Source organism: Proteus sp. HMSC14B05, assembly GCF_001808035.1.
Lineage (GTDB): Bacteria > Pseudomonadota > Gammaproteobacteria > Enterobacterales > Enterobacteriaceae > Proteus > Proteus mirabilis.
This window is the reverse complement of sequence record NZ_KV792000.1, coordinates 1-115343: the sequence shown is the minus strand read 5'-3', so window position 1 is coordinate 115343 and position 115343 is coordinate 1. Positions and strand designations below refer to the sequence as shown.

Below are 115343 nucleotides of genomic sequence, written 5' to 3'. Positions count from 1 at the left end.
AATAGAAACTAATTTATCAACTAAAAAAATTTCTTACACTTAATCTTATTAATTTTGTTAATTAATTAAAAAAATTACTCTTTCCATGGCATGATGGGTACTGCACTAATGGCATTTTTCGGTGAGCCATCGATAACCTTATCAGAGTAAGTAAGATATATCAGTGCATGGCGGTTTTTATCGTAAAAACGCACCACTTGTAGCTTTTTAAAGACTAGTGACGTTCTTTTTTGAAAAACAACATCACCACGATTTTTACCTTTTAAGACTTTTTCGCTTAATTCGATTGGCCCTACTTGTTGGCAAGAAATAGCCGCATCGGCGGTATCTTCAGCAAGCCCTAAACTACCGGAAATGCCCCCTGTTTTAGCACGGCTTAAATAGCAAGTGACATTTTTGACTTCAGGATCATCAAAAGCTTCAATGACAATTTTATGATTGGCACCAAAAAACTTAAAAACCGTATCGACATAACCAATTTCTTCAGCTTTCACCATTATTGACATCGGAAGCAAGATAGAAAGTGCGAGTATCTTTTTGAAATTAAACATATTAAATTTATTCCATAAAAAGAAGAAAGAATGATTTTGTCTAGGATAAAGCAAACTTTTGTTAACTGGTAGAATAATTTGTATACATGACTCATTGAAAAAGACTATATTTCATCTTTATCTAACAATATAACTTGTTATAGACGTTCAGGCTATTTACCATCTACAGCATAAATAAACGAATATGACTAAGGGAGATGTATGGATCAAACCAACATCATACGTGATTTACTCGCTTGGCTTGACAATAATCTGGATCAGCCACTATCCCTCGATAATGTCGCAACTAAAGCGGGTTACTCTAAGTGGCACCTACAACGCATGTTTAAAGAAGTAACGGGGCAAGCGATTGGTTCTTATATTCGTTCGAGGCGTCTATCTCGCGCGGCTGTGGCATTGCGTTTAACAAGTCGTCCTATCTTAGATATCGCTTTACAATATCGTTTTGATTCTCAACAAACATTTACTCGCGCCTTTAAAAAGCAGTTTGATAGAACTCCAGCCCTATATCGCCGTTCTGATGAGTGGTGTGCTGTAGGTATTTGTCCTCCAATAAAATTAGATCCTCAGCCTTTGCCTAAATGGGAATATGTGCAATTACCGGAGATAAAATTGATTGGTATTGAACAAACTTGTAGCCATACACTAGAACAATGGGCCAATGCTTGTTCCGATATGCGTCAGACATTTTGGCAAAATTATATTACTAAGGTAAACACTATCCCCCATGAGGTTTATGGTTTGCACCATACACAACACAGTGATGAGCATGAAGATGAACAGCGTGTTATCTACACCACCGCCGTTGAGCCTGCTTATGCGAGTTTTGTAGAAGATGATACTGCTTATGAAGTCATATTGGAGGCTGGCGATTATATTCGCTTTGACTTCGAGGGAGAGGCAAAACGAGGCGCCATGCAGGAATTTTTATTCTTAATTTATGGTGTTTGCTTGCCAACCATGGGGCTTACTCGCCGTAAAGGACATGATATTGAAAAGTATTATCTTAAAGAAGTGCACTATGACAATGTGATGACCGCCGAGCCACAAGATCATATTAAGCGTTTTGAGTATTATATTCCCATTAAACGCGAATTGGCCTAACAATAAGACTCTCTTTTACAGCAAAGAGAGTCTGTTATTGTCATTAGCGCTGTACTTCATCAAGAGCGATATCAGTAAGATGACTCACATCCCCTGCTGTTTCGATTACCCATCCATTAGCGAGCCAAGGACTGTTTTGATAGTCCACTCGTGAAATTGAACAGTTACGTAGTCTTAAACGTCGTTCAGCGTAAGCAGGTAGGCCTAACACAGTACTTAGCAGGCAACCTAATGCAATACCGTGACTCACCAGTAAAGGACGGCTATGCTCTGGTAACGCCAAGCAACTGTTTAAAGCAGCCTGCATACGATTAGCTAATTCCACCATGGATTCTCCTTGGGGAATTCGTCCATCAGGTGTACCATCAATTAAACTCTTGCGCCAAGCTTCTTCTTGTGTATTTAATGTGGCGATCTCTCGCTGTTCAAGAACGCCCATATCAAGTTCACGCAAACGGGGATCCGTGATTACGTCACAGCGACAAGCTTGTGCAATAATCTCTGCCGTCTGACAAGTCCGGCCAAGATCACTAGAAATTATGTGGGTAATACCTGCTGATTTTACTCTTTCAGCAACTTGTTGTGCCTGTCGCACACCCATTGCTGTTAGTGGGCTATCAGATTGCCCTTGTATACGTCTCGCCACGTTCCACTCAGTTTCACCGTGGCGAACAAGATAGACCTGTAACATACATTTTTTCCGTTATACTGCTCTAATTTTTCAAAGGATGATTAACTCATTATGTATCATGTCATTGCAGCCACTACGAATCCAGCAAAAATCAACGCGATCAAACTCGCCTTTGAGCAAGTGTTCGGTAAAGATACCTTTGATATTGAAGATATTAATGTCGATAGCCGCGTTCCACAGCAACCTATTGGAAATACAGAAACGAGAACTGGCGCACGCCAACGTGTGATGGCCGCAAGACAAGTACGTCCAGAAGCTGACTTTTGGGTAGGTGTTGAAGCGGGTATTGAAGACGATATGACTTTTGCTTGGATTGTTATCGAACACGAGCAAATTCGCGGTGAATCTCGCTCAGCCAGTTTAATGCTACCGGAACAGATTTTAAAAGGCGTTCGTGAAGGTCGTGAACTTGGCGATGAAATGGCATTTTTAACCAAGATTGATAATATTAAGCAAAAAGGTGGCGCTATTGGTTATTTTACTGATGGTTTATTAAGTCGCACTTCTGTTTACCAACAAGCGATTGTATTAGCTTTAGTGCCCGTCACTCATGATATTTATAAACAACTTAACAAAAAAGATGATGAATGAGTGATTAAATAGTTCTCTTGTCGCTATTTTAAAAAAATGCCATTTAACCAACTGATTAAATGGCATTTTTATTTCTAACGAATAGGCGATTATTTTTTTATCATAAGCTCTTTTTCAAGCCATAATTTCACATCATGGGGTGCTGTTTTTAAACTATTAGAGCCTCTGGTAATAGTGGCGATGCCAACTCCTAATAGCTCTTTTAGCTCTCGCTGACTTAATTCCCCACGCATTAATTCTTGAACAATACGCACTCTTGTTGCTAATGCACTGCGCTCATCTGGCGTCATTAAAAGTTGTAAAACAGGAAATTCAACTCCCTGTTCAAACGCCTGGCGTAATAACTCAACAAAACGTACCCAGTGTTCATTCTCTTCTGGTGATAATGCAGGATCTAGCATAGTGGGAACCTCTTCTAGCCACACTCATAAACTAGTACAAACTATAGCATATTTTATCCTGTGACAAAGAGGTTCCATTAATAAATCGCTTAATTATCTCATTAATAACGACTATTCCACTCAGTTTGAGTTAATACCGGTTGTTGCTCTCCGGCAAAATAGCTATAAAACACCGCAAATGAGAGTACATTTTTGACATAACCACGCGTTTCTGCGAATGGAATACTCTCAATAAAAGCAATAGCATCTAGTTGGCTATTAGCATCAGATAACCAACGGTCAACCCGTGCAGGACCTGCATTATAGGCTGCACTAGATAAAATACGGTTTTGATTAAAACGCTGATAAACAGAATCAAGATAAGCGGTACCAATTTCAATATTTTTAACCGGATCTGTCAGTTGCGCACTACTTGCATACCCGGTAATACCTGCTTGTTTTACCGTGAACTCTGCGGTTTTCGGCATCACTTGCATAAGACCCGTTGCCCCAGCTGAAGAGCGAGCTTGTGGGTTCCATGCACTTTCTTGGCGAGCGATCGCCATCGCATAATTGCGGTCTATCGCTTTATCTTTCGTATATCGTTCAAATTCATTTTGCCATGCAAGTGGGAAGCGCTCTTCTAAATGGTTCCACATTTTACCAGTAATCGTTGCTTGTACTGCTAAGTCAGCCCATTGTTGCTCAAAAGCATAACGCGCTAGTTGAGATTGTGTGGTAGCAGGCTGGGTGGCAACATAATTTGCCCACTCAGTACGCGCTAAATTATCCATTTGCCAATACATTAATTCGCGTACTCGTTGCACTTCAGGTTGCTGTGGAATTGTGGGTGAAACACTTGGCGCTTTGTCTATTACCATAACATAAGGTTTACCTAGCTTTTCAGCCGCCACCATAGGATAAAAACCGCGATGTTGTGTTAGTTCTTGTAAAAGCGCTTGTGCTTCACTGTTTTTACCTTGCGATTGCAACACCATCGCTCGCCAATAACGCCACTCCTCTTTATTTTTACTTTCAGGTGATAATCTTTCTAACCATAAAGCTAATTCTGCGGGCTGATTTTGGCTTAACGCTAAACGCACACGACGCTCACGCAGGGTATCTGAAGCGGTATCTTGTATCACACTATCACGCCATTTAGCCTGCTCTGGTGTGGCATATGGCATATATTGCCAAGCGACCGTATCACGCATTAATTGGCGTTCAGCTGTCGTCATTTTTTGAGCTCTGGCAATACTATCAAGCTGTGCTCTTGCACTATCGGCATCTTTTCGCGCCCAACGTGAAAATGCAGCTTGTACAATATTACGCGTAAAATCTGTTGGTGAAAGTTGTGTGGCATAACGAGCAACCAGATTAGGGTGATCTTGTAGTTCAACAATGGCATCGTTAATCGTTTGATAATCCATCGGCAATCGCTTAGCTAAATAAGTTGCTAACCCAGTATTACCACTTTTTATTGCTAAATTAATCCGCTCTAACACTAATTCAATGCTTAAATTTCCTGCTTTTTGCCACTCATCAAATAGCGGATCACAGCTTGAAGGCATAGAAGTACCGTTTAACCACGCTTCTTTTGCACCAACCCACGCCGTTTGTCTATCCCCTGTCGCCCATTTAGCATAATAGTAGTTACACCTTGCTGCTTTAGGCTTAGGAGGATTAGGACTAAAAGTCAGTAAGTTTTGCCACTCTTGACGTTTTGCTAACTCATTAACAAACAAAGAAGGTAGTGCTTTCGCGGGTGGCAAAGTTGGATATTTTTCGACAAATTCAGTCACCACAGCCGGAGCGACCACATCAAGATTGTCGGTAATTTGGCGATATTCAAGATAGGGATAAAGAGGATAATCTTGTAATGTCGGTAATAATTTTTCAACTTGTGCTGTATCTTTAGCATCCCAAGCTGCTTTAATTTCTTGGTAACGTGTTCGTTGTTCACTTAATGAATCTGCTTGTGCCCACGCAGAGAAACACAATGTACTAATTGCCAAGACGAAGGACCACTTTTGCTTAACCACGTTACCTCTCCCACCTCAAATTTAAACATCCAAAGAATAAATACATTAGCTAATATGATAATCATTAACAATGTTAGTTCCCTCTTTAAATGAAATTTTCCTCACTTTTCGAACAAGCACTCAAGGATGATAAAAACCTCTCTTTTACCTAAGGTTTTCTTTTATAAATCGGGTATACTGGCGACTTTCATCGTTTTCGGGTCTTTGGCAAAATACTGACATTGACTTTACTATTGTTCATTTAGGTGTCATATATTCATTGCTTATTTACATTCTTTTGTGTTTAACGCAAAAACTGACACTTCAGATAAAATCTCTTTTATAATCAAAGGGTAATTATAGTGGCTCAATACGTTTATAGTATGTTGCGTGTCGGGAAAGTTGTTCCCCCTAAGCGACATATCCTTAAAAACATCTCACTCAGCTTCTTTCCGGGCGCGAAAATTGGTGTGCTTGGTCTAAATGGTGCCGGTAAATCAACCTTACTGCGTATCATGGCCGGTATCGATACCGATATCGAAGGTGAAGCACGTCCACAACCGGGTCTAAAAATTGGCTACTTGCCACAAGAGCCAAAATTAAACCCACAACAAACGGTTCGTGAAGCCGTTGAAGAAGCGGTAAGCGAAGTCAAAAATGCACTCAATCGTCTTGATGAAGTGTATGCAGCTTATGCTGATCCTGATGCTGATTTTGACCAACTGGCAAAAGAGCAAGGTCAGCTAGAAGCGATTATTCAATCTCACGATGGTCATAATCTTGATAACCAATTAGAGCGTGCAGCAGAAGCACTACGTTTACCAGATTGGGATGCCAAAATTGAACATCTTTCTGGTGGTGAACGTCGCCGTGTGGCTATCTGTCGTTTACTGTTAGAAAAGCCAGATATGCTGTTGTTAGATGAACCGACTAACCACTTGGATGCTGAGTCTGTTGCTTGGTTAGAACGCTTCTTACATGATTATGAAGGCACTGTTGTGGCGATTACCCACGACCGTTACTTCCTTGATAATGTCGCAGGATGGATCTTAGAACTTGACCGCGGTGAAGGTATTCCGTGGGAAGGTAACTACTCCTCTTGGTTAGAGCAAAAAGATGCGCGTCTTGAACAAGAAGCAGCCACTGAAGCCGCTCGCCATAAATCAATTCAAAAAGAACTTGAGTGGATCCGCCAAAATCCTAAAGGTCGTCAGGCTAAAGGTAAAGCTCGTCTTGCTCGCTTTGAAGAGCTCAATAGCGTTGATTACCAAAAACGTAATGAAACCAGTGAGCTATTTATTCCACCTGGACCTCGTTTAGGGGATAAAGTGCTAGAAGTGAGTCACCTCACTAAATCTTATGGTGATCGCGTTCTGATTGATGATTTAAGTTTCTCCATTCCTAAAGGCGCTATCGTCGGTATTATCGGGCCAAATGGTGCCGGTAAATCAACGCTGTTCCGTATGATCTCAGGTCAAGAACAACCCGATTCAGGAACCGTGACTTTAGGGGAGACCGTGAAACTGGCCTCTGTTGATCAGTTCCGCGATAGTATGGATGACAGCAAAACGGTTTGGGAAGAAGTTTCTGGTGGTCAAGATATTATGCGCATTGGTAACTTTGAAATCCCAAGTCGCGCTTATGTGGGCCGCTTTAACTTTAAAGGCGTTGACCAAGGTAAACGCGTTGGCGAACTGTCCGGAGGTGAGCGTGGACGTTTACACCTTGCGAAACTTCTCCAAGTCGGCGGCAATATGTTGCTGCTCGATGAACCGACCAATGATCTGGATGTTGAAACGCTACGCGCCTTAGAAAATGCGCTATTAGAATTCCCAGGTTGTGCTATGGTCATTTCCCATGACCGTTGGTTCCTAGACCGTATCGCCACTCATATCATCGATTATCAAGATGAAGGTAAAGTCGAATTCTTTGAAGGTAACTTTACTGAATATGAAGAGTATAAAAAACGGACATTAGGTAACGAAGCTATCCAACCTCGTCGCATGAAATATAAACGCATCACTAAGTAATCATTATTTAGCTGAACGCAAAAAAAGCAGAGCTCACCCTCTGCTTTTTTATTATCTCTCTTTACGTTTTATTGGCTCACACTATTCAATGACGATATTAACTACTTTGCCGATAGTCAAAGCTCAAGGGCGCAATAAATGAAAAAGAGCCGTTAACTAAACGGTGGCTTTCAGGTGCCGGAAATGGCGATGCCCGTTTAATAGTGTTAATCGCTTCTTTATCAAGGATACGATTACCAGACGAGGTTTGTATACTCACATCTAATAACTCACCTTTTGCATTGAGCGAAATTTCAACTTGTGTCACTCCCGTCGCTTTAAAACGTAATGCTGCACGAGGGTAACGTTTATACATATCAATATGGCTATGGACTAAACTTTCCCACCCCATTTGGCCACTGCGAGATGATGAAGCGGTACTGGTAAAATCGGCACTACTGGTCGCGTTTTCACCTGATAAAGGGGCGGTTGTAGTATCTGCTGGCGCTTCTGAAACGGGAAGATCATCAGGTACTTTTACCACGACAGGCTTAGGCTTAACCACGGGTTTCACCTTTGGCTTTTCCGCAACTCGCTCATAAGTTCCCTGTTCGACTACAGGCATTTTAGGCACATCAAGTTGCTCTTTCATCGGCTCTGGCTCGGCAGCTTCTGGAACTGACATCACCTGTTCAGGCCCAACAGGAACCTCTTTAGGTTCTGCTTTTGCCAATTGATAAAGCCCCACTTGCATCGTCATTGCTGGAGGTAAAACCGCATATTGCTCATCTTTCGTCGTTATCCAACCTATAGCAACAACAACCAAGGTGACATGAAACACAATACTGGCAGTTAACCCACCAATAGAAAAGGACCAACGGCGTGGAAAAGTCGCCGACATACTACTCATAATTCTTGCCTCTGATTTTCTTTCTAATGAATTATAGGCATAATACAAACACAAATGATATTGCTTATTATTAATAATACAACAAAAAATTAGCTAAATATTGATTATAAAAATTCCTTATTAGAAGCAGTAAGAGCTTATTATTTCACTCTTTTTTAGACACCAGAGACTATGACTAGCGATAAATCATTAGCACAAAAAATCAGTTGTGCCTACCAATCAACCTATGGTCAACTTGTACGTTTTTTCCAAAAACGTACGGGTAATCACCATGATGCGGATGATTTGTCTCAAGATGTGTTTACACTATGGCTAAATCGAAAAGAACAAACTCCTGTCCAAGAGCAGCGTGCTTTTTTATTTAAAATAGCGAACCACGTTTTGATCGATCATTGGAGGAAAAACCAAAAACAAAAAAATATCTATCAAGAAGATTATCAATTAGAAGATGCGGTACAGACCTATACGACAGAGCTTGATCCCGGGCACGTCCTTGAGCATCAACAGCGTTTAGATTTACTGACACAAGCTATTGATACTCTTCCTCCCCGCCGTCGAGAAGCTTTTATTCTTTATCGCTTTGATGGATTATCACAAAGCGAAATTGCAGAACAAATGGAAATTTCGATAAGCATGGTAGAGAAACATATTGCCGCAGCACTATTACATTGTAAAAGATATGTCGATGCAGGACAGGAGAAATGCACCAATGACGAGTAAGTCGGGAAATCAACCTCACACAGATGAGGCGCCTGCAACGCTTTTGGCAGATACCCATGATCAATTAAGCCAGCAATCTATTGATGAACAAGCTGCGCTTTGGTTCACCCGTCAACATAGTCAGCAAATGAGTTCACAGCAACGACAAGCCTTTAAACAGTGGCTAGCAGATAAAGATAATCAACAAGCTTATCAAGCTATCGCGGAAATTTGGCATAGTTGTGAAGCCTTACCACGCCCTACTATTGTGCCTATAGAAAAAAGGAAATCTTCACTCTGGCGCCCCTTTATTCACACTACGGCCGCACTCTGTTTAGTTGCTGTGTTATATCTTCCTTATAGTCATTTACCTGCCCTGTTAATGGATAATATGACCTTAGCCACCAGCAATTTTCCTAAAGAGATGACCCTTGCTGATGGTTCTAAAGTTTTTTTAAATAAAAATACACAGGTACGCGTCTCGTATGTCCAAACCCAAAGACGCCTTTGGTTAGATAAAGGTGAGGCTTATTTTAAAGTAAAACCCAATCCTTATCGGCCATTTTATGTCCATGCTGATGAGCGATTAATTAAAGTTGTCGGTACTGAATTTGAAGTGAGTCGTTATCAAAATAATCAAATTAGTGTCGCCGTACATGAAGGCATTGTTGAAGTTAAAGCCACAGAAAAATCCCCTGCGACTTACCTATATGCTGGCTCTCAAGCAATTAGCCAATCAACCGATAATCAATTTGTCATTTCCTCAGTCAATGCTGATTCTGTAGGAAGCTGGCGTTTTGGGCAACTCCATTTCTTTGAACAACCACTTGGTGACGTGATCACTAAATTAAAACCTTATCTGGATATCAACGTTCATATCTCATCAGCCGATGTAGCCAAAATAAAGGTATCAGGTGTGGCAAATATTAATGACGCGAAAAGCTTTATTACTGCACTTCCGCTACTTTTACCGGTTAATGTTATTTTTACTGATAAAAATAATGTGTTAATTATCAATAAGTAAAAATAAACATGAAAAATATTCTTTTTTACAGGTGAGGATAATTCTCATTTCACCCTCTTACTTAGTAACAAAAATTATTAAGTCTATGAATGGGATTGGTGAAATGAGAATAAATAATAAAAAAAGGCCTCTAAAAAGGTCGCTACTCACATTATTAATAACGGCTACCGTGGCAGCCCCTTATAGTTATGCGGCAACGCTATCAGTCTCTTTACCAGAGCAATCTTTAGCTGATTCTTTAAACACTATCGCTAAACAAGGTCAGGTACAAATTCTGTTTGATGCCAACGCAATAAAAAACTTACGGGCTCCTGCACTCTCTGGTCAATATGAAACCCATACCGCATTACAAAAGGTGTTAATCGGTAGTGGTATGGAAATTATTTCACAGGGAAATGGCTTTGTTATTCGTCCATTAGCAACAAGCAGTACGATTGTGATCCCTGAAGTTAAAGTCACAGGGGTGGGAAGCAGTTATCATCCTGCTACAGATGTTGTTTCAGCACCACAATACATCACCTCTGAAGAGATAAAGCAACGTAATACTGGTGATGGCAATGTCACCGACTTACTTAAAAGTAACCCTGCGGTTCAATTTGCAAATAACGATAGCAACTCGATGAACCAAGGTGAAATTAAGCCCTCACGTATTTCTATTCATGGCTCCAGTAGCTATCAAAATGCCTATAAACTTGATGGCGTCAGTTTTAATAATGACTTTGATCCGGCAAATTCGGGCAATGGTGAAACCAATACCCGTATTACCAGTGATGAGCAAGGGATGTATCTTGATAGTCGACTTATTGATAGTGTCACCGTTTACGATAACAATATTCCCGTTGAATTTGGCGGATTTACTGGAGGCACAGTTGAAGTACAAAGTCGTCGTTGGTCTGGTGAAACCCATGCCAATGCCTATTACCGTACTACCCGTTCAAGCTGGAATAATATTTTCACCGATCCCAAATTAAAATTTGATACTGCAAATAATGATTTTAGTAATCCAGCCCGTTTCCAGAAAAAATATGATAAACAAAACTATGGCGGTTGGTTTGAAACAGGTTTAACGGAAAATACAGGATTAATTTTCTCAGCTTCTCGTCGGGAATCAACCATTCCGATGATGATAAGTGCTGAAGGGGGAATTGTTCACACCCCTGAAGGCGAATTAGAGCATGTATTACAAAGCCCACATTATCGTGATCAAACGCGTACTTCAGATAACTACTTTATCAAATATTCTTGGAATATCTCTGATAAACAATCTTTTGATCTATCAAGTAATATTGCCCGTTATAAGAGCTATCTGTTCTCCAGCTCTGTGTATAACTCCGGTTATGATAATGAACATAATGGACTCAGTTTTACCGCCCTTTATAAGCATCAACTTGCGCTAGGAACCTTAGAGTTAACAGCAGGTTATCAAAATCTGGAAGATAAACGCACCAATGATCAAGACTACTTTATCAAAGTAGAAGATTACACTGATTGGCAACACCCTAATCAAGTCTCCAGTGGTGGTCAAGGTGATCTGCGTAGTAAACAAGAAACCTATAGCGCCAAGAGTATTATGCGTTTTGATCCCATCGTGTGGGGTGTCGTCACTCATCGCCCCACCACCGGATTTGAAATTAGCCGCACCAAAGGCGCTTATATTCGTGATAAAACCTATTACAACTATACCTATCGCGGCATGACGGTCAATGATGAATGGATGGGAAGCTTATCACAAACGACGCGTTTTCTAGCGGGTACCCATAATGCGTCTTATACCAATTATTCATTTTTTATTGACGATAATATTCAATATAAACGCCTCACCTTACGTCCCGGTGTACGTTTAGATCGTGATGATTTTGTACAAAAAAACAACCTCTCACCTCGTTTAAGTGCTACTTACGATATTTGGGGCACAGGTAATACTTTAATTATTGGTGGGGTAAACCGTTACTATGGACGTTCAATGCTCACTTACGCCCTTTATGGTGCGCAAAATGCCGGTTTACAACACTGCTATTTTGACTGTCAAACATCGGAGGAAAAGTGGACTAATCGTACCGACTTTGATGGTGTTGATTCACTAAAAACCCCTTATAACGATGAATTCACTCTAGGTCTACAACAAGAGATAGCCTCAACCACTTGGCGTTTACAGTATGTGCATCGCAATGGTCGTGATGAGGTGCGTAGTGATACTAAATATCCAGACTCAACCATTGATGAAAAACGTGCTATTCGCCACTTCAATAATAATGGTCGTAGTACACACGATACCTTAACGCTCTCCGTGAGAAATAGCCAACCATGGGAGCTTGCTAAAGCCGACCACGTCTTTAATGCTTCGATTAGCTGGCAAAAAAGCAAAACCAATACGCCAAAAGACTCAGGTTATGCCAATTTTGATCCCAGCGTTCAAGGGATGAACTATGACAAGGTGTGGTATGGCGGAAAAATTATCAATGCCAAAGACTTACCCTCTGACAACTTTAACTCCCCGTTAAAAGTGACCGCTGAGCTAACCAGTGTTTGGGATGATGTAGGGGTGACTTGGTTTAACCGTTTGCAATGGAATGGAGCTCGTTCACAAGCAGAGAAAGCCAATAATGGTGCGCCAAAACCAAGTGAGTACGGCCCGCTATTTGAATATAAAAAACGTCATTACAGTAGTCGTTTTACTTGGGATACCAAGCTCAGTTGGCAGCCTGAATTTGCTTACGGTGTAGGCATTTCCGTTGAAGTGAATAACGTACTCAATACCAAAAATGTCAATGATTACATTACCTATCAAGATAAAGAGTACAAATCTTACGAGCCAGGTCGACAGTTCTGGCTACAAGTCAGCTATGACTATTAAAAATTGATGAAGTTAATGTGAGCAACCGAGTCAATAAACAATAAAAACATGACAAATAAGCAATGAAAACAATAAAACAATTTTTCTATTTGGTTTCACCTTTTTGGGGGCGGCGTGCCGCCCTTTACTGCTGGTTCCTATTAATTCTCTCTTTAACGTTAACCCTCTCATCCGTTTGGTTTAACGTCAAAATGAATGAATGGAATGGCAGCTTCTATAACGCCCTACAACAACTCGATGGGCAAGCCTTATATAAACTGCTTCAACAGTTTGTGATTATTATTGCCGGATTAATTACCGTAGTCGTGATGGGTGATTTCTTACGCCAAAAAATGATCATTCGCTGGCGTGAAGGTATGACAGAGCAAGTGCTTGAGCGCTGGCTATCAAAAAATAGTAAACACTATATGTTGCGGTTAACCTCGCAAGAGCCAGACAACCCCGACCAACGAATTGCTGAAGATATTCGTTTACTGATTGAATCGACAATGCGCTTAACGGTGACCTTTTTACATTCACTGTTAACGCTTATCTCTTTTGCCACTATTTTATGGTCACTCTCTGGTGCGCTCTCTTTCTCTTTAGCAGGCAAAGAGTGGAATATACCGGGTTATATGTTCTGGGCCTGTATTATTTATACTCTTATCGGGATCACCATCACCCAGCTCATTGGTTCTCCATTACGTAAAATCAATATGGATAAACAGCGTAAAGAGGCAGATTACCGTACTGCGCTTATCACACGTAAACAACATGGTGATGCTATTGCCGGTCAACGGGGTGAAATGAGCGATCGTCATGAACTTATGGGACGCTTTTTAGAGGTGATCCGCAACTGGAATAACCTTATCCGTTATGAAAGAAACCTTGCTTTCTTTACTGTGGGTTATCAGCAAGCCACGGCAATGGCGCCAATTATTTTTGCTTTGCCAAAATTCCTCGCCGGCGAATTAATGCTAGGGGGATTAATGCAGTTACGACAAGCCTTCTCCAGTGTTGCTGGGGCATTAAGCTGGTTTATTTTCTCCTATAAAGAAATTGCTGCATGGCAGGCAACGGTTACCCGTCTTTATCATTTTGTGGTGTTGTTAGAGCATGATCACCAACCTGAGATCACCGAGTTAGATGATAAACAAACTAAGCTGACAGCCAATTTATCGCTATTTATGCAAGACGATAGATTATTAATTAACAATATCCACTTTTCTCTCAAAGCGGGTGAATTGGCGGTAATTGAAGGTAGCTCAGGTATCGGGAAATCAACGCTGTTACGTGCGTTAAGCGGCCACTGGCCTTATTTTAAAGGAGATATTCAACGGGTAACCAATATCAGTTGGCTCCCACAACGTATGTATCTGCCTGTTGCCCGCTTAGATAGCTTATTAGCTTATCCTTGCCAAGCATCTCAGTTCTCACAACAAGAGTACCAAGAAGTGCTTCATTGGGTGGGGCTAGATAAAATAAAAAATCAGCTTTCACTGGAAACAGATTGGACAACACGCTTATCCGGTGGTGAACAACAACGTCTTATCTTTGCCCGTTTATTACTCAATAAACCCGATCTTATTTTATTAGATGAAACCACATCCGCTCTTGATGAACAAAATGCCCTACATATGTTGTTATTACTTAAACAGCATCTACCAACCTCGGGCATTGTCTTAGTCAGTCATCAGCGTTTCACTCACGCTATTGCCGAGCAAGTAATTTCATTACAAGCGCCGACTGCGTCCTCCTCTCAATCAGCTGGAGTTACTGAATATGTATCGTAAGTTACTGATTATCTCAGTCAGTTTATCACTTCTGGGTTGTGCAACAGGCACCTCGTCTGAGCATACCAATAATGCCCTTTCACTGCGCCCCGATATTCGCCATTTTACGCTTGATAATGGCTTAAATGTCTATTTGCTACAACGCCCACAAACGGGGGTTGAAATGCGTTTACTGGTGAAAAGTGGCTCGGTACAAGAAGATGAAAAACAACTTGGCTTTGCCCACTTTACCGAGCATATGGCCTTTAAAGGCACGACTCATTTTCCGGGAACAACTGGGTTTAAACAGCTTGAAAGCCTAGGAATGAAGTTGGGGAGTCATGTTAATGCGGCAACGAGCTTAAACTCAACAACCTATAAATTATCCCTGCCTAATGCCAATCCGGCCCAAATAAAAACAGGGTTGAGGATCTTATCCGATTGGGCCTTTGGCATGACATTTGATCCCGTTGAGTTTGATAAAGAGCGTCCGGTGATCGTCGAGGAGTGGCGATTACGCCAAGGTATTGGTTTTCGTATTAATCGCCAACTTGAAGAGTTACGTTATTATGGCAGTCGTTATCTAGATCGTGATCCCATTGGGGACTTAGATATCGTTAAGCATGGTGATGTCAAAGAAGCAAAACGTTATTACGATACTTGGTATCAGCCTGAAAGAATGGCATTGGTGTTAGTGGGTAATTTTAATCAAGGTGATGCGATTGCTGATATTACCCAAATGTTCAATGCAAAAAATAGTGAAAACAAAGGCGTTGACTCTCCATCATGGCACCGCTTTATCGACAATAAAGATTTATTAGTAAAGACGATTTTTGATAAAGAGCAAGGCTCACGCATTGTGCAATTCACTCTACAGCGTACACTGCCTGCACCATTAAATAGTCGCCAAGGTCAATATGATGATTTAATGGACTCGTTGTGGCTCTCCATCTTAAACCAGCGCTTTTCAACCATTGTTGATAATGGGTTAGTGCCTTCCGTCAGTGCCAATACACAAGGTGCGATGTTAGATGCCCGTCGCTCACAACAATTGATGATTGCCCATCCTAAAGGGGATGATTATCAAGGTACATTAGATATTCTATTTACTGAAGTACAGCGTTTAGCCTCACAGCCAGTATCTCAGCAAGAGTTAGATAATGCCCGCAATGCGCTGTTAAAACGTCTTAGCCAACAAGCTGCTGGTGAAGAGCGCTATGAGCATGGTTATTTAGCTAACCAAATTACTACGGCACTTGAATTAGAAATGCCAATCCAAAGCAAAAAGCAGGCGTTAAACTTAAGTTATCAACTAATAAATAACGTTACACCTGATACCTTAAAACACTATTTTGCCCAATACCTAACACAAGCTTCACCACGAGTGGCAATTATCGGCCCAGATAGTGATAGTCAGGTATTTAGTGCCACTAAAGCCTCGCAACGCTGGCAAGAGATTAGACAATCTGATCCCGGTGCGTTTACATTGAAAACCCATGCGGTGGTATTAGATATTAAACCTGAGCAAACCGGTACTGTTGTCACCACACAAACACTTCCGATTGAAAAAACACAGCTGTGGACACTGAGCAATAACGTAAAAGTTATTATTAAAAATGACCAGTGGCTAAAAGACAATATCCAAGTATCACTGCGTATTCCCGGAGGTGTTTCTCTGGAAACAGGACAAAGTTTAGGCTTGGTTCAGTGGGCATTAAACTTACCAGAAGTGAGTGGATATGGGCATTACAACGCAAGAGAGTTAGCGTTATTTAGTAAACAGCATCAAATCAGTTTGCGTCCATACAGTGAGTTGTTATTCCACGGCTTGCGTGGCGAAGCGCCTATTGATGAGTTAGACACCTTGTTGGCCTTATTGCATTTAAAAGTGACAGCACCACAATTTAATGGGCAAAAATTAGAGCAACAAAAACAAGCAACGGCATTAGGGATCGCCAAAACACCAGTTGAACGTATTTTCTTAGATCATATTAATAAAGATAGCTATCAAAACGGCGAGCGCTTAGTGATTTCGCCACAAGGCCCTTGGCAACAGTTTACCGCCCAACAATTACAACAAACGAATCAATCACTTCTAGGACAGCCTGCCGATATGGTATTGGTGATTAGTGGGCCTATTAACCTAAATCAGGTCAAACCGATGATCGAACGTTGGATAGCAACGCTACCGACACGTTCATCGCAACGTCTATTTTGGGCTGATCCGGCGATTAATCCCAAATTAAGCTCATTTAATAAAACCTACCCTATTGCCAGTAGCGATAAGAGTATGATCAGTATTCAATACGCAGCCAAAGCCCAATGGTCACAACAGCAACTGTTAGCACTTAACTTGCTTGATACCGTTGTCAGCCAACGTTTAAGGCTTAATCTTCGTGAACGAGCGGGCGGGATCTACTCGCTAGGCTTTTCTGAGTCATTAACCAAGCTACCAAGTAGTTTTTATACCGGACGTTTAAACTTTACCGCATCACCACAGCGGGCAGATGAATTAATTGCACTTGCGCGTAAAGTGGTCAATGACGTAAAACAAGCGGGTATTACCGATAAAGAATTACAAGAGGCAAAAAATATTTGGTTAACTGAATATGGGCAAGCCAAAGAGAGTGCTAGCTATTGGACTGATGCACTTGCTCAAGTGGCAACAGATGACCAACAATATCAACGACTATTAACTGAGACTGCGATTGTCAACGGAATAAGTGTCAGTGATGTTAATCAAGTTGCTCGTCAGTGGTTGGGTGAAAATGAAAAAATCTTCAAACTAACACCGCCAACAAAGCAATAAATTTCTATTTATCACTTTAATAATAAACGCCCAGCATATCTTTATTCTGGGCGTTTATTCATCTAACCTGAATAACTTAGCAATATTTCATTCAATATTATTGTCTATTAAATTTATTAATCTTTTTTGAGCGCCCAACGACCACTCCCCAAAAACATCACCGCAATCGCAGCAAACATATAGAAGCCAGCACTTTCAGGTGCCCATCCCCCCGTTTTGGGATCTAAGGCTAAAAGATCACCGGAATGTACCATCAGCACCGCAACCCCCATGGTTGCCGCCACAACAAATGCTGAAAATCGAGTAAATAAACCGATAATCAGTAAGATAGGACATAGAACTTCACCCAGTAATGTGCCATAAGCAATAAATGCAGGTAAATTAATATTTGCCAACATTCCCTGTATACCGGCAAGTCCTCCTGGCTCCATTTTGTGTAATCCGTGTAATAACATTAAAACACCTAGCGAAACACGTAAAACAAACTTACCTAAATCGGGGTGGTTTGTAAGCTGATTAAATTTATTAATCATAACGTCTCCAAAATCAACAATGTGATGGGCATTTTTAATACGTATTAATGGGTATTTATTATTATATGATTAAAAAATATGAATGAGTGCAATTTTTATTATCATTATTTGTTATGGTTGACGAGGCATTTAGATTATTATCGTTTAATTAGGAGCTATTCACCTTTTCCATGATTAAGATCACAACTTATTAACATAATCAACTCTTAATCAGCAACTTCTCGTTATGCTATAGATATCTCATCTGACCAGTATAAAAAAGGTATCTGATGGCACACTATTCTTATTTATTTACTCCCCTTGATTTAGGGTTTACTACGCTTAAAAATCGTATTTTGATGGGCTCGATGCATACCGGACTAGAAGAAGATCCACATGATGCACCTAAGCTTGCTGAATTTTATGCTCAAAGAGCTGCAGCAGGGGTGGCACTTATTGTCACCGGTGGGATCTCCCCTAATAAGCAAGGTGTATTGTTGCCACATGCAGCAACGCTAATGTCAGAAGATCAACTCGCTTCTCATCAATTAGTCACTGATGCGGTACATAAACAGGATGGGAAAATCGCTTTACAGATTTTACATACTGGTCGTTATAGTTATCAGCCTAATTTAGTCGCCCCTTCAGCGATCCAATCGCCTATCACCCCTTTTATGCCCCAAGCAATGAGTCATGAGCAGATAGAACAGACTATTGAAGATTATATTCATTGCGCTAAGTTGGCTCAGAAAGCAGGCTATGATGGTGTTGAGATCATGGGATCTGAAGGCTATTTAATTAACCAGTTTTTAGTAAGTCATACGAATCAACGCGATGATCAATGGGGTGGCTCTATTGAAAATCGTTGTCGTTTTGCATTACGTATTTTAGCTGGCATAAGAGAAGCTGTAGGTGAACACTTTATCATTATCTATCGTTTATCAATGTTAGATTTAATTACCGAGGGAGCTAATGCCTCAGAGGTATTTTATCTTGCTCAAGCAGTAGAAAAAGCCGGAGCAACCCTAATCAACAGTGGTATTGGTTGGCATGAAGCCCGTATCCCCACTATTGCCACTATGGTACCAAGAGGGCAATTTGCTTATGTCACTCGCCAATTGATGGGGAAAATCAATATTCCTCTTATCACTTCTAATCGTATCAATACACCTCAAGTGGCTGAAGCTATTTTAGCGGAAGGCTGTGCAGATATGGTGTCTATGGCCCGTCCTTTTCTTGCCGATCCGCAATTCGTATTGAAAGCGCAACTTGGTCGCGAGGATGAGATAAACACCTGTATTGCCTGCAACCAAGCTTGCTTAGATGAGATATTCAGTGGTCACCCAGCATCTTGTCTTGTAAACCCTTTTGCCTGTCGAGAAACAGAGCTTATTTTAACCCCGACTCAAGCCCCTAAAAAAATTGCTGTCGTTGGCGCAGGCCCGGCAGGATTAGCATTTGCCATTACAGCAGCTAAACGTGGTCATCATATTACTTTATTTGAAAAAGAAGAGCGTATTGGTGGACAACTCAATATTGCCAGTCAAATTCCGGGTAAAGAAGAATTTAAAGAGACATTGCGCTACTTTAAGCGGCAATTGCAAATCACGGGGGTGATCGTAAAAAATAATACGGAAGCGACACTTTCCCATCTGCAACATTTTGATGAAATTATTTTAGCCAGTGGTGTTATCCCTCATATTCCAGAGATTGATGGCCATGATAATCCGATAGTAAAAACCTATCTTGATGTCCTTAAATACCATCAGCCAACCGGCGAAAAAGTGGTGATTATTGGCAGTGGTGGTATTGGTTTTGACACTGGCCTTTATCTTACCCAAACAGGCCAATGCAGTAGTTTAAGCCCTTGTGCATTTAATAAAGAGTGGGGAATTGACCCAACACTTACGCATCGCGGAGGGATCACCTCAGCCGATCCTTTTATTAAAAAAGACAAACAGATTGTTATGACGCAACGTAAAAGTGGGAAATTTGGCTTAAGTTTAGGTAAAACAACAGGCTGGATACATCGCTTAACATTGCAGAAAAAAGGGGTCAAATGGCTAACGGGCTGCCATTATCAAAAAATTACCGAGCAAGGAGTAATAATTGAACATAATGAACAACAGCAACTGCTCGCGGCTGATAGCGTGATTTTATGTACCGGACAACAATCTTATCGTCCGCTACTGCAAGCGTTACAACAAGAAAATAAAACCGTCCATCTTATTGGCGGGGCAAAAGAGGCTAAAGCATTAGATGCCAAACGAGCCATTAAGCAGGGAACAGAATTAGCACTTACTATTTAACATTCGATTTATCATATCAATAACCAGAAACCCCATATAGTTTCCTATATGGGGTTCTGTTTTTATTATTAATTTTTGTTGTTACTTACTACCCTTCCTGTCTTACTACTCTTTATATCTATTTACTACTTATACTCTTTAGCCATTATTTTTTTCAGTTAATGGATTGGCAACTAAACGCTCATCTTCGGCTATGCAGACCGTTGCGGTAAATAGCACATCAGTTGATGAGTTTAATGCAGTCTCTGCTGAATCTTGTAAGACACCAATCATCACACCTACCGCAACTACTTGCATCGCCAAATCATTACTAATACCGAACATGCTACAAGCAAGCGGAATTAACAGTAGCGAGCCACCAGCAACCCCTGATGCACCACAAGCACAAATAGCAGCAACAAGGCTTAGCAATAAGGCTGTTGGAATATCCACAGGCATACCCAAAGTATTTACCGCAGCAAGTGTTAAAATAGTAATAGTGATTGCCGCTCCCCCCATATTAATGGTCGCACCTAATGGGATCGAGACAGAATAGGTATCTTCATTTAAATTCATACGACGACACATTGCCATATTCACCGGAATATTAGCCGCTGAACTACGCGTAAAGAAGGCAGTAACACCACTTTCACGTAAGCAAGCCCATACTAATGGATAAGGATTACGACGAATTTTCCAAAATACAATCAATGGGTTGACAACGAGCGCAACAAACAGCATACAACCAATTAAAACAAGTAAGACATGCAAGTAGCCAGCTAAAGCTTTAAAGCCAGTCGTAGCAATGGTTGATGATACCAAGCCAAAAATCCCGATTGGCGCTAAACGGATCACCACACGCACAAGGTTAGTTACCGCATCTGCAAAATCTTGTGTTAATGCTTTAGTCGTATCACTTGCATGGCGTAACGCTAAACCTAAGCCAATAGCCCAAGCTAAAATCCCCATATAATTGCCGTTAATCAGTGCATCTACAGGGTTAGCCACCACATTAATTAATACACCTTTTAAGACTTCAGCAATATTTTCAGGTGGCGATAGCTGTGAATTATTGACAACTAGCGTTAATACTGAGGGAAACACAAAGCTTGCCACTACTGCTGTTAGTGCAGCAAAGAAAGTCGCCAGCAGATAAAGCACTAATATGGGACGTATACTGGTTTTTTGTCCTTGACGGTGGTTGGCAATCGAAGCCATAACCAATACCCAGACTAAAACAGGCGCAACGGCTTTTAAGGCACTAATAAATAAGTTACCTAATAAGCTCATCATTTTAGCCACTTCTGGTGCTAACCAAGCCAGTAAAATACCCGCAATTAAACCAGCAAGTATTTGTTTAACGAGACTTCCCTGAAAAAGCAGGTTAAGTACTCTGGATTGTTGTTTATCCATAGTTATTCCATTACTTAAAATAATATTTAAAAAAGCAATTGTGTGCTTGCTTTTGCCAGTATAAGGAAATGAATCTTGCTGAAAAGCTTATTTTGCAAAATATACATCATTAGCTATTTTTGTTAACAACAAAATAACACAATTGTGATCATAATAGGATTTTGTTCTTTTTAACGTACAGTCCACAAATGAAAGAAATTATTATTATCATAAGGTTAGATTTAATCGTTAAATAAAAAACTAACTCTTATACTATTTACCTTGATTTTTCTTAATCACTTGATGAGTTTAATTTTAACTTTTTAATAACATCTTAATTAGTTTAACTAGCCGATTGGCAACTTTAAAACACTTTTTTTGATGAATAAACAACCATGATATTAGTTTCAATCAGCAAGGAAAAATAATGCTTTTTTATCTCAGTAAAACATCATCATAGTAATTCTATTATTACGTTTTCTTAAGGTTTTTTCTTTAAAACAACGTATCCTAAACTGGAAAACAAAAGTGAATGTCTTTTTTCAAATATTCTTGCTCAATGAAGCGCTTGTAGGGTATTTAAGTGAAAAAATTTTCTGTCTAGTTTTTATTGATTTTGTTAGAGTGTTGCTGTTTTAAACAATGAAAAATAAACCCTATGATATGTATTACGGGTAAATAGATAACAAGAGAGAATGTTTTTGTATTTACCCCCGAATGACTCAGTTTTAGGAAGCCTTTTATATGGAAATCGTAAGAGAGCTGTTCTTGGCGCTTTGGCATCAAGATTACGAAACCTTAGCGAATCCCTCACTGCTTTGGATTATTTACATTTTATTATTCAGCATACTATTCCTAGAAAACGGAGTACTACCCGCAGCTTTCTTACCAGGAGACAGCTTATTAATTTTAGTGGGTGTGTTAATTGCTAAAGGAACCATGGATTTTCCATTAACCTTACTTATTCTAACTGCAGGTGCTAGCTTAGGTTGTTGGCTGGGTTATCTGCAAGGGAAGTGGCTTGGTAACACCCGACTTGTACGAAGTTGGTTATCACATTTACCAGAACACTACCACCAACGAGCCCATGGACTTTTCCATCGACATGGCTTGGCAGCGTTACTTATTGGTCGTTTTCTCGCTTTTGTTAGAACATTATTGCCGACTATTGCCGGTCTTGCTGGCTTACAAAACGGTCGTTTTCAAGTTTTTAATTGGCTAAGTGGTCTGTTATGGGTTGGTATTTTAACCACCTTAGGCTATTTATTAGGAAATAGTCCGTTATTCCGCCAATATGAGCATCATTTAATGAATTTTCTGATGCTACTGCCTGTTTGTTTATTAGTGATTGGCTTAATCGGGAGTGTATGGGTCGTCATTAAGAAGAAAAGTAAACAGAGTAATCAACCATAATCTATCGCTATTTCTATTATTTTTTATAGCGTTAATATTTAGCATCTTAAAGCCTGTTTTATGATTAAAACAGGCTTTTATTTTTTATTTCAAGCTATTACTGATTATTTTTTTAATATCACCCTTGGCAAGAATAAGACTTTTCTCTTTTTTAGGGAATAAAGTCATTATTTAATTTTATTATATGGTAAATCTAGTCTATTGTTATAGGTATAACCTCATATCTTGATTAAAGGAGTTACTCATGTCACACCAACGTTCAAATGAAGATCTGCGTAGTGAATTAAAATCTCTGGCTGATACTCTAGAAGAAGTTCTGAACTCCTCGGCAGATAAATCAAAAGAGGAATTACAAAGTTTACGAGAAAAAGCTGAATATGCGCTACGTGGCTCTCGTGCAAAACTCAGTGATGCAGGTAGAGAAATCGTCGATAACACTAAAGAAATGGCGGGTAAAGCGGACAACTATGTGCGTGAAAACCCATGGACAGGTGTTGGTATTGGCGCGGCAGTAGGTGTCGTACTCGGTGTTCTACTTTCGAAACGTTAATCCATAATGAGTGATACTCAAAGACCACAGGGCCCCGCATCCGGGGTTCTGAATTCTCTTAGTCGTATTGGCGCTGTTATCGTTGGCATGGTTGAAACCCGCCTAAAATTAATCGCCATCGAACTAGAAGAAGAAAAAATTACACTTATTCAGCTTATTTTAATGGCGGGGATCACCTTATTACTCACCGCCTTTGGCTTAATGAGTCTACTTATTCTCCTCTTTTGGGTGATCCCACCTGAATATCGTATTCATGCTTTAGCGATTACAACGGCTATTTTGCTAGTTGGTGCCTTAATAGGTGCTATCATGACATTGAGAAAAGCCCGCAATTCAACGCTGTTAGGTGATACTCGCCAACAACTAGAATTAGATAAGCGTCTTTTGGAGCAATATCGCGATGAGCAAACAAAATAGACGCACCCTAGCATTAGCAAGACGCAAAAAGCTGTTGTTGGATGAAATTCAACAACAGCGCACTCAATTAGCGCAAGAGGGGCAAACATGGTTAGAGGTCACAGCACCTTATGATAAAGCATGGAATATCTTAACCTCGTTAAAACCTATCTTGTTAATAGGGGCAAGCGTGATGTCTCTTTATAGCATTAAGCATCCTAAAAAACTGGTTCGTTGGGGACGACGGGCGATAGGCGCTGTTGGTTTAATACGCACATTACAGAAGTCTGTCAAAAAAACCGCTGACTAAACATCAATTTTTTTGTGTAAGAATGTTAATTCTTCTTAATATCCTCCATATTATTTTTTCTTTATTGTATATCTCAAGCCAAACAGTGGTTATTTACACTAAAAACTGGCAATTAAACAAATAAAATACAGATATATTAAATAATATAAAATTTTATCAGGAATAAACATCATGAAGAATTTTGAAAACATTGCCTTATTAATCGCACGTATTCTCATGCCAATTTTATTTATCAGCGCAGGGTATGGAAAAATTGAAGCCTATGAAGGTACGCAACAGTATATGCAATCAATGGGTGTTCCGGGAGCCTTATTACCTTTAACCATTTTATTAGAGTTAGGGGGTGGATTAGCCATATTATTCGGTTTCTTAACTCGCACAACGGCTATCTTTACCAGTGTATTTACGCTGTTAACCGCACTACTGTTCCACACTAACTTTGCAGAAGGTGCAAATCAGTTAATGTTTATGAAAAATATGACTATTGCGGGTGGCTATTTATTACTGGTTATCACAGGTCCGGGTAAATGGAGCTTAGATCGCCTATTTAAGAAAAATTGGTAATAATAGATTTAATAATAAAAAGATCCTCTAGGGGATCTTTTTTAATTGCATTATCAAACTCTAGCGAACAAACTATTTTTTATCCGCGGCAAAGAGTTTAGGAATTTCGCGTAAACACCAGGATTTAGCTTCTCCCATACTGTCTCTGCGCCACGCCATAATAATATTATTTTCATGATGATATTCAGGGCCAACCACACGCAAACGCCCCTCTTTTAAATCATCTTCAATTAAATCAATAGGCATAGTAGCAACCCCTAAACCGGCAATTAATGCTCGACGTTTATCTTCAATCGAACTCACCGTTAAACGACGCTGTTTATCTAATAACAGTACAGTTAAAACAGGTCGTTCTCTTGCGGTATCGGCGATAGCAATACCGCGATATTTTAAGCGAGTTTCTTCTGCAAGTGGTTCAGGTTCATTATGGATAGGGTGATCAGGGCTGGCAACATAGACACTAGTGGTATTATATAAAGGGCGGAAATTGATTTCTGATGAAGAACGAAAATGCATATCCGGTGAAATAACAATATCACATTTACCACTTTCTAAGCTTTCCCATGCCCCAGCAAGCACTTCGGTGACTAAAGAGAGTTGTGTATTTGATTTTTCAGCTAATTTTTCAACTAACGGGAATAAGCGAGATGCGGGTGTTAATGCTTCACACACAATCGTAATATGTGGCTCCCAACCGCGAGCTAGCGCTTCAGCATCAGAAGTTAATTTATCTGCAGCTTCAAGAAGAATACGCCCTCTTTCAAGTAACATTCTTCCCACATTAGTAAATTTAGTTCGATGTCCTGAACGGTCAAATAGCACAACATCCAAATCTTCTTCTAATTTCTGCATGGTATAACTGAGTGCTGATGGGACGCGATTTAGCTCATCAGCGGCGGCAGCAAAACTTCCTCTACGATCAATGGCATCCATCACTCGTAGAGATTCCAATGTAATGGCTTTATCTTTACTCATTATACTTATCTCTATCAAATAATTTGATTATTGGCACCAGATTAACTTGCTAACAATCTACAGTCCATATCTCTATGATGAATATATTGATTAATCGACTCGAAAAGTACCGCGATGATAAAATACAGAACAGCACAACAGTGTGGCAAAGCGGACTATGGCTGGCTACAAGCTCGCTACACATTCTCCTTTGGCCACTATTTCGATCCTCATTTTTTAGACTATGGCACATTAAGAGTACTGAACCAAGAAGTGCTCGCACCAAATTCTGAGTTTAAAGCAAAAACCTATCCTCATGTGGATGTCGTCAACCTGATCTTAAGAGGTGAAGCGACTTATCTTGATAATATGGGGCGAACACTTACCGCCAAACAAAACGAGTGTTTATTAATTTCGCCTCATAATACAGAAACTTACATTGAAAGAAATAGTAGTCCAGATACCCCATTAACTCGTATTCAATTATGGCTAAACGCGTGTCCACAACAAGAGAGCATCGCTTCACAAAAATTAGCTTTAAATGAAGATTTAAAATATCAATTATTGGCTTCCCCGTCAGGGGATAATGGCAGTTTGATGCTAAGGCAAAATATCTGGCTCTATCATATTAATTTAGCGCAAGGGGATGAAATAACCTTGCCGATACAGGGTCAGAAAGGCTATTTGCAATCTATCAAAGGCGGTGTTCATTTCCAAACCTCAGAGCAAGAGCTTGGGGAAATCCGTTGTGGTGATGGTGCTTTTATTCAAGATAGCAATATGCTAGCGCTAAGATGTCAAAAGGCTTTTCGTGGTCTTTTTATTGATATCGTTTCTTAATCAGCTAGCGATATCAGCGAGCAATCATTTATCATCACACTAGCAATAAAGCAGAAAACCCTCGAGCCACAGAGTGAATCGAGGGTTTTATATAAGGTGAGTTGACCGTTAAGCCGGGTTCTGTCGTGGACAACCATTCATCTAGGCCAGAACTTGCGCGCTGGCTCCAGCAACCTACCCGGGTTCAATGCGGGCCGCACCATAAGAACCCCTATTTGGTCTTGCTCCGGGTGGAGTTTACCATGCCACAAACTGTTACCAGTTGCGCGGTGCGCTCTTACCGCACCCTTTCACCCTTACCTGATCCTGTAAACAGGCCATCGGCGGTTTACTCTCTGCTGCACTTGTCGTAGGCTCGCGCCTCCCAGACGTTATCTGGCACCCTGCCCTGTGGAGCCCGGACTTTCCTCCCCTCTATCCGTCTCCCCGAAGGGACAACGATAAAGCAGCGGTTGTCTAGTCAACTCAGGGGGCGGATTATAAGGATTTTCCGCGTTAATGTATAGCGAAAGAAACAAAAAATCGTTTTACTGATCTTGTTCCGCTTCATTTTGCGCAATGACGTGTTTGTACAACGCATTTTTCTTCACGCCATAAATCTCAGCGGTAACTGCTGCCGCCTTTTTCAAAGGTAACTCTTTTTGTAAAATCGCCAATGTGCGTAATACTTCTGGGGCAAAATGGTCTTCTTGTGGCTTTTGATACCCTTCAACAATTAATACCATTTCCCCTTTACGGCGATTTTCATCTTCACGAACCCAGTTAAGTAATTCCCCAACAGGCATTCCTTGAATGGTTTCCCACGTTTTGGTTAATTCTCTTGCCAATACAACATAGCGCGCTTCCCCCCAAACCGTCACCATATCCGCTAAACTATCTAATAAACGGTGGGTGGACTCATAAAAGATTAAAGTACGTGGCTCTTGTGCTAAATCACGCAAACAATCTTGACGACTTTTTGTTTTTGCTGGTAAAAAACCTTCATAACAAAAACGGTCAGAAGGTAATCCGGCGGCTGATAGCGCGGTAATTGCCGCACATGCCCCAGGTAATGGCACCACTTTTATACCGTTTTTGCGACACTGATTGACTAAATGATAGCCGGGATCATTAATTAATGGTGTACCTGCATCAGAGACTAATGCGATACTTAGCCCTTGTTGTAATTTGCTAATTAATTGATCTGCTTTTTGCTGTTCATTATGATCATGTAACGCAAACAAACGTGCGTTAATGGCAAAATGCTGTAATAGAAGCCCTGTATGACGGGTATCTTCTGCAGCTATTAAATCGACATGAGACAGCACATCAAGTGCCCGCTGGGTGATATCGCCCAGATTACCAATGGGTGTGGGTACTATGTACAGTGTGGATGTCGTTACCGCTGCTCGATTAGGTTGATTCATTGTTTATTCCGAATGACCGATTTAAAATTGAGCATAATTATAAAACATCACTGGGTACAGTATGCTTTCCTCAATTTTTGTGCGTTTTAAAACAGGTTTATCCTATACTGCAATACTTTCTGCCTTGATTATGTCAGGTTGTACCCTGACGGGGCAACAACAACAGCCACTGACACCTGCTGAAAAAGCGCAAGTGGAAATGAAACAATTTCAGAAAGTCATTGATGATGCGAACGGACAAGCCTCTTTAGATGTGATCCGTGCCTATATTGGCCTAGAACCCCTTATCACTGATCCTGTATTACATCAGCAAAATATTGATGATACTTGGTTAACACTCACGAAGCTTACACCTGAACAACGTCGTAGTGTGGTAATCAAAGCTGATGAAAATACATTACAAGGCTGGTTAGATTTACTCAACACTTATGAATATAACCAAGATGATGCGGATAAATTATCCCAAGCAATACGCGAATGGCAAACACGCTATCCACGCAATCCAGGAGCGCTAACATTACCGACGCTGTTATTGCGCCAATCACAATCTGCCGTCAGTAACAGCGGAAAAATCGCATTATTATTACCGTTAACAGGACAAGCTAAAGTGTTTGGTAATGCTATTATGCAAGGCTTTACCGATGCTAAAGAAGGTTTACCTCAAGCTAACGCAGCGCCAGAAGCGCCCCAACAAGATAGTTTAGCTTCCATTTTAGCAGAATTAGGTATTTCATCTCCGAATGCAGACACAGCAACAACGGAAAACGATAATTCAACGGATGATAATACAGCGGAAGGCGCTGAAAATAGTGATGCTACTTCAGCAAAAGAAACCGAAGCCTTTGCGGGTAATAGCCGCGTGCAATTAGATCCTATTGTCCAAAATAATCGCCAAGTGATTATGTATGATACCAATAGCCAACCCATTGATCTGTTACTGAAACAAGTGCAACAAGAGGGTGCTGATTTAATTGTGGGGCCACTATTAAAACCCGAAGTGATCAAAACTATTGAATTAAAAAGTGGTTTACCTGTTTTAGCACTAAATGAAGTTGATAATATTCCTCTGGCTACTACAGTGTGTTTCTTTTCACTTTCCCCAGAAGATGAAACTCGTAATGCGGCTCAACACTTACGCCAGCAACAAAAATCTAACCCACTCATTATCGTTCCTGACAATAAATTCGGTCAAAGAATGGCACAAACTTTTGCGGATGAGTGGCAGCGTAGCGGGGGTGGAACCGTCTTACAACAAACTTTCGGCTCTCTTGATAGTCTAAAAAGTTCAATTAATCGTGGCGTGGGTATTCGAATGACAGGAACCCCTGTATTGCCAACAGACAATGCACCACTGCCATTAGATACCGCTTCAATGCCAACAACAAACGGTGCTATCGATTCTGTGTATATCATTGCCACTAGCGATGAGTTAACATTGATTAAACCAATGATTGATATGGCAATCAGTACCAAAAAACGCCCACCGATTTATGTCAGTTCACGCAGTAATCAAGGAGGAATGGGGCCAGATTTTCGTATGGAAATGGACGGTATCCAATTTAGTGATATTCCTCTTATGACGGGAGCAAATTTACCGTTAATGCAAAAAGCATCCAGTAAATTTGCGAACGATTACTCATTAATGCGCCTTTACGCTATGGGTATTGATGCATGGTCATTAGCAAACAATTACAATGAACTCACCAAAGGAACCTTACAGTTCAATGGTGTTTCTGGCTCTTTACGTGTGGAAGATAATTGCACTATTTATCGACAACTCCCATGGATGCAATTTAAACAAGGTAAAATTGAACCTGTGGGACAATAAGTAAGCAATTTCCCCCATAAACCGCCTCTTTGAAGTCTCCAGATAAGGAGCTGACTTTATCTTGAGGCGGTTTATTTATAAGAGATAACATCAGGAAATCATGGATGATTATTCCTAAAAGTACTTATCTAGTCGGACAATATTATGAGAGAAAAGCGTTAAATTACTTGCGCCAACAAGGGTTAAAGTTAATTGAGCGTAATGTCCGATATCCCTGTGGAGAAATTGATCTTATTATGCAGGGTAATAGAACATGGATATTTGTTGAAGTCCGCTTTCGGCGTAGTGCACAATTTGGTGATGCAATCAGCTCAGTGACCTACAGTAAACGGCGCCGCTTATGGTACGCCGCCAATTGTTGGTTAGCTCAACGCCAACAAAGTATCGAGACGGTTAACTGTCGCTTTGATATTTGTGCATTTGATCAACGCCAGTTAATATGGCTAAAAAACATTCTCGATCATACGGAATTTATTCGTTAAATTAGATTATATAGGTCTTAACGTGCTTGATAGAATAAAAGTCTGCTTTACAGAGAGTATTCAAACTCAAATTGCAGCAGCAGAAGCGTTACCCGATGCCATTTCCAGAGCTGCCATGATGATGGTTCAATCTTTGTTAAACGGACATAAAATATTAAGCTGTGGCAACGGTAGCTCAGCAGCAACGGCTCAACGCTTTGCTGCTAGTATGATCCATCGTTTTGAAACAGAGCGCCCAAGTTTACCGGCATTATCTTTAAATACCGACAGTGTTGTGATGACCGCCATTATGGGAAATCAGCAACATGATGAAATTTATGCCAAACAAGTACGGGCATTAGGGCAAGCAGGTGATGTACTGTTAGCTATTTCCACTCATGGTAATAGCAGAAGCATTATTAAAGCTGTTGAAGCCGCTGTTACTCGAGATATGACCATTGTTGCACTGACTGGCTATGATGGCGGTGAGCTTGCTGGATTACTAGGCCCTCAAGATGTGGAGATCAGGATCCCCTCTCAACGTACAGTCAGAATACAGGAAGTGCAGATGTTAACGGTCAATTGTCTCTGCGACTTAATTGATAATACATTATTCCCACATCAGGATGACTAAGGAGTTACTATGAAATTGCTTCCGATTACCGCAGTACTTTGTTCCGCGCTATTGCTACAAGGCTGTATTGGTGCCGCTGTTGTGGGTACTGCTGCCGTTGCTGGCAAAACCGCAACCGATCCTCGTTCATTAGGACAACAAGTTGATGATGGCACATTGGAAGCCCGAGTTTCTGGTGCTCTAAATAAAAACCAACAGATCAAGAACAGTAATGCGCGCATTGTCGCCACCGCTTATCAAGGTAATGTATTGTTAACTGGGCAAAGTCCAGATATGTCGGTTGCTGAGACGGCCAAACAAGTTACCAGCAAAGTGGAAGGAGTAAACAATGTTTATAATGAAGTTCGCCAAGGTGAGCCTGTGACATTAGGCACTGCTTCTTCAGATACATGGTTAACCACTAAAGTACGTTCACAAATTTTAGCTAGCGATGCCGTCAAATCATCTTCCGTAAAAGTGATCACCGAAAATGGCGAAGTATTTTTATTAGGGATATTAACCCGTCAAGAAGGGGCAGCAGCCGCTAAAATTGCCAGTGAAACCAAAGGTGTTGTTAAAGTAACAACGGCATTTACCTATCTAAACTAAATGTATCGCTGATGGGTATCACGTGGTGATAGCGTATTATTTTACCAGTATCGGTCATTGTAACAGCGATAACCGATACTGGTACTCATAGTGATTAACGTCTCAACATACCTTTATCAATAATAAAATCGATAATCGTCTCTAAACCTACTTTCTCTTTTAAGTTAGTAAAAACATAAGGTTTCACAGGACGCATTTTTGCTGTATCCGCTTCCATCACTTCTAATGACGCTCCCACATAAGGCGCAAGATCGATCTTGTTGATCACCAGCAGATCAGAATGTGTGATCCCCGGCCCCCCCTTGCGAGGGATCTTCTCACCTTCTGCAACATCAATAACATAAATAGTAAGATCAGCCAATTCAGGGCTAAAGGTCGCACTTAAGTTATCTCCGCCACTTTCGACAAAAACAATATCTAAGTTTTTATGGCGCATCGCCAACTCTTCTACGGCAGCCAAATTCATTGAAGCATCTTCACGAATAGCCGTATGAGGACATCCTCCTGTTTCAACACCAATGATCCGATCCGCATCAAGAGCCTGCGCACGAGTTAAAATTTTTGCATCTTCTTGTGTATATATATCATTGGTAACAACGGCGATTTGGTAACTATCGCGCATAGCTTTACAAAGAACTTCTAATAGTGCTGTTTTTCCTGATCCAACAGGGCCACCAACACCAATACGCAGTGGTTGATTATATTCTTGCATCTCTTTATCTCATGAACGAAAAAGTCGAGTATATTGAGTTTCATGGCGACTACTGGCGATCACTTGAGCTGGCGTAAAACTGCCAATATCCTCTTGTGGCCAATGTGCCGATAACTCAACAATAGCGGGGATCTGCTCAGCTAGAGCAAACAACATTTTTTGCCCTGCGCTTTGCCCTAATGGCACCAGTTTTACCCCAGACATCACCGTATTTTCTAACCAGCCCCAAACATAGGCACAACAGAGCTTTTCACTATCGATATGCCAATGCACGGCAGCTAACGCAAACGCCATTAATTGCGTCTGTTTAACCCGCTGTTGTAACGTATCGTCTAATTCAATGCCTAATTGAGGAAGTAAACGGGCAAAAGCGATCCCCCGTTGACGCTCTTCCTGCCTTAACTCTTTGGTTTCGCGACTTGCGACCATAAAGTCACACCAATATTTCACTGTATCGCTATCACCCTTTGCCAAACTCGTTTGTAATTGCCGCAATATAGGAAGCTCGAGTGTGGCTAATGTTCCGGTCATTTGTGCGCTTAACCAATCTGACAAGGTTTCTGCTGAGCATACCCAACCTTTTTCAATGGCCCACTCTAACCCTTGAGAATAAGTAAAAGCACCTACCGGAAGAGAGGGGCTAACTAATTGATATAAGCGCAGATCAGCTAGCATCATGCACCTCCTTTGATGATCGCTGTGCCATTAATGGTGGTGATCATGGTGGTGGTGATGACCACCGGATGATCCACCATAAGCCCCCGGCTCAGGTTGGTATTTTTCTAAGCCAACCACCACCGTAGCCCCTAAGCCGCGAGCCATATCATCTAATACATGATCGTGAAAATAACGACACCAACCTGCTTCTATTTGCAATGGTACATGTCGGTTACCTAAGTGATAACAAACACGAGCAAGCAATAATGGATCGTCACTATAAACCGTTGATACTTGCTCTTTAGCCGCTTCAATGGTGACAACATCGCCCTCTTCTGACAGCAGAATATCCCCCTCTTTAAGTACGGTGCCTCGAGGCAAAAATAGCCCGGCTTCTTGCCCGTCACTTAAAGCCACTTTTAAGCGACTTTTGGTGCGCTCATCCATGGTAAGACAAAGGGTTAACTTTGGCTTTTCTGTAGAGGTTAGTTCAAGCGCTTTTTGTTGATCAATAATCTGAGTAAATTTTTTCATTCAATAAATTCTCAATAAAAACGCTGGTTAAAATAAGAAATAGCGTTGAGCCATCGGTAATTCAGTCGCTGGCTCACAAACCAGTGGTACACCATCCGCTTTAACAATGTAAGTTTGTGGATCTAATTCGATATGAGGAACATAGTTATTGTGGATCATCGAAGCTTTTGTGATATGACGACAGCCCTCCACACGACCAATTAAGCTTTTTAAGCCTAATTTTTCTGGCACTCCCGCCTCAATACCCGCTTTTGACATAAAGATCATCGACGTTTGATATTTGGCTTTTCCTAGACAGGCATACATTGGACGATAATGAACCGGTTGCGGTGTTGGAATAGCCGCATTAATATCCCCCATTGGCGCATAAGCGACCATACCACCTTTTATGATAAGTGCCGGTTTGACGCCAAAGAAAGCAGGATCCCATAGCACGATATCCGCAAGTTTACCTTTTTCTATTGATCCCACCGTATGAGCAATACCATGTGCCAGTGCCGGGTTAATCGTGTATTTAGCGATATAACGTTTAATACGATTATTATCATTATCTGCGCTATCACCCGCTAATGTGCCTCGTTGCAATTTCATTTTATGTGCACACTGCCAAGTGCGTAAGATAACTTCTCCGACTCGTCCCATGGCTTGTGAGTCTGACGACATCACCGAAATTGCCCCCATATCATGTAAGATATCTTCTGCAGCAATGGTTTCGCGACGAATACGAGATTCAGCAAATGCCACATCTTCAGGAATAGAGGGATCGAGATGATGACAGACCATCAACATATCAAGATGCTCGTCCACGGTATTAATGGTATAAGGCATCGTTGGGTTGGTTGATGCAGGTAAAATATTGGGCTCTCCTACCGACTTGATCACATCAGGGGCATGACCGCCACCTGCGCCTTCGGTATGGAATACATGGATCACTCGACCGGCAATGGCTTTTACTGTCTCTTCATAAAAACCACCTTCATTTAAGGTGTCAGAGTGAATAGCCACCTGTACATCCATTTCATCGGCGACATTAAGGCAATTGTGAATTGCCATTGGCGTTGCCCCCCAGTCTTCATGTATTTTAAGACCTATAGCACCCGCTGTTATTTGTTCGCGGATTGCTTCGGGCTGACTGACACAACCTTTACCAAATAACCCCACATTAATAGGTAATTCATCCACCGCCTCTAACATGCGGTACATATTCCAAATACCGGGGGTAACTGTGGTTGCATTAGTACCCGCCACAGGGCCTGTTCCTCCACCAATAAAGGTGGTTACGCCAGAAACGAGACCTTCTTGGGCTTGTTGCGGACAAATAAAGTGGATATGGGTATCAATACCACCAGCAGTGACAATTTTACCTTCTCCCGCAACAACTTCTGTTCCGGGGCCAATGACAATATCCACATTGGGCTGAACATCTGGATTACCTGCCTTGCCAATACCGACAATACGGCCATCTTTAATGCCAATATCTGCTTTTACAATGCCCCAATAATCTAAAATAATGGCATTGGTGATCAGAACATCGACACACTCAGCACTAACAACTTGGCTTTGCCCCATACCATCACGAATAACTTTACCACCACCAAATTTGACCTCTTCGCCATAAGTGGTGAAATCTTTTTCAATTTCAAGAAACAGCTCGGTATCTGCTAATCGCAAACGATCGCCTGTTGTTGGGCCAAACATATCCGCATAAGCTTGACGTGAGATAGTTTTCATTTTTTCTCACTCTCCAATTTACCCATCACTTTGCCATGAAAACCATAAATTTCACGTTTTCCTGCAAAAGCCACTAACTCAACAGTGCGGCTTTGACCGGGCTCGAAGCGCACAGCCATACCAGCAGGAATATTTAAACGAAAACCTAATGTCTCTTCTCGTGCAAACCTGAGTGCCTCATTAACTTCATAAAAGTGGTAATGAGAGCCGACTTGTACAGGTCTATCGCCATGATTAGCCACCTGTATGGTTTTTGTCTCGCGACCAGCATTCAGTTCAATATCGCCTAATGCTGCATTAACTCTAATTTCACCGGGGATCATGTTATTACCTACACAATAGGTGAGTGAATTGAAACCAATTTGGTGCCATCGGGGAAAGTGCACTCTACTTGAACATCTTTTATCATCTCTGGCACCCCTTCCATTACTTGCTCTGCGGTTAAAACAGTACGTCCTTCACTCATTAATTGAGCAACTGTTTTCCCCTCTCGTGCGCCTTCCATAATGGCGCAACTAATCAAGGCGACAGCTTCAGGGTAATTAAGTTTTAATCCCTTAGCTAAACGTCTTTCTGCAACAAGGCCTGCAGTAAAAAGCAGTAATTTATCTTTTTCTCTTGGTGTTAATTCCATTTCTGCTCCTAAAATAAACGATTATGTCGCCCAGATCCGCGGTGGCTCAGGGCAATAACCTAGCCAGTGCTGTCTGACGATTTGCCATACTTGCGCAAAACACGCCATCATCGGCTCGGTTTGCGTCCCTAATACACGTAAAACTAAAATGCCATCAACATCCGTTAAACCATATTCAACTAGGGGATTTACCTTCTCTAAATGGTGTTGAATAATCTCTTTTAATGCATCGGTTGCAGGATAAATATAAAGCGAGCCAAACATAGGAAATTCACGCATTGCGGCAGCTTGTTTTTGTAAGCCTTCAACCCGCATTGACTCTGTTAAAATTAATCTCTCATCAACATAAAAATTTAAGCGCCCTTTTACCTTGCCAGTTTCAAACCACTCATTTAAAACTGGGCGTCCAAAACACTGCATTTCCCAGCCGATAAATTTCGCTGATGAGGCTAAATGAATATGTGTGGTTAAACACACTTGAGCATCAGGAAAAAAGATATTCTCTTGGGGTAACCACTCTAAAAAGCCCTCTTGTGCAACCGTCAATGTCTGCGTTTGCGATGCAGTGCCTCCTGCACTACGATAAAATTTTGTCGCCCCCGGCGTTGTTAATAGGGCATGTGCGTAAGGTTGCACATTAATATTAATGGATAACGTATCACCACCGACCACCCCACCAGGAGGATGCAACAAATAGGTATGTGCAACACCTTGCTCTGGATAAAAAGGTCGCTGAACCATTAAGGGGCCGAGATGACGTTTTTCAGTAAGACATGTCTTTCCTCGCTTTAACTCATATCGTAAAGCGATGTCAGCAAGCCAACCCTTCTCAGAAAAGTCAGGCATACCCACTCCTGCCAACTTGGCAAAATTGATCAAATAAATCAGGAAATAGACGAATATATACCGCACTACCCATCAGATTATGTCATTCAATATCACCGAGAAAATAATGAAATGAATGTTGGGTAGGGTGTGAATAAAGATAAATTGCATTTTCCTCAAACAGGATAAAGCGCTCCATCAATGCCGCGCGATTTTACACCGAGTTTCAAAAAATGCGTTTTAAATAAACAGCAATTTGTTTAGAAAAAATAACAATGGTAAAAATAAAAGTAAAAAATGAACAGATATCGATATTGTTATTGCTCAGCAACAAGATTATATTCTGAGCCACTCTTATACTATTCGGTATAACGACGCGGTTTCGCAATAGGAATATTGTGATAATAAAACCCATGCTTACTGCTTATAAGTTCACAAATTAAGTGGTTAACTTTAAGCTTTGTTTATTTTAACCCATGTTCATTTTGAACTTGCCTGTGGTATATCTAAGACAATGGAATACAAACACATACTTTCTTCTAACCAAATATCCTTAAAAACGTTTTACATCGAAAACCCGATGATCGCGATGGTATATGGTGCAAAAGGTGAGATTTGTATTAATGGGCAAACTATCACAGTCACCACTAATCTCACGTTGATTATTCCTAAATATAGTCAAGTTTCTTGTGATGTGACAAATTTTTTCCCGACCAAACCGATTGAATTACATACCTTAGTACTGTCTGAAACTGAATTACAATCTGTGTTCTCTTTACTTAAACCATTAATAAAATCAGGGGCGCCGATTACTCGTCATCTTCCTGATTATCATCTATCAACACCTGAGGTGGTTAAAACTAATTTTACGTTACTTCAGCAATGTCTACCGCTTGAACATGGCACCCCCTCTCAAGAGACCCTGTTTATGCAACAGAGCCTCTTTTTTATTTTGCTGGCGGTTTATCACGAAGGGGTCGATATTCTTAATATTTTTCGTTTTAATTATGATGAGCCAAAAAATCAGGCGATTACTCATCTAATAACACAAGATCCGCAACGTAAATGGCATTTAGAGGATGTAGCAAAAACGCTCTATACTACGCCATCAACATTACGTCGCCATTTAAGTAAAGAGGGCGTTTCGTTTTGCCAATTACTGTTGGATGTCAGAATGGGGATCGCATTAAATTACCTCACCTTTTCTAACTATTCTGTGTTTCAAATTAGTCATCGCTGTGGTTTTGGTAGTAATGCTTATTTTTGTGACGCATTTAAACGTAAATATGGTATGACACCATCGCAATTTCGCACTCAATCCCGCCAAGCAAACGATCCGAATGCAATAGCAACAATGGCGTCACAAAATGACGAATCAATAAAAAAAGTATTTTAAGGGTTATAACAACGCATTTTTGCTTAAAAACGAAGTTCCTCCCATTAATCGCATTTGATTTAAGATCCACTGCTGACGTTTTAGCAAATACGCGGAAGGCTTATTAACATGAAGAATATGTGGATTAGGTAAAACAGCGGCTAATAAAGCCGCCTCATGGGCGGTGAGTTGTTTAGCAGGCTTGCGAAAATAGTGCTGAGAAGCCTGCTCAACCCCAAAAATACCGTCGCCAAACTCTACGATATTCAGATAAACGGTTAAAATACGTTTTTTAGACCAAATTAGCTCCACCACTGGCGTCATTCCGGCTTCAAGTCCTTTTCTTATCCAACTACGCCCATCCCACAAAAATAAGTTTTTGACCGTTTGTTGTGAAATAGTAGAGGCACCTCGTATCGTTTTTGAGCTTTGCAGGCTATTTTGGAAAACTTTTTCAATCGCATCGAAATCAAATCCCCAATGTTTTGGAAAATTTTGATCTTCAGAGGCTATTACCGCTAAATAGATCTGTGGGGATATCTCATTTTCATTAACCCATGTAGAATGGGATACATAAGAAAAATCAAACTTACTCCACGAAGAAATTTGTCTTTGTAGCATTACAGCAGAAAAAGGCACCGGTAAAAAAGAAAACAGGACAACTATCCCTAACCATAAAGCAATTAGAATAATTAATAGTTTCTTTAACTTTCTCACTAGTACCATCTGCTGTATTCACTCTATTGTTATGCCATTTCTAGTACTTTTTTAACCAGCTTCTCAATCCCCACCTGAGCTTGTGCTATCGATTCTGCCAGCATATATGCAGGGGTGGTCACAACCCGATACTCATCATCAACCACTATTTCGTCGACAGGACAATTAATATGTATCCCTCCCATTTCGGTGATCATTTCTGCCGTTTTTGCATCATTACCAATAGTTAGTTTTACTGGGGCATTTAACATCTTTGGTAACATAACGGGGGCGATACACATTAAACCTAGTGGTTTTTTCTGTTGATGCATCTTTTGAACAAAAGTTAAGAGCTGTTGGTTAATTTCACACTGAACACCTTTCGTGGCGAAATTACATAAGTTCTTTGCTGCACCAAAACCTCCGGGGATAATTACTGCATCAAAGTTTTCAGCCTTAGCATCTGATAAAGGCGATATTTTCCCACGAGAAATACGCGAAGCCTCCTCCATCATATTCCTTTTTTCTGCTTTTTCTTCTCCAGTAATATGATTAATTACAGTAGGTTGAAAATCATTAGGTGAAAAATAATGAACCTCAGCTTTATTTTGGCTTAAAGCAAGCATTGTGAGCACTGATTCGTGAATTTCACTGCCATCAAAGACACCACAACCACTTAAAATTACCGCAATTGATTTCATATCTTTCTCCATTTGTAGTAGATTACTAGTTACCCATTTATAGGTGTAAACACCAATTGCCATCACATATTTAAATGTTTCTTGTAACAAAAAAACTTATATTTGCTATTTTGTTGCTTGTATGATGTATGGAATAGCTTCATCCTATTCGCCTATGTAATGATAATCAAAAAAGCGAGTAGAAAAGTTTCCCTGGTGTTGGCGCAGTATTCGCGCACCCCAACCTTCGGTTGGGGTTATTTTTTTCTAGCGTCTGCCAACCAGTTTCTTAAACTTTCTACATCCTTTCTCCAATCTCTTTCTAACTCATCTACCCATTCCTGAACATTATCCCACCATGCAGGTAATTCTGGAGATTGGATCTGTTTTGCCAGTTGCTGTAAATGTTTTAAACCTATAGAGCCTGCCGCGCCTTTGATTTTATGTCCTTCCTCAGTGATGCCCTTTTGATCACGTGCCGTCAGATTAGATTCAAGGACAGACAGGTAACTTGGCATCATCTTTTCAAAAACATCTAAACCATCCGTGATTAATTGAGGTCCAACAAGTTCGATGTATTGATTCAGCATGTCGATATCGAGTAACTCTTCATTTTTACTCAACAATTGAGGTGACTCACTCGATGTCACGGAAACCGCTTCATCTCCCCAGAATTTATTAATAATGGCTGTCAACGCATCTACAGAAAGCGGTTTACTGAGCACATCATTCATTCCAGCGTCTAAATACTCTTTTTTGTCTTTTAAGACATTGGCGGTTAAGGCAATCAATGGCGGCAATTCACTGCTATCAAACTCTTGACGTAATTTTCTTGAAATATCAAATCCGGTCATATCAGGTAATTGAATGTCTAACAGCACTAAATCGTATTCACCCGGCTTAAACATTTGCAAAGCCTCTTGCCCAGTCATCGCCACATCTACCGTATTGCCTAATTTCTCTAATACTGAACATGCTACGATAACATTTAGCTCAATATCCTCAACCAGTAAGATATTAAGGGCAGGAAGCAATAATTCATCATCCTCTTCAAAATCACTTTGTTCTTTAATCGCAGGAGCGACAATGGAAAGCGTAAAGATAGAACCATGTCCTAACTCACTCTCCACATGAATATCGCCTCCCATATGCTGTGCTAAGCGTTTTGAGACAGCAAGACCAATACCTGTTCCCGTTGCAGAACGTCCACCTTGACTGTCGTTGACCTGATAGTACATGGCAAAGATTTTCTCAAGTTCACCTTGAGGGATACCAATACCACTATCTTTCACCTCAAAGAACAACTTATCAGGCGCTTCTTGCCAAATGCGTACTTTAATTTCCCCTTCTTGGGTAAATTTCACCGCATTACCAATTAAGTTCCATAAGATTTGACGCAAACGAGTCCCATCGGTGGTAATTTTATGCGGTAACGTTTCTTGCGCTTCTAAGGTGAATTTTAACCCTTTAGGCTGGACTAATAATCCCGATAGGTTTTCTAAATCAGAGATAAATTCAGTAAAGTCGATAGGTTGGTTATCAAGCTGGATCTTTCTGCGCTCAATTTTATCCATTTCAATCACATCGTTAAAAATATTACCTAACGTTATGGCACTGACATGGATAGTTTTTAAGTAGTTGAGCTGTTCTGGTGATAATTCGGTATCCAATAAAATACGACTTAACCCCACAATCCCATTAAGCGGCGTACGTAGCTCATGGCTGATTGTAGAAATAAAGGTGGTCTTATCACGGCTAGCATTTTCTAACGCGTCTTGATAGCGCTTACGCTCTGTAATGTCACGTCCAAAGCCCATTAAGCCGTGACGCTTACCAATTCGGTCATAAAAGGGCACTTTGCGTAACTCAAAACACGCTTTACGCCCATCCGGATACACCAACCACTGCTCATAAGTGAGTGACACATTATGGCGAAAGACTTTCTCATCGGTTTCCATCACTTTGACGGCGATATCTTCGTCATACACATCCAGTGGTGTTAAGCCAATTAATTGCTTTTCACTTTTACCGGTCAATAGCTCTGTAGCACGGTTACAACCAGAAAATTCATTATCTTCGTTGCGATAGTAGACCAGATCTGGCGAGGCATCTAAGAAGGAGCGTAACAAGGAAGATTGTTGCTCTAGTTCAATTTGCGTCAATTCACGACGCTTCATTTCACTTTTGAGTTTTTCCAATAGTTCAAGATGGGCTTTTTCTACTTTTTCACGCTCTTGGATCTCTAAATTTAATTGCTCAATATTCTCTTTTAATTGTGAATTCAGCTCTAAGTCTCGCTGTCGCATTACGCCTAATTTATCGACCATCCGCGATAAACGACGTCGTGATTCTTCAAGTTGCTCTACCACCACGGAAAGAAAATAGACAGCCCAAGGGGTAATAATCAAACCAAAGAAGATAGAGCGTACCAGATCGATACTAGTGACATCACCGGCAAGTAGGAATGTCACGGCCATCTGTACGACCATCGCTAATACAACCAATGCGGATGCTAACAGTAATGAGAAGCGGATTAACCCTAGCCTCATCATTAAATCTACATAATATTGGGCAAGCCCTTTGAGCAATTTCATTGAAAACTCCAATAGATTGAATCTAGAGAATGATACCTTAAAAATACATTGACGAAGTGGTGAACATTCAGAAAATTGTAGCCAAAACACGATTTTTCACCTTGTATCTTGCCTTTGCATTATTTTGTATCAGTGATCCTCCTTTTTCCCCGCGAGCATTTATAAAAACAATTTATAGAGGTATTACATAAATAATAGTTATATTCTTTACCAAAGAGAGAAATTAAAAAATGCAATTTGTCTTTTTTTAGATAAAAAGTATAAAAACAATAAAATACTAAAATAGATTAATAATTAAGATAAATTCACTGGCATTATCTAACATCAAAGAATGCAATAAAGCAGAACCCCATAAAAAAAGTGAGATAGCTCACACTCACTATCCCATAACCAATGAAATAATTTTCAAATAATATTTTTATTTATCAAATAATTAAAGAAAAAAAACGCTCATCACGCTGGCTATAGTCAAATATCCTTGCTGATTGACCTGTTTTTTATTTATCGATAATTTGACTAGTAGCTTAGCAAAATAAAAAACCGAGATAGCAAAGCTAAAGACACCATCACCCGATGAGCACCCATAAATTTACCTACACCCTTGAGACAAAATCGTTCCTTTTGCGCTCGTTCTTGAGGTGCCCATAAACTGAGTAGGAAGCAAACTATGCTCTATCAAAAAACAGCGGAAAAAGAGAATTGTGGTTTTGGGTTAATAGCCCATATTGAGGGGAAAGCCAGCCATAAAATTGTCAGAAATGCGATCCATGGCCTTGCCCGTATGCAGCATCGTGGCGCGATCCTTTCTGATGGAAAAACCGGCGATGGTTGTGGGTTATTATTACAAAAACCAACGCGTTTTTTTCAGTTAATTGCCGAGGAAAATGGCTGGCATTTAGCGAACAATTACGCAGTAGGCATGCTGTTTCTAAGCCAAGATAATGCTATCGCTGCACAGTGCCGTCAAATTGTTGAAGAAGAATTGCAACGAGAAACACTCTCTATCGTTGGCTGGCGTAAAGTACCAACTAACACAGATATTTTAGGCAGTATCGCCCTCTCTTCTTTACCGTCAATAGAACAAATTTTTGTCAATGCGCCTGCCGGATGGCGTATTAATGATATTGAGCGCCGCTTATTTATCGCTCGTCGCCGAATTGAAAAACGTATTACCGATAATGATTTTTATATTTGTAGCCTCTCTAATTTAGTGACTGTCTATAAAGGGCTGTGCATGGCAATTGATTTGCCTCGCTTTTTTACTGACTTAGCGGATTTACGGATGGAATCGTCCATCTGTCTTTTTCATCAACGTTTTTCCACCAATACCACCCCAAAATGGCCGCTTGCGCAGCCCTTTCGCTATCTTGCCCATAATGGTGAAATCAATACCATTACCGGAAATCGTCAATGGGCAAGAGCAAGAGCCTATAAATTTCATACGCCGCTGATCCCCGATTTACAAACTGCAGCGCCTTTTGTAAATGAGAGTGGCTCAGACTCAAGCTCACTGGATAATATGCTCGAACTCTTTCTTAATGGGGGGATGGATATTGTCCGCGCTATGCGCCTATTAGTGCCACCCGCATGGCAAAATAATCCACAAATGGATGATGATCTACGTGCTTTTTTTGATTTTAACTCTATGCATATGGAGCCTTGGGATGGACCTGCGGGGATCGTGTTATCTGACGGTCGCTATGCAGCCTGTACACTCGATAGAAATGGCCTGCGTCCAGCTCGCTATGTTATCACGACCGATAATATTATTACCTGTGCTTCTGAAATTGGCATTTGGGATTATCAACCTGATGAAGTTCTAGAAAAAGGGCGTGTCGGCCCTGGCGAACTAATGGTAATAGATACTTATCAAGGTCGCATTTTACATTCTGCTGAAACTGACGAAGATTTAAAAAGGCGACACCCGTATAAACTTTGGTTGGAGCGTAACGTTAAACGCCTGATCCCTTTTGAGCAATTGCCTGAGCCACAAGCGACAGGAGAGCGCGCTTTTGATGATAGCTTACTGGCGACATACCAAAAACAGTTCGCTTATAGCCAAGAAGAGCTGGAAACGATTTTGCATGTACTGGCTGAAAATGGGCAGGAAGCCACCGGCTCGATGGGAGATGACACGCCCTTTGCCGTGCTTTCTCAGCGCCCACGCTTAATTTATGACTATTTTAGACAAAAGTTTGCGCAAGTGACCAATCCGCCGATTGATCCATTAAGAGAAGCGCATGTGATGTCTTTAGCAACCTGTATTGGTCGCGAAATGAATGTCTTTAGTGAAGCGGAAGGACAAGCCCATCGCCTCAGTTTTAAATCACCCATTTTGCTTTATAGTGATTTTCAACAACTACTCAATCAAGAAAGCCCTTATTATTCATCCATCACGCTAGATATCACCTATCAACCGACTGAAAATAATTTAGAAACCGCACTACACATCTTATGTGAAACGGCGCAACAAGCGGTTAATCGTGGCGCAGTATTACTGGTTTTATCCGACAGAAATATCACTCAAGCGCGATTACCTATTCCTGCGCCTATGGCGGTAGGTGCGGTACAAAAAGCCTTGGTAGATAATAATTTACGCTGTGATGCCAATATTATTGTTGAAACTGCAAGCGCCCGTGATCCCCACCACTTCGCTGTACTATTAGGTTTTGGCGCAACCGCTATTTACCCTTACCTGGCTTATGAATCCTTAGCGCAACGAGTCGATAAAAAAATATTGTCGGGTACTTATGCGCAAGTCATGCTCAATTATCGTAATGGGATCAACAAAGGTCTGTATAAGATAATGTCCAAAATGGGGATCTCCACCGTTGCCTCTTACCGTTGCTCACAGCTATTTGAAGCCGTAGGGTTGCATGATAATGTCGTTAAACGTTGCTTCGATGGGGTTGATAATCGTATTAACGGTGCAGATTTTAGCGATTTTGAACAAGACTTATTTAATCTATCCAAACGTGCTTGGCTAACTCGCTATCCTCTAGACGCTGGTGGGTTATTAAAATATACCCATCAAGGAGAATATCACGCCTATAATCCTGATGTGGTTCAAGCGTTGCAAAAAGCGGTAAATAGTGGTGACTATGCTGATTACCAACATTATTCCCAATTAGTGCAACAACGCCCTATTACCACCTTACGTGATCTATTAGCTCTCAATGACACAACCCCTATTGCAATTGAAGATGTCGAAGCAGAAAGTGAACTGTTTAAACGCTTTGATACTGCGGCGATGTCAATTGGTGCATTAAGTAAAGAAGCCCATGAAGCCCTTGCGCAAGCAATGAATACCTTAGGCGGATTTTCAAACTCTGGAGAAGGTGGTGAAGATCCGGCACGCTACAACACCAACAAAGTTTCGCGTATCAAACAGATAGCTTCAGGTCGTTTCGGTGTCACGCCGTCTTATCTAATGAGTGCGGATGTATTACAAATCAAAGTGGCACAAGGGGCAAAACCCGGTGAAGGTGGCCAGTTACCCGGTGATAAAGTCACGCCTTATATTGCGCAACTGCGTTATGCCGTACCGGGCGTCACACTGATTTCCCCGCCTCCCCATCATGATATCTACTCTATTGAAGATTTAGCACAACTGATTTTCGATTTAAAACAGATTAATCCCCGTGCGCTTATTTCTGTCAAACTGGTCTCTGAGCCGGGTGTTGGTACAATCGCCACCGGAGTCGCTAAAGCTTATGCAGACTTAATTACTATTGCAGGTTATGACGGCGGTACTGGTGCCAGCCCATTAACGTCAGTTAAATATGCAGGTAGCCCTTGGGAACTAGGGCTAGTAGAAACGCAACAAGCATTAGTTGCCAACAATCTGCGTCATAAAGTGCGCTTACAAGTTGATGGTGGATTAAAAACGGGGGTTGATATTATAAAAGCGGCCATTTTAGGGGCTGAAAGTTTTGGTTTCGGTACCGGGCCAATGGTGGCGTTAGGCTGTAAATATCTGCGAATTTGCCATTTAAATAATTGCGCTATGGGGGTTGCAACCCAAGATGAAACCCTACGCCGCCAACATTTTCATGGTTTACCTGAGCGCGTTATCAACTATTTCCGTTTTATTGCCCAAGAAACCCGTGAGCTTATGGCACAACTTGGCGTAAGGAAAATAACCGATTTAATCGGCAGAACGGACTTGCTTTCTTGCTTAGAGGGGATAACCAGTAAGCAGCAAAAATTATCACTCACAGGATTATTAGAAACCGCGACCTCTCCTACAGGTAAAGCGCTCTATTGTCAGGAGCACAATGATACTTATGATAAAGGAGAATTAAATCAACGTATTGTTGCGCAAACCATCACGGGCGTCGAACAAAAGATAAGCCAAACCCACTATTTTTCCATTCGTAACACAGACCGTTCAGTGGGAGCCACGTTATCCGGGATCATTGCCAAAACCTATGGTGAAAGTGGTTTATCTGCTACACCAATAAAACTTCACTTTACGGGTACTGCTGGTCAAAGTTTTGGCGTTTGGAATGCGCAAGGGGTGGAATTAACCTTAGTGGGTGATGCCAATGATTATGTCGGGAAAGGCATGGCGGGTGGACGCATTGTTATTTCACCGCCAGTCGGTTCTGCCTTTAAAGCCCATCAGACCACGATTATGGGAAATACCTGTTTATATGGCGCAACAGGTGGAAAACTCTATGCATCTGGATTAGCGGGTGAACGTTTTGCAGTCAGAAACTCTGGCGCCATTGCGGTTATTGAAGGGGTTGGGGATAATGGCTGCGAATATATGACCGGCGGTATTGTCTGTATTCTTGGTAAAACAGGGATTAACTTTGGTGCAGGGATGACGGGGGGCTTTGCCTATCTGTTAGATGAAGATACCACACTATCACAACGGATCAATAACGCCTCTATTGAGCTTCTTCCCGTGGCTAATTATGCGATTTTGGCAGAGCATCTTCGCGGTATGATCGCAGAGCATGTACGGCTAACTGGCTCCCAACAAGGAGAAAGACTACTTTCTCAATGGGAATATTGGTCACAACACTTTAAATTAGTCAAACCTAAATCGAGTGATGTTCATGCCTTATTAGGTCATCCTCGCCGTTCAGTCGCTGAATTACGCGTTCAGGCACAATAGGAGAAAAATGATGGGTCAGAATGTGTATCAATTTATCGACTTAAATCGCGTTGAACCGACTAAAAAACCGTTAGCTGTGCGTAAAATTGAGTTTGTCGAGATTTATGAGGCATTTTCTGCTGAGCAAGCCTCTGCACAAGCCGATCGCTGTTTAGACTGTGGTAATCCTTATTGTGAATGGAAATGCCCGGTGCATAACTATATCCCTAATTGGCTAAAATTAGCCAATGAAGGACGAATAATAGAAGCAGCAGAGCTTTCTCATCAAACCAATAGCTTACCGGAAATCTGTGGTCGTGTTTGTCCACAAGACCGATTATGCGAAGGCGCTTGTACGTTAAATGATGAATTTGGTGCGGTCACTATTGGTAATATAGAACGCTATATCAATGATACCGCCTTTGCGCTGGGCTGGCGCCCTTCCCTGTCTCAAGTCACCATGACAGATAAAAAAGTCGCCATTATTGGTGCAGGCCCTGCGGGATTGGCTTGTGCTGATGTGCTGATCCGCCAAGGAGTAAAACCCGTAGTCTATGATAAACACCCTGAAATCGGTGGATTACTCACTTTCGGTATTCCCTCTTTTAAACTTGAAAAATCGCTGATGGTAAGACGACGCGAGTTATTTAGCGAAATGGGAATAACCTTTTGTCTTAATACAGAAATAGGCAAAGATATCTCACTAAAAACACTGACGGAGCAATATGATGCTGTTTTCCTTGGCTTGGGTACTTATCAAAGTTTGAGTGGTCATTTTGCCCATGAGAACGCAATGGGGGTTTATAATGCCTTACCTTATTTAATTGGTAATACTCGCCATTTAATGGGTTATGCAGAAGATCCCCAATCACCTTATATCGACCTCAATAAAAAGCACGTGGTGGTGCTAGGGGGTGGGGATACGGCGATGGATTGTGTACGAACCGCGATCCGCCAAGGTGCCACTAAAGTAACTTGTGTTTATCGTCGCGATGAAAATAATATGCCCGGCTCTAAACGTGAAGTAAAAAATGCCAAAGAAGAAGGTGGCGAATTTTTATTTAATCGCCAACCCCTTGATATTGAAGTAGATGCTAATAATAACGTCATCGGTGTTCGTGTAATAAAAACACAAACCAACGGGGAATTAAAATATATAGAAGGCAGCGAACATATATTATCCGCAGATGCGGTTATTCTTGCATTTGGTTTTAAACCTGCACACTATCCGTGGTTAGATGAAAATAATATTCAATACGCATCATCGGGTAGAATTATTATTAATGATGATCCACTATTACCTTTGCAAACGACCAATCCTAAGGTGTTTGCTGGAGGTGATATTGTAAGAGGCTCCGATCTGGTGGTCACCGCGATAGCACAAGGAAGAGAAGCAGCGGAAGGGATCTTGCGTTATTTATCTTGTTAAAGTTAGCAATATTCAATATTACTTATCTTTAATACTAAAATAGTAACAATACAATTTTATTTATAAATTACCCTGTTTTATTAAAATGGGGTAATTTATTTTTAACTATTATAAATATTAATTATCCCCTCCTAAAAACAACTATTTTAATAATTATTCTCATTATTGTTTAATAATAATTTCCTCCAACACCTTTCTACAAAAAATAGCTGTTTTATTTTGTATAAAAATAACATCTATGCTCTATAGTTAATTTAATTTATTTTCCTAATTTTTACTTTATCTGTTTTTATTTAACTTTTACGCTAATTTTTGTCCATCATTATTTGACTGCAATTGTTAATAACATCACAGTCTAAAAAAATAGATTTTATTTCAGTGCGCAAACTTGATAACAATCAAATATTGTCAGCCTAGCAACTTCATAATGGAATTACCTGATAACTTTACCGAAAAATATAACTTATTGATATTGGGTTATTTTATTCATTAAGCACATTGTCATAATTAACTAGGGGATCACCATGGTGATGCAACTTATAGCCGTAGCCGTTATTATCGTAACGGTCTATTTGCTAATAAAAAAATATGAAACCCGTATGGTATTGATCGGTGCCGGCTTATTGTTATGTATTTTAAGTCTGACACCGCTTGATGCTTTCACTGCATTTAGTGATCGCATGGTTTCATCATCATTAATTCAAGCTATCTGTTCAAGTATGGGTTTTGCCTACGTGATGAAATACACCAAGTGCGATATGCACTTAGTCCATGTTTTATCAAAAGTCCTGACTCGTCTTGGTTTCTTTCTTATTCCAGCAACAGTGATCGTCACTTATTTTATTAATATTGCGATCCCATCAGCAGCCGGATGTGCAGCGGCCGTTGGTGCAACACTTATTCCGTTATTAATCGCGGCACGTATTCACCCCGCAATCGCAGGTGGTGCGGTGTTATGTGGTACTATCGGTTCCATGTTAAGCCCTGGTATGTCACATAACGCTTTTGTGGCGAATATGGCCAATATGGAAGTCGTCGATTTAATTGCTCGCCATAGCCCATATAGTTTAATGGCAGGAGCAATAGCAGCAGTTTCACTCGCTGTTGTCGCTTTAGTGAAAAAAGAGTTTAAAGTTTCTTCTGTAGCCACAGATGTCGCCAACTCATCTTCTCAAGCAACACCAGAAGCAGTACGCCCTAATTATTTATATGCAACTGCGCCTTTTATCCCATTAATTCTATTAATACTGCCTTTCTTCGAAACATTTAGTACTTTTAAACTATCTGTGCCAGCAGCAATGTTAATTGGTGCCATTTATGCACTGATCATCACATTAACCAATCCGGCTCAAATTACTAAAGAGTTCTTTAAAGGGATGGGTAATGCTTATGGGGATGTACTGGGGATCATTATCGCAGCAGCCGTATTTGCAGCCGGTCTAAAAGCATCAGGTCTGATTGATGCCTTTATCAACTTCTTAACTCACTCACCTGAATTTGCCCGTTGGGGTGGTACATTAGGGCCATTCTTAATGGGGATTATTACTGGCTCTGGTGATGCTGCAGCATTTGCTTTCAACGAAACCGTCACACCACACGCTGCACAATTTGGTTATGAAATTCCTGACATGGGTATGGCAGCAGCATTATCAGGCGCATTAGGTCGTACAATGTCACCATTAGCAGGGGCAGCCATTGTTTGTGCTGGTCTTGCCAATATCAACCCTATGGAAATCGCAAAACGTACTGCACCGGGTATGATTATCGGCGTCATCGCTGTTGCGTTATTCATGTTATAAGTGGAGAAATGATTATGTCAGTTTCACTAGAACAATTAATTAAATGGCGTCGCGAATTTCACCAATACCCTGAAATTGGCTGGTCTGAATTTTTAACCACTGCCAAAATCGTCAAAGTGCTACGTGGCTTAGGATTAGAAGTTAAAGTCGGCCCTGAAGTTATTAACCAAGACTTTGCTTTTGGACGCCGTCGTCAAGTGGTTGAAAAAGGATTGGCGGTAGCAAGAAAACACCATGTTGACGAAGCACTGCTTGATGAAATGCAAGAGCTTACGGGTTGTGTCGCTATTTTCGATAGTGGCAAACCAGGGCCTACTGTTGCACTACGTTTTGATATTGACTGTGTTGGGGTAACAGAAACAACAGAGACTCAACATCGTCCACAGGTAGAAAATTTCGCCTCTTGTCATCCAGGCGAAATGCATGCTTGTGGTCATGATGGTCATATTACTATTGGTTTAGGGGTTGCTCACTGGTTAGTCGACAATAAAGATAAAGTGAGCGGTAAAGTAAAAATTTTATTCCAACCCGCTGAAGAAGGCGTTCGTGGTGCAAGAGCAATGGCAGAAAGTGGCATTGCTGATGATGCAAATTACTTCTTAGGCTCACACTTAGGCTTTATCGCCAATAGTGGTGAAATCGTTCTTAATCCAACACATTTTTTATGTACCACTAAATATGATTTCCGTTTTAAAGGTACGCCTTCTCATGCGGGGGCAGAGCCAGAGCTAGGTCGTAACGCATTAGCAGGTGCTTGCCATGCTGCAACACAAATGCTGGGGATCTCTCGCCATGGTAAGGGGATGTCTCGTATTAATATTGGGGTATTAAAAGCTGGTGAAGGTCGTAACGTCACTCCTGCCAATGCCGAAATGCAAATCGAAGTGCGTGGTGAGAATGAAGAGATCAATAGCTTTATGGCTGCCAATGCTGTACGTATGGCAGAAGGTGCCGCACATAGCTTCCAATTAGAAATGGAAAGCGAAGTGATGGGGGAAGCGGTTGATTTAACCAATGACCAAGAACTGATTGATGTGATGGCCAAAGTGGTGGGTAAACACCCAGAACTCACTGCGATCCCAACCCGTCCATTCGGCGGAAGTGAAGATGCAACGGTGTTAGCAAAACGAGTACAACGCTGTGGTGGTAAATCTCTTTACTTTATTGTTGGTGCCGATAGAACAGCCGGACATCACCAAGCAGGCTTTGATTTTGATGAACAACAACTGATGACTGCGGTAAATCTTTACACGGGTTGTTTAGAAGAATTACTGAAATAATCTCTTTTATTTAATTGACTCATTAAAACGCTCTATATCACTATAGGGCGTTTTTTTATGCTGTTTTATCGTACAAAAAAATTTAAATTAACCTATTGACCCTTACGTTACGTGAGGTTTTAACCTGCATGACATACAGGAGGTGAAGATATGCTATTTCAAGTAGGAGAGATCGCTAAAAAGACGGGATTAACAGTCCGTACTCTCCATCATTATGAAGAGATAGGTTTATTGCAACCGACTGCAAGAACCGATGCAGGTTATCGACTCTATGATATGAAAAGCATAGAGCGATTAACGCAAATTCAAATGCTACGTCAAATTGGCGTCAAACTGAAAGACATCGGTCATATTCTTAATGGTCATAGTGCAGAGATAGCTTGTTTAATTGAAGAGCGCATTAGCCAATTAACCACGCAAATGCAACAAATTGCCAAATTGCGTTATCAGCTAGAGCATGTTCAACAACAAATACAAACAGGCACTCCATTTACGCAACATGACTGGTTTTCTTTATTGGAGATGATGTCTATGTACGATAAATATTTTACTTATTCTGAATTAGCGCAGTTACCCCTCTATACTGCGCACACACTAAAAAGCCAAGCATGGCAACAGCGTATTTCAACCGTCAATAATTTGATTAAACAAGGTAAATCTGCCGATTCAAATGAAGCCATGCAAGTTTCAAGAGAGTGGATGATAGCTTTAGAGCAAGATACTGGGGGAAATCCCGACTTTTTTGTCCGTTTAAATAAAATGCATATTTCTGATGATAAGTTTGCGACGGCTACCGGTATTACTAAACAGATGATAGATTTTGTTGCTAAAGGCTTTAGCGAATATCAATTATCTGTTTTTAAACCTCATCTGACTCCAGAACAATTTGCCGTAGTACATCAGCACTATTTTGATGCTGGCAGTGTCTGGCCTGAGCTTATTTCTGGATTATATAATGCACTCACTTGCGGAGAAAAAGCAGATTCAGAGCAGGTGCAAAACCTCGCTAAGATGTGGCTAAATATGTTCAATCAGTTTACACAGGGTGATAGTGATATTCAGGCCAAGATCCGTACCATTTATCAAACTGATCATGAAATCGCTAAAGGTACATGGATGACACCTGAGATTGGTCAATATTTATTTACGGCTATTAGTTTGCTAGTGCAAAAATAGCGTTAATTGAAAAATCAAATAGATATAAAAAAGCCCAGTATTTAACTGGGCTTTATGCAATGAAAATAAAAACGTTATTTATTTCACTACACGCAATGATGGGCGACCTGTTGGGCGAGGAGGTTCAGGATCATCATCTGGAGAAGATGGGTTTTCAACCTGTGTCTCATCTTTCACTAAAGACAATCCTTCAGTGGCCGAAGCTGAACTGCCGTCTTGCTGCTCATCATCCACCAATGATGGTGTATAACCTTCCTCATAGGCTGGCTCTGGCTCAAACATCATACCCGCACCATTTTCTCGCGCATATATTGCTATTACAGCCGCCATAGGTACGCGCACTTTACGAGGTACACCACCAAAGCTTGCACTAAATAGTACCTGATGCGGCATCAATTCAAGATGACTTACCGCAAAAGGAGAAATATTTAGTACGATTTGACCATCGTGCGCATATTCCATAGGGACTTGAACACCCACGACATTAACATCTACCACTAAGTGGGGGGTTAACTCGTTTTCAAGGATCCAATCATAATGCGCACGCAATAAATGCGGACGGCGCGGAGACATATCCTTAATCTCCATGCTCTATTATCCTCTTGAAGGTAAACGCATTTCGCGCTCTGCTTCGGTTAATGACGCAAGGAAAGAATCCCGCTCAAAAACACGTTGCATATAAATTTGTACATCTTTCGCACCTGCACCGCTTAAATCCACGCCTAATACAGGTAAACGCCATAAGAGAGGAGCTAGGTAGCAATCCACTAAGCTAAACTCTTCACTCATAAAATAAGGGTATTCTTTAAATACCGGAGATACCGCCAATAGCTCTTCGGCGAGTTGTTTACGTGCTGCATTAGCTTGTTGATCGTTACCCTTTTCAATAACATTCATTAAAGAGTACCAATCTTGTTCAATGCGATGCATCATTAAACGGCTACTACCACGAGCAACAGGATACACTGGCATCAAAGGAGGATGAGGGAAGCGTTCATCAAGATATTCCATAATAATACGTGAATCATATAAAGTCAGTTCACGATCGACCAAAGTCGGCACACTCTGGTACGGGTTAAGATCGATAAGATCTTGTGGAAGATTACCAGCTTCAACCTGTTCAATTTCAACACTGACACCTTTCTCCGCAAGGACAATTCTGACCTGATGGCTGAAAATATCAGTCGGACCGGAAAACAAAGTCATTACCGAACGTTTGTTGGCAGCGACAGCCATGAAAACCTCCAAGTTAATCAATTAAAGGAACAAACATGCTTATGCATCTTCCATTCCCCCATTCCTACAAGACAAACGCACTCATGCCGTTAACTTAAAAAGTTATAAATAACTTAACTTCATTGAGTACGACATTGAGTACCACCTGCATAATAGTCTTATCCTAAGATAATTGTATTTTACAGGTTCAAAAAACCGTTTGTCTTTGCGGCACATATCATAATCAAGCAATACCAAAACAATCACAATATCAATTTGTCATAATAGTTTTGGTATGACTGTCAAATTCTTTATGGACATTAACCACAGTAAAATGGCCATAGGCAGCATGCAGCATTAAGAAATCGTCGAAAGAAAGACACTAAAGCAGGCTATTCTATCAGATTTCATGTCACTTAGGGTGAACAATGCGAATAATTCAATTCAATCTGCTAATATACACAAAAACTAAGTTTATAATATCATAAAAAAAAGATATTAAGGATTAAACTCTAAAAAAACGTATTTTTGATCTGCTTTTAATCCATGCTTTTTTCGGCCACAACACCACATTTTCAAAACAATTTTAAAAATAAAAAAACCCGCCTGTAAAGACGGGTTTTTCAACATCAAATTGATATCTAAAAGATAACAAATTAACGTTTTGAGAACTGTGGACGACGACGTGCTTTGCGCAGACCCACTTTTTTACGTTCAACAGAACGCGCATCACGGGTAACGAAACCAGCTTTACGCAGATCAGAACGTAGAGTCTCATCGTACTCCATCAGTGCACGAGTGATACCGTGACGAATCGCACCTGCTTGACCAGAGATACCACCACCTTTAACAGTGATATATAAATCCAGTTTACCAAGCATATCAACTAATTCCAGCGGTTGACGAACAACCATACGTGCTGTTTCGCGGCCGAAGTAAACTTCAAGGCTACGTTTGTTGATTACGATATTACCGCTACCTGGCTTAATGAAGACACGTGCGGAAGAACTTTTGCGGCGACCTGTGCCGTAGTATTGATTATCAGCCATTGCCTATTATCCCGATTAAATGTCCAGAACTTGCGGTTGTTGTGCCGCGTGGTTGTGCTCAGCGCCTGCGTAAACTTTCAGTTTACGGTACATAGCACGACCCAGAGGCCCTTTTGGCAGCATGCCTTTTACCGCGATTTCGATTACACGCTCAGGACTACGGGCGATCATCTCTTCGAAAGTCGCTTGCTTGATACCACCTACGTGACCAGTATGACGGTAGTAAACTTTGTCAGTACGTTTATGACCAGTTACCGCTACTTTCTCAGCGTTTAAAACGATGATGTAGTCACCAGTATCAACGTGCGGAGTGTATTCCGCTTTATGTTTACCGCGTAAACGGCGTGCGATTTCAGTTGCTAAACGACCTAAAGTTTTGCCGTCTGCATCAACAACATACCAGTCGCGTTTTACGGTTTCTGGTTTAGCTGTAAAAGTTTTCATTATTGAAAATTACCCAATGTTTAGTTACACGTTGGTGAACACTCGGTTCAAATGCTATTGAGGTTCACACGACTCTTGTGTCCAGCAAACCTACCCCTTCGAGTAGCACTGCTGACTCTAAAATGCGAGTTTTTTGGGAAATAAAAAACTTGCTGCAACGTGGGGTCGCAAGATTATAGAGAAGTCAGAAAAAAAAATCGAGTCATAATTGAAAAACAATTGGATTCTTTTTCAATATTTCAGCAAAAAATACCTTATGGCGCTATTTTTGTTAGCCTACTCGCCATCTCTGTCATCAACTATTACCACCTGAAGAGAAGCATTCTCCCTTGCCAAAGCGATTGTAATCACTTAATAAGTACCGTTTTGCCATTTTTATAACAATCAATAGCATCAAGCGTTACAATGAGCGCCATCCTACCATAATCAAAACAGAGTTTCTTTAACAATTAAGCGAGATGAGGCTGTGAAAGATACTCTTCACTTTGCATTTCTTGCAAACGCGATAAACAACGTTGGTATTCAAAACGTAAAAATTGCCCTTGATAAATCTCGCTCATCTCAACATCAGCATTAATAATTAGTTTCACCTTACGCTCATAGAACTCATCAACCAATGCTAAGAAACGACGGGCAACATCTTCATTTCTACTCCCCATCTGCACCATTTCATAAAGCAATACTGTATGATAGTGCTTTGATAATTCAATATAATCAAGTTGACTCCGCGCTTGTACACATAACGTATCAAAATTAACCGCCAGTACACCATTAGCCACTTTTCTCATTACCATTGGACGATGATTAATGGTTAATGTCGGCGCGAACACAACTTCACTACTGCTGGCAAGCTGAGTAAAAATTTTATCCATCTGCTGGCGGTTATGCTCTGTTAATGGAGATAAAAATAGATGGGCTTGAGTTAATGTTCTTAAGCGATAATCAATCCCCGCATCAACATTCAAAATTTCACAATGGTTTTTTATTTGTTCTATAGCAGGTAAAAAACGTGCGCGTTGTAGTCCATTGCGATAGAGATCATCAGGGGGAATATTAGATGTCGCCACTAAAGTAATACCTCTGGCAAATAACGCTTCAAGTAATGTTCCTAAAATCATCGCATCAGTAATATCTGAAACAAAGAACTCATCAAAACAGAGTACATCGGTTTGCGCTTTAAAGCCGTCAGCAATGATATCCAGTGGATTTTCTTGCCCTTGTAAGCCTTTTAATTCATCTTGCACCCGTAACATAAAGCGGTGAAAGTGCAGACGCAGTTTTCGTTCTGTGGGTAAGCTTTGATAGAACATATCCATCAACCAGGTTTTACCTCGCCCAACCCCTCCCCACATATAAACACCACGCTCAGGGACAATTGCGCTTTTTTTCGCACGAAACTTTCCTAACAACCGCTGAGTAATAGAACTTTTTTCTGGTGATGTCCGGTTTAATAATGCATGGTATAACTGTTGCAGATGGAGAACGGTTTGTCGCTGAACCTCATCAGGTTGATAATCCCCCTGCTGTAACGCGGTTTCATAAAGTGATAATGGCGTGCTAACGGTCATGGATGCTCTCTTATCCTTAAAATTTTGACATAAGTAAATACCTTGCGAATGCCTCTATTATAAGCAGTAAGAATTGTTTTAACATCGATGTAACACAGGAATTTTCATATTAAGCTTAAGGATATTATTCCACCCATGCCTTTTAGCGGTTATGATGTTATAAGAATCCATCGTCCTCACTATTAGATGAAAAGGAGTTGCCATGGTTTGGGTTTATGCACTGATTGGATTAGTTGTTGGTCTTATTATCGGCGCACTGGCAATGCGTTATGGTAATAAAACCATGCGCCAACAAGATGCTATAAAAGCAGAATTAGATACTAAAAAAGAAGAACTTGATACATATCGCAACGAGCTTGTCAGCCACTTTGCTCGAAGTGCTGAACTACTGGACAATATGGCGAAAGACTACCGCCAACTTTATCAACACATGGCAAAAAGCTCCAATGAGTTAATGCCAGACATGCCTGTTCAAGATAACCCATTTAATTATCGGTTAAGTGAATCAGAGGCAGCCAATGATCAATCCCCGATCAAAATGCCGCCACGGGATTATTCCGAAGGGGCATCTGGATTATTTAGACCTACCGATAAAAAAGATGATTAACACACAAACGCCACAACTATTGTGGCGTTTATTTTATATTATTTTGTAAAAAGTTAATGATTTAATAGGACGGTTTAAAGATAGCTATTGTCTTGTAAATCCATGTAAAAGAAAGCCCTACTGATAGCTTACCAATGAACTTTCCTTTATTTCTATATGTCTTAGTAACATCGAGCTCATATTGAGCAATAAATATTTTTGATAACAATATCAAGAGACTAATATTCATGTTGACTAAAAAAAGAAAATTACTACTTAGCGCATTAGCGATGAGTGTTGGTTTATCACTCTCTACTCTCCCGGCAACCAGTATGGCTGCCCTGCCTTCGGTAATGCCATCTGGAGAACAACTACCTAGCTTGGCTCCGATGCTAGAAAAAGTCTTGCCCGCTGTGGTCAGTGTGCATGTTTCTGGAACTCGAGTGCAAAGCCAGCAGGTTCCAGAAGAGTTTAAATTTTTCTTTGGTCCAAATTTTCCTTCACAACAACAAAGCATCCGCCCTTTTGAAGGCTTAGGTTCAGGGGTGATTATTGATGCTGAAAAAGGTTATGTATTAACCAATAATCACGTTGTTGATGGAGCCGATAAAATTCAACTCCAAATTAATGATGGCCGTGAATTTGACGCCAAATTAATTGGTAGCGATCCACAAACAGATATCGCCCTACTACAAATTGAGAAACCCAATAACTTAACCGCCATTAAAATGACTGACTCGGATAAATTACGTGTTGGTGACTTTGCGGTTGCTGTGGGTAATCCATTTGGTTTAGGCCAAACCGCGACTTCCGGTATTATTTCAGCCTTAGGTCGTAGTGGTTTAAATCTGGAAGGGTTAGAAAACTTTATTCAAACTGATGCATCAATTAACCGTGGTAACTCTGGTGGTGCTTTAGTTAATCTCAATGGTGAACTTATCGGTATTAATACCGCAATTTTAGCACCAGGTGGTGGCAATATTGGTATTGGTTTCGCGATCCCAAGTAATATGGCGCGTGATCTCAGCCAACAACTGATTACACATGGTGAAGTGAAACGCGGTATTTTAGGTATTCGCGGTACTGAAATGAATGCTGATTTAGCGAAATCCTTTAAAATTGATGCCCAACGCGGTGCTTTTGTCAGTGAAGTATTGGCGGACTCTTCCGCAGCTAAAGCCGGTATCAAACCAGGTGATGTCCTTATTTCTATTGATGGTAAACGCATTAATAGCTTTGCTGAATTAAGAGCAAAAGTTGGTACAACACCACCAGGTAAAGAGATCCTGATTGGTTTGATCCGCCAAGGAAAACCAATGGATGTCAAAGTTACACTAGAGAAACAATCAGCAGATGCAACGCGAGCGGATAACTTCTCTCCCGCACTTCAAGGGGCAACGCTCAGTAACTATGTTAACAAACAAGTTAAAGCGGTTGCTGTAGATTCTGTGGAGAAAGGCTCAGCGGCAGCAGCATCGGGCTTACAAAAAGGCGACCTTATTATTGGTATCAACAATATGCCAATTGGCTCCTTAGGTGACTTACGTAAAACCATCGATGCTAAACCACCGGTTCTTGCATTAAACATTAAACGTGGCAACGAAGAAATTTATCTTCTGTTACGTAACAGCTCGCGTTAAACCCCACTTACTTGTATCTAATTTATTTGTTCCTTTCAGCCCTATTACTTCGGTAATAGGGTTTTTTTCTTGCTTTCATATCACTAAAAAACGATTTTCTACGCTGACATATCCTTTCAAAAGCGAAACTGTGCTATTCTCATGACACTTACGACGCTATCCTCTTATTCAAACATAAATACAGGATTTTTATGTTAAGCAAGCTACTGCGATCTACCTTGATTGGTGTTTTAACAGCTGCCATTCTTTTGGTTGCGGTACCTTCTATCCGCCCTATCTTTATTGAACACCTGATTAATGGTGATTTTCTTAATGCCCCATTTAGCTATAACAAAGCCGTGCGCCGTGCGGCACCTGCGGTAGTTAATGTCTACAGCAGCACAATGGGAAGCTTTTCTCAAGAAGGGCGCGAGCTTACCTCGCTAGGTGCGGGGGTGATTATGGATCCGCGGGGCTATATTCTTACCAATCAGCACGTTATTAATAATGCAGATCAAATTATTGTGGCTTTGCAAAATGGTGATCTCTACGAAGGGTTATTGATTGGCTCAGATCCCTTAACCGATCTTGCAGTGTTAAAAGTTGATGCAGAAAAATTACCCACCATCCCCATCAATAGTAAGCGTATTTCTCATGTGGGTGACGTCGTTTTAGCCATTGGTAACCCATTTAATATTGGGCAAACGATCACACAAGGTATTATTAGTGCCACAGGACGTGTCGGCTTAAGCCCAACACGTTACCAAAACTTCCTTCAAACCGATGCGTCAATTAATGAAGGAAATTCAGGGGGGGCACTGATTAATACTGAAGGTGAGTTAGTGGGTATTAATACCATGACCTTTGATTCAGGCACCTACAATGGCTATCGCCCCAGTGCGGAAGGACTTGGCTTTGCTATTCCAACACAATTAGCCGTAAAAATTATGAATAAGCTTATCCGTGATGGGCGAGTTATTCGTGGTTTTATTGGTATTACCGCGAAAGAGCTACCTAAAATTCGCTCTTCAAATACCGATATTAAACAGATCCAAGGATTACGTATCTTCCGCATTACGCCCAATAGTCCTGCTGATAAAGCGGGAATGAAAATTGGCGATATTATTTTAAGTATCGACCATGCTCCGGCTAAATCAGCTATGGAGATGATGGACTATATTGCAGAAACACGTCCTGGTACCGTTTTACCGGTAACCTTATTACGTGATGGTAATGAAATAAATGTTGATGTCACAATTTCAGAATATCAGCCAGAGTCATAGCCATAGCTAACTTTCACGAGTTACCTTGTTATTCACAACATTATTGCTTATTTACCATGCGGCTATTTTCAATGGCATGCCAAATTTTTTCTGCTTTACGTCCAATAAAAATCAGTGAAATAGCCAAAATAAAAAAGAAAATTGCACTATGTAAGCTATTCCAGAAATATTCAAAAAAGCGGGTATAAAGATTGATACCAAGGAATGTTAGTCCAAAGCCTCTCAACATGCCATCATCGGTTTTTAAACTGATATAAATACAAATGACAGCAACAACAGCAAATAATAAAGCCCAAGGTAATAACTGCACACTTGAAATGTAATACCACGTATCCGGATCGTAATTACCAAAAATAGACATGATCCACAACGCAATAAAGAGATAAGACAGTCCCATTATCTTTGTCATAAAAAATAAGCGACGGCGCATTAAAATATTTTGCAAAAAATAGCATCCAGCTAATAATACAGAGCCAAATAACACAAAACGAATAGGATAATTCATGCCTAGCCAATAAGCGCCCCAACCGGACATATAACCCGTTTTTGCACCAAACCAATTGCCCAACATTAATAAGAAAAATAACCACACTAATGAAGAGCGACTGATAAAGCCAATCACAGCATAAATAATGCAACCCATTAAAAGAAGTGGCGCAATATTACCACTACCATCATCTAACAACTCACCGAGTTGCCAAAGAAAAACCGCCGTAAATAATATCCCTAAAAAGAGAATAAACTCAGTACTGTAATGCCATAGTATTTCTTTGCGTTGGCGTTTAAAGCCCCAAAAATAAAACATACCAGCAATAAGTGCAGGAAATACCACACGCATAATCTCAGAAATACTAAATAATTCGATAAGATAATGAATTAACGCGGTATCACTAAAAAGGTTAACGGCAGCAATAATTAAGCAGGCAATAGCTATCCAAAAAGCATAGCGACTCAATCTTTTCCAATCAAAGGGAAGGCGTTGTAATGTACTTTCTAGTTGTTGATGCTGTTGTGCTGATAGCTCACCAGATTGTTGCCAATGATCAAGTGCTTGACGAATAACACGCTCTTGTTTCCTTGTGACCTGCATAGCGTTTTTTCCTTTTTTATTGATAAGCGGTTAATAAAGAGTTATCTAACACAGGCTGACTTTCTTTACTGTATCTTGCTATCAAAGAATTACCTTATGAATTATCTTATTCTGTTGCATTATTAAACAGAAGAAATACAAAAAAACCATAGCACCAATAAAGTGCTATGGTTTTTAATCACGATAACAGGGTAACTAAACTTAATTAGTCATTAGAATGTAGACGTTCGATTTTAGCCCCTAAACCCTGTAATTTGGCTTCAATATTTTCATAGCCACGGTCGATATGATAGATACGATCAACAATCGTCGTACCTTCCGCAATGCAACCGGCTAATACTAAGCTGGCAGAAGCACGTAAATCGGTAGCCATCACTTGAGCGCCTGAAAGCTTATCAACACCATGACAAAGTACAGTATTGCTTTCGATTTCAGCATGAGCCCCCATACGGATAAGTTCAGGAATATGCATAAAACGATTTTCAAAAATCGTTTCAGTGATCATTCCTGCTCCATCAGCCACAAGATTTAAAAGACTAAACTGAGCTTGCATATCGGTTGGGAAACCAGGATGTGGTGCCGTACGCAGAGTCACCGCTTTAGGACGTTTACCATGCATATCAAGGCTTATCCAGTCTTCGCCCGTTTCAATATCAGCACCCGCTTCACGTAATTTAGCTAATACCGCATCAAGCGTATCTGGCTTAGCATTGCGACAAACAACACGACCACGAGAAACCGCCGCCGCGACTAAGAATGTCCCCGTTTCAATACGGTCTGGTAAAATTTGATAGGTTCCCCCACCAAGGCGTTCGACCCCTTCAATAGTAATGCTATCGGTGCCTGCACCACTGATTTTTGCGCCTAAGGTATTAAGAAAATTCGCGGTATCTTCAATTTCTGGCTCTCTCGCCGCGTTTTCAATAATGGTTTTACCTTCTGCTAAAACAGCGGCAGTCATAATGGTAATAGTGGCACCTACGCTCACTTTATCCATTACAATATGTGCCCCTTTTAAGCGACCATCAACACGCGCTTTCACATAACCTTCATCCAGCGTAATTTCCGCACCAAGCTGCTCTAAACCTGTAATATGCAGATCAACTGGGCGCGCACCAATCGCACAACCACCCGGCAAAGAAACCTGACCACGTCCGAAACGTGCAACTAATGGCCCTAATGCCCAAATAGAGGCACGCATCGTTTTAACTAATTCATAGGGGGCACAAAATTCGTTGATATGACGAGCATCAACAAAAACAGAGCCGTTGCGTTCGACTTTAGTACCTAAACGATTAAGTAACTTAATGGTGGTATCAATATCTTTTAGCTTAGGAACATTGGTTAATTCTACTGGCTCTTCGGCAAGGATAGCAGCGAACAGAATTGGTAGTGCAGCATTTTTTGCGCCTGAAATAGTGACCTCACCGGATAAGCAGGTAGGCCCTTGTACTCTAAATTTATCCATCTGTAGAACTCTCTTTTTTATTTTGCTGTACGCTGTATACCTACTGAATTAAAGCCCGCTGAGTTTACGATCCCTTTTCCACTCTTCAGGTGTGTAGGCTTTAATAGATAAAGCGTGAATACGATTATCTGCGATATATTCCATCAAAGGGGCATAAATGGTTTGTTGTTGTTTCACTCTGCTCATTCCTTCAAACATCGCGCCAACAACCACAACCTGAAAATGACTGCCATCACCATTAACAATGACTTCATCTAAAGATAGGGTATCCATTAATACTTGTTTGATTTCATTTGTATCCATAATTGCTCAATCTCAACGTTAAAATAATAATCAGTTGCCTATCCTAATAGAATCCGGCCTACTCTTAAACCATGAAAAACCCCCTTAATGATAAAAGTATCAATAAGGGGGATTTTTTTATTGCTTTATCGGGAAAAGCATTAAGCAATATTCATAATTTCATCAAGATCATAGAGTGTGATTAGCGTTTGAAAGCGCTCACTAACACCTTGAATAACACATTGACGATCAAGTGCTTCCATTTCGGCCTTTAGATGGACAAAAAGTGCTAATCCGGTTGAGTCAATATGATCAAGTTGAGAAATATCGATGATATTAATATCAGCTAATAACGCTTTACGTTGTTGCCAAACTGGCAATAACGTTTCTCTATCTAGCGTTCCTTGGAAAGAGAGTATTTCACCCTCTTTTTGCCAATTTAACGAAGCTGACATACTATTTTTTCTCATCTAATGTAATCGGTGTTTTGGCACTAATTTCTAATTGCTTAGTTAAACCATCAACCCCTTTCGCACTTAAAATATCAGACCACTCATTTTGTTTGGTGGTGATCATGCTAACGCCTTCGGCAATCATATCATAGGCTTGCCATTCACCCGTTTTACTGTTCTTGCGCCATTGAAAATCAAGGCGTACTGGTGGTCGACCATTTTTATCAATAATAGTGACACGAATAGTCAGGTTTGATTTATCCGCAAAAGGTTTGGCAGGTTCTATGCGATATTCTTGCCCTTCATACATTGCTAATGCTTGACCATATACTTGTGCAAGATAATCTTTAAAAGCGGCAAAGTAAGCATCACGCTGAGCCGGCGTTGCATTACGATAATAAGGCCCTAACACTAATGCTCCAGCATATTTGATATGTACATAAGGTAACAACTCTTGTTGAACAATCTCACGTAACAGTTCTGGATTTTTACGGATTTCTGGTTGCTCAGTTTTTAATTTATCAAAGGTTTTTTGCGCGGCATCTTCCATCAAAGCATAAGGATTGGTTTTATCGACCGCCATCGCAAAAGGTGTTATCACCAATAATGCGACCATTAATAAGCGTTTAAACATACTCGCTTCCTCTTGGGATTATATTTCAGTAAATACGGTGCACTAAATAAACCACACCGTAAGCGAATGATCATTAAGGTAATGCTGGTTGTTCGGTTTGCGTTTTTGAGTCAGAGGTTGTTTTTCCATCTCCGTCACCGGTTTTATAAAGGAACTGACCAATCAAATCTTCAAGCACCATGGCTGAATGGGTATTGGTAATTCTGCCACCATCCTTTAGAAAATCAGAACCTAAATCTTCATCATAAAAGCCGAGATTTAAGGCCAAAAACTGTTCACCTAATAAACCTGATGTGCGAATAGAAAGAGAACTGCTGTCAGGAATATGGTCATAAATGTTTAAAATATCGAGAGCAACTTCAGGACGATAGTTACCTTCCATCTCTTCTTTTAAGGTAATAGAGGCAACGCGACCAATAACCACCCCACCGATTTTAACCGGTGAACGCTCTTTTAAACCACCAATATTACCAAAACTTGCGTAGACACGATAAGTAGGTTGATTACCCACCTCTTTAATATCAGCCACTTTTAAGCTTAAAAAGACAACCGCTATCAGTGCAATAACAACAAATAAACCAACCCAAACTTCAATTTTTTTACTTTGCATGACTTAATTCCCAAACATCAGTGCAGTTAGCACAAAATCTAAACCTAATACGGCTAACGATGAATGAACAACGGTACGCGTTGTTGCTCTGCTAATCCCTTCCGATGTTGGGATTGCGTCATATCCGTTAAACAGCGCTATCCAAGTCACGGTAATGGCAAACACGACACTCTTAATAAAACAGTTCACTAAGTCTTTTTGCCACTCAACCGCACCTTGCATTGATGCCCAGAAAAAGCCTTCATCAATGCCTTTCCAATCCACGCCGACAATAGCACCACCCCAGATCCCCACCGCAACAAAGATCAGTGAAAGTAATGGCATACTAATAAACCCGGCCCAAAAACGTGGCGCAACCACACGTCTAAGAGGATCGACAGCCATCATTTCTAAACTGGATATCTGCTCTGTTGCTTTCATTAAACCTATTTCTGCGGTCAGTGCAGAGCCTGCACGTCCAGCAAATAATAGTGCCGTCACCACAGGGCCTAACTCTCGTAACAAAGAAAGCGCTACCATCATACCTAGGCTCGCTTCCGCACTAAATGTCGTCAGTACTAGATAGCCCTGTAAACCAAGAACCATGCCAATAAAAAGTCCAGAAACCATAATGATCAGTAGCGACTGAACACCAACACTGTACAGTTGCTTCATTAATAATGGCCACTGCTTACGAAACTCAGGCTTACCGATCAATGCTCGAAATAGCATGATGCCGGCTCTACCAAAAGTCGCAAAAATCGACAGTGATCGCGCGCCTAACCGCGCTAGTAAATTAACCACGTACTAATTACCTCGTCCTAATAGATCATCCTGATAGTTCCCCGCAGGAAAACGGAAAGGTACAGGTCCATCAGCAATACCATCTAAAAACTGTCTTACTTGTCTGTCTGGATTTTCCTGTAGCTCTTTTGCACTTCCCTGAGCAATGATTTTCTGTTCTGCAATAATATATGCATAATCGGCAATACTCAGTACTTCAGGGACATCATGAGACACCACCACACAAGTGACCCCTAATGCATGGTTTAATTCATCAATCAGTTTTACTAATACCCCCATGGTAATGGGATCTTGTCCAACGAATGGCTCGTCAAACATGATTAAATCTGGATCAAGGGCTATCGCTCTTGCTAAAGCGGCTCTGCGCGCCATTCCCCCCGATAATTCAGATGGCATTAAATTAGCAGCCCCTCTTAACCCTACCGCTTCTAACTTCATCATCACGGTAGTGTGAATTAACGCCTCGGGTAAATTAGTATGCTCTCTTAATGGGAAGGCGACATTTTCAAATACATTCATATCAGTAAAAAGGGCGCCTGATTGAAAAAGCATACTCATTTTTTTTCTTGACTGATATAAAGCAGAGCGTGATAACTTAGGAATATTGTCACCATCAAACCAAATATCACCACTATCAGGCAGAATTTGTCCCCCCATCAAGCGTAATAAGGTGGTTTTACCTATCCCTGAAGGCCCCATTATTGCAGTCACTTTTCCTCTAGGCACATCCAGATTGATTTGCGAAAAAATCTTTCTGCTACCGCGAGTAAAGTTCATATTGCGCACTTCAATTAAATTGTCTGGTTGTGCGTTCATGAATAAAACGTCCTTAAGCCTGTCTGCATAAACAAAATTTATACGCTATTTTGGCAGGTCATTGTCAATGTTACAAAGAAATCACCACTATTTAGCAATTTATTGCACGGTTGATTTTACTTTTCGTGCTTGGCTAGTCAAAATATGGTGAATTAGCAAAACCTTTTGACAATAATGTTTTTTATCAGCCCTGTCTTATTGGTTTTTTCTTTATTTTTCACTCATTGTTGGAAAACTGATGGCATGTTGATTACTTTGTCTCTTCTCATTGTTGGGTTGATGTTATTAGTCTATGCATCAGACCGACTGGTGTATGGTGCAAGTGTGTTTGCTCAATCATTAAAGCTCCCTCCTGCCGTTATCGGTATTGTTATTGTGGGAATGGGTACTTCATTGCCGGAGCTTTTTGTTGCAACCGACGCGGCCATCCACAATTTACCCGAGATAGCGATAGGTACAGCAATAGGATCTTCATTAACGAATCTGCTACTGATTGCTGGGATTGGAGCGATGATTTATCCCATGAATATCCAATCTGCGGTACTAAAAAAAGAACTTCCTTTGATGATTATAGTCATCTTATTAGCAGGACTGGTGGTTTCTAATGGTCATCTAGGGTTGAGAGAAGGCTGTTTACTTTTTTTCATCGGCTTCGCCTCTCTTTTTCTAATGATAAAAATGCTCCATAAAACCCTAACACAAGTGCGCCATGTGTTACCGCTAGAGACACTTTCACGTTTTGAATTACAAACTAATCCACGTAATTCTGTTGCCCTATTTTGGGTGGTAATTGCATTACTGATAATCCCTGTTGCAACAAGAATGATCATTGATAATGTTTTTATCATCATGCAACAGTATCATCTCAGCGGTTTTTTAGTTGGACTAACCTTGCTATCTATTGGCACCAGTTTACCTGAATTAGCAACGACCGTTGTGGCAGCCTTAAGACGTGAAAATGAACTGGCTCTAGGCAATATTATTGGCGCTAATATTTTTAATCTCACCTTTGTGCTAGGCATGCCCGCATTACTCTCTCCTAGCACATTTAATATGCAAGCATTCTATTTTAGTTTTACTGTGCTGGTGGTCGCGGGCCTACTTTTCTCACTCTTTTCATTGGGGCGCAAACAGCGGCTAAACCGTGGAAAGGGGATTTTCTTATTAGTTTGTTTTATTGTTTATATTACGGTGTTGTGCGTTGCACATTCTCTCTTAACCTAAAATAAATGGTACAAAAAAATGACCGGATTTGATTTTCAGCAAGCAGGTAAAAAGGTTCTTCAAATTGAACAAGAAGGATTAGCTGAGTTAGCACAATATATCAATGACGATTTTTCTCTTGCCTGTGAAAAAATCTTTCACTGTCAGGGAAGAGTGATTGTTATGGGCATGGGAAAATCAGGTCATATTGGGCATAAAATTGCCGCCACCTTTGCCAGTACCGGCACCCCTTCTTTTTTTGTTCACCCCGGTGAAGCCAGTCATGGCGATTTAGGTATGGTGACAGAAAAAGACATTGTGCTGGCAATTTCAAATTCAGGTGAAGCCAGTGAAATTCTCGCCCTTATCCCTGTCCTCAAGCGTAAACAGATCCTTTTAATTTGTATGACACGCTCACCTCAAAGTACAATGGGGAAAGCTGCTGATATTCATCTTTGTATAAAAGTCCCTAAAGAAGCTTGTCCGTTAGGTTTAGCCCCTACCACCAGCACGACGGCAACACTGGTGATGGGAGATGCCTTAGCTATCGCTTTATTGCGCGCTCGAGGTTTTACGGCGGAAGACTTTGCACTATCGCATCCCGGTGGTGCATTGGGGCGCAAATTATTGCTTCATGTCAGTGATTTAATGAATAAAGAGGATGATATTCCACGCGTCAGCAAAGAAGCGACATTACGCGAAGCACTGGTAGAGATCACCCGTAAAAAATTAGGTATGACCGTTATCTGTGATGATAATATGTTGATTAACGGTATTTTTACTGATGGTGATTTGCGTCGTATCTTTGATTTAGGTATTGATCTTAATAATGCCAAAATATCAGATGTAATGACGAAAGGCGGAATTCGCATTTCCCCAGATAGCTTAGCGGTAGAAGCGCTTAATTTAATGCAAGCAAAACATATCACTTCACTGTTAGTCACTGAACCAGATAGTGATATTTTATTAGGTGTTTTACATATGCACGATTTATTGCAAGCTGGGGTTGTTTAAGCTTGTTATGCGTTCATAAGGATAAAGATGAATACAATGATAGAGACCTGCTACGGTGCAGTAAGCAAGCAAATAATGCAAAAAGCAGAAAAAGTCCAATTGCTGATTTGCGATGTTGATGGTGTGATGTCTGACGGACTTATTTATATGGGCAATAACGGTGAAGAGTTGAAAGCGTTTAATGTCCGTGATGGCTATGGCATTCGTTGTTTACTTACATCGGGTATTGAGGTCGCTATCATTACGGGTCGTCAATCTAAGCTTTTAGAAGATAGAGCCAAAACACTTGGCATTACATATCTTTACCAAGGACAGCATAATAAGCTTTTGGCGTATCAACAACTGTTAGATACACTAAACCTTAAACCAGAACAGACAGCCTATATTGGCGATGATCTGATTGATTTACCGGTAATGGAAAAAGTAGGACTGTCAGTTGCCGTTGCTGATGCCCATCCATTACTCACACCTCGTGCCGACTATGTTACCCATATTTTAGGTGGACGCGGTGCAGTACGAGAATTATGTGATTTGATCCTATTAGCCCAAGGTCGACTTGAAGAAGCTAAAGGTTTATCGATTTAAACGTATAACGACACAGAATGAATAAATTAAAATCCTGGTTTACCCTGATTTTAGCCATTATTGCTCTTGGGCTAATTGGCTGGAACTATACTAACAATACTGAGCTTGATGATGGAAAGATTGTTGAAGATGGTCAACCCACCTACCAATCTAAATCATCAATATCCTTTGTTTATGAACCAACAGGTATACTGGGATATAAACTAGTTGCTGATGATGTCAAAAACTATGCTCAGCAAAAGTTTACATGGTTTACTAATCCTGTCTTAACGACTTATTCGCCGACAGGAGATGCAACATGGACAGTGCGTGCAAATAAAGCCAAACTGACAAACAGTAAAATGCTCTATCTTTATGGCGACGTTCAAATTGATAGTTTAACTGATGACTCCCAACTTCAGCGGATCAGCACAGAAAATGCTATCGCAGATCTGGATACACAAGATGTTTCCTCTGATGATGAAGTGACTATTATCGGCGTCGGACTGAAATCAGTCGGCTTAAAAATGCGAGGCAATCTGCGTGAAAAACGTGCAGAGCTGATTGAACAGGTGAACACCTATTATGAGATCCCTAATGAATCGAAAAATCCGTAATACACTAATTATCAGTACGTTATTCTCAATAAGTGTCCCAGTTATGGCACTTAAAGATGATACACAACAACCTATTGTTGTTAATTCCGAGAAACAGTCACTTAATTTAGAAAAAAACATTACCACTTTCACACAAAATGTTGTGGTAAAACAAGGCTCTATTGATATAAGAGCTGATAAAGTAGTGGTTACACGTCCTGGTGGCGATTCTAAAAAAATCGTGATTGAAGCTTTTGGTAACCCTGTGACATTCTATCAGTTACAAGATGATGGTAAACCAATCAAAGGTCGTGGTGATAAAATGACCTATGAGATGGACAAAGAGCTGGTGACCTTAACAGGTAAAGCTTATCTTGAACAATTAGACAGTAATATCACCGGTGATAAAATCACTTATCTCGTACCGACACAACAAATGGAAGCATTTAGCGGTAAGGGAAAACAAGTCACCACCGTTTTACTCCCTTCTCAGTTACAAGAGAAAGGTCCCGGTGTTAACAACAAAGGTAAGTAACACTTTATGGCGCTGTTAAAAGCTGAAAATTTAGCAAAAGCATACAAAGGGCGCACCGTTGTCGGTGATGTGAGCCTCAATGTTAACTCCGGTGAGATTGTTGGCTTACTTGGTCCTAACGGTGCGGGAAAAACCACCACCTTTTATATGGTGGTAGGTATTGTCGCCCGTGATGCGGGTAGCATTACTATCGACGATGAAGATATTACCTTACTCCCGTTACATGAGCGTGCGCGTAAGGGTATTGGTTATTTGCCACAAGAAGCCTCTATTTTTAGACGCTTAAGCGTTTATGACAATATCATGGGAATTTTAGAAATACGCCATGATTTAACGGCCGAACAACGAAAAGATCGTGCAGAAGAGCTACTTGAAGAGTTTAATGTCAGTCACTTACGTAATAGTTTAGGGCAATCTTTATCAGGGGGTGAACGCCGTCGTGTAGAGATAGCACGGGCGCTAGCGGCAAATCCTAAATTTATTTTATTGGATGAGCCTTTTGCCGGTGTTGACCCTATTTCCGTTTTAGATATTAAGAAAATTATCCAACATCTACGCGATTATGGCTTGGGCGTATTAATTACCGACCATAATGTACGCGAAACCTTAGATGTGTGTGAACGTGCTTATATCGTCAGTCAAGGACACCTTATTGCCCATGGTTCACCAGAAGAAATTTTGGCAAATGAGCAAGTTAAACGTGTTTACTTAGGTGAAGGCTTCCGCCTGTGATCTGAGTGACACTTTTATTTCGTCACGGATGACAACATAAGAGGATCCATCGCATCACTATGAAACAAAGTCTGCAACTTCGTCTTAGTCAGCAATTGGCCATGACGCCACAGCTCCAACAGGCTATTCGTTTGTTGCAACTTTCTACGCTTGAATTACAACAAGAAATTCAACAAGCCCTTGAATCTAACCCATTGCTCGAACAAGAAGACGATCAAGCGGATGTAACGCATTCTGATAGCTCATCAACACAAGAGAGTGATGATAGTACACCAGACAATGAGCGTGATAATGAGGTGTTAGATACCCTAGATGCACTAGAGCAAAAGGAGATGCCTGACGATCTTCCTCTCGATACCCAATGGGAAGAAATTTACACCGCAGGCACCCCTTCAGGCACCAGTAATGATTATGCGGCTGATGAATTACCACTCTATCAAGGTGAAACCACGGCTTCACTGCAAGATTACCTAACTTGGCAAGCTGACCTAACACCTTTTACTGATACTGATCGTGCTATCGCGACAAGCATTATTGATGCTGTCGATGAAACAGGATATTTAACAGTTTCAACAGATGACATTCTTGCCGGAATGGGTGATGATGAGTTAGAGCTTGATGAGATTGAAGCGGTATTAAAGCGTATTCAACGCTTTGATCCCGTAGGTGTCGCAGCCAGAGACTTAAAAGAGTGTCTGTTAATTCAATTGTCGACATTTCCAACTAATACACCTTATTTGAAAGAGACTCAACTTGTTATTGAGCACTATTTAGCGTTATTAGGTAATCGTGATTTTCGCCAATTAATGCGTCACACTAAGCTACGTGAAGAGACATTAAAAGTAGTAATTGAGACCATTCAATCTCTTGATCCAAAACCGGGTTTAAGTATTGATACAGAGGAATCACAGTATGTTATTCCTGATGTACTGGTAAAAAAATCAGGAGAACACTGGCAAGTTGAGTTAAATACGGATAGCATTCCCCGCCTACGCATAAATGAGACTTATGCAGCGCTTGGGCAATCAGCTCAAAACGAAAGCGATGGGAAATTTATTCGTGACAATTTACAAGAGGCTAAATGGCTGATAAAAAGCTTAGAAAGCCGTAATGAGACATTATTAAAAGTCGCTCATTGCATTGTTGACACACAGCAGGCGTTTTTCGAATTCGGTGAAGAGCATATGAAACCCCTTGTTTTGGCCGATATTGCAGAACAGGTTGAGATGCACGAGTCCACCATTTCTCGCGTTACAACGCAAAAATATTTGCATTGTCCTCGGGGAATTTTCGAATTGAAGTATTTTTTCTCAAGCCACGTAAATACTGATAACGGAGGTGAAGCCTCTTCAACAGCAATTCGGGCTTTAGTGAAGAAACTAATCGCAGCAGAAAACCCAGCGAAACCACTAAGTGATAGTAAACTGGCAAATATGCTCGCCGAGCTTGGTATACAGGTTGCTCGACGAACTGTTGCGAAATATAGAGAGTCATTATCCATCCCGCCTTCAAATCAACGTAAAGAGTTGGTTTGAGCATAATTGAGAAGGAAGACACTATGGAACTTCAAATCACTGGTCATAATATTGAATTAACTGATGCTCTGCGTGATACCGTCAAAGCAAAAAGCGCTAAATTACCTCAGTTCTTTGACAAAATTAATAACGTCCAAGTTATCCTCAAAGTCGAAAAAGTGACTAAAATTGCGGAAGCGACGATTCAAGTAAATGGCGGTGAATTACATGCCTCTGCGGAAGCAGAAGATATGTACGCAGCAATTGATGGATTAATGGATAAACTGGCTCGTCAATTAACCAAACACAAAGATAAACTGAGACAACATTAATTCATTTCCCATTGTAAAATGGGAATACAATCGGCGATGTTAGGGTGTTATTGATGTCGCGTTTGTTCAATTAAAAACAGCGCCTAAATAATCCGCTAACAAAAACCAGATGTCACTCTGTGGCATCTGGTTTGCTGGTCTAAGTGAATAAGACAATGAACAACGATACAAAGATGAATATTAGCGACGTACTTACTCTGGCATGTACACATAACAATGTGCATTGCACAAGTAAAAAACGCGCGTTAGAAATTATCAGTGAGAATGCAGCTCAAGCACTGAATTTACCAGAAACACTGATTTTTGAGGCTTTATTAACACGTGAAAAAGTCGGTACAACAGGGATTGGGGGTGGATTGGCTATCCCTCATGGGCGTATTGAAAGTGATGAAACTGAAAAAGTTGTTGGTGTGTTTCTTCACCTAAGCGAGCCTATTGCCTTCGACGCTATTGATAATCAACCTGTCGATTTGTTGTTTGCATTACTCGTTCCTGCAACACAATGTAAGGAACATTTACACACACTGTCTTTGATTGCAAAACAGTTGGCTGACAAAAATTTATGTCGCCGACTACGCTCCGCACAAAGTGATGAAGAGCTTTATCAGATTATCACAGAATAAACCTAATGGGTTTGGGTTTATCAGGACGCGAATAGCATACAGTGGAATGATATTCATCACTGGGAAATTAAGGGGAGCTACCTCATGGTGCTGATGATAGTCAGCGGACGCTCTGGTTCAGGTAAGTCAGTCGCTTTGCGTGCGCTTGAGGACATGGGATTTTATTGCGTTGATAACTTACCTGTCGATCTGTTACCGGAGCTTGCGAAAACACTGGCTGAGCGTGATGCTGCCGCTGCCGCAGTCAGTATTGACGTACGTAATATGCCAGAATCACCGGAGATTTTCGAAAAGGCGCTGGAAAGTTTACCCGCGGAATATTCTCCACAACTGTTATTTTTAGATGCTGATAGAAATACGCTGATCCGCCGTTATAGTGATACTCGACGCCTACACCCTCTTTCAACGAAAAACCTCTCGCTAGAAATGGCGATTGATACAGAGAGTGATCTGCTCGAACCTTTACGATCACGGGCTGATCTGATTATTGATACCTCAGAGATGTCCGTGCATGAATTAGCCGAAATGCTACGTACACGCTTACTCGGTAAACGTGAACGCGAATTGACCATGGTATTTGAGTCTTTCGGTTTTAAACATGGTATTCCTATCGATGCTGATTATGTCTTTGATGTACGATTTTTACCTAATCCCCACTGGGATCCCAAATTACGCCCAATGACGGGGTTAGATCGTCCAGTCGCAGCCTTCCTCGATCGCCATACCGAAGTGCATAACTTTATTTATCAAACAAGAAGTTATCTAGAACTTTGGCTACCGATGTTAGAGACGAATAATCGTAGTTACCTAACTGTTGCTATTGGTTGTACTGGCGGCAAACATCGTTCTGTTTACGTGGCTGAACAACTGGCTGACTATTTCCGCTCTAGAGGGAAAAACGTACAATCACGCCATAGAACACTTGAAAAGCGCAAATGACCCAATATCGACGCGTAGCGATAAAAAACCGTTTAGGCATGCATGCAAGGCCTGCCATGAAATTGTTTGATTTGGTCAATACATTTCAATCAACGGTGACGTTACGTAACCATGAGGGCGTTGAAGCGCAAGCAGATAGTGTGATTGCGATGTTGATGTTAGATTCCGAACAAGGCAGTCACATCGATATAGAAGCCAGTGGCTGTGATGAAAAAGAAGCGATTGATGCGATTATTGCATTATTTGAATCAGGGTTTGATGAAGATTAATTCTAATTAAAAACAATAGATTAGCATTTCTTAACAAAAATCCCAGAAAGAGACTGTGATCACTGCCTCTTTCTTTTTGCTACAGAACCGCCTATTATCTTACATAGAGTTTAACAACACCCCCACCTAATCCGTGGGGGTGTTGTTTTGCATTGGAACAAATTGGAGTGTGGTATGACAAAGCCAACAATTATCATCAATGAACTTGATGCAGAACGTTTAGATTCATTACTAGAGCAACCTGCCTTTGCAGACAGCCCAATTGCAGAAGCTTTAAATGAAGAGTTAGATCGTGCTGACATTGTTACACCAGCTGATATCCCTGCTAACATCGTCACCATGAACAGCAAAGTCCGTTTTATGGACTTAAAAAATAATGAAGAGCGTATTCGTACTTTAGTTTACCCTGCTTCATTAAAAGATAGTGCGACTGAATTATCAGTCATGGCGCCAATGGGTGCGGCACTATTAGGTTTAGCTATCAATGATGAGATCAGTTGGCAGCTTCCTAATGGCCTTGAAACTAAGGTCAAAGTATTAGAAATTCTCTACCAACCTGAAGCTGCTGGTGAATTACACCGTTAAGCAATGCTGAAGGTTCGCGTGTTATTTTTTATCTTATTAACGTAATAAAATACAAGTAAGCGCGATATCTCAGCCCACTTATGGGCTGAGATTAAAGGCAAGGTGCTACTGACCTGCGATACTCATTTCTGGTAATAGTAGTGATCCACACTGAATATTACTGCGTGTTTCAATATCATCACCTATTGTGGCAATATTCGCCCACATCTCTTTCAAGTTACCGGCAATAGTCACTTCACTCACTGGATACTGAATTTCACCATTTTCGACCCAGAAACCGCTCGCACCACGGGAATAATCCCCTGTCACCGTGCTAACCCCTTGTCCCATTAACTCAGTGACCACAAGCCCTGTGCCCATCTCTTTTAACAACTCATCAAAGGAGAGACCTTGCCCTGGGATACGCCAGTTATGAATGCCCCCCGCATGTCCATTGCTTTTTAACCCTAATTTTCTTGCGGAATAGCTAGTAAGGAGCCACTCTTGCAGTACCCCATCTTTAATAATATCTGCATCTGATGTGCGTACCCCTTCACTATCAAAAGGCGTTGATGCTAATCCTCCCACAATATGTGGACGCTCTTGAATATTTAACCATTGAGGGAAAATCTGTTTTCCTAAGCTATCTAACAAACAAGATGACTCACGGTAGATCATGCTACCACTGATGGCTGCCACTAAATGACCGAAGATCCCCGTTGCTACTTCCGCTGAGAAGAGAACAGGCGCCTTCATGGTGGATAATTTACGGGGAGCTAGACGAGATAAGGTACGGCGTGCACACTCTTGTCCTACCCATTCAGGAGATTGTAATGCCTCAAAACGGCGACTAATGGTATAGGCATAATCGCGCTCCATATCCTCACCCTCACGAGCGATAACGCAACTCGACATTGAATAACGAGATGAAGAGTAGCTTTTTAATAAACCAAGGCTGTTACCAAAGACGCGAGTTCCACTATGACTATTAAAGCTTCCCCCTTCGGTATTGACGATACGGCTATCACTGTCTAATGCAGCTTGCTCCGCTCGAGACGCCAGCTCAATCGCTTTATCTGCTGTTATGTCTGTTGGGTGGTAGAGATCAAGAAAAGGGGCATCGAAGGCTAACAGGGCTTTATCAGCAGGCCCTGCATAAGGATCAACAGAAGTGTAGCGCGCAATATCTACCGCCGCTTGTACTGCACGTTTAATCGCATCAGGACTTAAATCTGTAGAAGATGCACTCCCTTTACGTTGTTGCTGATAGACGGTGATCCCTAAGGCACCATCACTATTAAATTCAACATTTTCTACTTCACCATAGCGTGTACTAACGCTTATGCCTGTTGATTTATTAATTGCAACTTCTGCACCGTCACACTGTTTTGAGGCGATCTCCAGTGCAAGAGAAACTGCCTCTTCCAGCTGTTTTACCTGATCTGTATTATTCATTGAGAACCATTTTCCTAAGGAGAACATCACTTTTTACTTATTTTTGCTAAAGTAAATCAATTGACAGGTGGTCAACAAGCGATTTTCCCAGTTACAATAGAAGATATATGAATGTTATCACCCGTCGGGCTTTTGGTCATTCACCAAATCACACTCCCGGCTTACTCTGCAACAGGAATTTTTATTATGGCAAAGCAGCCAGAAGAGTGGCACTACCTCAATCCTGAATTTGACAATACACCGTTAGAAGAGGAAGAAGAGGAAGAGATCATTTGGGTCAGCAAAAGTGAAATTAAACGTGATGCTGAAGCGTTAAAGAAATTAGGCACCGAACTTGTTGAGTTAAGTGCTCAAGAGCTTGAACGTGTTCCTCTTGATGAAAAACTACTCGCTTCAATTAAATTGGCGCAAAAGGTACAACGCGAAGCGCGTCGTCGCCAAATTCAATATATCGGTAAGTTACTCCGTAATGTTGATGAAGAGCCGATCCGCCAAGCACTAGATAAACTAAAAAATCGCCATAATCAGCAAATTTTAGTGTTACATAAACTAGAAGATCTGCGTACACGTCTGATTGACGGTGGTAATGAAGTGATTGAGGAAGTGGTAGCGCTTTATCCTATGGCCGATCGCCAGCAATTACGCACACTTATTCGTAATGCTAAAAAAGAGAAAGAAGCCAATAAACCGCCAAAATCATTCCGCTTATTGTTTCAATATCTAAAAGATCTCTCAGAGTCAGCTTAACGACTGATGCTCCTGAAAACGCAGTGCTAAATCATGATACCACTGCGGTTTTCAGGATACCTTGTAATACTTATGGGCTTTCAGCTAGCTCTACTTAGCTTTTTTATGTTCACAATGAAAGCGAAATAGCTCTTTACCCAGCGTCTCTTGCGCTTCTTGCATTATCTCAATAATGGGCTGGAAGGTGCGGGAATGATGCGGTGCATGTCTGAAAACAATATTAACAGGCAATTCAATTTCTCCTGTTAATACATCCCATAACGCATCAAGATTATTACCGAATGCTTCATCTAATTGAAATTGCTGAGCAAACTGATGATAAAAAGCATCTCGATCCGCCAATGTGCTGAAATCAAAAATAATCTGTTTCATTAAGGTGCAACTCTTTGCATGGTACGGTAATGATCGGTGGTTAAATAAATTAATCCGTCATTAGAATATAGCAGGCGATCGCTACCACGATGTCCACATTGATAATTGACATCTGCTTCAAACCATTGGCGCCCTGCTTCTTCAGGTAACTGTTTTTCACGGTTCATAAAGCGATCACCACCAATCGCCCGTCCTGGTAAAACGTCACATAAATTGCCCGCTTTCGCATTCCAACCTTTAGCTCGAGCCTCTTTTTTGCTGATATAAAAATCAGGTAAGCGAGCGTGTTGTTGCAAATAATCAGCCACTTTATTAGCTTGTGTCTTTTCATCAATTGCTAAAGGACGTTGAGACTCAGGCTGACTGATTGAACTCTTTGACGATGTAGATGTTGTTGATGTAGGAGGCGCTGTTGCTGGTATCTGCGTTTCAGGTACTAATCCTTTATAAAGAACAAAAAATAAAACAGCCACAACAATAAGAACAGGGAATAGACGTTTGCCCATAAATAGCTCCATTTACTCACTTAAATAGAAACTCCATCATAGCGATGGAGTTTTATTGGGGTAATTTGTATAAATAGATAACAATAACAACTGTTAAGCAGTACCACCAACGGTTAACTTATCCAATTTCAGTGTCGGTTGCCCAACCCCTACCGGCAAGCTTTGCCCCTCTTTGCCGCATACCCCGACACCTTTATCTAATGCGAGATCATTACCCACCATAGAAACTTGTTGCATCGCTTCAATACCTGAACCTATCAAGGTTGCGCCTTTAATTGGTTTAGTAATTTTACCCTTTTCAATTAAATAGGCTTCTGAAGTTGAGAAAACAAACTTACCCGAGGTAATATCAACTTGCCCACCACCAAAGTTTGGCGCATAAATACCGCGATCGACACTGGCGATGATCTCTTCAGGAGAAGATTTACCCGCGAGCATATAGGTGTTGGTCATACGTGGCATTGGCAAATGTGCATAGGATTCACGACGCCCATTGCCCGTCGGTTTTACCCCCATTAAACGCGCATTCATCTTATCTTGCATATAGCCTTTTAAGATGCCATTTTCGATTAATACGTTGTATTGACCCGGTACGCCTTCATCATCAATCGCCACGGAGCCTCGTCGGCCTTCAATTGAACCATCATCCACGATAGTACATAACTCAGAAGTTACTTTATCGCCAATACGCCCAGAGAATACCGATGTTTGACGACGATTAAAATCACCTTCTAAACCATGTCCAACAGCTTCATGTAATAAAACACCGGGCCATCCGGCGCCTAAAACTACAGGCATTGTACCTGCTGGTGCAGCAATAGCCGATAAATTAACTAATGCCATGCGTACCGCTTCACGGGCATAAGTCGCTGCATGGGTTTCGCCATTTTCTTTAGTCAGAAAATAATCATAACCAAAACGACCACCGCCACCACTCGAACCACGTTCACGTTTACCGTCATCTTCGACCAGTACGCTTACTGAAAGACGTACAAGAGGACGCACATCCGCCGCTAAAGTACCATCCGTTGCAGCAACTAACACATGCTCATACACTCCCGTTAATGAGGCATTGACTTGTTTAACACGTTTATCTTCAGCCCGTGCCACACGATCAACGTCATGTAATAGTGCTATTTTTTCTTCACGAGACAAACTTTGTAATGGATCATTTAGGTTGTATAACGGAGTATGTTGAATAGCACCCAGTGTATGGATCTGCCCATTGCCTTGTGCTTGCACAATACTACGCGCAGCATGAGCACTTTGGTTAAGTGCGTTGAGTGTTAATTGGTCTGCATAAGCAAAACCTGTTTTTTCACCATAAATCGCTCTAACGCCAACCCCTTGGTCAATATTGTAAGAGCCATCTTTAATTATCTGATCATCTAATATCCATGCTTCGTGGTAGCTTGATTGAAAATAAAGATCACCATAATCAATTTGACGCTGTGCAAGCTGCTCTAGTGTCGATGCTAAATCATCTAAACTCAGGTTGTTCGCTTCCAACAGACTTTCGCTGACAACAGCTAAACTCATAATTCTTTTTTATCCTTAACTTTTTTTATTAAGTGTGTCAGTTTCGGGCGAAAGCGATTATGTTTCACAACCCGTATCTGTTCACGCATACCTTCTAAACTATCGACTCGAATATTGAGCGTTAGGGCACTGACCGCATCAGGGTTCTTTTTCAATACTTTCCCCCAACCATCCACAGCCATTGTATGACCCCATGTGCGACGAGCATCATGGGTACCGACTTGAGCCGGTGCCAAAATAATACACTGATTTTCAATAGCCCGCGCGCGTAACAATGGCTCCCAGTGCGCTTTACCTGTTAAACGAGTAAAGGCTGCCGGTACAGAAATAATTTCAGCACCTTTTTCTCTTAATGCTTGGAAAAGACCGGGAAAACGTAAATCATAACAAATCGTTAAACCTAATTTCCCCACAGGTGTATCCACTACAGTCAAGCGTTCACCACGTTGATAAATGGCTGATTCATTATATTCGCCTTGTTCATCATCAATGTTCACATCAAACATATGAATTTTGTCATAACGAGCGCGGATCACCCCTTCATCATCAAAAACTAAACTACTACTGGTGATCTGCTCAGGAGAATCTCGGCTAATCAATGGCATTGAACCCACTAAGATCCACACCTTATAGCGCTGCGCTATATTAGCAATCGCATCTTGTAATGGCCCTTTCCCCTGAATTTCAGCATGTTTATGATAATCTTTTGCGCTGGAGAAAAGTAATGCATTTTCAGGCGTTAATACAAGCTTGACTGAATCGGGGAGTTGCTTAATCTGTTGCTCTATTTGCGCCAGATTATTTTTTATATTTTTTCCGCTACAAAGCTGCAAAAGTGCGACATTAACTTTTTTCATAACGCCTGATCCTCCTTAAGTTGACGCAGTACTTCGTCAATCTTGGGTTGTTCTACCGTTCCGGTAACATGATAACGTATAACTGAAATCTTACTCCAAAGTGGCCCCAGTACTTTTGAAGCTGCAAATACAGCAGCACCAGCGATGGGGTTAATAGCAAATGCGGTAGCAACGCCTACTGTAGCTGATATTTCAGGAGTTACCACTACTTGTAAGTCCATTTTACGCACCAACAGATCCACTTGACCTTTTATAGCAATATCGGCAATAACACCATCTACAGCAACACTTTTCGCGTTTAAAACACCTTGTTTAACCGTCAGATCACCTTTAATGGAATCATACTCAAAATTATCACTAAAAGTATCTCTAAAGTCGAATTGCAACTTACGTAGCAGAGCATCAAAACTGACTAGACGTAATAATTTTCCCGCTTGCCCAACATCCACCTTTTCAATACGCCCTTTTCCAAGAGAAGCATTCACTTCACCATTGAGTGTTTTTAGATCAAAATTCCAAGGGGTATTGTGCCACTGCAGTGAGAAATCTGCCGTAAGTGGTGACTGAACAATCGGAATGATATAACCAAAGTAAGCCGCCATTTCATCGACTTCCGGTGCCATTAGTTTACCTGCTAGCTTAGTGATACTGTTGCCTAAACTATCTTCTGACCACACACCACTCACAGATAGCTCGCCACTGCTATTTTTAAGCTTACCTGCAGTTAACAATAATGCTCCGTCACGAGGCTGTATTGCACCTTCAATATTCCCTAGTAATAATCCATTCACCCAACACTCTTGGCAGGCGAAATTGATAGCAGGAATATCTTTAAGTGAAAATTGAACTGCTTTTTTGGCGTCAGGCTCATTTGCCATTTTTAAGGATTTATTTTCTTCCGTTGGGCTAGCGCCATTAAAATAGAGATAGGTAATATTCACCTGCCAAGGTTGTGCCGTATTGGGTACAAATAAGTCACCTCGTAACTCACTCCCTGAGAAGGATAATTTTACACCATCATCAGCACGCATAATTTCTGTTTGTGGCGCAATCCATTGCTGACCAGCAAAATTAAGTTCAGGCAGACTAATATGAATATTGGTAGGGAAACGTATCGCGTTTTCAGAAGGGGCTAATGATGAAAAAGCCATTAAAGTAGGTAGCCATTTATCGCCTTGCAATCCCTGCAAAGCAATAGTCAATCGTGATTGATCATTTAATTGAGGTAGTGTGAGTGAGGAAGAGACTAAATTACCTTGTAATAGACGTAATGGTTCACCTAACGCCCATTCACTATTTAATGACCACTGATCTTGTGCATCGGCACTAACGCTAAGTTTTTCACTATTCCCTTTTGCTGAAATCACAATGGGGGAAGCGTTTTTAAAATCATCGGTACTTGGCGCAGCTAACTGACTTTGTAGCGCATTCACTTGTCCGGTCAGATCCACTTGATAATTGACATCCGCTGTTTCTGGAATATTAACACTTACCGCGCCATGCCAAGGTAAAAAACCGCTTAATTTATGTTGTATATCATTAGGTAATCCCTTAATTTTCGCGATATCCCATTGTCCTTTTAGATCAACACCAACTTGATAAGCATCCCGTTGATCACCACCAGCAAAAGAAAATGTCAGAGGTTGACCAAACCAATTCGCGGTTAAAGTATCACTCTCTAATTTATCATTATGGTAACGAAATTGTCCCGTAACACCTTCTAGGGTGGTATCCATAAAGGCTAATGTGACATCGTTATTGTTTAAGTTTACCTGACCAGAAGCGGCCACCTGCTCGCCATCAAAAGGAATGTCGAGATGCAAACTCCCGTTAATTTTTCCAGCCACTTTTAGTATTTCAAGTGTATGACCAATCGTTGCCATTTGCGAAGCTAGAAAATACTCTTTTAAATCATCCCCCGTGGCTTCAATATCTGCATCAATAACAATTTTTTCTTTGTTATAGTCCTCAATAATCGCCGTCAAATTTTTAGCGGTGGCTTTACCAACCTGAACATTATCAGAGGACATCCATAAGCCGTTATTCTTAAAATTAAGATTAACATTAAGATCAAACAGTGCCGGCCATTCACTATCATATTTGAAGGTCGCCTGTTTTACTGGGGCATAGACTTGAAACCAACCATTATGTTGTTCAAAAGGGAAATCCCGCGGATCACCATGAAAAATAAACGTACCGTTTTTAACGTTTCCGGCAATAATCGCGTCAGAGAGATATTGTGTTAAATCTTTACCGACATATTTTTCAGGTAAATAGCGCCATGTCTCACCGGCATCGGTCACATTCACTCCCGAAAGAATAGACAGTTGTTGATGCTCTCCTTGTTTTTGATAACGAAAATCACCGGCAACCCAAGCGGAGGTGGCTTTTATATCAATCCCTTGACTCCATAACGACAGAGAATCTCCCTGATGCTGCCAGTAAACCGTACCAGTGCCTTTTTCTATATTAAGTGGCGCTTTAAAAAGCCCAGCAGTATCAATTTCACTGTTATTAAGCGCAAAATTAAGCACTCCTTGCTGTAATGTACCCTTTAAATGACCATTAAAATGTGCCACAGAAGGGATTTCTTGCCAGCGTTTCCAAGCAACATTTTGCCAACTGATATCAATGGCACTACGTTTAAAATCATCGGGGGCTAAATCAAGAGCAAATGAGTCGACCATGCCAGAAAATTGACGATACTGCCATTGGCGCACGACATCAGGCGTTAAAAAAGAGAACAAAGGCAATAACGCAGATAACCGTTCTAATTCAATATTTTTAGCACGGATACGCCAAGCTTCATCCTGTTGTTTTTCTTTAGGTTGATAAAGTACCGCTAAATAACCATCTGGCCATTCATCACCATCCATCGTTATTTTTCGGGTATAAGGGATATCAGCAAGCCAGCCATTTTCTTGGCGTCTCATACGTAGAATTAAATCTTCTACCTTTAATACATGTGTGCGCCCTTCATTACGCCAATCCATTTCACCTTGATGGATTTGTAACTGGCTACCCGTGATCCGCCCATTGCTGATCTCTATCCAATTAGATAGGCTGGCTTTCGCTTCACCAAGGCCACTGTTACTTTTAACCCATTGGCTTAACCAAGGGGAAATATCAACCTCATCAGCGGTGACAAACACCTGTCCTTTATCCAGTGCCCCCTGCTTTTTCGTATAGAGATCAAGACGTACTTTTAGTCCACCATAGTGATTTATTGGGGTATCTAAAGTAACTTCCCCTTGCGCACGATGGCGGTTTTTCTGATTGAGCCACATTAATTCGGGAATATGGAGCGTGCTAGTGTCACCAGAAGGTGATAAAAACACGAAACGGCTATCAACCAATTTAAATCGATCAAACTGTTTTAAGAAAATGGAAGAGATATCATCGGGTTCAGTGAAAGTAATATCACCATTTTGCCCAGTAAAAATAGGCTTTTTGTAATTTACTGCTAATTGTTCAAAGGTTAATTCACGAAAATAGAGTTGAAAATGAAGCAGTGAACGCCAAACATCAAAGGAGAAAGTGATCTGTTCAGCACTCACTTCAACACTGTTATTATCAATATACAGCCCGGTAATTTGGATATCAGGGCCAAAGTTTTGCCATTCCCCTTTCACCTGTGTCATGGCGACTGGGCTATTGAACTGTTTAGATAAATAGGTTTCAATTTCAGGGCGATAATTATCTAAACGAGGCAGAAAATAACGAAATCCACTTAATACTACGGCGAAAATAATCAGGCAAAAAAGGGTTATCAATAATAAAGATTTAGACAGCCGCTTCATTTAGTCTCCTTTCTGCCATCATATTTATTAGCAAGGCGAATCCATTACATCATCACCACATCAAACTGCTCCTGACTATAGAGTAGCTCAGTTTGCACTTTGACTTGCTTCCCAACAAAAATTTCCACTTCGGCTAAAGCATGTGATTCATCACCTTTTAGTGCTTCCACAACAGCGGGGGCGGCATAAACCAAAAAGCGATCTGCGTCTATGGTTTTATGAACACGAACAATTTCTCGTAATATTTCATAACATACCGTTTCAACTGATTTTACTGTACCACGGCCTTGGCAAGTAGGACAGTCATCACAAAGTACATGCTCGAGACTTTCACGGGTTCGTTTACGTGTCATCTCAACCAAACCTAATTGTGAAAAACCATTGATGGTCGTTTTCACGCGATCTTTGCTCAATGCTTGTTCTAAGGAAGCTAATACTCTACGGCGATGATCTTCATTACTCATATCAATAAAATCAATAATGATAATGCCGCCTAAATTACGTAATCTCAGTTGCCGCGCTATCGCCTGACTCGCCTCAACATTGGTATTAAAAATCGTCTCTTCTAAATTACGATGACCAACAAAAGCGCCCGTATTGATATCAATCGTTGTCATTGCTTCGGTTTGGTCGATAATCAGATAGCCTCCTGATTTTAACTCGACCTTTCGCTCTAACGCGCGCTGAATTTCACTTTCAACCCCGTAAAGATCGAAAATAGGTTGATTACCTTGGTGTAATTCAAGTTTAGCGGTTAATTCAGGAATATATTCACCAATAAACTCCTGTAATTGATGATAAGTTAATTTAGAGTCAACCCGAATGCTATCTAATTCAGCCCCTGCAAAATCACGTAAAATACGTTGTGCTAAAGCGAGCTCACCATAAATTTGAATACGCGTTTTATTTCTTTTTTTACGCTCAATGATTTTATTCCATAGGCGCTTTAAAAAAGCAGCATCTTGTTTTATTTCATGTTCGCCGACACCTTCAGCGGCAGTGCGAATAATAAACCCGCCATTTTCATCACAATACTCTTCTACCAAGCGTTTTAAGCGCTCACGTTCTTCTTCACTTTCAATACGTTGTGAAACACCCACATGAGAAGCCCCCGGCATAAACACCAAGTAACGTGATGGTAATGTGATATCTGTTGTAAGACGTGCCCCTTTTGTACCTAGAGGATCTTTCACCACTTGTACAATCAAGTCCTGACCTTGATGTACAAGTTGCGCAATATCACGAACATTAAATTTTTTCTGCTCTTCACCCGCGATACATTCCGTGTGAGGCATAATATCAGAAGCATGTAAAAAAGCGGCTTTCTCAAGCCCAATGTCAATAAATGCAGCTTGCATCCCAGGTAATACACGACTTACCCGACCTTTGTAGATGTTTCCGACAAGACCTCGTTTGGCTTCTCTTTCAACGTGGATCTCTTGTAGTATGCCCCCGCTGATATAGGCCACTCGGGTTTCAGAGGGAGTCACATTCACTAATAGCTCTGCTGTCATGAAATCTCCTTATCATTCGCTAGAGACAAAAATTGAGCTATCAATGCTTCGGTTTCAACAAGCGGTAAGCCGACAACAGCATGATAGCTACCCTCAATCCGTTGTACAAAACGGCCTCCTTTTCCCTGAATACCGTAAGCGCCAGCTTTATCCATTGGCTCTCCCGTTTCAATATACGCACTAATTTCACTTTCTGTCATCTTTCTAAAAGTCACATCCGTGACAACTAATTGGCTTATTGTTCGGGTTTTATCTGAAATAGCAATCGCCGTCATCACTTGGTGGGTTGCACCTGAAAGATTACTTAGCATTTGTGCTGCATGTGCTTTATCTCGAGGTTTTTCCAGAATACGACCTGCTTGAACTACGATAGTATCAGAGCCTAATACCGGATAGTCATTTGTCGCTTGACGTACCCCCTCTTGAGATTTCTCTCTCGCCAAACGGATAACATAATCTTCTGGTGCTTCACCTTGTTGCCAAATTTCATCAATTGCCGGTGTAATGGTGCTAAATTGAACATCCAACAGTGACAGAAGCTCTCGCCTTCTGGGGGAACTCGATGCAAGGTAAAGAGTGATCACAATAATATCCTCATGACGGTGACACAAAAATACCGTCATGATCCAGAGAGGTTAATGAACTGAAAACTGGTGACGGACTTTGCGAAGCAAAAAATAAAGCCATGGCCAAAGAATACCACTGACTGGACTATTCCAGAATACTTGTGGGTGAAAAGTCACGGGAGAAAGCAAAAATTCTGCCCAAAATACAGTAAGATCAACCACACCAATCGCTAACATTACCACTAATGCCTGTTGCCATAACGCTAAGTTACAAAATAATTGATATTTAAAGGCGATAACATAACTTACTAGGGTATAAGCCAACGCATTCACCCCTAATGTTGTCCCTTGCACTAAGTCCATGCTCATCCCAAGAACAAATGCTGTTCCAACGCTAATACGATGAGGTAATGACGTTATCCAATAAATCAGAAACAACACCGGCCAAATAGGGCGATAAACTTCTAGTTGCTCAGGCCAAGGCATAATTTGTAACACCAAAGCTATTAGAAACGAGAGCCAAATAATCCAACGCCCACGGCTACGATAAGGATTGATTGTCACTATCTACCTCGATTCGTATTAGGTTGAGGTTTATTGTTTTCCGTTGGTGCTACTGGTGCTATATCACTTGGGGTGGCGCTATTTTCCGTTGGCTCTTGTGACATAGAACGAGGCAGTGGTGGCCCCGCTTGTTCATAGTTAGGCAGTACCTGTGGCATTAATTGCATCAAACGTTCATTGGCAGCACGGTAAACCTCTGAAGGTAACGGTGGCGCTTGTTTCTTCTCTGAGGCGTTCCATAATAGCAACAGATAACGTAAACGTTGTAATTCAGCAGAAGGTCGCACATTAATCACCGAATAAGCACGTTGATTATCGACTTTTACCGAAGAAACAACCCCAACAGGATAACCTTCAGGAAAGCGTCCCCCTAATCCTGAGGTGACTAACACATCCCCTACACGAATATCGATATTCGCAGGTAGTGCCTCTAACAGTAGATCATCCGCACACCCAGCCCCTGAGGCAATAACGCGAATATCATTGCGTAATACTTGTACCGGTAATGCATGAGAGGTATCACAAATTAACAGTACTCGGCTGGTTAACTCACTTACGGCAATAACTTGTCCAACAACGCCTTTATCACTAATAACAGGCTGACCTTCATACACCCCATCATTAGTGCCTTTGTCTATCACCACTTGATCTCGATAAGGCGTACTATTACCAGACAACACTTGTGTTACCGTCATTTGTTCATTTTGACGTAAAGGTGAACCAAGTAATTCTCGTAAGCGGGCATTTTCTTGTTTAAATTGTTCCAGTAGCTGACTTTCACCACTGCGAACAAGAAGCTCTTTTCTTAGCGCTTGATTTTCAAATTGTAAACGTTCGCGAGTTGCAAAGGTTTCAGAGAGTTGATCAAGGAAACGACGAGGCCCATTTGCAAGAAAATAGAAAGGACTCACAGCAGTATCCAAATACTGACGGACTTTTGAAAAAGCACCTATGCGATTATCAGCAATTAACAACGATATCGCGATAATCACAGCGATTATTAATCTTAGTTGCAGGGAAGGCCCCCGACTAAAAATAGGCTTCATAAACTCTAAGATCACTCACACGGAGAAGTAAAAGAACAGGTGTTAATATTGTTATATTGTGATTAAGGGGGAATCCTTTCTCCCTTACTCGCACAATAATATTAATCTTCGCTAAATAGATCGCCACCGTGCATATCGATCATTTCTAATGCTTTACCACCACCACGAGCCACACAGGTAAGCGGATCTTCAGCCACAATAACAGGAATACCTGTTTCTTCCATTAATAAACGGTCTAAGTTACGTAACAGTGCCCCACCACCCGTTAAGACCATACCTCGTTCTGAAATATCAGAAGCAAGCTCTGGCGGACACTGTTCTAAGGCAACCATCACAGCACTTACAATACCTGTTAATGGCTCTTGTAAAGCTTCGAGGATCTCATTGGAATTTAAAGTAAAGCTACGTGGTACCCCTTCCGCTAAATTACGTCCACGTACTTCAATCTCATTTAATTCGTCTGAAGGATAAGCAGAGCCAATATCATGCTTAATACGCTCAGCGGTTGCTTCACCGATCAACGAACCGTAGTTACGACGTACATAGTTAATGATAGCTTCATCAAAACGGTCTCCCCCAATACGTACAGAAGAGGAATAAACCACACCATTTAATGAGATAACCGCAACTTCTGTAGTCCCACCACCAATATCAACGACCATTGAACCCGTCGCTTCAGATACCGGTAAACCTGCACCAATTGCAGCAGACATAGGTTCTTCAATTAAAAAGACTTCGCGAGCACCCGCACTAAGTGCCGACTCGCGGATAGCCCTACGCTCAACTTGTGTCGCACCAACAGGTACACACACTAATACACGAGGGCTTGGACGCATAAAGCTGTTGTTATGAACCTGTTTTATGAAGTGTTGAAGCATTTTTTCGGTTACATAAAAATCAGCAATAACACCGTCTTTCATTGGACGAATAGCTGCGATATTCCCAGGTGTACGCCCTAGCATCTGTTTGGCTTCATGCCCGACGGCTGCAACACTTTTTGATGTACCTGCGCGATCTTGGCGGATCGCAACTACAGAAGGTTCATCGAGAACAATACCTTGTCCTTTGACATAAATCAGGGTATTGGCGGTACCCAAGTCAATAGACAGATCGTTGGAAAACATGCCACGAAATTTTTTAAACATACGAAAGGATAATCCTGCAAGCCGGGACGGAAAAATCCGTCTACTCTACCAACCACAATAAGCAGCGACAAGGCGCGATCCGCTACTTAGTTAAAAGTGGACACGTGAATAATCATAAAGGCACAATATTCTACGTTACTTTTCCCAATTGGAGCAGAAAAAAACTGCATAAAAATGGGCTAATTAAAACGATTAACGCATAAATTCGATCCTACGTAAGATTTATTTGACTTAATCACAATACAAATCACGTAGATATCGACAAAGAAAAATCTTACTTGGTTGCCACACTGTGACACAAAAGTAAGGGTTCAAGTTCAAATAAAATTTATTCATTTAATTATTCACATCAGCAATATCTATTTTCGATAACATTTACCCCATCATTTGATGAAGATAGCGATCATCATACTCATCTTGATGGTGGCCAAAACAACCTATTAGCTTAATTTCAATAAACGAAGATAAATGTTATTTTTGGCCCAATCGTAAAATATTTTAAGTATCAACTCACAACAAAAATGTAAAACTCAGAATAATCTCTGCTTAAATGAACATAGAACCCATCGTTTATACACTAAAAAGCGTTAATTTGTCTCATTATTACACGAGATATTGTGCACAATCACAACGCTTGCTAAAAAATCACCTATCATGACAGAAACGGATAGCAATAAGAGGTCATCATGAAAGCATTATTAGTCGAACAACACAGCGATAAACTTAGCGCCGGCGTCCAACATATCGATGAATCACAACTTCCTATTCATGAGGTCATTGTTGATGTCCACTACTCGACACTAAACTACAAAGATGGCTTAGCCATAACAGGTAAAGGAAAAATTCTACGCCAATTTCCGATGGTCCCCGGTATCGATTTTTCAGGGGTGGTTCACCATACAGAAGATCCCCGTTTTCATATTGGACAACATGTGTTACTAACCGGTTGGGGTGTAGGTGAAAACCACTGGGGCGGTTTAGCACAAAAAGCGGGCGTTAAAGGTGATTGGTTAACGGCGCTGCCCGAAGGACTGTCGTTAAAAAATGCCATGATCATTGGTACAGCAGGTTTTACTGCCATGCTTTGTGTGATGGCGTTAGAACAAGGTGGCATAACACCCGATAGTGGTGAGATTTTGGTTACAGGTGCCAGCGGTGGTGTCGGTAGCACCGCAATTAGTTTATTAACCGCACTTGGCTATCAGGTTACCGCTCTCAGTGGCAGAGCCAGCAATCACGATTATTTACGTAAACTGGGGGCCGAGCATATTATCACCCGTGAAGCATTTGAGGCTGCAGGTAAAGCGTTAGATAAACAGCGTTGGGCAGGCGCTATTGATACCGTAGGTGGACAAATCCTTGCCAATATCTTGTCACAAACACATTACAATGGCACCGTTGCCGCCTGTGGATTAGCAGGAGGATATACGTTACCTACTACAGTCATGCCATTTATTTTACGCAATGTTCGTCTGCAAGGTATCGATTCCGTTTATTATCCTGCAGAAAAACGCGCTCAAGTATGGCAACGTTTACTACAGCTATTGCCTGATACATTTTATCAGCAAACAGTAACCGAAATTACACTCGATGAGGTGCCACGCTATGCTCAGATGATAATGGATAATCAAGTAACAGGTAGAACCTTAGTTAAGTTGTAATTATTTATCATGATTTTGAGCTAATTTCTGGCATTAAACGGATTAATTTAATGCCAGATTATTGCGTTTTTAATATTAAGCCTGGTTAGTAATGTGATCTTGATCACATTTATAACATATATTATCGATCTAGCTCAAAGAAGCGTAGATTTCCTGTCACATCAATAAATAACGTCATGTTATGATTATTTTTTAAACTTCTGTTTATTTTACTTTCTTGGTTTTACAATCTTGTAAAAACTTTTAACTTTTCATCAAAATAATCCCATCTTTCCCTGATTAGACCAGTATTTTGCTGTTATCTTCTGTGAAATGTCTATAATGTCGGACTTTGTGATTTGTATCGTAACATTCGATACAATAAAAGATGACAAAACGAAAAGCACAGGTTATTTTGTCATTTCGTTGACGAATTGACGGAGATAGAAGCATAATGTCGGAAAATTTTCATATTTTGCTCCTGAATGGTCCGAACTTAAACCTGCTTGGCACTAGAGAGCCGGAAACTTACGGACACCTAACTCTGAATGATATTGTTCAAAGTTTGTCAGCGGATGCTCAAGCATTAAATGTGAAACTGACTCATTTTCAATCAAATGCTGAACATGAGCTAATAAATAAAATTCATGCGGCGCGGGGAAATGTTGATTATATTCTTATCAACCCTGCAGCATTTACGCACACCAGTGTTGCACTGCGTGATGCATTATTAGGGGTGAATATTCCATTTATTGAAATTCACCTATCCAATGTCTACAGTCGGGAACCTTTCCGTCACCACTCTTATCTTTCTGATATCGCAACTGGCGTAATCTGTGGATTAGGTGCTGAAGGGTATCGATTTGCTTTACAGGCAGCGGTCAACCGCTTGTCTTAATAAAAAACATCAAAAGAGTACGGAATCAACTCATGGATATTCGTAAAATTAAAAAACTGATCGAGCTAGTCGAAGAGTCTGGCATTTCTGAACTGGAAATTTCTGAAGGTGAAGAGTCAGTACGCATCAGTCGCAACTCTGGCGTTCAGGGTCAAATGGCTCCTCAGCAATATTTTGCGGCACCAGCAGCACCTCAACCTGCATTAGCAGCTGCTGTGGCACCTGTAGCACCAGAAACACCAGCGGCTACAGCAACGCAAGAAATTAGCGGCCATGTTGTTCGCTCACCAATGGTAGGTACCTTCTATCGTTCACCAAGCCCAGAAGCAAAAGTCTTTGTTGAAGTGGGTCAGCAAGTCAATGTTGGCGATACACTGTGTATCGTTGAAGCAATGAAAATGATGAACCAAATCGAATCTGATAAAGCGGGCGTTGTTAAATCTATCCTTTGCCAAGATGGCGATACTATTGAGTTTGACGATCCACTCTTTGTCATCGAATAACGAGGCAGGCCCATGCTAGAAAAAATCCTCATTGCCAACCGTGGTGAAATTGCACTGCGTATCCTAAGAGCTTGTAAGGAACTTGGGATCAAAGCAGTCGCCGTTCACTCCACGGCAGACCGTGATTTAAAACACGTTCTGCTGGCAGACGAGACTATCTGTATTGGTCCCGCTGCTTCAGCAAAAAGTTACTTAAATATTCCGGCAATTATTGCCGCGGCAGAGATAAGTGGCGCGCAAGCCATTCACCCAGGATATGGCTTCCTGTCTGAAAATGCCGATTTTGCCGAACAAGTTGAACGCTCAGGCTTTATTTTTATTGGCCCTAAAGCGGAAACCATTCGCCTAATGGGTGATAAAGTTTCCGCTATTGAAGCGATGAAAAAAGCCGGTGTTCCTTGTGTACCAGGCTCAGATGGCCCATTAGGTAACGATACAGCCAAAAATATCGAAATCGCCAAACGCATTGGTTACCCTGTTATCATCAAAGCATCAGGTGGTGGCGGTGGTCGCGGTATGCGTGTTGTTCGCTCAGAAAAAGACTTAGCGCAAGCAATCTCCATGACCCGTGCGGAAGCCAAAGCGGCATTTAGCAACGATATGGTCTATATGGAAAAGTACCTTGAAAATCCACGCCACGTCGAAATTCAGGTGATGGCCGATGGACAAGGTAATGCTATCTATTTAGCTGAACGTGACTGCTCAATGCAACGTCGCCACCAAAAAGTGGTTGAAGAAGCACCAGCACCAGGTATTACCCCTGAGATCCGTAAAAATATCGGTGAACGCTGTGCAAATGCGTGTATTGAAATTGGCTACCGCGGTGCGGGTACGTTTGAATTCCTCTATGAAAATGGCGAATTCTACTTTATCGAAATGAATACCCGTATTCAGGTTGAGCACCCTGTTACTGAGATGATCACCGGTGTTGACCTTATCAAAGAGCAACTGCGTATTGCATCAGGCTTACCATTATCGGTCACGCAAGATCAAATTCACGTTCATGGACATGCTATTGAGTGCCGTATCAACGCAGAAGATCCAAAAACCTTCTTGCCAAGCCCGGGAACCATCACTCGTTTCCACTCACCAGGCGGATTTGGTGTACGTTGGGAATCACATATTTACGCAGGTTACACCGTTCCACCACACTATGATTCAATGATTGGTAAATTGATCACTTACGGTGAAACACGTGAAATTGCGATTTCTCGTATGAAAAATGCGTTGGCAGAACTTATTATTGACGGCATTAAAACCAATATTGAGCTACACCAATTCATTATGAATGATGAGCAATTCCAAAAAGGTGGTACTAATATTCACTACCTAGAAAAACGCCTAGGTTTAACTGAAAATTAATCTTTTTAGCTTATCAGTAAAAGGCATAGTTTATCGACTATGCCTTTTTTATTCGACTAAATAGTCTATTAAATAACCAAATAAGTTCCTGCAGCACACTCAACCGCCAATCAATTCCTCATCATTTGATGCCACCAATAAGTTTATGATCAATTTTCACTGAATCACCTCTCACTTTCCCGTACAATCCTTCTCATTCGTTTTAATCCTATAAAGATTGGGAGAACAGATGGACAAGCGTTTTGTTCAGGCCCACAAAGAAGCCCTCTTGGCCTTAGTGCTTACTTTTATCTACTTATTGGGTTGGTTACTTACTGCCTATTTACCCGATAATAGTGTGGGACTAACCGGCCTACCGGTTTGGTTTGAGCTTTCATGCCTATTTTTGCCTGTGCTATTTTTTTTACTGTGCTATCTGATGGTACGCTATTTTTTCAAAGATATGCCGTTAGGAGATGAGCATGACAATGCAAACTGAGGTTATCGTGCCACTGGTTGGCTATCTCTTATTGGTCTTCCTATTATCCGCATACGCATATCGTAAACGTGAAAAAGGGCAATTTCTTAACGAGTATTTTCTTGGTAACCGCTCTATGGGTGGATTTGTCCTTGCAATGACCATCACGGCAACCTATGTCAGTGCTAGCTCTTTTATTGGTGGACCAGGCGCGGCTTACAAATACGGCATTGGTTGGGTACTTCTTTCGATGATCCAGCTCCCCGCTATTTGGCTCTCCCTCGGGGTACTAGGTAAAAAATTTGCTATTTTGGCGCGTCGTTATAACGCCGTCACCCTAAATGATATGCTCTATGCTCGCTACCAAAGTCGCTTTTTAGTCTGGTTTGCCAGCTTAAGTCTACTGGTAGCTTTTGTCGGTGCCATGACCGTACAATTTATTGGTGGTGCTCGCTTATTAGAAACCGCTGCGGGTATTCCCTATGAATTTGGTTTGCTGATATTTGGTATCTCAATCGCATTATATACAGCGATTGGCGGATTTAGAGCCAGTGTATTAAATGATGCCTTACAAGGCCTTGTGATGTTATTGGGCACCTTTATTTTGCTTTTTGCCATTATCTACAAGGCGGGTGGCTTAGATATTGCAATACAAAAACTAAACGCTATCGATCCTGCCCTTACCTCTCCTCATGGTGCTGACGGCATTTTAACTGGCCCCTTTATGGCGTCATTTTGGGTATTGGTCTGTTTTGGGGTTATCGGCCTTCCCCATACTGCAGTGCGCTGTATCTCTTATAAAGACAGCAAAGCCATGCACAGAGGGATCATCATCGGCACCATCGTGATGGCGTTATTAATGTTTGGTATGCACTTTGCGGGCGCATTAGGTCGGGCAATCATTCCTGATCTCACCGTGCCAGATCAAGTTATTCCAACCTTAATGGTTGATGTATTACCGCCTTTTGCTGCCGGTATATTTTTAGCGGCACCGATGGCAGCCATCATGTCAACGATTAACGCACAACTGCTACAATCATCAGCGACATTGGTCAAAGATCTCTATCTCAATCTCGCGCCTCATGCCATAAACAATGAAAAACGCATTGCGCGTTTATCTAGCCTATCTACTTTGATTTTAGGGATCTTATTGCTATTTGCTGCATGGAACCCGCCATCAATGATAATTTGGCTCAATTTACTTGCCTTTGGTGGACTACAAGCGGTTTTCTTATGGCCTCTAGTACTTGGCCTTTACTGGAACAAAGCAAACCGTTATGGCGCGATTGCGGGCATGATAACCGGTGCCACACTCTATGCTACACTGGCAACATTTAATATCCAGATTGCTGGATTTCATCCTATTATTCCTGCGCTGTTATTGAGCTTAGTGGCCTTTCTTGTCGCAAATAAGTTTGGAGAACAAACCTTGCCTCAATCTGCTCCATTACAGTGAACTTGTTTTTAAAAGAGATTAATTATGCCTTGGATACAATTAAGACTAAATGCCACCTCAGAAAACGCCGAAGCCATTGGTGATGAGTTGGTTGAAAGTGGCGCGGTATCAGTAACCTTTCAAGATAGCCACGATACCCCTATTTTTGAGCCATTACCGGGAGAAACTCGCCTCTGGGGTGATACCGATGTTATTGGCTTATATGATGCAGAAACCGATATGAGTATCATCGTGGCTATGTTAGAAAACACGGCGGTGCTGGGTAAAGGATTTGTACATAAAATCGAACAGTTAGAAGATAAAGATTGGGAGCGCGAATGGATGGATAACTTCCACCCTATGCGCTTTGGCGAACGTTTATGGATTTGCCCAAGCTGGCGTGAAGTGCCTGATCCTAACGCTGTAAATGTCATGCTCGATCCAGGTCTGGCATTTGGTACTGGTACTCACCCAACCACCTCTTTATGTCTACAATGGCTCGATGGTTTAGATCTCGCAGGTAAAACCGTTATCGACTTTGGTTGTGGCTCAGGTATTTTAGCCATTGCAGCATTAAAACTGGGGGCTGCGAAAGCGATAGGTATCGATATCGACCCACAAGCTATCCAAGCAAGTCGCGACAATGCACAACGTAACGGTGTCGCTGATGCACTAACGCTATACCTTGCTAAAGACCAACCAGACAATCTCAGTGCCGATGTAGTGGTCGCAAATATCTTAGCTGGTCCATTACGTGAATTAGCTCCTATTATCAGCACACTGCCACGTCAAGGGGGGCATTTAGGTCTTTCCGGTGTTCTTGCCACACAAGCTGACAGTGTTGCACAAGCTTATCAAGAACAATTTACTTTAGATCCTGTGGCTGAAAAAGAAGAGTGGTGTCGTATTACCGGAGTGAAAAAATAACACAGGTTAAATATTAAACAATTTGCGATAATATTAAACAGTTAAAGTTTCACTTAATGATTATTTATCAGGCATTAATCACAATTTTGCCTGATAAATATCACCTTGTTGCTTGAGTTTGTTACTTCTCTATATTTAAATTTAAAATTTTAGAAAAACAGTAACTTTTTGTTTTTATTGACTAAATAATCTATTTATAAAAAATCAAGTATAAAAAAGTAACTTTTTTTCGCGATTTGGTTAAACTTTGTCCTTTCATATCTGGTAAAAAATGCGTAATATACGCGCCCTTGCAGTCACAGTTTGGCCCTCTTTTCATCTATGCGAATCGGACAGTATCAGTTAAAAAATTGCCTCATTGCAGCTCCAATGGCTGGCGTTACAGACCGACCTTTTCGGTCACTTTGCTATGACATGGGTGCGGGGATGACAGTTTCTGAAATGCTTTCTTCTAATCCTCAGGTTTGGAAGACAGACAAGTCTCGGTTACGGATGGTACATAGCGATGAATTGGGGATCCGCTCCGTACAAATTGCGGGAAGTGACCCTGTTGATATGGCTACAGCTGCGAAAATAAACGTAGAAGGTGGCGCTCAGATTATCGACATTAATATGGGTTGTCCGGCAAAAAAGGTGAATAAAAAGTTAGCAGGCTCAGCATTGCTGCGTTATCCGGATTTAGTCGCAGAGATCCTTTCTGCGGTGGTCAATGCGGTTGATGTACCTGTTACACTCAAGATCCGTACAGGATGGTCACCTGATGAACGAAACTGTGTAGAGATTGCCAAATTGGCTGAAGATTGTGGTATTGCGGCTCTCACCATTCATGGACGTACGCGCGAGTGTTTGTTCAAAGGTGAAGCTGAATACGACAGTATTCGGACAGTTAAGCAGAGTGTCTCTATTCCCATTATTGCGAATGGAGACATAACTGACCCGCTAAAAGCCAGAGCAGTGCTTGACTACACTGGAGCCGATGCTTTAATGATCGGTCGCGCTGCTCAGGGAAGACCCTGGATCTTTCGGGAAATCCAGCACTATCTGGACACAGGTGAACTGTTGCCTCCTCTGCCGATTGCAAAGGTGCAACAAATAATGCAAAAGCATGTGCGTGAATTGCACGACTTTTACGGTCAAGGCAAAGGAACTCGCATTGCACGCAAGCATGTCTCTTGGTATCTCAAGGAACATGCCCCTGATGACCAGTTTCGGCGCTCCTTCAACGCCATAGAGGATGCCAGCGAACAGCTGGAGGCGTTGGAAGCATATTTCGAAAATTTTTTGCGTAAATAAATAAAAGAGCTGACAGAACTATGTTCGAACAACGCGTAAATTCAGACGTACTAACCGTTGCCACTGTAAATTCACAAGATCAGGTAACCCAAAAACCTTTACGTGACTCAGTTAAACAAGCACTGAAGAACTATTTTGCTCAATTAAACGGTCAAGATGTTAATGACTTATATGAGCTGGTATTGGCTGAAGTTGAACAGCCATTGTTGGACATGGTGATGCAATACACCCGTGGTAACCAAACACGTGCTGCGCAAATGATGGGCATTAACCGTGGCACACTGCGTAAGAAACTGAAAAAATACGGCATGAATTAATAGAAGTCGTATAATACATTGAATTAAAAAGCCCTTTTCATTATTTGTTAAGGGCTTTTTTGTTATTGTAAAACGATAATTCTTTTACATATGTAGTGGGTGATAGCCACGAAATTTTACCACACGTTTTATATCCTTCATCAAGAAGAAAGATATTTACTACAAATGAGATAGGAAAACTGAGCAATACACCAGCAAGTCCTAAATAGACTAAATATCGCATTATTAATTTATTAAATGTCATTAAAGACATAAAATAATTGATTTATATAAATAAAACAAATTAATAGTGAACATACGATTTTATTCTTAGTGGAGAAAAATTAATGACATTCTTCTCCACTCATGTTGACTAAGCTATCGGATATTAAAAGTTGGGCTAATAAACCAATGAATAAGCTTAATTGATGCCAATAATAGTGCTAGGCTAATAGTGATAATGGTGAGTGCAAAAACCATCGGTAATGTAAGAGATAACTGAAAAAAGATTATGCCTTGTAAAAGGATAAAACAAATAATTGGATGAATTAAATAAACACCTAACGCATTATTGGCAAGAGAAGCGTATTTTTGAGTGGTTGGTGCAAGGTAAATAATCCCTGCGCTTAAAATAAAACTTATCAATAAAGAGATAATATATATAATTAATTTTGCAAAAAATAGACTACCTTCTAATTTTGTTAGAATAATATAATTGATATTAGATTGATAATAAAGTATAAATATTGATAATAAACTTATTAAAGCAATAACCACAAAAGATTGACTTCTCAATTTAGTAATTATTTGTTGGTCTACTAAATAAGCGATAATAAAAAATGGAAAATATTGTATTATAGCCAAGAAAGTGGATAGTTTAGTTTCATAGCCTTTAGTTAACAACGATAGCAAAATACTTACAAGCAGAAGAGAGAATAATATTGGTTTATGATGTCTGATGTATGAAGGTAACAATAGGAAAAAAGCTTGCCAAATAGGTGTAGCAAGAAAAAACCAAACACCATTTTGAGGAAAAAGAAGGTAAGTATTAAGGTCAAATTGCCCTGAATAATAAAGAGGGATCATATCAATAGTTTGGAAAGTCGCATAAATCACTAAGGCAGCTAATAAATTATCACGCCAACTTTTCCATGTCCCATTCTTAGTAATAAACCCGATAATAAAAACAAACATAGGAATTAATGTTAAATCAAATATATTAATCAGTAATGAAAAGTCAGGGGTATGGCTTTGTTTCAAATAGAAACTAAAAACAATAAGTGAACTTAATATCAATTTTAATGCTGGCCAATAGGGTTGCTTAATTTTTTCCATACTCAACATTAACTTACCTTAGTTATTTATATTTTTCGATATAAAATAATAAACCAGTTTACACCTTCCGGCTAATATTAATATAAAAGAAACCAAATATCATTTAGATAAATTTACTTAGGAAATAACTGATAGATTAAATTCGGGAAAATATCATCTTCAGATTAGAGTTCTATATTCTGTCAATAATGCTAACCTTAACTGAAAACAATGACACTTTATCTTTACTATTAGCATTTTTTTAGACAAACTTTGTCTATACAATAGACAAAGTTGATGTTTATCAGGGAATTACTATGATAGCCTTACCACGAAAAAATATGTGGCAGATTGTCCTTACTATCATTTTAGTAGGAATAAATTTACGCCCTTTTTTAACCGGGCCTGGCCCTGTTATTGACAATATTATTGCTTCAACAGGCATGAGCTATAGCCAAGTCTCATTACTCACGTTATTACCCATGATTTTAATGGGAGTCGGTGCTTTGGTTGTGCCCTTTTTACAACCTTATATTCAAGCTCGTAGAGGGCTACAAGTTGCGATGCTTATCTTATTATTAGCATCGTTTTCTCGTGCCTATGTTTCTGATGGTGATCAGTTACTTATTACTGCTCTATTTTGTGGTTTAAGTGTCGCTTATATCCAAGCGGTTTTCCCTGGCATCATCAAAGCGTGGTTTGGACAGAAAACTCCCATTATGATGGGTCTCTACTCAGCCATGCTAATGGGAGGAGGTGCATTAGGTGCTCAGTTATCCCCTGTTCTTACGGCATCTGATGGCAATTGGCAACAGGCTCTTGCTTGGTTTGCGTTACCCGCGAGCGTCGCATTAGTTGCTATTACGCTATCAATTAAAAAGAATATTTCCGAAACCAATAAACTGCCACTTAATACATTGATTTGGCGACCAAGAACAGCCTTATTAATTGTTGGATTTGGCTTTGTTAATGCCGGTTACGCTTCGATGGTGGCATGGTTAGCTCCCTTCTATCAATCATTAGGTATGCCAAGTGCACAAAGTGGCTCATTAGTTGCTATTTTGTCACTCTTTCAAGCATCAGCAGCATTAATTATTCCATTTCTTGCTGCCAAAAATCATGATCGCCGTTTTTGGCTACTTTTAACACTGACAAGCCAACTTATTGGATTTTTAGCGCTGATGACAATGCCAATGAGCGCCCCTTATCTATGGAGTATCTTTTTAGGCTGTGGGTTGGGTGGTTGTTTCTCAATGATGATGATTGCCGCATTAGATCATGTTCCTCATCCATTACACGCAGGAGCACTATCAGCCTTGATGCAAGGTGGCGGATTTATTATTGCCTCTTTTGGGCCGCTGATCGCAGTATGGCTACAACAAGATGATGGTAGTTTTACCTATGCTTGGGCTTTTCATGCTGTCTTAGTGATATTAACTATGGGATTATTTGCACGGTTAAATCCTCATAATTATAATAAGGCCTATCCTACTAGCCATATATTGACAGATTAGTGATAAAAATAAGCATTATAAGGCATCTGTGTCATTCACTCAGATACCTTATAAAAAGCACATTAATTCTGTTGATAAATATCTGGGACATCAGTGATCAACATATCGACTCCCCATGCTTCAAAATCTTTCACTTCTTTAGGATCATTGGGGGTATAGCAATAAATTTCATAGCCTGCTTGTTTCAACATAGCCGCTTGTTGCTGCGTTAAATATTGATAATTACAATGCACGCTAAACCCCTCTATAGCTTGTAAAGTTTCTAGTGCATTATCAGGAATATCATCCCATAGCTGTCCTCGACGAATGGCGGGCAGATAACGTTTCATCACCATTAATGCGTGAGTATCGAAAGAGGAAAACAGGATTTGTTCGTTAGGGATATCTGCGCTTTTTATCATTTCAGATACCGCTAAACATAAGCGCTCTACATCATCATCAGGCCATGTTTTAAGTTCGATATTGAGCTTAGTGCCTGAGCGCTTTATCAACTGCAAACCTTGTCTTAGTGTGGGAATTTTTTCCCCTTGATAAAGTGAACTAAACCAACTGCCTGCATCAAGACGGTGTAAATCATCCAAACTATGAAAGCGCACCGCACCTTGTCCATTCGTGCAACGATTAACCGTCTTGTCATGGATCAGTACAGGTACATGATCTGCCGTTAACTGCACATCGGTTTCAATCCATTCACACCCAAAATCAATCGCCATTTTAAATGCGGCTAATGTGTTTTCAGGTGCCTTTCCAGAAAATCCTCTATGAGCGGCTATTTTCATCTTTCTCTCCTTATTCGTTGATATCGCCATCATGACAACCATTTATGACAGCAATTTGACAGTCACACCATCAACATATCTTCATTTAATTGTCACCCATTTGTCATAAAGAACGCTTAGGGTATTTCTTAAATTAGATTGCGCCTTTCGTATTTAAATAAAAAGGAAATTTTGCATGTCGATTAAATCCTTCAGTACGCTTGCCATAGCAATAGCATTATTTACTTCACCAACCTACGCAAAAACCGAAATAGAGTGGTGGCATGCTATGGGGGGCGCCTTAGGTCAAAAAGTCAATCAAATTGCCTCAGACTTTAATGCCAGCCAATCAGAATATGTGATCAAACCTGTCTATAAAGGGACTTATCCAGAAACGATGACCAGCGCTGTTGCTGCATTTCGAGCTAAAAACCAACCTGCGATTGTTCAAGTGTTTGAGGTGGGAACAGCAAGTATGATGGGAGCTAAAAAAGCCGTTTTTCCTGTTTACCAATTAATGGAAAAAACCAACGAGCCATTTGATCCTAATAGCTACCTCTCGACAGTTACCGCTTATTACACCACCAGCGATGGTAAGATGATATCTCTACCTTTTAATAGCTCAACGCCTGTGCTTTATTACAACAAAGCACTATTTAAACAAGCAGGCATAGAGCAACCTCCTAAAACATGGAAAGAGATGGGGACTGTCTCTCAGAAACTACTTGATGCTGGCGTGAAATGTGGTTTTACCACCACTTGGCAATCATGGACCCAAATAGAGAATTTTGGCGCTCGTAATAACTTACCTATCGCCACCAAAAATAACGGCTTTGATGGGACTGATACCTCATTTTTATTTAATCAGGCACCGTTTGTTACTCATATCCAACGCATGGCGGATTGGTCTAAATCCGGTATTTTTAAATATGGTGGCCGCCAATCTGATGCTATGCCGCTATTTTATACTCAAGAATGCGCCATGGTGATGGAGTCATCTGCAGGCTTTGCGGGTATTAAAGAGAATATGAAAGGCATTGATATTGGTGTTAGCCAATTGCCTTATGACGATACTTTAGTTGATAAACCTGCTAATAGCATTATCGGAGGTGCCTCATTATGGGTAATGGCAGGTCGCCCTGATGCTGAATATAACGGTGTCGCTAAATTCTTTACCTATCTTTCTAGTCCTGAAGTACAAGCAGATTGGCATCAAGCAACCGGTTATTTACCTGTGACGAAAGCCGCTTATGCATTAACACAACAACAGGGGTTCTATCAGAAAAATCCTGGTGCTGATACGGCTATTTTACAAATGACCACCTCTGACTCTACAGCAAACTCAAAAGGCTTGCGCTTTGGTAACTTTTTACAAACGCGAGAAATCGTCGATGAAGAATTAGAAAAAGTGTGGTCAGGCAAACAGAGCGCACAAGCCGCCTTGGATAATGCGGTTAAACGGGGAAATGAACAACTACGCCGATTTGAACGCACTCAGTAAGGTATTTGGTATTCGGCGAACATCAATAAGTGTTCGCCTGTTATTTTGTCAGATCTCTGGATACAGTATGGCTTCCCAATCCGTTTACTTTAAACAAAAATGGTTACCTATCGCGCTGATCTTCCCTCAATTAGCCATTACTTTAATTTTCTTTATTTGGCCGGCTGGACAAGCATTGTTGCAATCTTTTCAGTTAGAAGATGCTTTTGGCCTTAGTCGTGAATTTGTTGGTTTAGAAAATTTTCAGCGCTTATTTAATGATAATTATTATTTTGACAGCTTAATCACCACGCTTATTTTTAGTACCAGTGTTGTATTACTTTCAATGTTATCTGCGGTTATTTTAGCGGGTATTGCTGAGCAAATATTACGGGGTAAATTGTTTTACCGCACAATACTTATCGCTCCTTATGCTATTGCTCCTGTTATCGCAGGTTTTCTCTGGTTGTTTATGCTCGATCCTACCATTGGTGTATTAAGCCGAGTATTAAACAAAATCGGTATCAATTGGGATCCGGTCTTAAATACATCTCATGCAATGTGGATGGTGATTTTAACCGCCACATGGAAACAGATAAGCTATAACTTTCTGTTTTTTCTTGCCGCGTTACAATCTGTGCCTAAATCGTTGCTAGAAGCAGCAGCCATTGATGGCAGTGGTCCAATTAAACGTTTTATTACCATTAGTTTGCCATTAATTTCGCCGACAACTTTTTTCTTATTGGTGGTTAATTTTGCCTACGCCTTTTTTGACACCTTTCCCATCATTCATGCCATGACCCAAGGTGGCCCCGGTAATAGCACCTCAACATTAGTTTATAAAGTGTATAACGATGGATTTGTTGGATTAGATTTAGGCTCATCAGCGGCACAATCGGTTATTTTAATGTTGATTGTTGCCATATTGACCATTATTCAATTTCGTTATGTTGAGAAAAAGGTGGCTTACTAATGGTTGAACGTAGACCTCTCTTCCACGCTTTTTGCCATCTTATTCTGATTGTTGGCATTCTTTCTGTAGCATTTCCGGTATGGATCGCTGTTGTTGCGACTACCCACCAAAATACCGAATTTGCCACAGGCTCGCCTCTTTGGTTTGGTCAGGAGGGTATCGAGGTTTTTAAAACGCTCTTTTCATCAGCGGGAACGACTCAAAATAGTGCAATTACCATTAATGGTATGCTATTGAACTCTTTAGTTATGGCGTTAGTGATCACTATTGGTAAATTGGTTATCTCTATTGCCTCCGCTTACGCCGTGGTGTTCTTTCGTTTTCCTGGCAGAATGCTGGCTTTTTGGACAATCTTCTTTACCTTGATGCTCCCCGTCGAAGTGCGGATCATGCCGACCTTTGAGGTAGTGACAAATCTTAATATGTTGAACTCCTATGCAGGACTGACCATTCCACTGATTGCGAGTGCAACGGCTACATTTTTGTTTCGCCAATTTTTTCTTACTATCACCCCAGAGCTGATTGAAGCGGCCAAAATTGATGGTGCAGGGCCAATAAAATTTTTCTTTACTATTTTATTGCCTTTATCCCGTACCAATATTGCCGCACTTTTTGTTATCACCTTTATCTATGGCTGGAATCAATATCTTTGGCCAATGCTTATCACCACAGATACTCAGTACTACACCATTGTCATGGGCATCAAACAGATGGTGGCCGTATCTGATGGCGTGATTGAGTGGAACAAAATTATGGCAACCACTTTAATTGCAATGTTGCCACCTGTCTTTATCGTCATTTTGATGCAAAGAGCCTTTGTTAAAGGCTTTGTTGATACGGAGAAATAATATGACTACCGTAACACTGACTAATTTAGAAAAACGTTATCCTAATGGTTATCAAGCAATTTCCACGCTCAATCTCTCTATTGAGCAAGGCGAAATGGTGGTTTTAGTAGGGCCTAGTGGTTGTGGAAAATCAACACTACTGCGCATGATAGCGGGATTAGAAACCATCACAGATGGCGATTTACTGATTGATAATCGACGCGTAAATGAACATGAGCCTAGCGAGCGAGATATTGCGATGGTTTTTCAAAATTATGCCCTCTACCCACATATGTCTGTCTATGACAATATGGCGTATGGTTTGCGTAATCGAAAAGTCCCCAAAGCTGAAATCATAGCCCGAGTCGATCGCGCTGCTCATATGCTAGAAATAAGCCATTTACTGGATAGAAAACCTAAAGAGCTTTCTGGTGGACAACGCCAACGCGTTGCCATGGGCAGAGCGATTGTCCGTGATCCCAAAGTCTTCTTATTTGATGAACCGCTCTCTAACCTTGATGCCAAACTACGCGTACAAATGCGTCTTGAAATCAAAAAGCTTCAGCAAAAATTAGCCACTACTTCTGTTTATGTCACTCATGATCAAGTGGAAGCCATGACCTTGGCGGATAAATTAGTAGTACTAAACCAAGGTCATATAGAACAAGTTGGCTCCCCCTTAGAGATTTATGAAAGCCCAGCTTCTGTATTTGTGGCAACATTTATGGGATCACCGGCGATGAATATTTTAACCACTCATATCAATCGCGGTATTATTGAAATTGCGGATGGTCATCTTGCTATTTCTGCCCACTCATTACCTAATGGTGAGATCCAACTAGGATTACGTCCTGAACATTTGCTCATAAATCAACAAAATCCACTGTTTCATGCTAATGTCGATTTTATTGAAGCTTTAGGGGCTGATGTTTTAATTTACGCCACCACTTGTGACCAACAATCTATTGTTATTCGAGCCACAAACGATCATGGTGTTAATGTGGGTAATAGAATAGGTGTTGCTATTTATCCAGAAAATCTACATTTTTTTGATCGACAAACCCAAAAACGGATTGAACGTCCTACCATGTTGTTAAGTGAACGATTAGTCTCTTAATTTATTCTCACTGTGATTCATTTTCAGTTTAATCTTAATAGCAATGTTTTTAGCATTGCTATTATTTTTTCATTGATGAGAAAACACACATAACATCAATATACTTAACACTTAAAATGTATAAAGTAGATTATTTTGATGCTATCCATTGCGATTAATCTTTGCTTAAAGAGAGATGATAAAAAATTTACAACATATTAAAATTTAATAAAAATTTTACAATAAATACCTTTAAATCCATTTTAAAAACCATGATTACTTACATTAATAAAAGTACACTTATTAAGGATTTTAATATTTTATATAATAAGTTTAAAAAATAGAAAAATACGCGTTTAAAATAATAAAAATAATTTTTTATAGCAGTAGAATAATATCATTAGAATATCCGCATATTGCACCACTAGATAAGCACTGCTATTCTTTTGCTCGCATTTAATGTGCAACTAATAATATTAAACTGCTAAGCAGAAAAGGACTTAATTGATAATGAAAATAAAACTACTTGCGACAGTGATGGTATCCGCGGCATTACTCTCTGGCTGTAAAAATCTTGATACTTCTATGTTAGCGCAATCAGGTACACAACTTTTCCAAGCGGCAACATTAAGTGATGACGATGTCAAAGCGCTAACTAATGATGCATGTAAAGAAATGGATGCTAAAAACAAAATTGCACCTGCAAATAGTAACTACACTAAACGCTTAAATAATATCGCGAAAGCGTTAGGTAATGAAGTTAATGGTACTCCAGTAAACTATAAAGTTTATCTCACTAAAGATGTCAATGCATGGGCGATGGCAAACGGCTGTGTGCGTGTTTATAGCGGTTTAATGGACATCATGACTGACAACGAAGTGGAAGGTGTATTGGGTCATGAAATGGGACACGTGGCATTAGGCCATACACGTAAAGCAATTCAAGTAGCACATGCCACTGTTGCGGCACGTACCGCGGCCTCTTCAGCGGGGGGAGTAGCAGCACAATTAAGTAGTTCCCAGTTAGCAGAAATGGGTGAAAAACTGGTTAATGCCCAATTCTCTCAACACCAAGAAACACAAGCTGATAACTTCTCTTACGATCTGCTGAAAAAACGCGGTGTCAATACTTCAGGCTTAGTGACTGGCTTTGAAAAATTAGCTAAATTAGGTGGTAGTGATTCAAGCATGTTTGATTCTCACCCACCATCAAAAGAGCGTGCTGACAATATTCGTAACCGCATTGCCGAAGATAAAAAATAAACTTTATCGCCCCTATATTTAACCATATGGGGGTTTTCTTTATGCTTTTTCCTTGTGGCGAAAACGATTTGCAACATCAGCTAAAAAGCGTTTAATTGCCAGCCTTTCATTTTGATCATACTGTTCAAATAAGGTTATCCATTTTGCCTGAGATTGTTGATGTAACAATTCATGAGTGTGAAACAGCTTTTCCCCTTCAGTAGTTAAAATAAAAAATATCTCTTTTTGGTTATCCGCTAATTTTATTTTCTCAATAGCGCCTTTACTCTGTAAGCGACGACAAATTTTTGAGACTGCCCCACGTGTCATTGCCATATAATCACTGATCGTTGTGAGGTTGCGCATACTCTCTTCACCAATACAATGGATCACATGAAGCTCTGTGAGTGAATAATTTTCTAACCCCTTCTCTGCTAATACTTTCTTATGACCTTCATCATTATTCGCTTCTTTTAAGTGCAACAATTCACTTAAACCATTAAGCAATTCCTGTGTGGTTACTTGCTGTCTTGTCATTTTGTTTCCTTGGAAAAAATATTTTAAAAAAATAATACCAAAACTATTTACAACAATCAAAATATCGCTATTATCTATTTTGTTTCCATGGAAACAAAACTAAGAGGCAATATAATGAAATTATCAATCCGTAGTCTGTTTTACCTTGTTTGCTTTAGCGCTTTATTAGGCTCTCTAGCACAAAATATTTATACTCCTGTGCTGCCATTGATCCAGCAGCAATTTAATACCACATTATCACTGGTTAACCTTACGGTATCAGCTTTCACTTTTGCTATGGCTGTTATGCAGTTATGTTATGGTTCATTGATTGACAAATGGGGCAGAAAACCTATTTTGCTCAGTGGGTTAACGATTTCAATTATCGGCGCACTTATTTGTATATGGGCTAATTCTATTAACCTATTAATTTTTGGACGAGTGATCCAAGCCATAGGTATCGCTGCCATCCCTGTTGTCGCAGCAACTATTTTAGGCGATCTCTATCAAGGGAATGAGCGTGCTAAAGCAATGGGAAGTTACCAAATGTTGCTAGCATTAGCACCAGCGAGTGGTCCTTTATTAGGCGGCTATTTAGCACAAAATTATCACTACCAGAGTATTTTTGTTTTCTTAAGTATGGTGGGACTTGTTTTGCTGATTGCCCATCTGTTTTATTTACCTGAAACTCGCCCAGAACAAAAACAGTCCGTTAAAAGCTTATCTGCTATGCGACAAGTGCTCGCCGCCCCAGAGGGTAAATCTGTTTTTGTGATAAGTTTTATGGTGTTTTATAACTACTTCTGCCTATTAGTATTTTTACCTTTAATTGCTTTTCACCTTTATCACTTAAATAGCAGTGAAATAGGTGGGCTTTATGTTCCTATGTCCATTGCACTGGTGTTAGGCAGTTACCTTTACCGTAAGGTTTGTCATTTATTTAGCGCTGAATATGGTGTGATCATAACTTCATGTATAAACCTTGCCATGTTGTCGTTATTTGCCCTATTTTGGCAAATCTCATTACCAATAATGTTAATATTAACGGTGTTATATGGTCTCTCTTTAGGATTAACTATGCCTACACACACGACCTTATTAACCAGCCACTTTAGTTCAGTAAGAGCAACGGCAATGGGTATTTATAATTTTATCCGCTACTGTGGTATGGCAGCAGGGCCTATGGTCGCAAGCTATTTTGTCACCGATAATCATTATCAATATGTCTTTTATTCTTGTGTGATCTTAACAAGTTTGGCATTGTGTTTTGCCATCAAAACGCTACTTTCCACATTAAAACAACAACGACAAACCATCGACTAACAGGACATTTGATGAAACTAACCATTGAAAATCTGCCGCAGCTTTCAGCACAAGATAAAATAGATTTAGGGAAAATTTGGCAAGATAGTGAGTACCAAATGGCACTCACTGCACCAATCACCACAGAGCATGCTCTTTTTGTCGCCCGTTTTAACGGGCGATTGCTAGCGGCTTGTCGTATAAAATACCGAGCAAAAACAGCGCTTATCAGTGATTTTATGGTAAGAGAAGTGACTCGTCGTCGTGGTGTTGGACATTACTTACTAACACAATGCCTTGAAAAAAATCCAACCATTACACATTGGCAAGCTTTATTGAAAACAGGGCAAATCAACGATCCTGTAGCACAGGCTTTTTTAGCGCATCATCATTTTGCTACTTCATTACAGGCTGATACTTATGATTATTTCTGCAATGATAAAGCATAAAGCCTCGCTACATTATAAGCGGTTTCCTGTAAGTTTTGCTCAGCATTATCAAAGGCTTGTTGTAAAGTGGCAACACCGGGCAGGATAGAGAAAACCGCATCAATACCCTGCTGATGGACCACATCATAATCCGGTAAATAACCACCAACTAATGCAATCACTGGGCGATGGTATTTTTTAGCTAATTTAGCAACACCTATCGGGGTTTTACCTTGCGCCGATTGGCTGTCCATTCGCCCTTCGCCAGTTATGACCAAATCTGCATCGATTAACTGTTTTTCTAATTCAACAGCGTTAGCAACCAAATCAATACCTGGTGAAAGTGTTGCTTGCGTAAATGCCAGCAAAGGCAGAGCCAATCCTCCTGCCGCACCACTTCCTGCAATATTGATAAGAGTGCGTTGTGTCATTTTCTCAAGATAAGTACCAAAATGGTGTAGTGCGCTATCCAGTTGCGCAATATCTTGTTCTGTCGCCCCTTTTTGTGGGCCAAAGACTTTTGAAGCCCCCAATTCGCCACATAATGGATTAGTTACATCACAGGCGATCTCTATATCAACAGAGGCAAGTTTTGGATGTAGTTGATTGATATCTATAGAATGAAGTTGACTTAATGCATGTCCACCAAAAGGCAGAGATGTTCCAGACTTATCTTTAAGACCAAGACCGAGCGCTTGCATCATACCTGCACCGCCGTCATTTGTGGCACTTCCTCCTAAGCCTAAAATGATCTTTTTAACCCCCAAATCTAGTGCGGCACAAATTAACTCACCGGTACCATAACTCGTCGTTAAATTGGGATTGCGTTGAGATGAAGGGATAAGATGAAGACCTGATGCCTGTGCCATTTCAATCACGGCAGTAGTATTATCGCCTAACACTCCCCAAGTGGCTGTTACCTGTTTACCTAATGGATCACAAACTGGCGTTGTGATAAAACGACCATGGGTAGCATCAACTAATGACGTTACTGTACCTTCACCGCCGTCGGCCATAGGAATACAACAATAATCAGCATCAGGTAAATAACGTGAAAAGCCTTGTTTAATCGCCTCTGCCACCTCTTTGGCACTTAAGCTCTCTTTAAAAGGATCTGGGGCGATAACTATTTTTATCTCTTTCACGTCATGTTCTCCGCGTATAAAAAAAGCGATATATCAATATCGCTTTTATATCATACTCTACAATCAGAGAGGTTGGATTGGCTTTAAAATGTGATTAATCTTCAATCGCTAAACGCAATTTTTTCATCGCATTTTTTTCTAACTGGCGAACTCGCTCAGCAGAAACACCATATTTATCTGCAAGCTCCTGTAAAGTTGATTTATTATCATCTTCTAACCAGCGAGCGCGGATAATGTCTTGGCTACGTTCATCCAGTGTTTTTATCGCTAAAGTCAGTCGGTCAGCCGCATGGTTATCCCAGTTATCTTCTTCAATACCATCAGCAAAGTCAGAAGATTTATCTTCTAAGAACAGCACCGGAGCTACAGGATGTGAGTCATCACTATCATCAGCACTCATGTCAAATGCCATATCTTGTGCCGACATGCGAGATTCCATTTCACGCACATCGCTCTCAGAGACCCCAAGCTCTTTCGCGACTAGCTCGACTTCATCTTGGTTAAACCACCCTAAGCGTTTTTTGTTTTTTCTTAAATTAAAGAACAGTTTACGCTGTGATTTCGTTGTCGCGACTTTCACGATACGCCAATTACGTAACACATATTCATGAATTTCGGCTTTGATCCAATGCACGGCGAAAGAAACCAGTCTAACCCCAACTTCAGGGTTAAAGCGACGCACCGCTTTCATCAAACCAATATTACCTTCTTGGATAAGATCCGCCTGAGGTAAACCATATCCTGAATAACTGCGAGCAACATGAATAACGAAGCGTAAATGAGAAAGGATCAGCGTTTTCGCTGCTTCCAAATCGCCCTCGTAATGCAGCCGTTCAGCCAGTTCCTTTTCTTCCTCTGCCGTTAACATCGGATAGGAATTGGCTGCACGGATATACGCTTCAATGCTGCCTTGCGGAACCAATGCTAAGGATTGCATTTCTTTTGTCATTCAAATCCTCATGAAAATCAAATAGATAATTAATATTAATACTGTATGGTGAGCAGGAAGAACCTTCTAATAGTACTTAACAGGTCATCGTTGGTGGTAGATATTATGTTTTTACAACATTATTGACCAGCATAAAGACTAAAGGTTCATATCGCATCTATGTTTACATATCTTTGTACTTTACCAAGCAAACCGCAAATTCATCTATTAAAAATAGTACTCAATTCATCTAGGTTAAGTGTAGAACATTATTATGCCAAAGATAGGGGTTTGATAAAATGGCAAGGTTGCCATAATAATGCAACCCGCCATAATAAAAAGGAAAAAAGGGACTAATATGGCTATTCTGGTGTGAATTGACGTAAATGTTGCATGGTGGTCAACCAAGCAGCAAACCAGCCAATGGTCATCGAAACGAGGATCAAAATAACCGATTCATCAAAACCTAATCCAGATATTGAGAAAGTTGTTCCAAATACGGTCGCCGCTTGCGTAACGACATCAGATAACTTCCATACCAATAATGCAGAGAAAATAATCGCAAAAATAGCCCCGATAAAGCCGAGTACTAAACCCCAATTTAAAAAGGGACGCATGATAAAGCCATCAGTAGCACCAATTAATTTCATCACATTAATGGTATCACGACGACTGAAAATATTAAGACGAACACTATTACCAATAACCAATAGCAGTGCCACAATCATTAAGCTACCGATCACCATTGCGATTTGTCCAACTAATGAGGTTAAAGTAGATAACCGAGTAAACCAGCTATCGTCCATTCTCACTTCGTCAACACCGGCAATATTTGCCACTGCATCACGCAAATTAACCATTAATTGCTCGTCATTAGGATCCATAACAGGAGTCACAATCGCGACAGCGGGTAATGGATTTTCTTCTAGCATATCTAATGCGCTACTAAATCCAGACCATGAGCGAAACTCCACTAATGAATCTTGACGAGAAAGATAATTAACCTCTTCGACTTTATCTAATGCCTCGATATTTTTTATCGTTGCCTGCGCTAAGCTGTCATCTAGAGATTTATCAAGATAGACCGTCAGTTGCGGAGTGGGATACCACTGCTCTGCGGCTGTTGATACATTTTTCCAGACAATGTAACAGATACTAGGTAGTGTTAATGAAATCGCTACTACCATCACCGTTAAGAAAGAAGAGAGGGGTTGGCGTAAAAAGTCGGCCATGGTATTACGCCATGCATAACGCCACTGCTCACGGCGTCCACCACGTAATGCTTTTGTTTTCGCTTTTGGTGTTGGCATTGCCTTACGGGAGTGTTTTCCTTTAGCCATTTTGTCCTCCCACCATACGCCCTTGACCTAAGGTTAGAATACGGTAATTCCTGCGCTCTACAAGTGTCATATCATGCGTTGCCATTAACACGGTAACCCCCACGCGATTAAACTCTTCAAACAGACGCATAATGCCTTCTGAAAGTTCACCATCAAGATTCCCTGTTGGCTCATCAGCCAATAACACCGTGGGTTTATTCACAACAGCACGAGCTATTCCCACCCGTTGCTGTTCCCCCCCTGAAAGCTGGATAGGGTAATTTTTCGCTTTATCAAGTAGTCCGACTTTATCCAAGGCGGCTGAAACTCGGCGTCGAATATCCTCTTCACTTGCGCCTGCAATAATCAAAGGTAGAGAGACATTGTCATAAACCGTTCTGTCCATCAGCAAATGGTGATCTTGGAAGATCATCCCTATTTGACGACGCAAAAAAGGGATCTCACTATTTTTTAGCCTACTGATATCATGACCAGCAAACCAAATAGCGCCATCACTTGGACGTTCTATGCCACAAATTAATTTAAGCAATGTACTTTTACCAGCACCAGAATGTCCGGTTAAAAAAGCCATCTCACCAGGGCGAAGATGAAAATCAACCCCCTGTAATGCTTGTCTTCCACCTAAATAAGCCTTGCTGACGTGTTCGAAGCGGATCATTACAACTACTCCTCGCGGGCAAACAGAGCCTCAATAAAATCGTCGGCCTTAAACGGACGTAAATCTTCAATACCTTCACCGACGCCGATATAGCGAATAGGAATACCAAACTGATCAGCGATAGAGAAGATAACGCCCCCTTTTGCAGTACCATCCAGTTTCGTCAAGGTTAATCCTGTCAGCCCAACCGTTTCATTAAACAATTTTGCTTGGCTAACAGCATTTTGCCCTGTACTGGCATCGAGTGTCAGCATCACTTCATGTGGTGCTTCCTCGTCTAATTTTTTCATTACACGGACGATTTTTTTCAGCTCTTCCATTAAATGAGATTTATTTTGCAATCGTCCCGCGGTATCCGCAATCAGAACATCGACACCTTTTGCTTGCGCCGATTGAATAGCATCAAAAATAACCGATGCTGGATCAGCCCCCGTATGCTGAGCAATAACAGGGATATGATTACGCTCACCCCAAACTTGTAGTTGCTCAACCGCCGCTGCACGGAAGGTATCTCCTGCAGCTAACATCACCGATTTACCTTCAGCTTGGTATTGGCGGGCTAACTTACCGATAGTGGTCGTTTTACCGACCCCATTAACTCCGACCATTAAAATGACAAAAGGTTTTTTACCTTCAATATTTAATGGCTTATCCACTTTATTTAAAATATCGCCCATCTCTTCACGCAACTTACCATAAAGAGATTCAGCATCTTTGAGATCTTTACGACTAGCATGCTGAGTCAAACTGTTAATGATCTTGCTAGTGGTATCCATTCCCACATCGGCAATTAACAACTGCTCTTCTAACTCTTCGAAAAGCTCGTCATCAATTTTCTTACCGCGGAATAGCCCCATAAAACCGGAGCCTAAATTTTGTCGTGTTTTTAATAATCCCTTTTTCAAGCGAGAGAAAAAGCCTTCTTTTTTCGGTCTCTCTTGCTCTACGGGTTTATCGACTAATACCTCTTCGCGTAACGCGACAATATCTTCCGCTTCGGCTTGTGCTTGTGCAATACGCGCTTTTTCTTCAGCTTCTTGGCGTGCTTGTTCAGCTTCAAGGTGCGCTTGACGTTGAGCTTCTTCTTCGGCTAAACGTGCCTGCTCTGCACGTTCAGCAGCTAATCGTTCTGCCTCTGATCTTTGCGCTTCTTGGCGTGCTTGTTCTGCTTTTAGCTGTGCTTGACGTTGAGCTTCTTCTTCGGCTAAACGTGCCTGCTCTGCACGTTCAGCAGCTAATCGTTCTGCCTCTGCTCTTTGCGCTTCTTGGCGTGCTTGTTCAGCTTCAAGTTGCGCTTGACGCTGGGCTTCTTCTTCAGCTAAACGCGCCTGCTCTGCACGTTCAGCAGCTAATCGTTCTG

At 40.8% G+C, this 115343-nt stretch carries 110 protein-coding genes and 1 other RNA gene; 58 read left to right on the top strand and 53 right to left on the bottom strand.

Annotated elements, in window-relative coordinates:
• Positions 1-74 precede the first annotated feature (74 nt).
• Entirely contained in the window at positions 75-551 is a 477-nt protein-coding gene (gene creA / locus HMPREF3129_RS14635) for a protein CreA (protein WP_004248955.1), read from the bottom strand.
• Between the two features lie 201 nt (positions 552-752).
• Here creA and robA point away from each other — a divergent pair, with 201 nt between their 5' ends.
• Complete coding sequence (gene robA / locus HMPREF3129_RS14630; protein WP_004252649.1) at positions 753-1655, top strand: MDR efflux pump AcrAB transcriptional activator RobA; 903 nt, start codon at positions 753-755, stop codon at positions 1653-1655.
• Between the two features lie 43 nt (positions 1656-1698).
• Here the strand turns inward: robA and gpmB are convergent, their stop codons facing one another.
• On the bottom strand, positions 1699-2346 hold the full coding sequence (gene gpmB / locus HMPREF3129_RS14625; RefSeq protein ID WP_004245229.1) for a 2,3-diphosphoglycerate-dependent phosphoglycerate mutase GpmB: 648 nt from the start codon (positions 2344-2346) through the stop codon (positions 1699-1701).
• Positions 2347-2397: 51 nt separating this feature from the next.
• Here gpmB and yjjX point away from each other — a divergent pair, with 51 nt between their 5' ends.
• Complete coding sequence (gene yjjX, locus HMPREF3129_RS14620) at positions 2398-2937, top strand: inosine/xanthosine triphosphatase (RefSeq protein ID WP_004248953.1); 540 nt, start codon at positions 2398-2400, stop codon at positions 2935-2937.
• 89 nt (positions 2938-3026) lie between these two features.
• Here the strand turns inward: yjjX and trpR are convergent, their stop codons facing one another.
• Together trpR and sltY are read right to left on the bottom strand one after the other, a co-directional pair.
• Positions 3027-3338 (bottom strand): trp operon repressor, encoded by a 312-nt coding sequence (trpR, locus tag HMPREF3129_RS14615; protein ID WP_004248952.1) that lies wholly within the window; start codon positions 3336-3338, stop codon positions 3027-3029.
• Positions 3339-3439: 101 nt separating this feature from the next.
• Entirely contained in the window at positions 3440-5359 is a 1920-nt protein-coding gene (sltY, locus tag HMPREF3129_RS14610; RefSeq protein WP_036919725.1) for a murein transglycosylase, read from the bottom strand.
• Between the two features lie 341 nt (positions 5360-5700).
• Between sltY and ettA the strand changes: the two genes are divergently transcribed.
• Positions 5701-7368: an energy-dependent translational throttle protein EttA gene (gene ettA / locus HMPREF3129_RS14605; protein WP_004248950.1), complete on the top strand. Its 1668-nt coding sequence runs from the start codon at positions 5701-5703 to the stop codon at positions 7366-7368.
• A gap of 97 nt (positions 7369-7465) precedes the next feature.
• On the opposite strand, the gene HMPREF3129_RS14600 is transcribed toward ettA, so the two are convergent.
• Positions 7466-8257, bottom strand: a complete 792-nt coding sequence (locus tag HMPREF3129_RS14600; protein WP_004245235.1) for an energy transducer TonB — start codon at positions 8255-8257, stop codon at positions 7466-7468.
• A gap of 171 nt (positions 8258-8428) precedes the next feature.
• Here HMPREF3129_RS14600 and HMPREF3129_RS14595 point away from each other — a divergent pair, with 171 nt between their 5' ends.
• From HMPREF3129_RS14595 to HMPREF3129_RS14575, 5 genes are all read left to right on the top strand, one after another.
• On the top strand, positions 8429-8977 hold the full coding sequence (locus HMPREF3129_RS14595; RefSeq protein ID WP_004248947.1) for an RNA polymerase sigma factor: 549 nt from the start codon (positions 8429-8431) through the stop codon (positions 8975-8977).
• Positions 8967-9980, top strand: a complete 1014-nt coding sequence (locus tag HMPREF3129_RS14590; RefSeq protein ID WP_036919722.1) for a FecR family protein — start codon at positions 8967-8969, stop codon at positions 9978-9980. The genes HMPREF3129_RS14595 and HMPREF3129_RS14590 overlap by 11 nt, the downstream gene beginning before the upstream one ends.
• A 103-nt stretch (positions 9981-10083) precedes the next feature.
• Complete coding sequence (locus HMPREF3129_RS14585; RefSeq protein WP_036919720.1) at positions 10084-12834, top strand: TonB-dependent receptor; 2751 nt, start codon at positions 10084-10086, stop codon at positions 12832-12834.
• Between the two features lie 62 nt (positions 12835-12896).
• The gene (locus tag HMPREF3129_RS14580) at positions 12897-14606 is read left to right on the top strand and encodes an ABC transporter ATP-binding protein/permease (protein WP_036894187.1); all 1710 of its coding nucleotides are present in this window, start codon (positions 12897-12899) and stop codon (positions 14604-14606) included.
• The gene (locus HMPREF3129_RS14575; protein ID WP_036919717.1) at positions 14596-17394 is read left to right on the top strand and encodes a M16 family metallopeptidase; all 2799 of its coding nucleotides are present in this window, start codon (positions 14596-14598) and stop codon (positions 17392-17394) included. The genes HMPREF3129_RS14580 and HMPREF3129_RS14575 overlap by 11 nt, the downstream gene beginning before the upstream one ends.
• Before the next feature lie 116 nt (positions 17395-17510).
• Here the strand turns inward: HMPREF3129_RS14575 and HMPREF3129_RS14570 are convergent, their stop codons facing one another.
• A complete protein-coding gene (locus HMPREF3129_RS14570; RefSeq protein ID WP_004245241.1) occupies positions 17511-17927 on the bottom strand; it encodes a DoxX family protein in 417 nt (138 codons plus the stop codon).
• 269 nt (positions 17928-18196) lie between these two features.
• On the opposite strand from HMPREF3129_RS14570, the gene HMPREF3129_RS14565 reads away from it, so the two are divergent.
• The gene (locus tag HMPREF3129_RS14565; RefSeq protein WP_017827066.1) at positions 18197-20215 is read left to right on the top strand and encodes an oxidoreductase; all 2019 of its coding nucleotides are present in this window, start codon (positions 18197-18199) and stop codon (positions 20213-20215) included.
• 138 nt (positions 20216-20353) lie between these two features.
• Here the strand turns inward: HMPREF3129_RS14565 and sstT are convergent, their stop codons facing one another.
• Entirely contained in the window at positions 20354-21607 is a 1254-nt protein-coding gene (gene sstT / locus HMPREF3129_RS14560; protein ID WP_004245243.1) for a serine/threonine transporter SstT, read from the bottom strand.
• 723 nt (positions 21608-22330) lie between these two features.
• Between sstT and HMPREF3129_RS14555 the strand changes: the two genes are divergently transcribed.
• From HMPREF3129_RS14555 to HMPREF3129_RS14535, 5 genes are all read left to right on the top strand, one after another.
• Positions 22331-22999: a DedA family protein gene (locus tag HMPREF3129_RS14555; protein WP_004245245.1), complete on the top strand. Its 669-nt coding sequence runs from the start codon at positions 22331-22333 to the stop codon at positions 22997-22999.
• 244 nt (positions 23000-23243) lie between these two features.
• A complete protein-coding gene (locus HMPREF3129_RS14550) occupies positions 23244-23549 on the top strand; it encodes an ElaB/YgaM/YqjD family protein (protein ID WP_004245246.1) in 306 nt (101 codons plus the stop codon).
• 6 nt (positions 23550-23555) lie between these two features.
• Positions 23556-23966 carry a phage holin family protein gene (locus HMPREF3129_RS14545; RefSeq protein ID WP_004248939.1) on the top strand — a complete coding sequence of 137 codons (411 nt, stop codon included), beginning with the start codon at positions 23556-23558 and terminating at the stop codon, positions 23964-23966.
• On the top strand, positions 23950-24255 hold the full coding sequence (locus HMPREF3129_RS14540) for a YqjK-like family protein (protein ID WP_036919713.1): 306 nt from the start codon (positions 23950-23952) through the stop codon (positions 24253-24255). Before HMPREF3129_RS14545 ends, HMPREF3129_RS14540 begins: the two co-directional genes overlap by 17 nt.
• Before the next feature lie 171 nt (positions 24256-24426).
• Complete coding sequence (locus HMPREF3129_RS14535; RefSeq protein WP_004245249.1) at positions 24427-24819, top strand: DoxX family protein; 393 nt, start codon at positions 24427-24429, stop codon at positions 24817-24819.
• Between the two features lie 72 nt (positions 24820-24891).
• On the opposite strand, the gene HMPREF3129_RS14530 is transcribed toward HMPREF3129_RS14535, so the two are convergent.
• A complete protein-coding gene (locus tag HMPREF3129_RS14530; protein WP_004245250.1) occupies positions 24892-25794 on the bottom strand; it encodes a LysR family transcriptional regulator in 903 nt (300 codons plus the stop codon).
• 114 nt (positions 25795-25908) lie between these two features.
• On the opposite strand from HMPREF3129_RS14530, the gene HMPREF3129_RS14525 reads away from it, so the two are divergent.
• The gene (locus HMPREF3129_RS14525; RefSeq protein ID WP_004245251.1) at positions 25909-26613 is read left to right on the top strand and encodes a pirin family protein; all 705 of its coding nucleotides are present in this window, start codon (positions 25909-25911) and stop codon (positions 26611-26613) included.
• A 93-nt stretch (positions 26614-26706) separates the two neighbouring features.
• Here the strand turns inward: HMPREF3129_RS14525 and rnpB are convergent.
• Positions 26707-27081: RNase P RNA component class A (gene rnpB, locus HMPREF3129_RS14520), an RNA gene on the bottom strand.
• A gap of 59 nt (positions 27082-27140) precedes the next feature.
• On the bottom strand, positions 27141-28019 hold the full coding sequence (gene rsmI, locus HMPREF3129_RS14515) for a 16S rRNA (cytidine(1402)-2'-O)-methyltransferase (RefSeq protein WP_004245252.1): 879 nt from the start codon (positions 28017-28019) through the stop codon (positions 27141-27143).
• Positions 28020-28080: 61 nt separating this feature from the next.
• On the opposite strand from rsmI, the gene HMPREF3129_RS14510 reads away from it, so the two are divergent.
• The 4 genes from HMPREF3129_RS14510 (at position 28081) to dolP (ending at position 31530) form a co-directional block, all read left to right on the top strand.
• Positions 28081-29847 (top strand): penicillin-binding protein activator, encoded by a 1767-nt coding sequence (locus HMPREF3129_RS14510; RefSeq protein ID WP_017628232.1) that lies wholly within the window; start codon positions 28081-28083, stop codon positions 29845-29847.
• Between the two features lie 104 nt (positions 29848-29951).
• Positions 29952-30329, top strand: a complete 378-nt coding sequence (locus HMPREF3129_RS14505; protein ID WP_004245256.1) for a YraN family protein — start codon at positions 29952-29954, stop codon at positions 30327-30329.
• 22 nt (positions 30330-30351) lie between these two features.
• Positions 30352-30942 (top strand): DnaA initiator-associating protein DiaA, encoded by a 591-nt coding sequence (gene diaA / locus HMPREF3129_RS14500; protein WP_004245257.1) that lies wholly within the window; start codon positions 30352-30354, stop codon positions 30940-30942.
• A 9-nt stretch (positions 30943-30951) separates the two neighbouring features.
• Positions 30952-31530, top strand: a complete 579-nt coding sequence (gene dolP, locus HMPREF3129_RS14495) for a division/outer membrane stress-associated lipid-binding lipoprotein (RefSeq protein WP_004248935.1) — start codon at positions 30952-30954, stop codon at positions 31528-31530.
• A 94-nt stretch (positions 31531-31624) separates the two neighbouring features.
• Here the strand turns inward: dolP and ureG are convergent, their stop codons facing one another.
• Genes ureG through HMPREF3129_RS14460 form a run of 7 tightly spaced genes read right to left on the bottom strand, consistent with a single transcriptional unit; the run spans position 31625 to position 36644 of the window.
• The gene (gene ureG, locus HMPREF3129_RS14490; RefSeq protein WP_004245259.1) at positions 31625-32242 is read right to left on the bottom strand and encodes an urease accessory protein UreG; all 618 of its coding nucleotides are present in this window, start codon (positions 32240-32242) and stop codon (positions 31625-31627) included.
• Between the two features lie 9 nt (positions 32243-32251).
• On the bottom strand, positions 32252-32920 hold the full coding sequence (locus HMPREF3129_RS14485) for an urease accessory protein UreF (RefSeq protein ID WP_012368848.1): 669 nt from the start codon (positions 32918-32920) through the stop codon (positions 32252-32254).
• Between the two features lie 27 nt (positions 32921-32947).
• The gene (ureE, locus tag HMPREF3129_RS14480) at positions 32948-33433 is read right to left on the bottom strand and encodes an urease accessory protein UreE (RefSeq protein ID WP_004245261.1); all 486 of its coding nucleotides are present in this window, start codon (positions 33431-33433) and stop codon (positions 32948-32950) included.
• 27 nt (positions 33434-33460) lie between these two features.
• Positions 33461-35164, bottom strand: a complete 1704-nt coding sequence (ureC, locus tag HMPREF3129_RS14475) for an urease subunit alpha (RefSeq protein ID WP_004245262.1) — start codon at positions 35162-35164, stop codon at positions 33461-33463.
• On the bottom strand, positions 35161-35487 hold the full coding sequence (locus tag HMPREF3129_RS14470) for an urease subunit beta (RefSeq protein ID WP_004245263.1): 327 nt from the start codon (positions 35485-35487) through the stop codon (positions 35161-35163). The genes ureC and HMPREF3129_RS14470 overlap by 4 nt, the downstream gene beginning before the upstream one ends.
• 8 nt (positions 35488-35495) lie before the next feature.
• Entirely contained in the window at positions 35496-35798 is a 303-nt protein-coding gene (gene ureA, locus HMPREF3129_RS14465) for an urease subunit gamma (protein WP_004245265.1), read from the bottom strand.
• Between the two features lie 21 nt (positions 35799-35819).
• Entirely contained in the window at positions 35820-36644 is an 825-nt protein-coding gene (locus HMPREF3129_RS14460; RefSeq protein WP_004248933.1) for an urease accessory protein UreD, read from the bottom strand.
• A 493-nt stretch (positions 36645-37137) separates the two neighbouring features.
• Between HMPREF3129_RS14460 and HMPREF3129_RS14455 the strand changes: the two genes are divergently transcribed.
• Positions 37138-38019 (top strand): helix-turn-helix transcriptional regulator, encoded by an 882-nt coding sequence (locus HMPREF3129_RS14455; RefSeq protein WP_004245268.1) that lies wholly within the window; start codon positions 37138-37140, stop codon positions 38017-38019.
• A 3-nt stretch (positions 38020-38022) separates the two neighbouring features.
• Here HMPREF3129_RS14455 and mtgA read toward each other — a convergent pair whose 3' ends face one another.
• From mtgA to arcB, 3 genes are all read right to left on the bottom strand, one after another.
• Positions 38023-38724: a monofunctional biosynthetic peptidoglycan transglycosylase gene (mtgA, locus tag HMPREF3129_RS14450; protein ID WP_004252674.1), complete on the bottom strand. Its 702-nt coding sequence runs from the start codon at positions 38722-38724 to the stop codon at positions 38023-38025.
• 20 nt (positions 38725-38744) lie between these two features.
• Complete coding sequence (gene elbB, locus HMPREF3129_RS14445) at positions 38745-39395, bottom strand: isoprenoid biosynthesis glyoxalase ElbB (RefSeq protein WP_012368845.1); 651 nt, start codon at positions 39393-39395, stop codon at positions 38745-38747.
• Positions 39396-39631: 236 nt separating this feature from the next.
• Complete coding sequence (gene arcB, locus HMPREF3129_RS14440) at positions 39632-41968, bottom strand: aerobic respiration two-component sensor histidine kinase ArcB (protein WP_004245272.1); 2337 nt, start codon at positions 41966-41968, stop codon at positions 39632-39634.
• Between the two features lie 667 nt (positions 41969-42635).
• Between arcB and gltB the strand changes: the two genes are divergently transcribed.
• From gltB to HMPREF3129_RS14415, 5 genes are all read left to right on the top strand, one after another.
• Entirely contained in the window at positions 42636-47093 is a 4458-nt protein-coding gene (gene gltB, locus HMPREF3129_RS14435; RefSeq protein ID WP_036919711.1) for a glutamate synthase large subunit, read from the top strand.
• A 10-nt stretch (positions 47094-47103) separates the two neighbouring features.
• Positions 47104-48501 (top strand): FAD-dependent oxidoreductase, encoded by a 1398-nt coding sequence (locus HMPREF3129_RS14430; RefSeq protein ID WP_026090455.1) that lies wholly within the window; start codon positions 47104-47106, stop codon positions 48499-48501.
• A gap of 524 nt (positions 48502-49025) precedes the next feature.
• Complete coding sequence (gene dcuC / locus HMPREF3129_RS14425) at positions 49026-50300, top strand: C4-dicarboxylate transporter DcuC (RefSeq protein WP_004245277.1); 1275 nt, start codon at positions 49026-49028, stop codon at positions 50298-50300.
• A 14-nt stretch (positions 50301-50314) separates the two neighbouring features.
• Entirely contained in the window at positions 50315-51580 is a 1266-nt protein-coding gene (locus HMPREF3129_RS14420; RefSeq protein WP_004248927.1) for an amidohydrolase, read from the top strand.
• A gap of 150 nt (positions 51581-51730) precedes the next feature.
• Entirely contained in the window at positions 51731-52756 is a 1026-nt protein-coding gene (locus HMPREF3129_RS14415; RefSeq protein ID WP_004248926.1) for a MerR family transcriptional regulator, read from the top strand.
• Positions 52757-52834: 78 nt separating this feature from the next.
• Here the strand turns inward: HMPREF3129_RS14415 and sspB are convergent, their stop codons facing one another.
• From sspB to zapE, 5 genes are all read right to left on the bottom strand, one after another.
• On the bottom strand, positions 52835-53344 hold the full coding sequence (sspB, locus tag HMPREF3129_RS14410; protein WP_036894177.1) for a ClpXP protease specificity-enhancing factor: 510 nt from the start codon (positions 53342-53344) through the stop codon (positions 52835-52837).
• Positions 53345-53350: 6 nt separating this feature from the next.
• A complete protein-coding gene (gene sspA / locus HMPREF3129_RS14405) occupies positions 53351-53992 on the bottom strand; it encodes a stringent starvation protein SspA (protein ID WP_004245282.1) in 642 nt (213 codons plus the stop codon).
• Positions 53993-54627: 635 nt separating this feature from the next.
• On the bottom strand, positions 54628-55020 hold the full coding sequence (gene rpsI, locus HMPREF3129_RS14400; RefSeq protein ID WP_004245284.1) for a 30S ribosomal protein S9: 393 nt from the start codon (positions 55018-55020) through the stop codon (positions 54628-54630).
• 15 nt (positions 55021-55035) lie between these two features.
• The gene (gene rplM, locus HMPREF3129_RS14395) at positions 55036-55464 is read right to left on the bottom strand and encodes a 50S ribosomal protein L13 (protein WP_004245285.1); all 429 of its coding nucleotides are present in this window, start codon (positions 55462-55464) and stop codon (positions 55036-55038) included.
• Positions 55465-55913: 449 nt separating this feature from the next.
• Positions 55914-57032, bottom strand: a complete 1119-nt coding sequence (gene zapE / locus HMPREF3129_RS14390) for a cell division protein ZapE (protein ID WP_017628227.1) — start codon at positions 57030-57032, stop codon at positions 55914-55916.
• 202 nt (positions 57033-57234) lie between these two features.
• On the opposite strand from zapE, the gene zapG reads away from it, so the two are divergent.
• From zapG to degS, 3 genes are all read left to right on the top strand, one after another.
• Positions 57235-57639 (top strand): Z-ring associated protein ZapG, encoded by a 405-nt coding sequence (gene zapG / locus HMPREF3129_RS14385; protein ID WP_004245287.1) that lies wholly within the window; start codon positions 57235-57237, stop codon positions 57637-57639.
• A gap of 227 nt (positions 57640-57866) precedes the next feature.
• The gene (degQ, locus tag HMPREF3129_RS14380; protein WP_004248924.1) at positions 57867-59258 is read left to right on the top strand and encodes a serine endoprotease DegQ; all 1392 of its coding nucleotides are present in this window, start codon (positions 57867-57869) and stop codon (positions 59256-59258) included.
• Between the two features lie 191 nt (positions 59259-59449).
• Positions 59450-60520 carry an outer membrane-stress sensor serine endopeptidase DegS gene (gene degS / locus HMPREF3129_RS14375; protein ID WP_004245290.1) on the top strand — a complete coding sequence of 357 codons (1071 nt, stop codon included), beginning with the start codon at positions 59450-59452 and terminating at the stop codon, positions 60518-60520.
• A gap of 40 nt (positions 60521-60560) precedes the next feature.
• Here degS and HMPREF3129_RS14370 read toward each other — a convergent pair whose 3' ends face one another.
• The 8 genes from HMPREF3129_RS14370 to mlaF form a co-directional block, all read right to left on the bottom strand.
• Positions 60561-61610, bottom strand: coding sequence for a hypothetical protein (locus HMPREF3129_RS14370; protein ID WP_036919708.1), 1050 nt, complete (start codon positions 61608-61610; stop codon positions 60561-60563).
• Between the two features lie 205 nt (positions 61611-61815).
• Positions 61816-63078, bottom strand: a complete 1263-nt coding sequence (murA, locus tag HMPREF3129_RS14365) for a UDP-N-acetylglucosamine 1-carboxyvinyltransferase (protein WP_004245292.1) — start codon at positions 63076-63078, stop codon at positions 61816-61818.
• Positions 63079-63126: 48 nt separating this feature from the next.
• Complete coding sequence (gene ibaG, locus HMPREF3129_RS14360; RefSeq protein ID WP_004245293.1) at positions 63127-63381, bottom strand: BolA family iron metabolism protein IbaG; 255 nt, start codon at positions 63379-63381, stop codon at positions 63127-63129.
• Between the two features lie 140 nt (positions 63382-63521).
• Positions 63522-63815: a lipid asymmetry maintenance protein MlaB gene (gene mlaB, locus HMPREF3129_RS14355; protein ID WP_004248922.1), complete on the bottom strand. Its 294-nt coding sequence runs from the start codon at positions 63813-63815 to the stop codon at positions 63522-63524.
• Between the two features lies 1 nt (position 63816).
• Positions 63817-64446, bottom strand: coding sequence for a phospholipid-binding protein MlaC (gene mlaC / locus HMPREF3129_RS14350; RefSeq protein ID WP_004245295.1), 630 nt, complete (start codon positions 64444-64446; stop codon positions 63817-63819).
• A gap of 73 nt (positions 64447-64519) precedes the next feature.
• Positions 64520-65056: an outer membrane lipid asymmetry maintenance protein MlaD gene (gene mlaD, locus HMPREF3129_RS14345; protein WP_004252690.1), complete on the bottom strand. Its 537-nt coding sequence runs from the start codon at positions 65054-65056 to the stop codon at positions 64520-64522.
• A gap of 3 nt (positions 65057-65059) precedes the next feature.
• Positions 65060-65839 carry a lipid asymmetry maintenance ABC transporter permease subunit MlaE gene (gene mlaE / locus HMPREF3129_RS14340; protein WP_004248921.1) on the bottom strand — a complete coding sequence of 260 codons (780 nt, stop codon included), beginning with the start codon at positions 65837-65839 and terminating at the stop codon, positions 65060-65062.
• Positions 65840-65842: 3 nt separating this feature from the next.
• A complete protein-coding gene (gene mlaF / locus HMPREF3129_RS14335; RefSeq protein WP_004245298.1) occupies positions 65843-66655 on the bottom strand; it encodes a phospholipid ABC transporter ATP-binding protein MlaF in 813 nt (270 codons plus the stop codon).
• A gap of 243 nt (positions 66656-66898) precedes the next feature.
• On the opposite strand from mlaF, the gene HMPREF3129_RS14330 reads away from it, so the two are divergent.
• From HMPREF3129_RS14330 to rnk, 12 genes are all read left to right on the top strand, one after another.
• Positions 66899-67879: a calcium/sodium antiporter gene (locus HMPREF3129_RS14330; RefSeq protein ID WP_004252691.1), complete on the top strand. Its 981-nt coding sequence runs from the start codon at positions 66899-66901 to the stop codon at positions 67877-67879.
• A gap of 18 nt (positions 67880-67897) precedes the next feature.
• Positions 67898-68872, top strand: a complete 975-nt coding sequence (gene kdsD, locus HMPREF3129_RS14325) for an arabinose-5-phosphate isomerase KdsD (protein ID WP_004245300.1) — start codon at positions 67898-67900, stop codon at positions 68870-68872.
• 27 nt (positions 68873-68899) lie between these two features.
• The gene (gene kdsC, locus HMPREF3129_RS14320; RefSeq protein WP_004245301.1) at positions 68900-69457 is read left to right on the top strand and encodes a 3-deoxy-manno-octulosonate-8-phosphatase KdsC; all 558 of its coding nucleotides are present in this window, start codon (positions 68900-68902) and stop codon (positions 69455-69457) included.
• A 17-nt stretch (positions 69458-69474) separates the two neighbouring features.
• Positions 69475-70053: an LPS export ABC transporter periplasmic protein LptC gene (gene lptC / locus HMPREF3129_RS14315; protein WP_004245302.1), complete on the top strand. Its 579-nt coding sequence runs from the start codon at positions 69475-69477 to the stop codon at positions 70051-70053.
• A complete protein-coding gene (lptA, locus tag HMPREF3129_RS14310) occupies positions 70034-70567 on the top strand; it encodes a lipopolysaccharide ABC transporter substrate-binding protein LptA (protein ID WP_004245303.1) in 534 nt (177 codons plus the stop codon). The genes lptC and lptA overlap by 20 nt, the downstream gene beginning before the upstream one ends.
• A gap of 6 nt (positions 70568-70573) precedes the next feature.
• Complete coding sequence (gene lptB, locus HMPREF3129_RS14305; protein WP_004245304.1) at positions 70574-71299, top strand: LPS export ABC transporter ATP-binding protein; 726 nt, start codon at positions 70574-70576, stop codon at positions 71297-71299.
• 59 nt (positions 71300-71358) lie between these two features.
• Complete coding sequence (rpoN, locus tag HMPREF3129_RS14300; protein ID WP_004248917.1) at positions 71359-72834, top strand: RNA polymerase factor sigma-54; 1476 nt, start codon at positions 71359-71361, stop codon at positions 72832-72834.
• Positions 72835-72857: 23 nt separating this feature from the next.
• The gene (gene hpf, locus HMPREF3129_RS14295; RefSeq protein ID WP_004248916.1) at positions 72858-73145 is read left to right on the top strand and encodes a ribosome hibernation promoting factor; all 288 of its coding nucleotides are present in this window, start codon (positions 72858-72860) and stop codon (positions 73143-73145) included.
• 155 nt (positions 73146-73300) lie between these two features.
• Positions 73301-73768 carry a PTS IIA-like nitrogen regulatory protein PtsN gene (gene ptsN, locus HMPREF3129_RS14290; protein WP_004245307.1) on the top strand — a complete coding sequence of 156 codons (468 nt, stop codon included), beginning with the start codon at positions 73301-73303 and terminating at the stop codon, positions 73766-73768.
• Positions 73769-73852: 84 nt separating this feature from the next.
• On the top strand, positions 73853-74707 hold the full coding sequence (gene rapZ, locus HMPREF3129_RS14285) for an RNase adapter RapZ (protein WP_004245308.1): 855 nt from the start codon (positions 73853-73855) through the stop codon (positions 74705-74707).
• Positions 74704-74976, top strand: coding sequence for a PTS phosphocarrier protein NPr (npr, locus tag HMPREF3129_RS14280; RefSeq protein WP_004245309.1), 273 nt, complete (start codon positions 74704-74706; stop codon positions 74974-74976). Before rapZ ends, npr begins: the two co-directional genes overlap by 4 nt.
• Before the next feature lie 174 nt (positions 74977-75150).
• Positions 75151-75561, top strand: a complete 411-nt coding sequence (gene rnk, locus HMPREF3129_RS14275; RefSeq protein WP_004245312.1) for a nucleoside diphosphate kinase regulator — start codon at positions 75151-75153, stop codon at positions 75559-75561.
• Between the two features lie 105 nt (positions 75562-75666).
• On the opposite strand, the gene pmbA is transcribed toward rnk, so the two are convergent.
• Positions 75667-76995 carry a metalloprotease PmbA gene (pmbA, locus tag HMPREF3129_RS14270; protein ID WP_004252702.1) on the bottom strand — a complete coding sequence of 443 codons (1329 nt, stop codon included), beginning with the start codon at positions 76993-76995 and terminating at the stop codon, positions 75667-75669.
• 186 nt (positions 76996-77181) lie between these two features.
• Between pmbA and yjgA the strand changes: the two genes are divergently transcribed.
• A complete protein-coding gene (gene yjgA, locus HMPREF3129_RS14265) occupies positions 77182-77742 on the top strand; it encodes a ribosome biogenesis factor YjgA (RefSeq protein WP_004248913.1) in 561 nt (186 codons plus the stop codon).
• A 90-nt stretch (positions 77743-77832) separates the two neighbouring features.
• Here the strand turns inward: yjgA and HMPREF3129_RS14260 are convergent, their stop codons facing one another.
• The 10 genes from HMPREF3129_RS14260 to mreB form a co-directional block, all read right to left on the bottom strand.
• On the bottom strand, positions 77833-78114 hold the full coding sequence (locus HMPREF3129_RS14260; RefSeq protein ID WP_004245317.1) for a barstar family protein: 282 nt from the start codon (positions 78112-78114) through the stop codon (positions 77833-77835).
• A complete protein-coding gene (locus HMPREF3129_RS14255) occupies positions 78114-78620 on the bottom strand; it encodes a ribonuclease (protein ID WP_012368831.1) in 507 nt (168 codons plus the stop codon). The genes HMPREF3129_RS14260 and HMPREF3129_RS14255 overlap by 1 nt, the downstream gene beginning before the upstream one ends.
• Before the next feature lie 93 nt (positions 78621-78713).
• Positions 78714-80159 (bottom strand): metalloprotease TldD, encoded by a 1446-nt coding sequence (gene tldD, locus HMPREF3129_RS14250; protein WP_004245322.1) that lies wholly within the window; start codon positions 80157-80159, stop codon positions 78714-78716.
• Positions 80156-81016, bottom strand: a complete 861-nt coding sequence (nit1, locus tag HMPREF3129_RS14245) for a deaminated glutathione amidase (RefSeq protein WP_036919705.1) — start codon at positions 81014-81016, stop codon at positions 80156-80158. The genes tldD and nit1 overlap by 4 nt, the downstream gene beginning before the upstream one ends.
• Positions 81013-84816 carry an AsmA2 domain-containing protein YhdP gene (gene yhdP / locus HMPREF3129_RS14240; protein WP_036919703.1) on the bottom strand — a complete coding sequence of 1268 codons (3804 nt, stop codon included), beginning with the start codon at positions 84814-84816 and terminating at the stop codon, positions 81013-81015. The genes nit1 and yhdP overlap by 4 nt, the downstream gene beginning before the upstream one ends.
• 44 nt (positions 84817-84860) lie before the next feature.
• A complete protein-coding gene (rng, locus tag HMPREF3129_RS14235; protein WP_004245326.1) occupies positions 84861-86330 on the bottom strand; it encodes a ribonuclease G in 1470 nt (489 codons plus the stop codon).
• A complete protein-coding gene (locus tag HMPREF3129_RS14230; RefSeq protein WP_004248907.1) occupies positions 86327-86914 on the bottom strand; it encodes a Maf family protein in 588 nt (195 codons plus the stop codon). The genes rng and HMPREF3129_RS14230 overlap by 4 nt, the downstream gene beginning before the upstream one ends.
• Positions 86915-86965: 51 nt before the next feature.
• On the bottom strand, positions 86966-87454 hold the full coding sequence (gene mreD, locus HMPREF3129_RS14225; protein ID WP_026164602.1) for a rod shape-determining protein MreD: 489 nt from the start codon (positions 87452-87454) through the stop codon (positions 86966-86968).
• A 5-nt stretch (positions 87455-87459) separates the two neighbouring features.
• On the bottom strand, positions 87460-88506 hold the full coding sequence (gene mreC / locus HMPREF3129_RS14220) for a rod shape-determining protein MreC (protein ID WP_004248904.1): 1047 nt from the start codon (positions 88504-88506) through the stop codon (positions 87460-87462).
• Between the two features lie 101 nt (positions 88507-88607).
• Positions 88608-89651: a rod shape-determining protein MreB gene (mreB, locus tag HMPREF3129_RS14215; RefSeq protein ID WP_004245330.1), complete on the bottom strand. Its 1044-nt coding sequence runs from the start codon at positions 89649-89651 to the stop codon at positions 88608-88610.
• Between the two features lie 686 nt (positions 89652-90337).
• On the opposite strand from mreB, the gene acuI reads away from it, so the two are divergent.
• From acuI to fis, 9 genes are all read left to right on the top strand, one after another.
• Positions 90338-91312, top strand: coding sequence for an acrylyl-CoA reductase (NADPH) (gene acuI / locus HMPREF3129_RS14210; protein ID WP_012368829.1), 975 nt, complete (start codon positions 90338-90340; stop codon positions 91310-91312).
• Positions 91313-91745: 433 nt separating this feature from the next.
• Positions 91746-92189: a type II 3-dehydroquinate dehydratase gene (gene aroQ / locus HMPREF3129_RS14205; RefSeq protein ID WP_004245332.1), complete on the top strand. Its 444-nt coding sequence runs from the start codon at positions 91746-91748 to the stop codon at positions 92187-92189.
• A 32-nt stretch (positions 92190-92221) separates the two neighbouring features.
• Positions 92222-92692, top strand: coding sequence for an acetyl-CoA carboxylase biotin carboxyl carrier protein (gene accB / locus HMPREF3129_RS14200; protein ID WP_004245333.1), 471 nt, complete (start codon positions 92222-92224; stop codon positions 92690-92692).
• 12 nt (positions 92693-92704) lie between these two features.
• Positions 92705-94054, top strand: a complete 1350-nt coding sequence (accC, locus tag HMPREF3129_RS14195) for an acetyl-CoA carboxylase biotin carboxylase subunit (RefSeq protein ID WP_004245336.1) — start codon at positions 92705-92707, stop codon at positions 94052-94054.
• A gap of 229 nt (positions 94055-94283) precedes the next feature.
• Complete coding sequence (locus HMPREF3129_RS14190; protein ID WP_004252713.1) at positions 94284-94532, top strand: YhdT family protein; 249 nt, start codon at positions 94284-94286, stop codon at positions 94530-94532.
• Positions 94522-95967, top strand: a complete 1446-nt coding sequence (gene panF / locus HMPREF3129_RS14185; protein WP_036920156.1) for a sodium/pantothenate symporter — start codon at positions 94522-94524, stop codon at positions 95965-95967. Before HMPREF3129_RS14190 ends, panF begins: the two co-directional genes overlap by 11 nt.
• 24 nt (positions 95968-95991) lie before the next feature.
• Entirely contained in the window at positions 95992-96873 is an 882-nt protein-coding gene (prmA, locus tag HMPREF3129_RS14180) for a 50S ribosomal protein L11 methyltransferase (RefSeq protein WP_004245340.1), read from the top strand.
• Between the two features lie 321 nt (positions 96874-97194).
• Positions 97195-98166 (top strand): tRNA dihydrouridine synthase DusB, encoded by a 972-nt coding sequence (gene dusB / locus HMPREF3129_RS14175; protein WP_004245341.1) that lies wholly within the window; start codon positions 97195-97197, stop codon positions 98164-98166.
• 20 nt (positions 98167-98186) lie between these two features.
• Complete coding sequence (gene fis / locus HMPREF3129_RS14170) at positions 98187-98483, top strand: DNA-binding transcriptional regulator Fis (RefSeq protein ID WP_004245342.1); 297 nt, start codon at positions 98187-98189, stop codon at positions 98481-98483.
• A 40-nt stretch (positions 98484-98523) separates the two neighbouring features.
• Here fis and HMPREF3129_RS18405 read toward each other — a convergent pair whose 3' ends face one another.
• Positions 98524-98727, bottom strand: coding sequence for a DUF1240 domain-containing protein (locus HMPREF3129_RS18405; protein WP_223302958.1), 204 nt, complete (start codon positions 98725-98727; stop codon positions 98524-98526).
• A 113-nt stretch (positions 98728-98840) separates the two neighbouring features.
• The gene (locus HMPREF3129_RS14165; protein ID WP_004252718.1) at positions 98841-99806 is read right to left on the bottom strand and encodes a hypothetical protein; all 966 of its coding nucleotides are present in this window, start codon (positions 99804-99806) and stop codon (positions 98841-98843) included.
• Between the two features lie 287 nt (positions 99807-100093).
• Between HMPREF3129_RS14165 and HMPREF3129_RS14160 the strand changes: the two genes are divergently transcribed.
• Complete coding sequence (locus HMPREF3129_RS14160) at positions 100094-101290, top strand: cyanate transporter (RefSeq protein WP_036919701.1); 1197 nt, start codon at positions 100094-100096, stop codon at positions 101288-101290.
• 62 nt (positions 101291-101352) lie between these two features.
• Here HMPREF3129_RS14160 and HMPREF3129_RS14155 read toward each other — a convergent pair whose 3' ends face one another.
• Positions 101353-102069 (bottom strand): glycerophosphoryl diester phosphodiesterase, encoded by a 717-nt coding sequence (locus tag HMPREF3129_RS14155; RefSeq protein WP_004248889.1) that lies wholly within the window; start codon positions 102067-102069, stop codon positions 101353-101355.
• 175 nt (positions 102070-102244) lie between these two features.
• On the opposite strand from HMPREF3129_RS14155, the gene ugpB reads away from it, so the two are divergent.
• The 5 genes from ugpB to HMPREF3129_RS14130 all read left to right on the top strand — a co-directional run bounded on the left by ugpB (position 102245) and on the right by HMPREF3129_RS14130 (position 107687).
• Positions 102245-103549: a sn-glycerol-3-phosphate ABC transporter substrate-binding protein UgpB gene (gene ugpB, locus HMPREF3129_RS14150; protein ID WP_070487105.1), complete on the top strand. Its 1305-nt coding sequence runs from the start codon at positions 102245-102247 to the stop codon at positions 103547-103549.
• Between the two features lie 67 nt (positions 103550-103616).
• On the top strand, positions 103617-104501 hold the full coding sequence (ugpA, locus tag HMPREF3129_RS14145; protein ID WP_004252723.1) for a sn-glycerol-3-phosphate ABC transporter permease UgpA: 885 nt from the start codon (positions 103617-103619) through the stop codon (positions 104499-104501).
• Positions 104501-105349: a sn-glycerol-3-phosphate ABC transporter permease UgpE gene (gene ugpE / locus HMPREF3129_RS14140; RefSeq protein WP_012368825.1), complete on the top strand. Its 849-nt coding sequence runs from the start codon at positions 104501-104503 to the stop codon at positions 105347-105349. Before ugpA ends, ugpE begins: the two co-directional genes overlap by 1 nt.
• A gap of 1 nt (position 105350) precedes the next feature.
• Positions 105351-106445: a sn-glycerol-3-phosphate ABC transporter ATP-binding protein UgpC gene (gene ugpC / locus HMPREF3129_RS14135; RefSeq protein WP_020945134.1), complete on the top strand. Its 1095-nt coding sequence runs from the start codon at positions 105351-105353 to the stop codon at positions 106443-106445.
• Positions 106446-106934: 489 nt separating this feature from the next.
• The gene (locus HMPREF3129_RS14130; RefSeq protein ID WP_004245378.1) at positions 106935-107687 is read left to right on the top strand and encodes a metalloprotease LoiP; all 753 of its coding nucleotides are present in this window, start codon (positions 106935-106937) and stop codon (positions 107685-107687) included.
• A gap of 39 nt (positions 107688-107726) precedes the next feature.
• Here HMPREF3129_RS14130 and HMPREF3129_RS14125 read toward each other — a convergent pair whose 3' ends face one another.
• Positions 107727-108203 (bottom strand): MarR family transcriptional regulator, encoded by a 477-nt coding sequence (locus HMPREF3129_RS14125; RefSeq protein ID WP_017628211.1) that lies wholly within the window; start codon positions 108201-108203, stop codon positions 107727-107729.
• Between the two features lie 114 nt (positions 108204-108317).
• On the opposite strand from HMPREF3129_RS14125, the gene HMPREF3129_RS14120 reads away from it, so the two are divergent.
• Together HMPREF3129_RS14120 and panM are read left to right on the top strand one after the other, a co-directional pair.
• A complete protein-coding gene (locus tag HMPREF3129_RS14120) occupies positions 108318-109505 on the top strand; it encodes an MFS transporter (RefSeq protein ID WP_004248883.1) in 1188 nt (395 codons plus the stop codon).
• An 11-nt stretch (positions 109506-109516) separates the two neighbouring features.
• Entirely contained in the window at positions 109517-109933 is a 417-nt protein-coding gene (gene panM, locus HMPREF3129_RS14115; protein ID WP_004248882.1) for an aspartate 1-decarboxylase autocleavage activator PanM, read from the top strand.
• Here the strand turns inward: panM and HMPREF3129_RS14110 are convergent.
• From HMPREF3129_RS14110 to ftsY, 5 genes are all read right to left on the bottom strand, one after another.
• Positions 109909-111057, bottom strand: coding sequence for a glycerate kinase (locus HMPREF3129_RS14110; protein WP_036919694.1), 1149 nt, complete (start codon positions 111055-111057; stop codon positions 109909-109911). The two genes, panM and HMPREF3129_RS14110, sit on opposite strands and share 25 nt — an antisense overlap.
• A gap of 94 nt (positions 111058-111151) precedes the next feature.
• Positions 111152-112006 carry an RNA polymerase sigma factor RpoH gene (gene rpoH, locus HMPREF3129_RS14105; protein WP_004245383.1) on the bottom strand — a complete coding sequence of 285 codons (855 nt, stop codon included), beginning with the start codon at positions 112004-112006 and terminating at the stop codon, positions 111152-111154.
• Between the two features lie 341 nt (positions 112007-112347).
• A complete protein-coding gene (gene ftsX, locus HMPREF3129_RS14100) occupies positions 112348-113325 on the bottom strand; it encodes a permease-like cell division protein FtsX (protein WP_004248880.1) in 978 nt (325 codons plus the stop codon).
• Positions 113318-113983 carry a cell division ATP-binding protein FtsE gene (gene ftsE, locus HMPREF3129_RS14095; RefSeq protein ID WP_004245385.1) on the bottom strand — a complete coding sequence of 222 codons (666 nt, stop codon included), beginning with the start codon at positions 113981-113983 and terminating at the stop codon, positions 113318-113320. Before ftsE ends, ftsX begins: the two co-directional genes overlap by 8 nt.
• A 5-nt stretch (positions 113984-113988) precedes the next feature.
• Positions 113989-115343 (bottom strand): signal recognition particle-docking protein FtsY (gene ftsY, locus HMPREF3129_RS14090; protein ID WP_070487102.1); only part of this gene is annotated, 1355 nt, incomplete at its 5' end.

Bases quoted from the DNA above. Each gene is read 5' to 3' on its own strand.
- creA (WP_004248955.1), bottom strand. From the start codon at position 551: ATGTTTAATTTCAAAAAGATACTCGCACTTTCTATCTTGCTTCCGATG.
- robA (WP_004252649.1), top strand. From the start codon at position 753: ATGGATCAAACCAACATCATACGTGATTTACTCGCTTGGCTTGACAAT.
- gpmB (WP_004245229.1), bottom strand. From the start codon at position 2,346: ATGTTACAGGTCTATCTTGTTCGCCACGGTGAAACTGAGTGGAACGTG.
- yjjX (WP_004248953.1), top strand. From the start codon at position 2,398: ATGTATCATGTCATTGCAGCCACTACGAATCCAGCAAAAATCAACGCG.
- trpR (WP_004248952.1), bottom strand. From the start codon at position 3,338: ATGCTAGATCCTGCATTATCACCAGAAGAGAATGAACACTGGGTACGT.
- HMPREF3129_RS14600 (WP_004245235.1), bottom strand. From the start codon at position 8,257: ATGAGTAGTATGTCGGCGACTTTTCCACGCCGTTGGTCCTTTTCTATT.
- HMPREF3129_RS14595 (WP_004248947.1), top strand. From the start codon at position 8,429: ATGACTAGCGATAAATCATTAGCACAAAAAATCAGTTGTGCCTACCAA.
- HMPREF3129_RS14590 (WP_036919722.1), top strand. From the start codon at position 8,967: ATGACGAGTAAGTCGGGAAATCAACCTCACACAGATGAGGCGCCTGCA.
- HMPREF3129_RS14585 (WP_036919720.1), top strand. From the start codon at position 10,084: ATGAGAATAAATAATAAAAAAAGGCCTCTAAAAAGGTCGCTACTCACA.
- HMPREF3129_RS14580 (WP_036894187.1), top strand. From the start codon at position 12,897: ATGAAAACAATAAAACAATTTTTCTATTTGGTTTCACCTTTTTGGGGG.
- HMPREF3129_RS14575 (WP_036919717.1), top strand. From the start codon at position 14,596: ATGTATCGTAAGTTACTGATTATCTCAGTCAGTTTATCACTTCTGGGT.
- HMPREF3129_RS14570 (WP_004245241.1), bottom strand. From the start codon at position 17,927: ATGATTAATAAATTTAATCAGCTTACAAACCACCCCGATTTAGGTAAG.
- HMPREF3129_RS14565 (WP_017827066.1), top strand. From the start codon at position 18,197: ATGGCACACTATTCTTATTTATTTACTCCCCTTGATTTAGGGTTTACT.
- sstT (WP_004245243.1), bottom strand. From the start codon at position 21,607: ATGGATAAACAACAATCCAGAGTACTTAACCTGCTTTTTCAGGGAAGT.
- HMPREF3129_RS14555 (WP_004245245.1), top strand. From the start codon at position 22,331: ATGGAAATCGTAAGAGAGCTGTTCTTGGCGCTTTGGCATCAAGATTAC.
- HMPREF3129_RS14550 (WP_004245246.1), top strand. From the start codon at position 23,244: ATGTCACACCAACGTTCAAATGAAGATCTGCGTAGTGAATTAAAATCT.
- HMPREF3129_RS14545 (WP_004248939.1), top strand. From the start codon at position 23,556: ATGAGTGATACTCAAAGACCACAGGGCCCCGCATCCGGGGTTCTGAAT.
- HMPREF3129_RS14540 (WP_036919713.1), top strand. From the start codon at position 23,950: ATGAGCAAACAAAATAGACGCACCCTAGCATTAGCAAGACGCAAAAAG.
- HMPREF3129_RS14535 (WP_004245249.1), top strand. From the start codon at position 24,427: ATGAAGAATTTTGAAAACATTGCCTTATTAATCGCACGTATTCTCATG.
- HMPREF3129_RS14530 (WP_004245250.1), bottom strand. From the start codon at position 25,794: ATGAGTAAAGATAAAGCCATTACATTGGAATCTCTACGAGTGATGGAT.
- HMPREF3129_RS14525 (WP_004245251.1), top strand. From the start codon at position 25,909: ATGATAAAATACAGAACAGCACAACAGTGTGGCAAAGCGGACTATGGC.
- rsmI (WP_004245252.1), bottom strand. From the start codon at position 28,019: ATGAATCAACCTAATCGAGCAGCGGTAACGACATCCACACTGTACATA.
- HMPREF3129_RS14510 (WP_017628232.1), top strand. From the start codon at position 28,081: ATGCTTTCCTCAATTTTTGTGCGTTTTAAAACAGGTTTATCCTATACT.
- HMPREF3129_RS14505 (WP_004245256.1), top strand. From the start codon at position 29,952: ATGATTATTCCTAAAAGTACTTATCTAGTCGGACAATATTATGAGAGA.
- dolP (WP_004248935.1), top strand. From the start codon at position 30,952: ATGAAATTGCTTCCGATTACCGCAGTACTTTGTTCCGCGCTATTGCTA.
- ureG (WP_004245259.1), bottom strand. From the start codon at position 32,242: ATGCAAGAATATAATCAACCACTGCGTATTGGTGTTGGTGGCCCTGTT.
- HMPREF3129_RS14485 (WP_012368848.1), bottom strand. From the start codon at position 32,920: ATGATGCTAGCTGATCTGCGCTTATATCAATTAGTTAGCCCCTCTCTT.
- ureE (WP_004245261.1), bottom strand. From the start codon at position 33,433: ATGAAAAAATTTACTCAGATTATTGATCAACAAAAAGCGCTTGAACTA.
- ureC (WP_004245262.1), bottom strand. From the start codon at position 35,164: ATGAAAACTATCTCACGTCAAGCTTATGCGGATATGTTTGGCCCAACA.
- HMPREF3129_RS14470 (WP_004245263.1), bottom strand. From the start codon at position 35,487: ATGATCCCCGGTGAAATTAGAGTTAATGCAGCATTAGGCGATATTGAA.
- ureA (WP_004245265.1), bottom strand. From the start codon at position 35,798: ATGGAATTAACACCAAGAGAAAAAGATAAATTACTGCTTTTTACTGCA.
- HMPREF3129_RS14460 (WP_004248933.1), bottom strand. From the start codon at position 36,644: ATGCCTGACTTTTCTGAGAAGGGTTGGCTTGCTGACATCGCTTTACGA.
- HMPREF3129_RS14455 (WP_004245268.1), top strand. From the start codon at position 37,138: ATGGAATACAAACACATACTTTCTTCTAACCAAATATCCTTAAAAACG.
- mtgA (WP_004252674.1), bottom strand. From the start codon at position 38,724: ATGGTACTAGTGAGAAAGTTAAAGAAACTATTAATTATTCTAATTGCT.
- elbB (WP_012368845.1), bottom strand. From the start codon at position 39,395: ATGAAATCAATTGCGGTAATTTTAAGTGGTTGTGGTGTCTTTGATGGC.
- arcB (WP_004245272.1), bottom strand. From the start codon at position 41,968: ATGAAATTGCTCAAAGGGCTTGCCCAATATTATGTAGATTTAATGATG.
- gltB (WP_036919711.1), top strand. From the start codon at position 42,636: ATGCTCTATCAAAAAACAGCGGAAAAAGAGAATTGTGGTTTTGGGTTA.
- HMPREF3129_RS14430 (WP_026090455.1), top strand. From the start codon at position 47,104: ATGGGTCAGAATGTGTATCAATTTATCGACTTAAATCGCGTTGAACCG.
- dcuC (WP_004245277.1), top strand. From the start codon at position 49,026: ATGGTGATGCAACTTATAGCCGTAGCCGTTATTATCGTAACGGTCTAT.
- HMPREF3129_RS14420 (WP_004248927.1), top strand. From the start codon at position 50,315: ATGTCAGTTTCACTAGAACAATTAATTAAATGGCGTCGCGAATTTCAC.
- HMPREF3129_RS14415 (WP_004248926.1), top strand. From the start codon at position 51,731: ATGCTATTTCAAGTAGGAGAGATCGCTAAAAAGACGGGATTAACAGTC.
- sspB (WP_036894177.1), bottom strand. From the start codon at position 53,344: ATGGAGATTAAGGATATGTCTCCGCGCCGTCCGCATTTATTGCGTGCG.
- sspA (WP_004245282.1), bottom strand. From the start codon at position 53,992: ATGGCTGTCGCTGCCAACAAACGTTCGGTAATGACTTTGTTTTCCGGT.
- rpsI (WP_004245284.1), bottom strand. From the start codon at position 55,020: ATGGCTGATAATCAATACTACGGCACAGGTCGCCGCAAAAGTTCTTCC.
- rplM (WP_004245285.1), bottom strand. From the start codon at position 55,464: ATGAAAACTTTTACAGCTAAACCAGAAACCGTAAAACGCGACTGGTAT.
- zapE (WP_017628227.1), bottom strand. From the start codon at position 57,032: ATGACCGTTAGCACGCCATTATCACTTTATGAAACCGCGTTACAGCAG.
- zapG (WP_004245287.1), top strand. From the start codon at position 57,235: ATGGTTTGGGTTTATGCACTGATTGGATTAGTTGTTGGTCTTATTATC.
- degQ (WP_004248924.1), top strand. From the start codon at position 57,867: ATGTTGACTAAAAAAAGAAAATTACTACTTAGCGCATTAGCGATGAGT.
- degS (WP_004245290.1), top strand. From the start codon at position 59,450: ATGTTAAGCAAGCTACTGCGATCTACCTTGATTGGTGTTTTAACAGCT.
- HMPREF3129_RS14370 (WP_036919708.1), bottom strand. From the start codon at position 61,610: ATGCAGGTCACAAGGAAACAAGAGCGTGTTATTCGTCAAGCACTTGAT.
- murA (WP_004245292.1), bottom strand. From the start codon at position 63,078: ATGGATAAATTTAGAGTACAAGGGCCTACCTGCTTATCCGGTGAGGTC.
- ibaG (WP_004245293.1), bottom strand. From the start codon at position 63,381: ATGGATACAAATGAAATCAAACAAGTATTAATGGATACCCTATCTTTA.
- mlaB (WP_004248922.1), bottom strand. From the start codon at position 63,815: ATGTCAGCTTCGTTAAATTGGCAAAAAGAGGGTGAAATACTCTCTTTC.
- mlaC (WP_004245295.1), bottom strand. From the start codon at position 64,446: ATGTTTAAACGCTTATTAATGGTCGCATTATTGGTGATAACACCTTTT.
- mlaD (WP_004252690.1), bottom strand. From the start codon at position 65,056: ATGCAAAGTAAAAAAATTGAAGTTTGGGTTGGTTTATTTGTTGTTATT.
- mlaF (WP_004245298.1), bottom strand. From the start codon at position 66,655: ATGAACGCACAACCAGACAATTTAATTGAAGTGCGCAATATGAACTTT.
- HMPREF3129_RS14330 (WP_004252691.1), top strand. From the start codon at position 66,899: ATGTTGATTACTTTGTCTCTTCTCATTGTTGGGTTGATGTTATTAGTC.
- kdsD (WP_004245300.1), top strand. From the start codon at position 67,898: ATGACCGGATTTGATTTTCAGCAAGCAGGTAAAAAGGTTCTTCAAATT.
- kdsC (WP_004245301.1), top strand. From the start codon at position 68,900: ATGAATACAATGATAGAGACCTGCTACGGTGCAGTAAGCAAGCAAATA.
- lptC (WP_004245302.1), top strand. From the start codon at position 69,475: ATGAATAAATTAAAATCCTGGTTTACCCTGATTTTAGCCATTATTGCT.
- lptA (WP_004245303.1), top strand. From the start codon at position 70,034: ATGAATCGAAAAATCCGTAATACACTAATTATCAGTACGTTATTCTCA.
- lptB (WP_004245304.1), top strand. From the start codon at position 70,574: ATGGCGCTGTTAAAAGCTGAAAATTTAGCAAAAGCATACAAAGGGCGC.
- rpoN (WP_004248917.1), top strand. From the start codon at position 71,359: ATGAAACAAAGTCTGCAACTTCGTCTTAGTCAGCAATTGGCCATGACG.
- hpf (WP_004248916.1), top strand. From the start codon at position 72,858: ATGGAACTTCAAATCACTGGTCATAATATTGAATTAACTGATGCTCTG.
- ptsN (WP_004245307.1), top strand. From the start codon at position 73,301: ATGAACAACGATACAAAGATGAATATTAGCGACGTACTTACTCTGGCA.
- rapZ (WP_004245308.1), top strand. From the start codon at position 73,853: ATGGTGCTGATGATAGTCAGCGGACGCTCTGGTTCAGGTAAGTCAGTC.
- npr (WP_004245309.1), top strand. From the start codon at position 74,704: ATGACCCAATATCGACGCGTAGCGATAAAAAACCGTTTAGGCATGCAT.
- rnk (WP_004245312.1), top strand. From the start codon at position 75,151: ATGACAAAGCCAACAATTATCATCAATGAACTTGATGCAGAACGTTTA.
- pmbA (WP_004252702.1), bottom strand. From the start codon at position 76,995: ATGAATAATACAGATCAGGTAAAACAGCTGGAAGAGGCAGTTTCTCTT.
- yjgA (WP_004248913.1), top strand. From the start codon at position 77,182: ATGGCAAAGCAGCCAGAAGAGTGGCACTACCTCAATCCTGAATTTGAC.
- HMPREF3129_RS14260 (WP_004245317.1), bottom strand. From the start codon at position 78,114: ATGAAACAGATTATTTTTGATTTCAGCACATTGGCGGATCGAGATGCT.
- HMPREF3129_RS14255 (WP_012368831.1), bottom strand. From the start codon at position 78,620: ATGGGCAAACGTCTATTCCCTGTTCTTATTGTTGTGGCTGTTTTATTT.
- tldD (WP_004245322.1), bottom strand. From the start codon at position 80,159: ATGAGTTTAGCTGTTGTCAGCGAAAGTCTGTTGGAAGCGAACAACCTG.
- nit1 (WP_036919705.1), bottom strand. From the start codon at position 81,016: ATGAAAAAAGTTAATGTCGCACTTTTGCAGCTTTGTAGCGGAAAAAAT.
- yhdP (WP_036919703.1), bottom strand. From the start codon at position 84,816: ATGAAGCGGCTGTCTAAATCTTTATTATTGATAACCCTTTTTTGCCTG.
- rng (WP_004245326.1), bottom strand. From the start codon at position 86,330: ATGACAGCAGAGCTATTAGTGAATGTGACTCCCTCTGAAACCCGAGTG.
- mreC (WP_004248904.1), bottom strand. From the start codon at position 88,506: ATGAAGCCTATTTTTAGTCGGGGGCCTTCCCTGCAACTAAGATTAATA.
- mreB (WP_004245330.1), bottom strand. From the start codon at position 89,651: ATGTTTAAAAAATTTCGTGGCATGTTTTCCAACGATCTGTCTATTGAC.
- acuI (WP_012368829.1), top strand. From the start codon at position 90,338: ATGAAAGCATTATTAGTCGAACAACACAGCGATAAACTTAGCGCCGGC.
- aroQ (WP_004245332.1), top strand. From the start codon at position 91,746: ATGTCGGAAAATTTTCATATTTTGCTCCTGAATGGTCCGAACTTAAAC.
- accB (WP_004245333.1), top strand. From the start codon at position 92,222: ATGGATATTCGTAAAATTAAAAAACTGATCGAGCTAGTCGAAGAGTCT.
- accC (WP_004245336.1), top strand. From the start codon at position 92,705: ATGCTAGAAAAAATCCTCATTGCCAACCGTGGTGAAATTGCACTGCGT.
- HMPREF3129_RS14190 (WP_004252713.1), top strand. From the start codon at position 94,284: ATGGACAAGCGTTTTGTTCAGGCCCACAAAGAAGCCCTCTTGGCCTTA.
- panF (WP_036920156.1), top strand. From the start codon at position 94,522: ATGCAAACTGAGGTTATCGTGCCACTGGTTGGCTATCTCTTATTGGTC.
- prmA (WP_004245340.1), top strand. From the start codon at position 95,992: ATGCCTTGGATACAATTAAGACTAAATGCCACCTCAGAAAACGCCGAA.
- dusB (WP_004245341.1), top strand. From the start codon at position 97,195: ATGCGAATCGGACAGTATCAGTTAAAAAATTGCCTCATTGCAGCTCCA.
- fis (WP_004245342.1), top strand. From the start codon at position 98,187: ATGTTCGAACAACGCGTAAATTCAGACGTACTAACCGTTGCCACTGTA.
- HMPREF3129_RS18405 (WP_223302958.1), bottom strand. From the start codon at position 98,727: ATGACATTTAATAAATTAATAATGCGATATTTAGTCTATTTAGGACTT.
- HMPREF3129_RS14165 (WP_004252718.1), bottom strand. From the start codon at position 99,806: ATGTTGAGTATGGAAAAAATTAAGCAACCCTATTGGCCAGCATTAAAA.
- HMPREF3129_RS14160 (WP_036919701.1), top strand. From the start codon at position 100,094: ATGATAGCCTTACCACGAAAAAATATGTGGCAGATTGTCCTTACTATC.
- HMPREF3129_RS14155 (WP_004248889.1), bottom strand. From the start codon at position 102,069: ATGAAAATAGCCGCTCATAGAGGATTTTCTGGAAAGGCACCTGAAAAC.
- ugpB (WP_070487105.1), top strand. From the start codon at position 102,245: ATGTCGATTAAATCCTTCAGTACGCTTGCCATAGCAATAGCATTATTT.
- ugpA (WP_004252723.1), top strand. From the start codon at position 103,617: ATGGCTTCCCAATCCGTTTACTTTAAACAAAAATGGTTACCTATCGCG.
- ugpE (WP_012368825.1), top strand. From the start codon at position 104,501: ATGGTTGAACGTAGACCTCTCTTCCACGCTTTTTGCCATCTTATTCTG.
- ugpC (WP_020945134.1), top strand. From the start codon at position 105,351: ATGACTACCGTAACACTGACTAATTTAGAAAAACGTTATCCTAATGGT.
- HMPREF3129_RS14130 (WP_004245378.1), top strand. From the start codon at position 106,935: ATGAAAATAAAACTACTTGCGACAGTGATGGTATCCGCGGCATTACTC.
- HMPREF3129_RS14125 (WP_017628211.1), bottom strand. From the start codon at position 108,203: ATGACAAGACAGCAAGTAACCACACAGGAATTGCTTAATGGTTTAAGT.
- HMPREF3129_RS14120 (WP_004248883.1), top strand. From the start codon at position 108,318: ATGAAATTATCAATCCGTAGTCTGTTTTACCTTGTTTGCTTTAGCGCT.
- panM (WP_004248882.1), top strand. From the start codon at position 109,517: ATGAAACTAACCATTGAAAATCTGCCGCAGCTTTCAGCACAAGATAAA.
- rpoH (WP_004245383.1), bottom strand. From the start codon at position 112,006: ATGACAAAAGAAATGCAATCCTTAGCATTGGTTCCGCAAGGCAGCATT.
- ftsX (WP_004248880.1), bottom strand. From the start codon at position 113,325: ATGGCTAAAGGAAAACACTCCCGTAAGGCAATGCCAACACCAAAAGCG.
- ftsE (WP_004245385.1), bottom strand. From the start codon at position 113,983: ATGATCCGCTTCGAACACGTCAGCAAGGCTTATTTAGGTGGAAGACAA.